Here is a 115,343-nt window from a genome sequence, read left to right on the forward strand (position 1 = left end):
CACTGTTAATGAACTTCACTACCCTAAAAAAACAAACCCGTTTTCCCGTTAGCGGGTGCAAACATAGAACCTTTTTTCCGCTTAACAATGCTCTTTTTACAATTATTTTTATTAAAAATGATAAACTTTTTTGAATCAAATAGTTACCCTGTACTAAAACTATAAACCACCTCACCACATCTGTAAAACTACTTTCCATTCTTCTGCTTACGACGCTTTTTTCGAGCCTGTTTCTTCCGCTGTTTGGCAAACATCGATTTGTACTCCTCTACGTTGACTTCTCCTTTTCGATTGTACAAAATAGCAAGATGATCAAATTGTAATTTAGATTTTTGATACTCTAAAGTTTCGTCCATAAAGGCGCGCTGTAAAACATCCTCTGTTAAATAATCTTCATTTACATTTGCTGGATCATATTCTGATTTTAAAGAAAGCTTAAATACGTTAGCAGACGAGTTATACCAAAAAGCTTTCCAACCACTTCGCAACTCTTTGATATTTTGAAAAGCAGTTTTTCCTGTTTGTCTGTGTATCAATTTTAGCAATAACCTCCCCTCAGTTCTCGTTAACTTTTTTAATTGTCCTGTAAGTTCTTCTTCTAGGTACTTTTGTACTTTTTTAACGTATTTTCTCTTTTTGGATTTAGAACTAATTTTATCAAGACGCACATTCAGGCTATCGAGTCTTTTAGAGGCTAACAAGGCATACGGGTATGCTTTAAAAACTTTCTTTTTAAACCAAAAGTAATAGCGTGCATCAACTCTAGAAGCAAACTTGTGCTTTGGCAATAAGACCACCTCGTTCAGCGCAATCATAAGTGAATCATTGTCCTTCACTAAAAAGTATTCATCTTCTAAAGTAGGCATGGTATCTTTTATTTGAGATAAACCAATAACGCTGTATAAAAGACATAAAAAAAATGCGATATTTTTCATGTAAAGCAAACCAGTGTTTTAACTTTTAAAATTGTAAAGTTAAATTTTTTAGTTGCATCCCTATTCATTTTTTATGTTTTTTATTAGTTACCTTTGTGTATAATGGAACAAGCAAGAGCATACGAATCGCTAAAGTATTTAGAAAAGGAAACTTCCAAAACAAACGACGCATTAGTCGTAGAAGCGCCCTTACAAATAAATATAAACGATACCTCGTACACGGTTGTAATGCGGACACCGGGAGATGATGCAGATCTTGTAAGAGGATTGTTGTATGCTGAAGATATTTATCGTGGAAAACCAGCATTAGTCACTGCTATCTTTACTACTAAAAGTAATTACCATTCGATACTAAATGTTAGCATTCCAAAAGAAGACATAGGGAAAGGATACCTAAACAAGAGAACATTGCTCTCTGTTTCTTCATGTGGTATTTGTGGTAAAAAGGAATTACAAGATATAGAAGCGTCTGGAACGCCAATTATCAGTAGTATGCAAATTAGTATACAAGCTATCGAAAAAATGTCTGCAAAAATGTTCGGTAAACAAAATCTATTTAAAGTGTCAGGAGGAAGCCATGCCTGTGCAATTTTTGACCGTCAAGAAAATTTACTAACCTGTAAGGAAGACATTGGAAGACACAATGCAGTAGATAAATGTATTGGGGAATTACTAAACAAGAACCAACTCAACTCTGCAAAACTAATGCTAGTTAGCGGACGGGTTTCTTATGAAATCGTTTCCAAAGCCTTTTTTGCAAAAATACCAATAATAATCGCTGTTTCAGCTTGTTCCTCATTAGCTGTAGATTTCGCAAAAGAATTTGGCATTTGTTTGATAGGGTTTCACAGAAATAATCGTTTAACGATATATGCTAACCCACAATATATTACTTTATGAGTTCGAAAAAGACCACGGCACAGCCACCTGAAAAATTAACGGGCATTAAAACCGAGGCAATCCCAAATAGCGCGGTAGGATCTAAAGCAGTGCGATCTGCTTTAGACCACGTATTCTCGGAGGCCGGAGTTGTGAAAGGAATTAAACTTTTGAAAAACCTAAACCAAACCAATGGTTTTGATTGCCCTGGCTGTGCATGGCCCGATCCTGATGAAAAAAGAGCCTTTCTGGCGGAGTACTGTGAAAATGGTGCAAAAGCAGTTGCGGAAGAAGCTACCAAAAATAAAGTTAGCCCTATGTTTTTCGCAACACATTCTGTTGCAGAAATGGCAACCTGGTCGGATTATGAAATTGGTAAAAGCGGTAGAATAACCCATCCGATGATTTTAAAAGAAAATGGAACCCATTACGAGGAAATTGGCTGGGAAGCTGCATTTACATACATAGGAGAGCAACTAAACGAACTCAAAACACCAAACGAAGCAATATTTTATACTTCGGGAAGAACAAGCAATGAAGCTGCATATTTGTACCAGCTTTTTGTGCGTCAGTTTGGTACCAATAACCTACCAGATTGCTCAAACATGTGTCACGAAAGTAGTGGAGCTGGCTTGTCAGAAACCGTCGGTATTGGTAAAGGATCGGTTACCTTAGACGATTTTAACCATGCAGATTTGGTAATTGTTATAGGACAAAACCCCGGTACCAATCACCCAAGAATGCTAACAGCACTGGGAGAAACCAAAAAAAATGGCGGTAAAATAATTTCTGTAAATCCGCTGCCGGAAGTAGGTTTAATGAACTACATACATCCACAAAATCCATTGAAATGGCTTGGCAAAGGACAAGACTTAACCGATTTATTTCTTCAAATAAAAATTAATGGAGATGTAGCTTTGTTAAAAATCATCATGAAATTAATGAAGGAAGAAGAAGAAAAACATCCTAATACGGTGTTTGATACTGCCTTTATTGCAGAAAAGACTCATGGAATTGAAGATTTTTTAGAGGATTTGGATACCTTCTCCATAGAAGAATTACTCCCCCAGACAGGCCTACCCTTAGAGGAAATTAAAAAAGCAGTCCAGCTTATCAATACAAGTAAAAAAATCATCATTTGTTGGGCCATGGGACTTACCCAACATAAAAATGGTGTAGACAACGTTCGCGAGGTTGTAAACTTATTATTACTAAAAGGTAGTATAGGAAAACCAGGGGCGGGAACTTGCCCTGTTCGAGGACATTCTAATGTACAAGGGGATCGCACAATGGGAATATGGGAAAAGCCCAAAGCGTCCTTTTTAACAGCCTTGGAAAAAGAATTTAACTTTTCTGCTCCGAAAGAACATGGATTTGATGTGGTAGAGGCGATTACAGCCATGAATGAGAAAAAAGCGAAAATATTTTTCGGCATGGGAGGTAATTTTATTTCAGCAACGCCCGATACAGAATATACCGCAGAGGCACTTCGTAATTGTGACCTTACGGTACATGTGTCTACTAAACTAAACAGAAGTCATTTAATACATGGAAAAACCGCGCTTATTCTACCTTGTTTAGGAAGATCCGAAACCGATCTGCAACAGAGCGGATCGCAGTTTGTGACGGTGGAAAATTCGATGGGTGTAGTGCATATGTCACGAGGAAATTTAGCTCCAGCCTCGGAATTTTTACGAAGTGAGCCAGCGATAGTTGCAGGATTAGCCACTGCGACGCTAGTTAATTCAAAAGTGAAATGGAACGAATTAATTAGCAACTACGATTTAATTCGCGATAAAATTGAAGCAACGATTCCGGGATTTACAAACTACAATGAAAGAGTTCGAAACAAAGGTGGGTTTTATTTACCCAACAACGCTCGAAACAATGACTACTCACCAACCGCCACAGGAAAAGCTAATTTTACCAAAAACAGCCCCTCAGACATTAGCTTGCGAACAAACGAATTTATGATGATGACGATACGAACCCACGACCAATACAATACAACTATTTATGGCTTAGACGATAGATATCGTGGCGTATTAAATGAAAGAAGGGTTATTTTTATGAACCCTGAAGACATGAAAAATTTAAATCTGAAAAAGTTAGATCCTGTAGATATTACTAGTCATTTTGAAGGAGAGGAGCGCATAGCCTATAATTTTTTAGCAATTCCTTACAATATTCCAAAACAATGCACTGCCACCTACTTTCCGGAGGCCAATGTACTAGTTCCCATAAAAAGTAAAGCCAGAATAAGCAATACTCCCGCATCAAAAGGGGTAATTATTTCTGTAAAAAAACGATAATTAAAAAAGATTTGTATTTTAGTAGCCATAAACCAACTTAAAACCAACATACATGCCATTTATTGAAGAAGCAAAATACCAATCGATGCAAGAAGACCTGGAAAATGCATTGAATAAAAGTAACAAAGCGGAAAGGGAATTTAATGCGCTAAATGAAGAAATGAAACACCAAAAAGAAAAAGCAAGAACTACTACTGTTCTATTGCTTATATTTTTAGTTTTGGCCTGTGTAATTGCATATCTTTTGTATAATGGTACTCTAAACGGCAAAGGAAACAATGACAATGCAAATCTCAATGTTACCGCTATAAGAGCGAAAGAGGAAAGAAGAGTGGTAGATAGCTTAAAGAAAATGAACAAAAGTTTTCGTTCTTCCAGTGCTTTAAATGGAGCCACAATAGGAAAGGCCACAGGGAAATTAAATAGTGGCAATAAAGGCAAGGTAGTGTACTCTGTGCAGATTGGTAGTTTTTCTAAAAATAAGTACCCAATGCTTTCTAAGAGAATGATTCCTGGTATTTATGCAGAGAGCGATGGTTATTTTAAGTACTCTATTGGCTTATTTGCATCCTTAAATGAGGCTAAAGCACTACAAAAAGAATTGCGAACACTTGGTTTTGACGATGCTTTTGTCGCTTCATACAGAGATGGTAAACGTCTTAAAATACACGAATAGATTAGGTACTAGCAATATTTTCAATTAACGATACCGTTTATGATACAAAATATCATAAAAAGAACACTCTTCGTAATTTTTACATGGAGTGTTCCTTTTTTATACAGCCAACAAGAAATACCCTCAAAACATTACACCAAAGGCTTTGGCCAAATAGACTTTCTTTCTATTAGTATGCCTGACGAAGAACCAAACATGGATTTCACTGGTTTACATTACAATGTAAAGTTTAATTCGTGGGGCTACGCTGGCGTTGGTTTTTATGGTGCCATTGGAGGCATCCGTGGAGGCTTTTTTACTCTTGGTGTAAATGCTGGGGCACAATGGAATATTACCGAAAAATTATTTATAGACACCGGTTTTCACTTTGGCGGAGGCGGTGGCGCCAGTGCCCCTGACGGCGGCGGTGCTTTTATTCTGCCGCATGCCAATTTAGGCTATGACTTCACCTACTTTTCGGCTACTGCAGGATATAGTTATGTTAACTTTTTCGATGATGGCCTGATAAAAAGTCATCAATTTAATGTAGCAGTGCAGATACCTTTGTTGTTTTACAGTGCAAAATTTCAAGAGCGAGAACGTGAGTTTTCCTTAGACCTTTTAGAATCTTCAGAATGGAAGCAACCAAGTTCTCGGATGTCTTTGCTGGTTCACCTAAACAACCTAAAAGTAACAAGAGGAAATTATAAAGACCGAACTATACGTTTAGCAGGTTTTGAATTTAACTCTTACCTAACAGATTCGTTTTTCTTTTTTGTAAAAGCAGACGGTGCCTATATGGGAATTAAAGCAGGATACATGGATATTCTTCTCGGTGGAGGGTATCATTTATCCATGAATAAAAATAGAACGAATATACTAGCTAAGTTTGGAGCCGGTGCTGGCGGCGGCGGCGGCGCAGATACCAAAGGCGGTTTTTTACTATACCCTGATGTATCTTTAGAGCAAAAATTATTTGAAAATGTGTATGCTAGTGTAAATACCGGATTTCTAATGAGCCCAGACAGCCATTTCAGGGCTTCCACTTATGGTATAGGATTAAAGTATTACGTAGATAAAGATGGTACGTCTTCAGAAAAATATAGGTTTACGAACGGAAAATTTAAAGGATTGCAAGCCATACTAAAGCAAGAGCTTTACATGGATGCGCAACGCGACGGTGGATTTACGCAAAACATGCAACAAATCTCTTTACAAATCAATTTCTTTTTCAATAAATACCTTTATGGTGCTGGAGAAGCCTCATTTGCCAATTTTGGAAATGCTGGAGCCTATGCAGAGGGAATTGTTGGGCTTGGTATCGAATCGCCATACTTCTTAAACAACCGCGTAGCAGTATTTGGTCAGGTACTTGGTGGAGCAGCTGGTGGAGGTGGAATAAGCACTGGTGAAGGACTTATCGTAAAACCGAGCACTGGTCTTATGGTAAAATTAGCCGACAATTTAAATGTAAGGGGTGGTTTAGGATATGTTAAAGCAAAAGGTGGTAGTTTAAGTACGCATTTTGTAAATTTTGGTGTTCAGTACCAATTTTCTTTCTTAAGCATGAAAAAATAAATCGCAATTTCGCAAGATATAGGGCATAGCTTAAAGGCTTATGCCTTTTTTTTCTCGATACAGAGGTGTTTTTAGTATCCTTTTTTGAGGAAAATACATAGGTATACAACCACATCATCGTAAAAGTAGGAACCACATCTAAGCCTGGTAATGCCTCTTCAATAAAGGAAAATACTGCTGCAATTTTACCTTTGTTTCCTTGGTACATTTGTGTCATAAGGTAGGCAGAAAGAGGTGCCCAAGCTACATCTGTAAACTCTCCTATTCCTGGAATAATAAAAGAAAGATATCCTAGCGCATCAAGACCTAAACCAATGACTAGTTTTCCATATTTTGAGGCATTCTTCATGGTTTATTAAAAATTTAAATAGTTTACAAAAATCAACAAGTGAAAAATTGTTATTTGCTTACGAATATAATATGTTTGTTTGATATAAAGAACTACGATGCATTTTTCTGATTTTGTAACCCAAATAAAAAAATTTCAGACTAAACCTTTAGGAGGTTTAGCCTCACAATTTAAATTGGCCCCTGCCCTACGCAAGCAATATTCAGAGGCTGTGATTCAAAGTAAAACACCACGAAAAGCAGCAGTATTAGCATTGTTTTACCCGGACGTAAATCACAATACTAAATTTTTACTTACTGAAAGAGCGAGTTACCATGGAACGCATTCGGCACAAATTAGTTTTCCTGGCGGCAAGGTAGATGTAAAAGATAAAAATATTGAACAAACAGCACTGCGCGAAACTGACGAGGAAGTAGGAATTTCTCCAAAAAACATAACTTTAATACGACAATTGAGCGACACCTATATCCCACCAAGTAACTTTTTAGTTGCTCCCTTTTTAGGATACTCTACTACCCCTTTGCAATTTGTACCAAATAAGGAGGTTGCCTCGATTATTGAAGTTTCTTTAGAAGATCTGCTAAATGACGCAAACCTAACGGAAGTACCTATGCATACTTCGTATATGAAAAACATAGAGGTACCGTGCTTTAAACTAAACGATTACACCGTTTGGGGAGCAACAGCCATGATGCTTTCTGAAATTAAAGATTTGATTAAATAAGGCAAAGTACTTTTTCTTTTGTAATTTTGCCTTTGCTTATAAAACTAAAAACCATATGCCCTTATTTAAAAGAAATCCTTTCGGACACATTCTATGGATAAAGAAATGGCTTATACGCATCTTAGGAGTTATATCTCATGGTCGATACCACCGCTTCAACGATTTGCAAATTGAGGGTTCAGAAATACTCCGAAACTTACCAGACAATAATGTATTGTTTATTTCAAACCACCAAACTTACTTTGCCGATGTGGCAGCGATGTTTCACGTTTTAACGCGGCATTAAAAGGACGTGATGATAACTTAAAAAACATTGGATATATCTGGAACCCTAAATTAAACGTGTATTATGTTGCTGCTGGAGAAACCATGCGTTCCGGAATCTTACCGAAGATTTTTGCCTACACAGGGTCTGTCTCTATTGATAGAACCTGGAGAAGCAATGGAAAAGAAGTAAACAGGCAAGTAAAATTATCGGATATTTCTAATATTGGAACTGCCTTGGAAGACGGTTGGGTAGTGACTTTTCCGCAGGGAACAACTACCGCATTCAAGCCTATTCGAAGAGGTACAGCGCACATTATTAAATCCTTTAAACCTACCGTAGTTCCTATTGTAATTGATGGATTTAGACGTTCTTTTGACAAAAAAGGGTTACAGATTAAAAAACGAAATGTTTTACAATCTATGATTATTAAAGAGCCCTTAGAGGTTGATTACGACAACGAAAGTATCGATGAAATTGTGGAGAAAATTGAATATGCCATCGAGCAGCATCCTTCGTTCTTAAAAGTACTTACTCCGGAACAACTAAAAGAACAAGAAGAACTAGACAAAAAACGAAATTTTTGGAGTTAGTAGCCTTACTCCGTAATTATAAACTATGTAATACCTTGTAAAAGAGATATGGCAACAATATTAAATAAAAAATCATTAGAGTTTTTAGAAAAGTACCTCAATAATGCAGCGCCTACGGGCTATGAGTGGGAGGGACAAAAAATATGGATGGACTATCTAAAACCATATGTAGATACTTTTATCACCGATACCTACGGAAGTGCTGTGGGCGTTATTAACCCCGATGCCAAATACAAAGTAGTTATTGAAGGACATGCCGATGAAATTTCATGGTACGTAAACTACATTTCCGATAACGGCTTAATTTACGTTATACGAAATGGCGGAAGCGACCACCAAATCGCACCGAGTAAAGTAGTGAACATTCATACCAAAAATGGCATTGTAAAAGGTGTATTTGGATGGCCGGCGATTCACACCCGTAACCGAGCAAAAGAAGAAGCACCCAAGCCTGATAATATTTTTATCGACTGTGGTTGTAGTACCAAAGAAGAAGTAGAAAAACTCGGCGTACACGTAGGTTGTGTAATTACCTATCCGGATGAATTTCACATCTTAAACGAAAACAAATTTGTTTGTAGAGCCCTAGACAACCGCATGGGTGGTTTTATGATTGCAGAGGTAGCACGATTACTCTCCGAAAACAAGAAAAAACTTCCGTTCGGATTGTACATTACCAATTCTGTACAAGAGGAAATTGGCTTGCGTGGTGCGGAAATGATCACGGAGACTATACAACCAAATGTAGCAATTGTTACCGACGTAACACACGATACAACCACTCCAATGATCGACAAGAAAAAAGAGGGGCATTTAGAAATGGGTAAAGGACCTGTAGTAGCCTATGCGCCTGCAGTGCAACAAAAATTACGCGATCTAATCATTGAAGCAGCAGAGAGTAATGCGATTCCTTTCCAGCGCTCGGCACTTTCAAGAGCAACAGGAACCGACACCGATGCTTTTGCATACAGTAACGGTGGTGTAGCCTCTGCCCTTATTTCCTTGCCTTTACGTTATATGCACACTACCGTAGAAATGGTGCATCGAGAGGATGTGGAAAACGTAATTAAAATGATTTACGAAAGTTTATTAAAAATAGAAGACGGCGAAGATTTCTCGTATTTTAAATAATACTTAAAAACAGCAGTATTGCAAGAATCTCTTTTGAGAGGTGGTATATTTTACCTGCAATACTGTTGTTTTTTTTTTACAATAACACTTCAAGTAACACATGCAGCTTTACTGCATCTATTACACCGTGCTACATCCCAAAAAGTTGTTACTTTTACGATGACGGCAAAATTTAAAAGTACACTTTATGGAAGAATGGATCGATATTCTTGATGCACAAGGAAACTATACCGGGAAATCGTGTTTAAAAACGGAAGCACATGCCAAAGGATACTTCCATCCTACGGTACATATATGGCTCTACACTAAAAATAAGCACATCCTTTTTCAAAAAAGAGCACTCACCAAATTGGTATTCCCTGGGATGTGGGATATTTCTGTCGCTGGCCATGTAGCCGCTGGAGAAGTAATACTAGACGCTGCTATGCGAGAAACCAAGGAAGAAATTGGCCTTAGGCTTACCAAAACAAACCTAACTAAAATTGGCGTTCGGAAACATATGGTAGCACATCCAAATGGCATCCAAGACAACGAATTTCACCACGTATTCATTGCTGAACTTAACGTTCCGGTTACGCAACTTAAACGCCAAGAAACCGAGGTAGCTGCGCTGCAATTGTTTCCGCTAGATACGCTTACCAAAACGGCTGCACTAGAAAATGTCTTACTTCCACGTTTTCACGACTATTATTGCAAGGTATACGATGCAATACTAGAACAGCTCTCTTAAAAAATAATTTCTATCTTCTTTTTATTACTATGTATAATGCACGTACTGTAAACTGAAACGCTGTTTAGTAGAAAGATAAATATAACCAAACCAACCCTACAGGGTCATATTTAATAATTCGATGCATCTAATAATTATTTTATAATTGATCAAGAAATAAAAAAACAACAAAAACTAACTTACAATCGTTCGAAAAGTTAGGTTTATTCGTGGTTGTTGTACTTTTTTGGTAGGTGGTAAGCGGTGCAGCCAGTGTTGTTGTATGGTGTCTTTCATGAGCAATAACGAACCGTGCTGCAACACTAAGGAAACCACCTCTTTGGTCTCGCGGTGTTTAAACGCAAATTTGCGTTCGGCCCCAAAACTAAGGGATGCTATTGCGCCATTTGGTTGTAATTCTTTTTCATTGTCGGTATGCCATGACATCCCTTCTGTACCGTTGTGGTATAAATTAAGTAAACAGGAATTATACGTTGCCTTTGTGGTGGCTTCTACTTCCTTTTTTAATGCTACTAATGTTTCGGTAAACGGCAGGGCTGTTTTGGTTTGGTTTGCATAGGTATACGACAGTGCACTGCTGGCATACCAGGCTACTTTTCTTTTGGTAACGATGTGTTTCCCGAACATGCGTACTTCGTCGTGTTTCCATGCAATGGTATTTTTAAGGGTTTCAAAATACGTGTCGGATGTATCGCGTCCAAATATAGTACCATAGTACAAAGCCGTTCCATCTTTAGGCAAAAGATTGGAAGGGTTTTCGGAAAATTGGGTGAATAAATCCATTGGTGATACTTTAAACAAAGATAGGTATTTGACATGCAAATGCAATATATCTCGTCTACGCTCGATGTAACCAATTGTACTCGATAGGAGATTTGTGATTGTTTACAACTTTCGAGTATCTGTTTTGTATTTGTTTGTTTGTTGTGTTGGGGTTTTCTATTTTTGTTTTGTTAAACGATTGTAATAATGGAGCATTTTATAGTATCAGCGCGTAAGTATCGTCCTCAGAATTTCGAGGATGTGGTAGGGCAACAAGCCATTACCAATACTTTAGAAAACGCCATTAAAAACAATCACCTTGCTCAGGCATTATTATTTACCGGACCGCGTGGTGTTGGAAAAACTTCTTGTGCCAGAATTTTAGCCAAGCGCATTAACCAAGAAGACAGTACCAACCACGATGATGACTTTGCGTTTAATATTTTTGAATTGGATGCGGCCTCAAATAATTCGGTAGACGACATTCGTAATCTAACCGATCAGGTTCGGATACCACCACAAACTGGAAAATTTAAGGTCTATATTATTGACGAGGTGCACATGCTTTCGCAGGCTGCCTTTAACGCGTTTTTAAAAACCTTAGAAGAGCCACCAGCGCATGCTATTTTTATTTTAGCTACCACCGAAAAACATAAAATCATACCAACAATTTTATCGCGTTGTCAAATTTTCGACTTCAAACGCATCGGGGTGAAAGATGCAAAAGAATACTTAAAAATAATATGTGCTAAAGAAAATATCACTGCAGAAGACGATGCTTTGCATATAATTGCGCAAAAAGCGGATGGTGCTATGCGGGATGCGCTTTCTATTTTTGACCGAGTAGTGAGTTTTTCCGGTACTACGCTAACCCGAGAAGCGGTAACGCAAAACTTAAATGTTTTGGATTATGACGTGTATTTTAACATGACAACGCTTTTACTTGAAAATAAAATTCCGGAAGTACTAATGGCTTTTAACGAGGTGCTTTCGAAAGGATTCGAAGGACACCATTTTATTAGTGGTTTGGCCAGTCATTTTAGAGATTTACTAGTAGCCAAAGATAGTGCTACTATTGCACTATTGGAAGTTGGCGACGCAACTAAGAAGAAATACTTGGCACAAGCAATAAAAGCCCCTGTAACGTTTTTATTGGATGCCATTGCCAAGGCTAACGAATGTGATCTAAATTATCGAGCCAGTAAAAACCAACGTTTATTGGTAGAACTTACCTTAATGCAAATTGCCTCTATCACTTTTGATGGAGCAAAAAAAAAATCCGGTAACTACATAATTCCTGCCACATTTTTCACGGCATTATCGCCGAAAAGCACAACTCCAAAGACTTCTAAAGAACGTGTAAAAGAAGCACTATCGAAAGAAAGTAATGTACCAAAGGTAAGCGAAAAGACTCCGGAGAAACTAAAACCGTCAGCAGCTCCTGTTCTTAAAAATGTACCCCGAAGAGCCTCGGCACTTTCCCTAAAAAGCATTCATAAGAAAAAAGAGTTTAAAGGCACGAACGAGGAAGAAAACTACGACAACCACCCGAGAACACCATTTACAGAAGAGGTGCTAAAAGAGACGTGGAAAAAGTATTATTTCACCCTACAAGAGCTAGGAGAGCGAAGTATGGCTGCTATTATTGCCTCCGATACGCCACAATTACAAGAATCGTATACGGTAGCATTTACCCTACCCAACGATTTAATGAAAGCGCAATTGGAAAAAGGAAAACCAAAATTACTGCGTTTTCTTCGTGAAAAACTAAATAATTACGGCATTAGTATCGTGATACACGTAAATGAAACTGTAGAAAAGAAATTCGCTTACACACCACAAGAGAAATACGAAAAACTTAAAGAGAAAAACCCGCTTATCGAAACACTAAAGAAGACCTTTGGGTTAGATGTATAGGTTCGTAGTAGCTTCTTAGAAACGCATTTTACTTGGTTATCACAGAAGTACAAATAGTCCAAATTTCGTGCAATTTAATACCACAATGAAATGATCGGCTTAAAGATGTCTTCTGGCAGCGACACTTTGCAAAACCTAAAAAATTAACTAGAAAAATCTACTTTTTTACCTAAATAAATAATAGAAGTATCTTTTCCATTTAAATTTACCGTATCTATTTCTGGCAGTACTGCAAAAGTATTGGCTCTTTTCACAAATAAAGGAATCGATTTAATTTCTTGGTCTATTTTTTCTAATTTGCTGGTAAAATCTTCTTGGGAATTTATCTTGACCTCATTTATGTATGGATAATCTCTTGCACTCTCGTTCAAATTGATATAATCGTCTTTTGGCGTAAACAACATATCGTCATTTTCACTATTAGAGGCTTTTATTTCTTTTAAGGTCGCAAGGCGATAACTTCCTTTCTCACCATAAATCTCCGAAAACTGATTTACCGCATACTTGTTTACCTCATCACTTCCTGTCATGGCAATGAGATAGCCAACATCGTTTAATTCGGTATCGTCATCGATAGTATTGTTATAAATATCGATATCAAAAGCTTCAATTCCTAAGTTCCTTGCTTGTTCAATATAACTTTTGTTCTGATCTAATAACACTACCCTTCTTCCATTATCGGTTAAGTATTTCCCAATAACTCTTGCTGCATCGGATGCTCCTATAATAACGATTGCTTCAGAACTCTTTAAAAATACACCTACGACTTTTGCAACCATACGGGCAGTAGTGGCATTTAATAGTACGGTACCTAGTACAATCATAAACACCAATGGGGTAATGTATTCTGCTCCTGCAACTCCTTGCTTCATTAATTTTGTTCCGAAAAGAGAAGCAATACCTGCTGCTACAATACCTCTTGGCCCTACCCAACTAATAAATAATTTTTCATTTAATTGTAAAGACGATTTATAAGTACTTAAAAAGACCGCCAATGGACGTATGAGTAATATAACTATGGCAAAAAGTGCAACTGCCTTCCAATTGTATATTAATAATAATTCATCCATATTCATATTGGCAGCTAATAGAATAAAAAGAATCGAAATTAATAATACAGACAAGGACTCTTTAAAATACAATAATTCGTCGATATTTTTCAGCTTACTATTTGCCATTACCATACCCATTACAACCACGGAAAGTAAACCAGATTCGTGCGCAAATAAATCGGATAGTACAAATACAAAGAGCACAAAAGATAAGGATACCACATTGAGTAAATAATGCGGTACTAATTTTTTATTAACGATGAGAATTAAAGCATGGGCAAAAGTAAATCCGAAGGTTAAACCAAAGAGTAAAATCTTTGCAAATTCTACTAATGCGGTTTTGGTAAAACCACTTCCACCGCCTACAGAAATAAATTCGAAGACCAAAACTGCTACTAGTGCACCAATAGGGTCGATAAGAATTCCCTCCCATTTTAGAACCGCAGCAACGTCTTTCTTTAAGGGTATATTACGGAGTATTGGTGAAATGACAGTTGGCCCTGTAACGATGATTAAAGCTGCGAATAATAAAGACAATTCCCAACCTAAACCGAGCAGATAGTGCGCTGCTACTCCGGAAGCAATGAAGGTTACTAAAGAACCTAGAGTGATTAATTTTGTGATTACCGGACCTACGTTAGCGATCTCGCTTCTTTTAAGGGTAAGTCCTCCTTCAAAAAGTATGATACTAATGGCTAGAGAAACAAAATAAAACAACCCATTACCAGGAAAAAGTCCTTTTTCTCCATTCCATATAGGCTCAATCCACTTGCTTCCATCTTCACTAAAAAATTCAGCTGCTATAGGTCCTACCATTAAGCCAATTAAGATTAATGGCAAGATTGCCGGTATTTTAAATTTCCATGCGAACCACTGCGCTAAAATCCCAAGAATAATAATGCCTGCTAATTCAATCATAAGTCCCTTTTATTTCCTTTAATTTTTTACAATTCGGATATTTTTTCTTTTCAAATGCTAAATTTAACTAATTTGATCAACAAAATAATACTTGAATTACATTTTCTATAAATTAAAATTTATAGTTACTATTTGCTTTTGTTTGGTTACTAATTGACGAGAACTAAGCATTGAAAAACGTCAGAAAAACAACCATAAAACATATTGAAAAATTACCATTATATTATTGAAGACAAACTGGTATTCTAAGAATTTTAGCCAAACCACTATACTATTGCAAGGTAATCCAACAGGTTTTTGTGTTTCCAAAAGTATCCAAAACTGTTATTTTGTATTCCCCTGGAGCTTCTTGAAACGATTTTTCGTGAAATTGAGAAGTAATCCCTCTGTACTCGTTATTTACATACCAATACACTTCTGCCTCTTTGTAAGCATGGGCAACTTTAAGGATTATAGCATTGCTGTTTCCTTGAATCCCTTTGGTAACCGATAATGTAGATCTGTAGGAAGTAGGATACACAAAATCCATGGTTTTATTTTCTAAACTTACACAATCTTCTCTAAAGGCAGGTAAAGGAGTATAAGCCGCATTTCGTTGTTGGTAGTAATAGCCAATTACTGGCGGAAGTACAAACCAAGGCTTGGTTTTGATTTCTGAACTAACAGTACAGTTCGAATGCACGCGATACTGTTCGTTACTGTCTAAGGATACCAATTGATGATACGGGCACGAACTCGCTCGTTCTCCGTTGTTTGGAACTTTTACAGAAATAGCCTCACAAATGGGTAAAGCTAGATAACCACTTTCTTTACATACTTGTACCTCTAATAAATCTTCGTGTGGTGGAACAAACCACTGGCTTTTCGGCAATACATCAAAAACGTCAAATAATAGCGGCCCTGCGCTCCCCACTCCTGTTAACTCTGGTCTACCCTCTCCATCGGAATTCCCTATCCATACACCTACCACATATTTTGGAGTAACTCCTATCGCCCAAGCATCTTTGTTGCCGAAACTAGTTCCTGTTTTCCAGGCTATTTTTTGGGACGAATCATAGTATTTCCAAGCTTGCTCTAGCACTGGTCTATTCACTTCAGTAAGTGTTTGTAAAGTGAGGTATACAGCACCTGCATTTAAAAGTGGAGCATTTGGTACTATTGGTCCAAAATTGGGGAGTTCTGCATCTAAAAAAGAAGGAGTAACAAACTCGTTTGTATAGTACCTATGTTGTAACTCTTCAAAATGGTTTATCGTACCCGCATATCCGGCATAGGTTTTGCACAAATCCCATAAACTTGCTTCCGCACCCCCTAAAACAAGAGATAAACCATAATGAGAAGCAGGCTTATTGAGGTGCTCTATTTGATACCCAGTTAAGTTAGCTCTAAATTTTTCTAATCCATACGATTGTAGCATTCGAACCGCAGGAATATTTAAAGACCTCGTAAGCGCTTCATTTGCAGGTACAGCTCCGTCGTAGGTTAGCGCAAAGTTTTTAGGACTATACCCTGCAATTTGCGTTGGAATGTCTGGTATTAATTGGGATGGTAGTATGGCTCCAGATTGCAGCATGTGTGCAAATAGAAAGGGTTTTAACGTACTTCCTGTACTTCTTGCGGCAATGATATTATTCACATCTTTTTGATGCGTTTTTGTGGTAGGAGAATTTCCAACATAACTAATAACTTTTCTAGTTGCTACGTCGAGCACTAGAACGGCCATGTTATGCACCTCATTTTGTTGTTGCATATTGTGGTGCCGAGCTACTAATTCATTAATTTGTTTTTGGTAGTCTTGCACGATACTACTTCTAATGCGTTTTCCGCGATACTGCTGTGCTACCTCTTGAACAAAATGATTGGCAATAGTGGGTAAAGGATAGGGTTTTTGAGGAAGTTCTTCCTCTAGAGCGAGTGCATAGCTTGTCGTATCTATAATGCCTTGTTTCCATAGTTTACGTAATAAACCATCTCGCTTACTTAGTAATTTATCTTTATTTTTCCCAGGATATATTAAAGAGGGCGCATTCGGTAAAACGGCTAAAGTTGCCGATTCTGCCCAAGACAATTGCGATGGCGCTAAGCCAAAATAGCGCCAAGCGGCCATTTCTAAACCTACTACATTTCCTCCAAAAGGAGCATGCGAAGCATATAACTTTAGTATCTCTTCTTTTGAGAAGGCAAGCTCTAATCGCGTTGCAAGCCATAATTCTTTACATTTTTCCAGATAGGTTCGTTTTTGATTTTTTCGAGATAATCGGATGACCTGTTGGGTAATCGTGCTACCACCCCTAACAATTCGTTTTGCCTTGCTATTTTCTCTTATGGCCTTTACCATAGATACCGGATTAAAACCTGGGTGTTTATAAAAATAAGCGTCTTCGAACTGCAGTATACATTGCTTAAATTTTTCTGGAACCGTATCTAATTCTGGAAATCGCCATTGCCCATCTTCTGCGATGGTAGCTCCTAGAAGTTCCCCGTTAGAGGCCTTAATTACGGTGGCAGTAGGATCATTGAAAAGTGATTTGGGCAAACTGTAATAATAGCAAATACTAATAAGAAAAGTTCCTATTAGCAGCCATTGGTATTGCTTTAATACTTGTATATCTCTCTTAATTGGCATCGTGTTGCATAAAAATAACTATTAAATTTTACTGCTGCTTCTATTTATTGAAGTTACCTGAGTAAAACAACCCCAATTACACCTGCTTTTTATAACTCCAAATAGCTATGCTGTTAAAAAATAGTGCCAAAATTAAGGTGTACAGAATTTCAAAACGAATATCCCAGATACCACTTCCTTTCATTAAAACTTTCCGTGATACAGAAATAAAATGTGCCAATGGATTCGGAATAGTTAATTTCTGCGCCCATATTGGCATGCTATCAATTGGCGTGAATAAACCACTCATGAGTACAAAAATAATGATAAAGAAAAAAGCAACAAATATGGCCTGTTGCTGGGTATTGGCAAAGTTAGATATAAACAAGCCTAAGCCCAACACCGCTATAATGTTTAGAATAGCATAGCCGAGTAAAAGAAATATACTACCGCGAATGGGTATGGAAAAAATAAGTTTACTAAACGTAATCCCTACGATAACAAGTACTATACCAATACACAAAAAAGGGACTAATTTACCGAGAATAAATTGCCATTTTTTAATTGGCGTTACATTCAACTGTTCTATGGTTCCTAACTCGCGTTCACGCACAGTATTCATAGCGGAGAGAATGATCGTAAGCAAAGCTGTTAGCTGGGCTAAGATACCCGGTGCCATAAATTTATCATAAGCAAGATCTGGGTTGTACCAGTACCTCGAATGTATCGCTAATTGTGCAGCAGGCGTTTTTGGTATGGCGCTTATCTTTGGAAGAATACCTTTGTTGAACTGTCTTATTATGGCTCCTAAATAACCCGATCCTATGGTAGCTTGTTGTCCGTTGGTCGCATTGATTAATAATTGAAGCTCGGTACCTTCTTTACGCATTAAATGCTTTTCAAAATCTTTTGGAATTTCCAACACAATATCCGCAGCACTACTCTCTAAATATGAAAAAGCTTCTTTATGCGACAAAGGATACCCCACTTCTTTAAACCGTTCGTTCGCTCTAATTGTTTGCAATAACGTTCTTGAAAACTCACTTTGATCTTTATCTAAAACAACCATGTTCACCAACTTTACCTCATTTGATGCTGCGCTAGTAAGCACCAATAATTGCAGAATTGGCAATATGGTCATCATCGGTAGTATGGCTTTATTCCTGAAAATTTGAATAAATTCCTTTTGTATGAGATAGCGAAGTACATTCATTCTAGTCTTATTTTAAAACTCTTCCAGGTAATCAGCAGTAAAATGAGGGTAGTGATAAGTAATATTACAATTTCAAAACCGATACTTACCAAACCTACACCGCGAAGCATAACTCCTTTAAGAATATTGATAAAATGCGTAGCAGGTATAATTTTACTAATTACCTGTAATATGGGATGCATGCTAGCAACCGGAAAAACAAACCCAGATAAGATCATCGCAGGTAACATAAGCCCCATCATCGACCCCATCATTGCCTGCTGCTGGGTTTTTGATTTTATAGATATCAAAATACCAAGTGTAAGTGCCGTTAGTACGTATAAAAAGCAACAAGAAAGCAATAAAATAATACTACCGTTTACCGGGACTTCAAACACGAAATGCCCCACGAGTAAAATAACTATCGCATCGATAAAAGACAAAATAGCATAAGGTGCTACTTTCCCCAAAATAATTACAATAGGTGGCAATGGAGAAACTAGTAATATTTCCATGGTACCAATCTCTTTTTCCCTCGCAATGGTTAAAGAGGTTAACATCGCCGATATAATTAATAAGATGAACGAAATTGTTCCTGGTATAAAATTATACGCGCTTATAAGCTGCGGATTGTACAACATCCTTTCTTCTATTTGGATCACAAAAGGAGCATCGGAACTCGCTGTGAAAAAATCAAATTTTTGAAGCATGGCACTCATGTACTGCACTAAAGTACTCGCCTTGTTGGGATCTGATCCATCGGCTATTAATTGCAATGGAATTATCGAACTTCCAGATTGGTGTTGCTGAAATTCTTTTGGAATAACCAACACTAATTGTATCGTACCATCTTTGAATCCGTCTTCGATTTGGTTCTCGTGTTGCAAAAGATCTTGAACCACAAAATTACCGGAACTTTGCACATGAGAAATTAAACGCTGACTATTAGTGTTTCTCGCATGGTCTAAAATAGCAATATGGGCATTCTTAAATTCTGTGGTCACCGCGTAACCAAACAACAATACCTGCACCAAAGGAATTCCGAATAAAATTAACAGGGTTCTTTTATCCCGGAGGATATGACACCATTCTTTTTTTACGAATACATAAAATATCTTCCACATATTACCTTGCTAATTTTAAAAATACTTCATCCATAGAGACGGCATTAAACTGTTGTTTTAATGCATCTGGAGTATCCAGGGCTTTAATTTCACCTGCAACCATAATTGAAACGCGATCGCAGTATTCTGCTTCATCCATGTAGTGAGTGGTTACAAAAATAGTCCTTCCCTTTTCGGAAGCCGCATAGATAGATTCCCAAAACTGTCTTCGAACTGCTGGATCGACGCCACCGGTTGGTTCGTCTAAAAAAATAATGTCAGGATCGTGTACCATAGCAATGGCAAAAGCAAGGCGCTGTTTCCACCCAAGAGGAAGAGATCCAACCAAACTATTTCGTATGGATTGGAGGTTCAAATCGGAAATAATTTCGCGACTCTTTGTATCTATAACCGCTCTTGACAAACCGTAAATACCACCAAAAAATCGAATATTTTCATAGACTGTTAAATCTTCGTATAAACTAAATTTCTGCGACATGTACCCTATCTTTTTCTTTACTTTTTCAGTTTCTGTAAACAGATCATAACCAGCGGTTTGACCTTTTCCACCGGAAGGCTTACTTAAACCTATTAACATTTTAATAGCAGTAGTCTTTCCCGCTCCATTTGCTCCTAAAAAACCAAAAATTTCTCCTTTGCCAACAGAAAAACTAATTTGGTTTACTGCTGTAAAATCTCCAAATTTTTTAGTGAGTTTTTCTACGTGTATTGCATCGTTATTTTCCATTAGTTCGAATCTTTGCTTAATGCCAAAAATACATCTTCCACAGATGGCTCTATTACCGCTATTTCAGTGCTAGAATACTGTTTATGAAAATAGGTTCTCTGAATTTCATCGACACTTATTGTATCGTTTAGCACCCAATGTAAATAGGCTCCAAATGGTAAAATGCTATCTGTAATCGGCAGTGTTCTTACATACTGCAAGAGTTGGTATGGATCTTTATGTTTTAGTGCTAAAAGTGGAGCTTTAAAGTCTGTAATAAGTTTTTGGGGCGTATTAATACTTAGTATTTTTCCGCTTTGAATTAATGCAATACGATCGCATAAACTAGCCTCATCCATATACGGGGTGCTCACCAGAATAGTAATTCCTTTTTGCTTTAACTTCTTTAGCATTTCCCAAAACTCTACCCTACTTACTGCATCTACACCGGTAGTTGGTTCGTCTAAAAATAAAACAGTTGGTTTGTGTATTAATGCACAACAAAGTGCTAATTTCTGCTTCATTCCTCCAGATAATTTACCTGCAAATCTATCTTTAAAGGGTTCTAATTGCACGTATATATCTTTAATTAAAGCATAGTTTTCTTGAATGCTAGTACCAAAAATGGCGGCAAAAAAATCTAAGTTTTCCTGTACTGTTAAATCTTGGTACAAAGAGAAAGTACCAGGCATGTAACCAATAGTCTTTCGAATGTTTTTATAGGCTTTCACCACCGCATTGCCTGCCACAGATGCCGATCCTGAATCTGCGAGAATTAAGGTGGTTAAAATCCGAAATAAAGTAGATTTACCCGCACCATCAGGTCCGATAAGTCCGAACAACTCTCCTGGAGCTACCGAAAAAGATACGTCTTGTAAAGCACGAACTTTTCCATAGGTTTTCGATATATTCTCTACTGCAATACTAAACATATAATTTTAATTCTCTTTGGAAGTAAACAGAACCTCCGCAGGCATTCCAATGCGTAAATTACCATCATTAGTAACGCGAATATGCATGGCATACACCAAATTTACGCGCTCCTCTTTTGTTTCGATGTTCTTTGGGGTAAATTCGGCCTCTGAAGCGATCCAGGTTATATATCCTTGGTACGAGGTGTAGTCTTTCTTTCCGCTATCTATTCGAACAGTTACACTGTCGCTAACTTGTATCTTTTGTAGCTGCTCTGCCGAGGTATAGGCGGTTAGTTGTAAGGTTTCTAAATTTGCAATTTTATACAAAGGCATCCCCGTACGAACCAATTCTTTTTCTTCTACGTACGTAGCCAGAACGGTTCCATTAATTGGATTAGTAACCATACTTCGAGCTATTTGATCGTTGAGTACTGCCAACTCCGCTTCAAGTGGCTTTCTTTCGGCTAGAATGCTATTGTTTATATCTGAAGTCTCCTCTCGCACCGAAGCAATTTGCTGGTTAATAACGGCTATTTGACCATTGTAGGTCTCTAATTGCTTTGGCGTTGCTGCACTTTCTTGTAACATGCGCTTGGTTCTATCGCGCTCGCGTACTAAATTATCGCGTTTGGCAAGGAATAGCGCCACCTGCGGATTAGCTCTTTTGAGCTTATTATCCAAACTCCCTATTTGTGCAATAATTCGGTTTTTTTGCAAATGTAAACCGACTGTGTCGATGATACCTACAGGTATAGCTTTTACTATTTTCTGTCCTTCTTCGATGGAAAAAGTCTCTAAAACTCCATTTCCTTCAGCACTTACCACTACAGTAATGGCATCAAAATTACCAAATGCATCGGCACTATTTTCACTTTTACAACCACAGCAAAATAGTACGAGTAATAAAGCATAATAAATTGTCTTCATAAATCAAATTTTTCCTAGTATAGTTAACATGTCAATTTTAGTGCGTAATACTTTTGTCTCCAATAGAGCGCGTTCTTTTTGATAATTTATAGCAAGATTAACTTGTTGCAAATAATCGTTGGAGGTAATTACGCCATTTTTGAGTTGCGATTGTGTTTGCTGCACTACTTTTTCTTGCATATTTATAATTCTCGCATACTTTTCTATCTCTATCTGCAAACTTTTTTGAAGTGCCTCGTAATTTTTTAATTGCGCCCGAACCCCCAATTCAAATTGTGCAATATCTATATTGGCTTGTTCGGTTTCTAATCGCAATTTTTCTTTTTTCCTCTCCTGTATTCCCCACTGTAAAATAGGCCATTGCAACTGTACTCCAACGATACCATATAGTGCGGTGGAAACATCCGGAAAATTCAGTGGGTTAGGATACCCAACTCCTCCTTGTCCAAAAAGACTTAGCTTAGGATTATTTTCATTGGAAACACCATCCATTTGTGCAGCAAATACATTTTGCTGTGCCTTATACATTTGAATCTCAGGCCTATCTATAGTATTGGTTACCTCTAGGGAAGAGAGGTCTTGATTTACCAATAAAGCGGTGTTTGCTGTATAGGAAGAACCCATTAGTACATTTAATGCTTCCATAGCTCCAGCAATAGTACCGTTGCCCTGCTCCTGCTGCGCAAGAAGACTTTCTTTTTTAATTTGTATCTGCAGTAATTCTGATTCTAACAAAGCTCCGTTGCGATACCTCGCTTCCATAAATGCTATAGTACTTTCTAGCGTGTTAATGTTAGGTTGTAACACCTCCAACTGATTTCTGGTAGCAAGAATTAAAAAGAACAGTTGGTTCACTTGGATTTTTAAATTTTGTAATTGCACCTCATTTTGTGCCTGATTTCTTTCCGTAACGGCAAAATCTATGTTTTTATTTGCATTTTTTATTCCCCCATCATAAATCGGTATGGTTGCTTGCAAATAAGCACGGTAACTCTCTAGTGGAAGGGAAACATCAATGGGTAAACCATTGCCTCCAATACTAATATTTTCGGTTTGGTATTGCCCTAAGGCCTCTAGACTAAGTTTCGGTAGTTTTTCTTTTGCCAAAATGGATTGATTAGCAATACTAATAGAATCCAAATAGGCTTTTTTTAGTAATATAGGGGCATTATTCCGGACTTGCTCTTGTGCTTTTTTTAGAGTAAGCACAGCACTTTCTTGGGCAGGTAGCACAGCAATAAAAGCAACAAAAGCAATACAAAAAAGGTAGTTTCTCATTTGATATACCGAGGATATAATTCAACAACTAGCAACGTTTAATAGCAAAACGCTTATTTGTATGCCTATAAAACGTATTTACTGCTTCTAAATTACGAAAAAAGAAAATGCTTAACGTAATTTACTTTCAATTTATTACTAAAAATACGAGTTGCAATATGGCAGTAACTGCTACATTTTATTTTCTTTTACCTACTAAAGACATACAACATTCCTCAATGAATTGTATCTACAGCATCACTTCGAAAACACCTTTCCTCTCCAAGAAATCGAGGATCACCATACTTTTCTGACCAAAAACCCTCTAAGATATTCGGTGTTAAACATCGATATACTACAACACCTTTGAGTAAATAACCTTCTTCTCCGTGGTATTTAAAGTTGATTACCAAAATATTGTCTTTAAAAAACCCTGTACCATATTGTTCTTGGCTTCCACCAATTTGCCATTTGGCAACAATTCTTTTCGCATTATCTAAACTCAGCTCTAATTGTCCTTGGTACTCGGAATGCGATTCGTTTTGGTTTTTCCCTATCACTGAAAAAGAACCTATTAAATCTTCTACCACCATATTCTTCCTTAATTTTATAGATTCAAAGATAGTTCCTTCCTCAACTATTATAAAATATTGTTTTTGTTTCACAAAAGTAACTGACCCAGTATGCTCATTTGCGACATCTCCCATTTACATTACTATCTAATAGTTTTTTTAAAGCAGCACATACAATAAAACTACCGGAAGCCAAATCATTTCCCTTATAAACATGAGAAAATACCACTGTGATACGTTAACAAAACCTTAAAAAAAGTAAAACTATTATATTTTAATAGTAATACTATTATATTTGTAAAAAAAATAAAAATAGTCGTTTTGTTTCAAATAAAAATAGACCCGAAATTTTACACCAAAAACCCTGAATCTTCGGAGCTTGGAATGCGAATTGTATCTGCTAGTATACAGATGATTAACGATTTAGGGTTTGAGAGTTTTACTTTCAAAAAACTTGGAACCACCATTGGATCTAACGAAAGCTCCATCTACAGATACTTTGAAAACAAACACGCTCTTCTTGTCTATCTGGTAAATTGGTATTGGAGTTGGATAGAATACAAGCTTGTTTTTGCAACACTACAAGTATCCTCTTCTATGGAGCAACTCAAAATTGCCATAGCACTGCTAACGCAAGAGGTGAAAGAAGATAATTCTTTTTCTTTTATAAATGAGGTAGCACTTAGTAAAATTATCATCTCAGAATCGTCTAAGGCATACCATACCAAAAATATTGATTTGGAAAATGAAAAGGGATATTACAAGAGTTACAAACAAGTAGTAAAACGCGTTGCAGCGATGGTAAATGAGATCAATCCAAAATTTTTATACCCAAATATGTTAATTTCCACAGTGATTGAAGGTGCACACCAGCAGCGTTATTTTTCGAACCATCTTCCGTCTTTAACCGATGTAGAAGAGGGAAAAAATAATATCGTATTATTTTATACCGATATGGTTTTTAAAACAATTACCAATTGATGATGAAGCGTATTACAAAATCTCAAACCATTATTTTCCGATATACCGTTTTTATGCTGATTTTTTGCAGTTCTGTAGTTACACCTATGGCATCTTTTTTTAACGCAGAGGACGTAAAGAATGAAAACTTACTACTCCTAGAAACCGAAGAGAACTCAAGTTCTGATGAAAACCAAGAAAATGAAAATGACACCAAAGAAGAGTACACTAAACTACCGTCATTAAGCACTAATGAGCATTCTAGTTTAGATTTTAAATCGGGGCCACTTGGGTGTCACTCCATTATTCAACAAGGTGTAATTCGGAATATCCATCTTCCTCCACCTGAACTAAAGTAAAGACTGTTATTCGAGTTTGCTCTTGTTTTTTTTTGCAAGACAGCGATTGGCATATTATATGCTGGCTAATCAAACAAATTTCATTTACAAATGCACTTTTCTGCGAGAAAACAATTCAGAAAAGTACACCGTCAAAATTCAAACATATGACCACAAAAAAAATGTCTCCTTGGAAACGTTTTACAGGATTATTACAACTAGATAGAAGAGATATAAGGCAAATATTTTACTATGCTGTTTTCGCTGGTATTGTTGCTTTGTCGTTACCCTTAGGAATTCAGGCCATCATCAATTTATTACAAGGTGCCCAAATTACATCCTCTTGGATAGTTTTGGTAGCACTCGTAACACTTGGTGTAGCATTTCAAGGAGGGCTTCAAATCATGCAAATTCGCATTCTTGAAAATATTCAGCAAAAAATATTCATGCGCTCTTCGTTTGAATTTGTTTATCGTTTTCCGAAGATAAAGTACACTGAACTGGTTAACTATTATCCTCCGGAGCTTGCCAATCGATTTTTCGATACACTTACGGTACAAAAAGGACTCTCTAAGATACTCATTGACTTTCCGGCGGCCGTATTACAAATTATATTTGGAATAATTCTGCTTTCTTTTTACCACTCTTTCTTCATCATTTATGGTATTTTACTGTTACTCCTAATATACGTAGTGTTCAAATTCACTGCAAAAAAAGGACTGGAAACTAGCTTAAAAGAGTCTAAAAGTAAATACAAAGTTGCGCATTGGATACAAGAAATAGCTCGTTCCTTAGTGAGCTTTAAACTTTCTGGGAACACGAGTCTTGCCATGCAAAGGAATGACGAACTAACCACAGAATATCTACAAGCCAGAGAGAGCCACTTTAAAATATTACTTACACAATTCATTCAAATGATTGGTTTTAAAGTTCTTGTAACTGCAGGTTTGTTAGTAATAGGTGGTTTATTGGTACTTAACCAACAGATGAATATCGGTCAGTTTGTAGCTGCGGAAATTATTATTCTATTGGTAATAAGTTCGGTTGAAAAATTAATTTATGTTTTAGAAACCTTTTACGATGTATTAACCTCTTTGGAAAAAATAGGACAAGTAGTAGACAAGAAAATTGAGCCTTCTGTTGGTATTGATCCTTTTGAAAATGAGGAGAATTTTAAAATTGAATTAGAAAAGGTTTCTTTTGTTTCCGTAAGAGATAAAAAAATAATTAATAACATAAACCTTAGCATTAAAGACAAAGAACGAATACTGCTTACTGGAAAATCCGGATCGGGAAAAACTACACTCTTAAAACTGATAGCTGGAATACATACGCCAACTGCAGGTTCTATCTACATTAACAATTCTTCGATTAAAGGGATACGTTTAGGAAGCTATCGCAGTAAAATAGGACAAGTTTTACCCGAGCAACAAACCTTTGAAGGTACTATACTTGAAAACATTACATTTAACAATCCTGAAATTTCACGAAAACGATTAAATGAGGTCTTAGAAAAATTAGGTCTATTACCTTTTATAAAAGAACAAACTAATGGTTTACAAACCGTTTTAAGTAGCCAAGGGAAAGAACTTTCTTTCAGTATTTCCAAACGTATTTTACTGGCACGAGCCATAGTACACCAACCAAAGCTATTACTACTAAAAGACCCTTTAGAATATTTTGACCCTGAAGAAGCAAAAGAAATCATAAACTACCTGACCAACGATGCGCAAAATTGGTCTATCGTTATTGTTACCAACAACCCTCTTTGGAAAACGAAGTGCTCCAAAACTTTAGTATTAAACCAAGGAAATTTAAACATTCAAAATCATGCTTAACATCTCTAATAATAAGCTTAACGCAAAAGTGAACCTAAAGGAGTTTAAAGCGTTTAAAAAGGTAGACAAACAACGTCACTTTAAAATTTTCAATAGGTTTTTAGCAGCCTTTGCATTTGCTATGTTTATCATATTGTTTTTACCCTGGACACAAAATGTTTCTGGTAAAGGCTATGTAACAACCCTTACTCCAGACCAAAGACCACAAACCATTCAGTCTCCAATTCCCGGGCGCATTGAAAAATGGTACGCAAAAGAAGGTGACTTTGTACAAAAAGGCGATACGATATTACATATTTCGGAAATTAAAAATGAATACCAAGACCCTGATTTATTATACCGAACCGAACAACAAAAAGAAGCAAAGAGCAAATCGGTACTATCGTATCAAGAAAAAATTAAAGCCCTGAAAACCCAAGTTTCTGCTTTGCAAAAAGAACGGGAATTAAAAATAGCACAGGCTAAAAATAAATTAGAGCAGTCTCGTTTAAAAGTAAAAAGTGACAGTATAGAATTAGAGGCGGCTAAAACGAATAGTACTATCGCTAAAAAGCAGTATGAGCGAACCATAACTTTACAGAAAGAAGGTTTAAAAGCCACAAGAGATGTAGAAGAAAAACGTTTAAAACTGCAAGAAACACAAGCAAAATTAATAGCGAAGGAGAATGACCTCTTGGTAAGTAAAAATGCAGTTATCAATGCTCAAATTGAGATAAGGAGTATCGAGGCAACCTATCAAGATAAGATTTCAAAATCTAATAGTGATCGATTTACTGCAGAGTCGAATCGGTTTGAAGCAGAAGTAGAGGTGAGTAAACTAGCCAATAAATCGTCTAATTACGCCATTCGTAATGCAATGTACTACATTACCGCACCGCAAGATGGATTTATCAATAAAGCCATTCGAGGTGGATTGGGAGAAACTTTTAAAGAAGGTGAAAAATTAGTAGCCATCATGCCCGCAAATTATGATTTAGCAGTAGAAACCTTTGTAGACCCCATGGATCTTCCTTTAATACACCTCGGAGAGAATGTTCGGATACGTTTTGACGGATGGCCAGCTATATTTTTTAGTGGATGGCCCAATGCTTCCTATGGAACCTATGGAGGAAAAGTGGTTGCCATAGAGACTTCTATAAGCGCTAATGGAAAATTTAGAATATTAGTAGCTCCAGACAAAGAAGAAAATCCGTGGCCAGAAAACATGAGAGTTGGTTCTGGTGCTAATAGTATTGCACTGTTAGAAGATGTACCTATTTGGTATGAAATATGGCGCCAATTAAATGGTTTCCCTCCAAACTATTATACCCCATCTACTAATATTTCAAAAAACAACTAAGTTTATGATGCGAAGTACTTATTGGATCGTATTCGTTTTACTATGGAATTCCCTAGGTTTTGTGGCGCAAAATGACAGCATACCACAAACTGATTTTTTATCGTATGAAGAGTACATAGGTTATGTTAAAAAATACCACCCTACAATTAAACAAGCCAATTTAAAATTAAACATTGGAGAAGCTGCTCTTTTACGTGCAAGGGGTGGTTTTGACCCAAAAATTGATGTAGATTTCGATCGAAAAAGTTTGCAAATACAGAATATTTTAACAAACTAAATACAACCTTTAAAATACCCACTTGGTATGGCGTGGAGTTTAAGGCAAATTTTGAAGAAAATTCAGGGAATTATTTAAACCCAGAAGCAACACTACCCGATGGCGGTTTATACAGTGCAGGCGTCTCGGTTTCATTAGCACAAGGCTTTTTGATAAACGAACGAATGGCAGCTGTTAAAAAAGCTAAAATCTTCATGCAACAGACCAAAGCAGAACGAGAATTGGCGGTAAATACCCTACTCGTTAAGGCAAGTGAGGCCTATTTTATGTGGCTCGAAGCATACCAAGAACAAAAAATTTACCATCGTTTTTTAAAAAATGCTGCGATTCGATTGGAAGGCATCAAGCGCAACGTTGTTGTTGGTGAAAAAGCACCTATCGATTCGGTAGAAGCCAAAATTGCCATGCAAAGTAGACGACTTAACGCAGAGCAAGCAAAGCTAAAAACACGAAAAGCAATGTTGTATGCTAGTAATTATTTATGGATGGCCAACATTCCTCTTCAAATACAAGAAAATATTACTCCTGTAATACCGGAAGCTAATACCATTGCAACTTCACTTTCTTTTAAAACGATGGAAGAATTAGAGTTTGCAATGGCGAACCATCCTAAAATTCGTAATTTAGAATCTAAAATCGCTGCCTTAGAGGTAGATAATGCTTTAAAGAAAAATAAACTGTTGCCTAAAGTAGATTTGCAATATAACTTTTTAGCCAGTGATGTAAATGCATTTAGCAACTTTAATACAGCAAACTACAAAGCTTTTGTAAACCTTAGTTTTCCTTTATTTTTAAGAAAAGAACGAGGCGATTTAAAACTAAATAAATACAAGTTACAAGAAATAAAATTCGAACGTACGACAACCGCATTAGCTATTAATAATAAAATTGAAGCGATACAAACAGAAATTTCTTCTCTGGAAGAACAAACCTCTTTAATTGAAGCAATGGTCGTTAACTATACACTATTATTAGCTGCAGAGGAACGTAAGTTTACTTTAGGGGATAGTTCTTTATTTGTAATTAACGCTAGGGAACAAAAATTAATCGCTGCTGCGTTAAAAGCAAACACCATTACTGTAAAAACCTTGCTCGCGAATGTATCTTTATTTGAAGCCTATGGAAAAGCAAACCTAAACGATACTAACTACAATAGTACCTATTAAATAAAGGTTTAACATTCGATATCTAGAAATATGAAAGTAATTTTTAATTCATTTTTTTCGTATTTTAGGTAAATAGCTATTTATAATTGCCAAAAAATTTGTTCCCTTTAATTAAATCGAATCAGTATGAGATATAGCAACACTTATTTAATTTTCATTTTATTGCTATGTGCACTAAGTGCATGCAACAATGACGAAGACATAACTGTAAAACCACTGAGTACTTCAATCAATAAAATTCTTCCTTTAGGAGCTTCTAGAGTAGAAGGCGCAAGACCTGCCTATGAAAGTTTTCGATATGAACTCTGGAGAGATTTAAAAGAAAATGAATTTACCTTTGACTTTATTGGAACACAAACTGACGATGGAACCTACCCCCTATTTAACAATGAGACTTTTGACACCGATCATGAAGGAAGAGGCGGCTGGACCTCTGGGCAAATTTTAGATGGATTGCGCAATTGGCTTACCGAAACCGGAGCTCCTGATATCGTTTTATTTAGCTCTCCAGGAGGAAATGATGGTCTCAACAATTTATCCTTTACAAAAGCAGTAGAAAACATAAATAGTTGTATCGACATACTGCAAGAAGCTAATCCTAATGTAACCATACTCATTGAGCAAATGGCACCTGGTAGAACGGATATTATGACTGTGGAACTAACTAATTATTTTAACCAAATGCAGCAAGAAGTGACCACTATTGCAACCACCCAAAGTACAGCTACTTCTCGTGTAATTACTGTAGATATGTATTCGGGATTTACGGATAGTTTATTAGCAGATGATGTACATTATAACCAGGCAGGCGCTGCCTTTATCGCTGAGCGCTACTACGAGGCATTACAGACCGTACTAGTGCGGTAAAACATTAATGCATGGTCATTTATAAAGTGTCATTGACCAGTAAACAGCTAATAATGACTATATAAATCCTACTGTTTGTTTTTTTACTTACACGGGTATCTGTATTCACAAAAGTAATATAGCTATTAGTAAAACTATTACTAGCTTTAAACCCATTAAACCTTTTTCTTGGTTATAAAAACGGTTGGATCAATAGGTAATATTGTGGTATCCATTTGTGTAGCTTATAGATTTCTTTATATTTGAAGATATAAGATAGGAGGCATAGAAGTATAGTATCTTATTTCTTTATGTAACCTAAACATAACTTCCAAAATTCTCGGAAAAAATAATAGTAAATGAAAAAAGTAATTCTTAAAAATGGTACCCAGGTTCTACTGATTGTTTTTAGTGTGGTTCTTGGTCTTTTCTTGAATGAAAAAATGGAGGAAAGAAAAAATGAAAAAGAGGCAACAGAATTGTTAAAAAAGATAAAAGTAGAGTTGCGAACTAATACCAGCATTTTAAACGAATGGATGCCGTATCACAGAGAGATTGTAAGCCGTTTGGATAGCCTTAGTGCTAACGATAAATTTATAGAAAAGTTTTATAAAGATAAGAACACGATTTATTCATTGTTTTACAAGAAGTCTTTACTTGGAGAAACTCCTGGTAGTGATGCTTGGGATATTGCCAAAGCGCACCCGTTAATCGTTAATTTAGAGTACGATATACTTTTTAGCTTGTCGAGAATTTATAAACAACAAGCCGCCACTTTTGAACCACTTTTCAAGTTAGAAGAACTACTCTTTTCTCCTACTTTTAATACCAAAGAAAACGCGAAAACAAATTTACTAATATTTAAAGAACTCTTACACGAACTATCTATGCGTGAGTTGCAATTAACCAACCTCTACCAAGAGGCGGAAAAAACCATACATTTTATGCCTTCGGAAAATTAATAAATGAAGGCTGGTAATAGTCGTGACTAAGCAAACAAATTAAGATTTTAAAAGTTTTCATGTAAAAAGTTTAAAATATACCTACAGCAAAAAACCGCTACTAAAATTATGAATACACAAGCAACTCAAATAACTAAAGCAAAGCCAGAACAAAAACTTTGGATAGAATAGACCGCAATTATATTTGGAGTGAAATCGAGAGTGTTTTAAATCTCGACAAAGGATTGTTTTATACGATTAAAGAACTGTTCTTACGACCAGGAGCAACAGTTACAACGTTTTTGTTGTACGATAGAAAAAGACTAGTTAAGCCATTATTGTTCGTGATTTTTAGCTCCATTTTTTTTGTAATCATGCAACAAATATTTGATTTTAAAACAGGTACTCCCCCAGAGGATTTACCTTAGAGGGAATTCGAAAAGCATTTGCGTGGGTTGGAGAAAATTTTGGGTTTGTAAATATTATATTGGGTTTTTTTATTGGATTTTTGGTTAAATTATTCTTTCTAAAATCAAAATACAATATTTATGAAACACTTATTTTGGTGTTTTTTACCGTCGGAATAGGTAATTTAATTTTTGTTGCCTTTGGTGTTTTCGAAACGATTACCTCTTTAGAAATTGGAAATATAGCGTATCTTTTTGCTATGCTATACTCTGCATGGGCTATTGGTAACTTTTTTGATAAATTTAAAGCTTGGAGTTATATCAAAGGATTTCTTGCTTATTTTCTCGGTACTTCGATAGGTTCTTTTCTTATTGTCATCATTGGTGTACTAGTAGAAATCATTAACCGAAAGATGTAATATTCAGTGTTGAGAATCCTTTTGTTTTGGAAAAGCGCATTACTTTTGGCAGCATCAAAACCATATCTGTTCAACAAAAAGAAATACAATCTTATTCCTGTATTTCTTAAATAATTTGATTTCAAAATTATTTACCAATACAGAAATTACCAAAAATATGGCCTAGAATGTCTTTATCTACATCGTATTCTCCGGTTATATTACCTAAATGTCGTAAACATTCACGGATGTCTATGGCAAATAAATCGGAAGAAATATCTAGTGCAATTCCATTTTTAACCGACTCGATACTCTCTAAAGCCTGAGTTAAAGCTTCAAAATGTCGGGAATTGGTAACGATAGTTTCATTATTACTCAAAGCACCGGTATTTACGAGAGCCATCAATTCTTCCTTTAAGGCATCTATACCTATTTTCTGTTTGGCAGAGAGTAAAATTAGGTCGCTCACTTTAGAAGTGAGTTCGGCTAGTTTTTCTTTTGAAATTTTGTCGATTTTATTTGCTATGGTCAAGACTCTTTTATGCGGAAAACGATTGGAAATAACATTAATTTCCGAAAGAAAAGCCTCCGGGTCTTGGGCAAACTTTTCTGCATTGATTAAAAAGATTATTAATTGGGCATTTTCTGCCTTTTCATAGGCCTTTTTTATTCCAATATTTTCGACAACATCTTTTGTCTTTCGAATTCCTGCCGTATCGATAAAACGAAATGCAACCCCCTCCATAATAACCTCATCTTCAATAGCATCTCGAGTAGTTCCTGCGATATCAGAAACAATCGCTTTCTCTTCATTTAACAAGGCGTTAAGCAAGGTAGATTTTCCTACATTAGGCTCTCCTATAATAGCGACAGGTATTCCGTTTTTCATCGCATTACCAAACGCAAAAGAATCAATTAAACGTTTTAACACCGAAGAAATAGTCGCTACCAACTGTTTGAATTTTGTGCGATCTGCAAACTCCACATCCTCACCAGAAAAATCTAACTCTAGTTCGATTAAAGCGGCAAAGTCTAACAACTGCGCTCGTAATTCTTGTAGTTCATTGGTAATGCCACCTCGCATTTGTTGAATGGCTACTTGGTGGGATGCCGCAGAATTGGAAGCAATGACATCGGCAACCGCCTCAGCCTGGCTCAAATCCATTTTTCCATTTAAAAAAGCACGCATGGTAAACTCTCCGTTGTCTGCCATTCTACAACCATTACTCAAAAAAAGCTGTAAAATTTCTTGTTGAATAAAACTAGAGCCATGACACGAAATTTCCACCACATTCTCCCCGGTGTAGGAGTTTGGATTTTTAAATATAGAAACCAAAACTTGATCGATAATCACATTATCTCGAACAATATGCCCTAAATGTAAGGTATGTGATTTTTGTTGTGCTAATAGTTTACCTTTTTTAACAGGGCTAAAAAAAGCGGCTACAATTTCTATAGATTTTTCTCCAGAAAGACGAATGATCGATATAGCACCTACCCCTGCAGGAGTTGCTAAAGCTATAATGGTGTCGTTTTGTATCATACTACAAATATACAGACTAAAAAAAGAGTATTAAAACCTACATTGTGTAACAAATAAGGTCGAATTGCGTCCCATAACTAAACTGTTAAAAATTTATGCAAAAAACACACAATTATTAGTCATAACACATTTGAGTCAACTTTTAGACCTCGTAACAGGAATTGGTGGTTTTATCGTTCCTATAATCTTATGGGCACTTAAAAAAGATGAAATATTAGGAATGGATGCACATGGAAGAGCCATAATTAACTTTAGAATTAGCATGTTTATATACTTCCTAATTTGTATTCCGCTAATTTTATTTTTCGGGCTTGGATTTCTTGGCTTTGTAGTGCTTGGTGCGTTCTATCTCATTTTTCCAATTGTAAATGCGATAAAGGCAAATAATGAAGAGCCTCCTTACTATCCTTTCAGCATAAAATTTCTATAGGGTGAGGCTTAAAATACAAATACAAATTACAAAAGTTCTTATTTTTGAGTTTTAGCTTATAGCTTGTTTTAGGTAATCTTCGTATTCGTGGTAAAAAAGCTCAAATTGCGACATGGTATCTACAAAAAATGCAAAACATTCTCTCCAAGTATTTTTATTGTGAATGCTAAATTTATGCGGAAAGGGAACATAAACACGATGAATAATTTTACGATTTTCCAATTCAAAATTATCGTCTAGTAGTACCTCTGGAAGATACTCCGATTCTAAAATACTTCGCAAAGACAATAACTGTTCAAAAAGTAATGCGTTAACTATTTCATCTGGGTTTTCGAAATCTAAGCATACGGAAGCATTTTTTCTATCGGCTTGAAACTTAAACGCTACCCCTTTAATTTTGGTGTGGTACAATAGCCATTTTCTGGGGAATGACTTTCCGAAACTTGTCCAGAATTCCTTACGCAAACGTGCCGATTCTTCCTTACTAAACACTTTTAACAGAGTTTATTAGTTCTACATTAAGCATAATTAGCCGTGGACTTTTGCTACTGTACCGCGACTTTTCATCATTGCAGCCTCGAAAGCAAGCAAATCATGCCACTTTTTATCTACTACTTCACGATCCATATATTTTCTTGCATACCCTAAAAACAAAGTGTAGTGATTGGCTTCTGAAATCATTAAATCTCTGTAGAATGTTGCCAATTGTTCGTCTTGCATATTATCTGCAAACACCTTAAAACGTTCACAACTTCTTGCTTCAATAAGAGCCGCAACCAACAAGCGATGCACTAGAGCCTCTGTTCTGTTTCCAGTATGCGGAAAAAACTTCTGCAATTGTAATGCATAGTCGTTTTTGGTAGCTTTACCCAATACCATTCCTTTTTCTATCATAATGTTATGCACCATACGAAAATGCTCCATCTCTTCGATAGCAATATCACTCATATCTTTTACCAAAGCCGTTTCTTCCGAATAATTAATAATGATAGAAACTGCATTAGATGCCGCTTTTTGTTCGGCAAAAGCATGGTCGGTTAGTAATTGTTCTAATCCACTAGTAGCTACCTCTACCCAAGAAGTCTCTGTCTCAAATTGTAATCCAAGCATAATATAGAATTGAAAGTGCAAAAATAAAAAATATATATCCTACTGGGAGCATACTTTCGTTATTAATAAACTTTTTAAATTATTGTACTTTTTTATTTACAAACCATAAATGCTAAGAATTTTATGTTAAAACCAAAAATAAAAAATTCATAATAATTTTTTTAATAAATATGCAACTATAATATGATAACTACTGTTAGATTATTTTTGGTTTGCAGACGAAGGACGGTTTATATTCGTGCAAACGAAGAAATAGCAAGTAAAGAAATGAAGCTGCTATACAAAGCATGAAACACGTAATTTCGGAACGAGCGGTACGCAGTAATTTCCTGGTTTGTACTTGATTTTTTGTTTCGTTTTGTATCCAAGACAAAATGAAAATAAAATTGACGTATTTGGACTAAAGTTTGCATTATTGAAATTCTCCTTTCTTTTTTCATCGCTAAAAAAGAAACAAAAAATCTAGTCGTACGTCTCCTTCTCTCGAAACTAAGCCTCCTCTACCCTAAATTAAAAGAACTCGCTAGCGCTCAAACAGCTTTTAATTTTTACGGGTATTGCGGGGTTATTTACGGTTTGTAGCCGAAGGACGGTTTGGTATAGTGCAAACGAAGAAATAGCAAGTGTAGAAATGAAGCTGCTATGCGAAGCATAAAGCACGTAATTTCGAAACGAGCGGTACGCAGTAATTTCCTGGTTTGTACTTGATTTTTTGTTTCGTTTTGTATCGTACAAATGAGGAAATAGCATTTGAAAACTTGTAAACTTATTGCGGGTTGGCATTGTACAAACGAAGAAATAGCAAGTGTAGAAATGAAGCTGCGATGCGAAGCATTAAGCATGAAATTTCGAAATGAGGGCTACGCAGTAATTTCCTGGTTTGTACTTGATTTTTTGTTTCGTATTTTATCCAAGACAAAATGAAAATAAAATTGACGTATTTGGACTAAGTTTGCATTATTGAAATTCTCCTTTCTTTTTTCATCGCTAAAAAAGCTTATTCCTCTTAAAAATAAAAAAACTACCTCACAAACTAATGTAAAGTAGCTTTTATATGTATTATTTGCTTACTCATAGTGGGCACGGACTACAAGTCCGCGCTATCGAGTAATCTTGTAAAAACTGCTAAACTTAAAACTATCTAAAAACAAAAAAACAACCTTACAAACTAATGAACAGTAGCTTTTATGTTTATTATTTGCTTTGTCGCAGTAGGCACAGACTAAAAGTCCGCGCTATCGCGATACACTATAGCAATCAAGTTTTTTTTATCCTTTTTAAAATAATATAACACAACATAATAATCATTGGAATTAAAAATGTATAGAATAAAGCCAAGTCAGGCGAAATCTCAAAATTAGATTCTAATAACAGTTTACTCCATTTTAAGAGTTGTAACAAAAAAACACCTATAAATGAGGCTAACAAAATACTCAATAACAAAAAAATAATTTAATTACTCTATTTCTATTCATAATATCTATTTTAACTTACAAATTCCATATTAATCATTTCTTTAATTTATCAATGTCTTAAGTTTCTGAATCAACAGGAGGAAATGGTTTTTATTGAGTCGTTCCAATTTTTATATAAATACTAATTCAGTTTCTTAATAATTACTTTAATTATTATATACAAATTGTTATACCAACACTTATTCATTATCGCATAGAACTCTATCGTACTAAAAACTAACATAAGGATTGATTCAATGCCACTTTTAATATTCTACCGAATTAAGCCTTCATGGTTTAGTTCTTAAGCAAATAAAACAATCTCTTATATATGAATTAAAACTACTATTAGGTATATTTCCAAAAAACATATTATAGAAATTTTGATTTTGATAATTTAATGAATTCATACAACTAAAAATAGATCTTACATAATCTTTTACATGATCAGTTTCAAAAGTAGTAGCAGGTTGGTTAGTAACAATAACTATAGCCAATCCTAGCATCCCATAGTCGTAATTGAAACGCTTCCTTGCCAGTTTCAAGGTCTTTTTCTTGTCCATGGTAAGCGTATCTATACAACTCTCCATTAATGATTTGTCGGTTAGACATTGGCGTACCAAAAGGATAGTAATCGGTAGTTGTTGTGGCTATTGCATTATTTCCATTTGTGGCAATTACAGCACGAACATTGCCTAAATGATATGTGTATTGGAACATACTTTAAGTATTCATCAATTTTTTTAAAAATTTAGTATCGTTTTTTTCTAATACATATTTGCCAACTAAATTATAAAAAAACAAACTAAATATGATATTAACTATCGGTATGCAAAAAGTATATGAATAATGTAAATTTAAGTAGATGGAAAATTTATGTTTTATTTTGATTTTTACATCTGTAAACTTAGTACGGTTTGGTATCGTGCAAACAAAGAAATAGCAAGTGTAGAAATGAAGTTGCAATGCGACGCATGAAGCAGGTAATTTCAAAACAAGCGGTACGCAGTAATTTCCTGGTTTGTACTTGATTTTTTGTTTCGTTTTGTATCCAAAAAACGAAATGAAAGTGAAAATATAGTTGTAAGATTTAGTTTAATGAATTTAAAATTGGTACACTATCCTACAGTAAATATTTTCATTAAAACACCTAATACATCAAGGATTTTTAAAAGCTATTTGAATACTATAAACCCATACGATTTAACGAATTCTTTGCCATAAAAAGCAAATTCTAATGAAAAATAAATAGTTGCAACATTTTCCGTAACTTTAAGGAAATAAAGATTATTACAATACCAGTTCTCCTATATTAAATGCTATCGTCACACTTATGAAAACTAATATCATCATACCTTTTTTACGAATAATTGTATTATCGTTATGTTCTTTAGTACTTTTTACCTTTTTCTCCTGTAAAGAAAAAACAAACACAGAAACGGATATTTACAAATTTGAAAAATACATTCAAAGTTTTCCAAATGAAATTATCTCCAATGCGGGCCCAATAGCTTTTGTACTAAAAGAGCAACCTAAAATTAGCAAAATAGAGCAAGACGTCGTTAGTATTCTACCAAAGATTAAAGGAGAAATATACTTGAAGGGGAATACCTTAGAGTTTGTGCCACAAGAAAAACTGAAAAGTAATACCGAGTATCAAATTACGCTACACCTAAATAAGTTATATCCAAATATTGAAAAAGATTTACAAAATCTTTCTTTAAACCTAAAAACAAAAGAGCTTTTGTTTACAGTATCGGTATTTCCACCGAGAGTAGTAACTAAAGATTTATATTTTTTAGAAGGTACTTTTACAGCAAGTGACTTTGTAGAGACAGCGAAAATAAAGCAAGTATTAAGTGCACAATACAATGAAAAAAATAAAGCTATTACTATTGAGAGCAGCGAAAAAAACACGACCAAAGTTAGCTTCCAAATAGACAGTTTAGCCCGATTTGAAAAAGATAAAATAGTGCAGTTACTTTGGAATGGTAAAGCAATTGGATCAAAATCTACAGGAGAAACAAACATCACCATAGCTGGAAAAAATAGATTTGAAGTACTGTCAGTTGAAGTAATAGACAATGACAAACAACACATTGAAATCGTATTCTCGGATATTGTTTCTAAAAATCAAAACCTTAATGGACTACTTCAGTTAACCAATAATGCGAAAATAAAATTTAACTATAGTATAAAAAATAATACCGTTACCATTTATCCAAAGGCTGAATTTAAAGAGAGTGTGGATCTTGAAATATTTAAAGAAATTAAAAATGAAGCAGGAGTTTCCTTAGCTGTTAACACCATAAAAACACTCTATTTTGAAGAACCTAAACCCAAAGTTAGTTTTATCAATAGTGGCACTATTTTACCAGATTCAGAAAATCTAAAACTCAACTTTTACGCGGTTAATTTAAAAGCTGTTGATGCAACTATTTACAAAATATACCCAGATAATGTTTTGCAATTTCTACAAAGTAGTAATTTTAATAATGAGGGAAATCTTAGATATGTAGGGAGACCAGTTGCCAAATACACCGTAAACCTTACAAATCGCGGTGTTAATTTAAAAACGAAAAATGCCTATGCTATCGACCTTTCGGAAATCATACCCATTGAAAATGGTGCGATGTATCGCGTGGAGCTTTCTTTCTCGAAAGCGTATTCTAATTATTCGTGTACCTCTGAAGAAAGCACGTCAACGATTAGCTATGGAAAAAAGGAAGTCACTACCAAAGCATTCGATAATCCGGAGTATTATGAAAGAAGGTATTATAATTACAATTGGCGCGACCGAGACAACCCCTGCACGGTTTCGTATTATTACAACAAAAATATTAGCACGAATATACTAGCTACTTCATTAGGTGCCATCGTAAAAAAAGGCACCACTGATAAAACCTTTATCGCGGTTAGTGATATTATAAGTACAGCGCCCGTATCAGATGCAACCATAAAGTTGTACAATTTACAAAAGCAAGAATTATACACAACCACAACAGATTCGAAAGGTATCGCTATTATCGATAATAAAGAAGGTGTGTTTTTTGCCAAAATTACCAAAGGGAAACATACAACATATGTAAAACTAAAGGATGGTAATGCACTATCCATGAGCCAATTTGATGTTTCAGGAAGCAAGCTTCAAGAAGGTTTAAAAGGATATATTTATGGCGATCGAGGGGTATGGCGACCTGGAGATCAGTTATTTTTCACTTTTGTGCTAAACGATGCTAACAATCCACTTCCGGAGAAACACCCTATAACTTTTGAACTTTCTAATCCAAGAGCAAAAATTATAGATAGAACCGTTCAGTATAAAACAGTAGCAAATGTGTATGCTTATACACCCAAAACTTCGCAAGATGCTCTAACCGGTAATTACACACTTCGCATTCGTGTAGGTGCAGCTACCTTCACCAAAAAAGTAAAAATAGAAACCATAAAACCAAATCGATTGAAAATTGCTATCGATTTAGAAAACATCCCTGTTAAGGCAGATACACCAATACGTGGTAAAGTACAGGTAAACTGGTTACATGGTGCTATTGCTAAAAATCTGAAATTTGATATTACCAGTAAGTTTTACAAAACAAAAACAACCTTCTCTTCCTTTAAAGGGTACCAATTTGACGACCTAACCCAAAATTTTAGTAGAAGATTTTACAATAATGAAAGGCACCTTAAACGATACCGGAGGTGCACAATTTGTAGCACAACCCAAATTTGATGCAAAAGCACCCGGAATGTTAAAGGCAAATTTACTAACCAAGGTATATGAAAATGGAGGGGATTTTAGTACGGATGTTTTTACAACAAAACTTTCTACATATACCCACTACGTAGGATTAAAAGCACCGAAGGAAACAACTTCTTCCAACTACTTATACACCGATAAAAGTTATAATTTTGAGGTAGCAGCAGTAGATGAAAATGGCACTGGAAATGCGAGAGATTTAGAGGTAACAGTTTATAAATTATCGTGGAGTTGGTGGTGGAATTCTGCAGAAAATGGACTTTACGATTACAGTGGGTCAAAATATCATGAGCCCTATAATAGTTATACCATAAAAACAAATAACAACGGAAAAGGGTCCTTTGCACTAAAAGTAAGTGAAAATGACTGGGGAAGGTATTTGATAAAAGTAAAAGACAAACGCAGTAAACATACTAGTGCCGCTGTAGTATATTTTGACTGGCCCTCTTGGTATGTAAAAAAGAAAGGAAATATTGACAAATCAAATGCTACAATGTTGGTATTTACAACAGACAAAGACTCCTATAAAGTTTCAGAATCAGCAACCGTTAAGTTCCTTCTTCTGCAGAAGGCAGAGCATTACTTACCATAGAAAACGGATCGGAAGTTCTAGATCATTTTTGGATTCCTACCAAAGCGCAGCAAACGAGTTTTACATTCCCTATTTTACCCAGCTATAGTCCGAATATTTACGTTTCGATAACGCTATTACAAAAACACCAGAATTCGGTAAATGATTTGCCAATAAGAATGTACGGTACTATTCCTATATCGGTATACGATGCCAAAACTAAATTGCAACCGGAAGTAAAATTACCAAAAGAACTAGTTCCGGAATCTACAGCAAGCATTGAGGTATCGGAAAAAAACGGAAAAGCGATGACCTACACCATAGCTGTTGTAGATGAGGGACTACTTGACCTTACTCGATTTAAAACACCAAATCCATGGAACTCTTTTTATGCCAAACAATCTTTAGGAGTAAAAACCTGGGATATCTATGATGACGTTATTGGTGCATACGGTGGAAAAGTACATCAAATCTTAAGTATAGGAGGTGATGAATCGGAGGCAGGAAGTAAAAATAAAAAAGCGAATCGCTTCGAACCAATGGTACGTTATTTAGGACCTTTTCAACTAGCAAAAGGAGCTCGTAAAAAACATGAAATTACGATTCCTAAATACGTTGGCGCTGTTCGCGCTATGGTGGTAGCCTCAGACAATAAAAATGAAGCATATGGAAGTACAGAAAAAGCTGTTTTTGTTCGTAAACCAGTGATGGTTTTAGCTTCTTTACCACGAAAAATTACACCCCAAGAAACCGTAACGTTACCAGTTACCGTATTCGCTATGAAACCCTCCGTTAGAGCGGTAAACGTTACTGTAAAACCAGATCCTTCTTTCACTATTATCGGCACGAGGAATAAAAAAGTTTCCTTTACAAAACCCGATGAAAAAATGGTTTATTTTACGCTAAAAGTAAATGATTTTAAAGGTATTGGAAACGTAGACATTTTAGCTACTTCGGGTAAAGAAAAAGCATCTTATTCGGTAGAAATTGATGTTTTAAATCCTAATCCAATAAGCACAGAGGTTCATGAGTTAGTACTACAAGCTAATGAAAGTGGTACGATTTCTTTTGAAAACTTTGGAACAAAAGGAACTAATATGGCTAGCCTAGAGTTATCTACTTTACCTCCTATGAACTTTACAAAACGTTTGCAGTACTTGGTTCGTTACCCTCATGGATGTATTGAACAAAGCACTTCTAGTGCATTTCCTCAATTGTATTTTACCGATCTTTTTTCGCTATCCAAAAGCAAAAAAGCCGATATCGACAGAAATATTAAGGCAACAGTACAACGCATTTCTAATTTCCAGCTCTCAAGTGGAGGGCTTTCGTATTGGCAAGGCGATAGAAATGCTTCCAATTGGGGTACATCATATGCCGGACATTTTATGCTAGAGGCAGCTAAAAAAGGATATGTGCTACCCATAGGATTTCTATCTAAATGGATAAACTATCAAAAACAAGAAGCGCGAAATTGGAGAAACACCAATAGCTATAGAAATAACGATTTAGCCCAAGCATACCGTTTGTACACTTTGTGCTTGGCTAATGCACCAGATTTGGCATCCATGAACAGACTGAGAGAAGCTAGTAATATCTCCAACGATGCTCGTATACAATTAGCAGGTGCTTATGCATTGTTAGGAAAACAAAATATTGCAACTTCAATAGTAGAAACATTAAACGAATTTGTTAATAGGAATGACTATTCTAATACCTATGGCTCTGAACTGCGAAATAAAGCGATGGCCCTCGAAACGTATTCGCTATTAAATATGGATACCAAGGCCATAAAAGCAGCTAAAGAAATTTCTGATAGTTTATCCAGCGAAACTTGGATGAGTACACAAACCACTGCATTTTGTTTACTAGCCATAAGTAATTATGCTATTAAAAATGCAGACAATACAGGGCTTAAAGCAGTTTATACTATCGGAGATCGTAAAGAGAATGTGACTACCTCAAAAGCTTTATACACCTCCGACATAAAAAAATTAAGTACGGAGAATACCCTAGGAATAACTAATACCAATAAAGGGATACTTTACGTAAGACTATTCCAACAAGGAATTCTTCCTGTAGGAGAAGAAAAAGTAGTAGAAAAGAATTTGGAAATAGATGTAGTGTACCGAAATAAAAACGGAAAATTCATTACCCCAGATGAAATCCAACAGGGTACAAATTTTGTCGCGCAGATAACGGTTAAAAACACCACAAATAAAGAGGTTGAAAATATAGCACTTACTCAATTTTTACCATCTGGATGGGAAGTTATCAATACGAGATTTACTGGTTTTAGCGAGAATACTTCTGCCTCTAAAACAGACTATACCGATATAAGAGATGCTAGTATTCGGAATTACTTCCGTTTAAAAAAATTCGAAAGCAAACAATTTAAAGTTCTTTTAAATGCTTCTTATCTGGGGAATTATTATCTTCCTGGGTTACAAGCAGAGGGAATGTACGACAATAGCTATTTCGCAAGAACAAAAGGAAAATGGATCACTGTAATACGATAAACAATACAAAATATAATAAGGCTACTTTGATTTATTAGGTTTTATGCTATTTACAGCGCTATAGCAACTATCTTTGCAAGATACACTAACACTATTATTTAGCCGTTCATTATACACCAATGGGATCGATACAAAAGACACGAGAAGATATTTTAAAGAAAATGAATATCTACGCCTTAAATGAGATGCAAGAAAAGGCAATATCAGTAATAACTGCAACAAGTAACACCATACTTTTATCCCCAACAGGAACCGGAAAAACTTTGGCTTTTTTATTGCCTACCTTACAAAATATAAACCCCAAAATTACTGCTGTTCAGGCTTTAATATTAGTGCCCTCTAGAGAACTAGCTATTCAAATAGAACAAGTGTTGCGAGAAATGGGAACAGGATTAAAAGTTAATGCGGTTTACGGAGGAAGATCGATGGCTAAAGACAAAGTAGATTTAAAGCATACCCCTAGCATTTTAATTGGAACACCTGGAAGAATTGCCGATCATTTTACCAACAATCGCTTTTCAAAAGATTATATTAAAACACTGGTATTAGATGAATTTGATAAGTCACTTGAGATAGGTTTTGCATACGAAATGAGAGGTATCATAAACCAGTTACCAAATATTTCGAAACGAATTTTAACCTCTGCTACGCAAGAGGCTGAAATTCCTGCGTTTGTCGGATTAGACCAACCTACTGTATTAAATTATCTGACGGAAAAAAAGCACAAAAACTAGCTTTAAAAAAGTGTTGTCTGTTCTTCTAAAAACAAAAAAGAAACCTTACTTCAATTAATACAACATATAGGAAATGAATCGGGTATTATTTTCTGTAACCTGAAAGATAGTATTGCAGTGGTAAGTACTTTTCTAAAGAAAAATAATGTGGTTCATAGCTGTTTCTCCGGTGGGATGGAACAAAGAGATAGAGAACGATCGTTGTTGAAATTTAGAAATGGAACTAGCAAGTTGCTAGTCGCTACCGATCTGGCTGCAAGAGGTATTGACATACCTGAACTAAACTTTATTATTCATTATGAATTACCGCCTAGAATAGAAGAATTTACCCATAGGAATGGAAGAACTGCTCGCGTAAACGCCAAAGGTACGGCCTATGTGTTGCATGGTAACAAAGAAGATCTACCTGAATTCTTAAAAAATATCCCAACTGTAGATATTTCAAAGCAACAGAAGTTAAAAAGTCCGTATTGGACTACCTTATTTTTATCTGGCGGTAGAAAAGATAAAATATCTAAAGGAGATATTGCTGGCTTATTTTTCAAAAAGGGAAATTTAAACAAAGAGCAATTAGGAGTTATCGAACTAAAACAAGATTGTGCTTTTATCGCAGTTCCTAAAACCGAGGCTAAAAACCTGGTAGTTAGATTAAACAATACAAAACTGAAAAACAAAAAGGTTAGAATTACTGAAATTTAAGGTAATTTCTAACAACCTAAAAAAGGATTAGCCAAAAGGTAACTAATCCCCTTTGTTAGAAATAAATTATACTATCGTTTAGAGAGATTCTTTTACGGCGTTGTATTCTGTGATAATATCTTTCAAAACCGTTTTTGCTGGTTTAATTTCGTGAATTATTCCTGCGATTTGACCAATTTCTAATTCCCCATCGGCAAGGTCTCCCTCAAACATGCCTCGTTTCGCTCTTGCTCTTCCTAGTAATTCTTTTAAATCTTCGATGGTAGGATTATTCTGATACAGTTCTTCTACCTGTTGGTAAAATTTATTTTTGACCAAACGAACCGGAGCAAGTTCTTTTAAGGTCAAATGCGTATCTCCATCTTTAACATCTACTATGGTTTGCTTAAAATTAGCATGGGCTGAAGACTCTTCCGTTGCTGCAAATCTACTTCCTATTTGTACACCATCTGCACCTAAAACCATCGCTGCGAGCATTCCTCTTCCTGAGCCTATACCACCTGCAGCAATTACAGGTATACGCACCTTTTCTTTGACCATTGGAATTAGGGTAAATGTGGTGGTTTCCTCTCTTCCGTTATGTCCTCCTGCTTCAAAACCTTCGCATACTACAGCATCTACTCCTGCTGCTTCGGCTTTTAAAGCAAACTTAACAGAACTTACCACATGTACCACAGTGATTCCTTTGGCTTTTAAAAACTGCGTCCAGGTTTTTGGATTACCTGCAGAGGTAAATACAATTTTTACGCCCTCTTCTACTATAATATCCATGATCTGTTCAATATCTGGGTATAGCATAGGTACGTTTACACCAAATGGTTTATCGGTAGCTTTTTTACATTTCTGAATGTGCTCGCGCAATACTTCAGGATACATAGAACCAGCCCCTATAAGCCCCAAACCTCCTGCATTAGAAACAGCAGATGCTAAGCGCCATCCGGAAACCCAAATCATTCCTCCTTGTACAACTGGATATTGCGTATTAAAAAGTGTTGTTATGGTAGTTTTCATCATATTTTAGTTATTGTTCTCAAGCTGCAAAGTATTTAGGTATCGCCAAGAGAAATTTAGTTTTATTTTTTAATCCATGTTTTCACATGGGATCTTCCGTCTATATCTATCTGTAACACATACATTCCTGCTGGGAATTTAGATACGTCAATCGTATTTTGTTGTAATGTCGCATGCCAAATTTGTTCTCCTAATATACTATAAATTGTAACCTCGGCAGCGGCAGTATCGGGTGCCAAATACAATATATTTTCTACCGGATTTGGAAAAATCGTAAACATTTGTTTAGAATATTTTGCATTGGATAATGTTGCAAATGCCAATTCAAAATCAGGAATACCGTATCCATATTGATCCGATGGATTAGCATACCTATCTGAAGAGTTTCGAATAGCGTCCATAATTTCGGTACTGCTTTTAGCTGGAAATGCCTGCCAAAAACAAGCCATTGCTCCAGCAATTATCGGAGCAGAAAAAGAAGTACCATTAGCAAGTCTTGGAAGTCCTGATACATGATCGATCACATAAACTCCTTGCCCATGCCCTACTACATCTGGTTTGACACGTCCATCCGCAGTTGGTCCAAAAGAACTAAATGGCGCAATGGTTTTTGAAGCATCTACTGCCCCTACAGTAAATACAGACTTGGCATCTGCAGGTGTGGTGATATATTTCCAATTTTTATTACCACTATTTCCTGCTGAGGTAACCAACAGTATTCCTTTGCTAGCAGCAATTTCTGCACCTCTAGCAATAAATGAGGTCGCTCCATCCATATCGCTATATCTGTAATTATAAGCAGCATTATCATATTCAGAATACCCTAAGGAAGTATTGATTATATCTACACCAAGCTATCGGCTTTTTCCGCAGCCTCTACCCATAAACTTTCCTCTAAAGGAGTTTCATTGGCGACATCTTCAGTAATAAATAAGTAGAAAGAAGCATCTGGAGCCGTACCAATAAATTCTCCCTCTACATACCCTGCAATATCGGAAAGTACATTTGTTCCGTGCTGGTGTCCTGTGTAGAAATCTTCTTTTCTTTCTACAAAATTATAACCGCCAAGCAACTTTTCTTGCCTTCGCAACCTTTCAAAAGCGTTTAACGTATTCACATTGGGAAAACCAGCATCCATAATAGCAATTCGAATGCCCGAACCAGTTAAATCTTGTGCATGCAAGACATTTGCCTTAATCATGGTAATCTGCTCGGTGGCATTTCCATAATCAAAACCTAAGGTCATGTTTCCAAACTTATTTTGATTGGTAGACGTAGGTTTTACTTGCCCAGAAAAGGGTTTCTTATTTAAGGTTTTGTCTGCAAATTCAATGCGATTTATAAAAGAAAAATTGGTTTGTAACCCAGCAATAGCATCTTCTGTTCCTCTAACGTGTACCGCATTTAACCACTTCGATTTTGCCAAGAGTACGATTCCTTTTTCGGACTTTAGGTATTGGTAATAAGTATTATCCAGCGGGACATCGGATAATGTTATTGCTATACTTTGGTTTCTTCTTCTTTCTAAAGCATGCTGTGACAGCATGGAAGTTGGATTTTCTAAAAAAGTTTTAGCTTGTGGTTTGTCTTTAAAAAAGACCCAGGCATCTTGTTGTGCAGGAAGATAAAACCTCGAAAAAAGCAGTAAGAAAAACAACAGCTGTTTCATGCAAACAAAGCTAGTACTTTTTACGAAATTAAGAAAAGTAAGACTAACTAATCACACCCGACCCCATTAGCTCTTCATTTTTGTACCAAGCTACGAATTGGCCCTCTTGAATAGCCGATTGTGCATTCTCAAATGCGACATAAACTCCGGTATCTACACAGTAAATCGTTGCTTTTTCTAATGGTTGTCTGTATCTAATTCTTGCCTCGACTTGTATATTTTCTCCAGAGGATAATGCTAGATCTTCGCGAACCCAATGCAACTCTGCATTGGATACAAAAAGTACATTTCGATATAAACCAGGGTGGTTTTTCCCTTCTCCGGTATATATGATATTCGTTTCTACATCTGTTTCAATAACGAAAAGCGGCTCTTTAGTACCTCCTACGGCTAATCCTTTACGTTGTCCTTTAGTAAAAAAATGGGCACCTTGATGTCTTCCTACTACTTTACCATCGTACTTGGTATACATGTACTTTTTTGCATAAAAACTCAGTTCCTCTTCCTTATTATGAAATTCAGGAATAGCTCTTGTATACGATTGAAAATCAAATGGGATTTGAACAATATCTCCTTCTTTAGCTTGTAATTTTTGTTGTAAAAAGTCTGGTAACCGAACTTTACCAATAAAACATAAACCTTGAGAGTCTTTTTTATCTGCGGTAATTAAATCTGCTTTTTTAGCAATCTCTCTTACCTCTGGTTTTGTTAATTCTCCTATCGGAAATAAAGCTTTTGCCAATTGTGCCTGTGATAGTTGGCATAAAAAGTACGATTGATCTTTGTTTTTGTCTTTACCTGCCAATAATTTATACACTGGTTTTCCATCAATAATCGCTTCCCCTTTTCTACAATAATGGCCGGTAGCAACATAATCTGCCCCTAGACGTAAAGCAATATCCATGAAAACATCAAATTTAATTTCTCGGTTACAAAGCACGTCCGGATTTGGGGTTCTACCCTTTTCGTATTCGTTAAACATATAGTCTACAATACGTTCTTTGTATTGCTCACTTAAATCTACAGTTTGAAAAGGAATACCGAGCTTTTCTGCAACAATCATGGCGTCATTACTATCTTCCAACCAAGGACATTCATCAGAAATCGTTACCGAGTCATCATGCCAATTTTTCATGAATAATCCAATTACTTCGTATCCTTGTTCTTTTAAAAGGTATGCAGTAACACTACTATCTACACCTCCGGAAAGTCCGACAACTACTCTTTTCATTTTAAGATTTTTGAAAGGGCAAATTTACAAATAAGTTTCTGTTTATTTTCATGCGTAAAATTGATGGTTCTATAAAAGAAACCAATACTATCATGTTACATAAATCTAATTTTTATTTTTGATATCAGAGAGCTTCTCTTTCTTCTTTTTCGCGATTTCACCATCGATATAAAACTCCCATTTACCCACTCTCTTATCCGCTTTATACATGCCTTTTTCTTTTAAATTACCTTTTAAATCAAAATACTTTCCCTCTCCGTTTTTTAATCCATCTGCATACATAACCTCTTCTATTAATACTCCATCCTCAGCGTATATTTTGGATAATCCATCTTTTTTTCCTCTTTTATATTGGGTTGCCTCTGTCAGCTTTTGATTGGTATAAAAGTTTTTAAGTACGCCATCTAAATAGCCATCGACATAATTTTCTTCTGAGAGAAGTTTTCCGTCAGAAAAAAAGTATAGCCATTTACCTACGCGCTTTTTACCTAGCATTGCTCCTTCACTTTTTAGAGTTCCTTTGGTGGTATAGAATTTTACTTTTGCAGTATCACTTTTCTCTGAAAACTCTTTAACAATAACAGGTTGTGTTTTGGAAAGCATGGAATAAAACTTAAAAACGCCAACTTCTTTTCCATCTTTAAATTGGCCTTCATATCGAAGATTGCCATTGTCGTAATACTTTTTCCAAACTCCTATTTTTTGCCCATTTGTATTGACAAGATTTATCTCTTGAGCGCATGCTTCTCTCGAAAAAAACAAGCTTGCAATAAGCGTTGCTGCAACTAAATTTACTAACTTTATCATGTAGGCTTTCTTTTTAAGAGTTCAAATGTACACAAACCATCACAAAACAAAACAAGATTCTATTATTTCTGTTTGTTAAACGTAGGGGAACTCCTCAGGAAATAATCGTAAAACTTCCGAAGATATTGTATAAAAATTACCAAAAGAAGTATAAGAACAACTAAATTTTAACTATTTGAAAACTATTTATCTATTTGCAGAAGTAGCGGTTGCATTAGAATGGCTAATGAACTCCAAAAAATTACTGTAAAAACCTGACATTAAAAATTGTATAATGGCAGAAAAGATACCGCACAACTTCATAATTAAGTAACATACTATAGTGCTCTTTTAAAACAGCTCAAAAAGCAACGGTCTGAAATCAGATGGTGTACAAATCTTGGTAAAGATTACGGAAGACAATTAATCGTTTCGAAGTTCCTCGATGTTTGTAGGAGTCCGATACCCTTGAAATGGTTGTTTTAATAAATCTATCAGGTTAGAGTTTTTTTCCTCGTCGGGAAAGGTATCCACACCGTAAACAATCTTTTCTCGATCCAATTCCATATACGTTCCAAAAATTCGATCCCATATGGAAAAAATATTACCGTAATTACTATCTGTGTAGGGCAGTAAATTATGATGGTGTACCTTGTGCATGTCTGGAGACACGATAATATAGCTCAATAGTTTGTCTAATTTTTTAGGCATTTTGATATTAGCATGCGTAAGTTGTGTAAATATCAATGACAATGATTGGTATAACATTACGATACCTATTGGGGTTCCGACTAAAAAAACTCCTGATAAGGTAAAGACAAAACGAATAACGCTCTCGATTGGATGATGGCGATTTGCGGTAGTAGTATCTACTTTATGATCGGTATGATGTACCAAATGAACCATCCACAATGGTTTAATTTTATGCTCTGTTAAATGGGCGAGATAGGCTCCAAAAAAGTCTAAAAATAAAAGTCCCAAAAGAACATACAACCACAAAGGCATGCTTGGTAACCAGTTTAATAGCCCAAAATCATTTGCAACCACCCAATCGGAGGTTTGCAATAGCAAAAATGCAAGTACAAAGTTTATAATAATGGTAGTAAATGTAAAAAAGAAATTAGGAAAAGCGTGTTTCCATTTGTTGTACTTGAATTGAAATAAAGGTAACGATGATTCCAGTAGCCAAAAAAAAGTTATTCCTACAACTAAAATTAAGCTACGGTGCGAGGAAGGAATAGTTTCAAAGTAAGAAATGAGAGACTCCATAAAAGTTTAAATTTGTTAAAATTAAAAAATTAATTGATTAAAAAAACTACTGTGGCAATCGCTTTTTTAAAGTTTCTACAATTCGGTAGGTTGCCGGACAGACCTCGGTATTTTTAATAGTAAGGTTTGCTAACTGAATAAATTTTTTACGATTGGTATGCGGATATTCCGCACAGGCTTTAGGACGGACGTCATAGATGAAACAAGTGTTGTCTGTTTCATCTAAAAGGCACATGGCGCGGTTTTAAGAACGTGAAAATCGTCTTCATCTATTCGTAAATATTGTGCTGTAAAATCAGCAACTTTCATCTTTAAATGCTTCGATATTCTTTCGATGTCTTTATAAGTAAACATTGGACTCGTGGTTTTACAACAATTTCCACAAGTTAAGCAATCGGTTCTTTCAAACTCTTCATCATGAATTTCTTGCACCAATAAATCCAAACGCTTTGGTGTACGTTTTTTTAACTTTTGAAAATATTTTCTATTTTCAATTAAAGCATCTTTAGCCAATTTGGGCAAATTATCTAAATCTTTATCCTTCATGAATAGTTTTATAATGCTGTGTATTTGTTAAAATTTATCTATCCATTTTTTGAATAAATCAGTATAAAAAAATCTCAATTATAGTAACAAAAATACCTATTTAAAATCTTAGAATCAGTTTAAATATCATCCAAATAATTTATGTAATTTTGCACTTCAATTTACTAAAGTAATGCAAATACAATCTTTATTAGAAACGAAAGCAAAAGAAGGTTTTCTAGCCTTGTACAATACCGAAATTCCAAACGTTGAGTTTCAAGCAACTCGGAAAGATTTTGAAGGAGACATCACTATAGTTGTATTTCCTTTGTTGCGTTACAAAAAAGGAAACCCAGCACAAATAGGCGAAGAACTTGGAAGATACATCCAGGAAAACACCCCTGAAATTACTGGTTTCAATGTCGTTAAAGGATTTTTAAATTTAGTAGTAAGCGATCTTTTCTACCTGGATTATTTTACTGCTATTGCCTCCAAACCAAACTATGGTTTCGTTGCTAAAAATTCTGAAGACGCCAGAATGGTAGAGTATTCCTCTCCAAACACCAATAAACCATTGCACCTTGGCATGTAAGAAATGTTTTATTAGGCTACGCCGTTTCTGAAATTTTAAAAGCGGCCGGTCATAAAGTTTATAAAACGCAAATTATTAACGATCGCGGGATTCATATTTGTAAATCTATGGTAGCCTGGCAACGTTTTGGTAATGGAGAAACACCGAAAAGTTCCGGACAAAAGGGAGATAAATTGGTTGGAAACTACTATGTGAAATTTGACCAAGAATACAAAAGAGAAATTAAAGAGCTAATTACCAAAGGTAAAACAGAGGAAGAAGCAAAAAAAGAAGCACCAATATTTAAAGAGGCGCAACAAATGCTACTTAAATGGGAAGCTGGTGACCAAGACGTGGTGCACTTATGGCAGACCATGAATGGTTGGGTATACAAAGGTTTTGATAGTACCTACAAAAATATTGGGGTAGATTTTGATAAATTATATTACGAAAGTGACACCTACCTATTAGGAAAAGATATTATTGAACAAGGTCTTAAAGATGATGTATTTTTTCGAAAAGAAGATGGCTCTGTTTGGTGTGATTTAACTTCAGACGGTTTGGATGAAAAATTAGTACTTCGTTCCGACGGTACTGCCGTGTATATGACACAAGATATCGGAACTGCAATACAACGCACCAAAGATTTTAGCGATTTAAATGGTATGGTGTACACGGTTGGAAACGAACAAGACTATCATTTTAAAGTTTTGTTTCTCATTCTGAAAAAACTAGGATATACCTGGGCAGACCAATTGTATCATCTTAGTTATGGTATGGTAGACCTACCATCTGGAAAAATGAAATCTCGTGAGGGAACCGTTGTCGATGCCGATGATTTAATGGCAGAAATGACAAATACCGCAAAAGAAATATCAAGAGAATTAGGAAAATTAGAAGGGTACTCTACTGAAGAAAAAGAGGCGTTGTATAAAATTATTGGTTTGGGAGCTTTAAAATATTTTATTTTAAAAGTAGATCCTAAAAAGAGAATTTTATTCGATCCTCAAGCCTCTGTAGATTTTCAAGGTAACACCGGTCCTTTTGTACAATATACTTATGCGAGAATTCAATCAATTTTAAGAAAAGCTAATTTTGATTGCAGTACGGCTATTTCGGGTATAGAATTACACGAAAAAGAGAAAGAGTTAATCAAGCAATTAGAATTGTATCCGGAGGTAATACAGCAGGCAGCTAAAAATTATTCTCCTGCAATTATAGCAAATTACACCTATGATTTGGTAAAAGAATTCAACTCTTTTTACCAAAATGTTTCAATTTTAGGAGAAGAGAACCAAGATAAAAAAATCTTTAGAGTTCAATTGTCGAAAAAAGTAGCAGATACTATAAAATCTGCTTTTGGTTTATTAGGAATTAGCGTTCCGGAGAGAATGTAAAATATAAAAATTAAGTAAAGGTATTTAACGATACCAACCAGACGATTTAAAAAGACGAAACACCAATAATTTCGGCTTACAATTTTTAAAACAAACAACAATATGAAATACGACGTACTAGTAATTGGAAGCGGACCTGGAGGATATGTGACGGCTATTAGAGCATCACAATTAGGGTTTAAAACTGCAGTAATAGAAAAAGAAAGTTTAGGTGGAATTTGCTTAAACTGGGGATGTATTCCTACAAAAGCCTTATTGAAGTCTGCCCAAGTTTATGACTATTTAAAGCATGTAGATGCATATGGTTTAAAAGCAGAAGCTATTGATAAAGATTTTGAAGCTGTAATTAAAAGAAGTCGAGGTGTTGCAGAAGGGATGAGCAAAGGGGTTCAATTTCTTATGAAAAAAATAAGATTGATGTTATTGATGGATTTGGTAAAATTAAAACTGGTAAAAAAGTAGAGGTTACCGATGCAAAAGGAAATACCACAGAGTACAGTGCAGACCATATCATTATTGCTACTGGTGCGCGTTCTCGTGAGTTACCTAATTTACCGCAAGATGGTGAAAAAGTAATTGGATACCGAAAGGCGATGACCTTGCCATCGCAACCAAAGTCAATGATTGTTGTTGGTTCTGGGGCTATTGGAGTAGAATTCGCTCATTTCTACAATGCCATGGGTACTGATGTAACTATTGTAGAATTCTTACCAAATATTGTTCCTGTAGAAGACAAAGATGTTTCTAAACAAATGGAGCGTTCTTTCAAGAAAGCAGGAATTAAAGTAATGACCAATTCTTCTGTAGAGTCGGTAGATACTTCTGGAGATGGTGTAAAAGCGACTGTTAAAACTAAAAAAGGAGAAGTTGTTTTAGAAGCCGATATCGTTTTATCTGCTGTTGGTATCAAAACTAATATTGAAAATATTGGATTAGAAGACGTTGGTATCATTACAGACAGAGATAAAATCTTAGTAAATGATTTTTACCAAACTAATATTCCTGGATATTATGCTATTGGAGATGTAACTCCTGGTCCTGCACTGGCCCATGTTGCCTCTGCTGAGGGAATTACTTGTGTGGAAAAAATAGCTGGTTTACATACAGAAACTATCGATTACGGAAACATCCCTGGATGTACCTATGCAACACCAGAAATTGCCTCAGTTGGTCTTACCGAGGAACAAGCAAAGGAAAAAGGGTATGCTATTAAAGTAGGAAAATTCCCGTTTTCTGCCTCTGGTAAAGCGAAAGCAGCAGGCACACCAGAAGGTTTTGTAAAAGTAATTTTTGATGCAAAATATGGAGAATGGTTAGGTTGTCACATGATTGGTGCTGGTGTTACAGATATGATAGCAGAAGCAGTTTTAGGTAGAAAATTAGAAACTACCGGTCACGAAGTATTAAAGGCTATTCACCCACACCCAACGATGAGTGAGGCAGTAATGGAAGCTGTTGCTGATGCGTATGATGAAGTTATTCACTTGTAAAATACAAGTAAAAAAAATACAAACCTCACTACCGAAATTAGTGAGGTTTTTTTATACTTAAAAACTACTAAAAGACACTATCATGTGGCTAATACATTACTCCTCAGAGATGGACAATCCCAATTATTCTAATAAAACTACACTTTACACAGCAAACTTTTAAACTATTCTTCATTGAACCTAAAAGCCTTAGAGAGTAAATAAAACCATTTAACAAAGCTTTAACAAGGTATGGATTAAACCTTGATAAATTCGCAGAGTCTAACGAGATGTTATTAAGCTAATTTATATGAAAAAAATTACCCTGCTACTTCTATTGGCAAACCTCTCTTTATTTGCACAGCAAAAAAGAAATACAAAAACGGAATCTACAATAAAATTGACTGGAAAAATTGTAGAAAATGACAGCAAGCAACCTCTTGAATATGCGACAGTTGTACTTACCCATCTCAAGAGTAATGAAGTTTCTGGTGGTATTACCGATATAGAGGGTAACTTTTCAATAAGTATTCCAAAAGGAGACTATGCGGTTAAAGTAGAATTTATTGGGTTTAAAACCAAAAAACTACCAAATCAAAAATTAGAGGAAAACAAAAACTTAGGAACGATAACTTTGAAAGAAGATTCGGAGAGCTTAGACGAGGTAGAAATTATCGCTGAAAAATCAACTGTTGAGATACGGTTAGACAAAAAAATATACAATGTTGGAAAAGACATGACCCTGAAAGGAGGAAATGCTAGTGATGTTTTGGATAATGTTCCCTCTGTTAATGTAGATGCTGAGGGAGCCGTAAGTCTACGGGGTAATGAAAATGTACGAATTTTAATCGATGGAAAACCGTCGGCCCTTGTCGGTTTAAGCGGAACTGATGCCTTGAGAAATTTACCCTCTGATGCTATTGAAAAGGTAGAGGTGATTACCTCTCCATCTGCAAGATACGACGCGGAAGGAACTGCTGGTATATTAAATATAATACTTAGAAAAGGAAAGTTAACAGGATTTAATGGATCTATCAATACCACTATTGGTAATCCGGACATACTTACCATAGCACCAAATTTAAACTACCGAACTAAAAAGTTTAATCTATTTTCAAATTTTGGCTATTCGTATAGAAAAGGCCCCGGAAACTCAGATATAAAATTCTCCTATTTAAACGATGGTATTATCGACAGCACCCAAATTGAGAATAGAGTTTTTGATCGAGAAAATAAGAATTTTAATGCTTCCATAGGTATAGAATATTATCTAAACAAAAATAGTTCGATAACCGGTTCTGTTTTTTTCAGAGATTCGAAAGGAAATGATATTGCAACCAACCTAACGGATAGGTTCGTTATGGAAGATCCAACCCAAATTATAAAAAAGGAAAATCGTGTTGAAACAGAAATAGAGGATGGAATTGACACGCAATTCTCCCTAAATTACACTAACAATTTTGATGGTGAAGGAAAAAAAATAATTCTAGACTACCAATACAGTGATAGTGACGAAACGGAGCTTGCCCCTATTACTGTTGATGGAGTTTTAACAGAACAAAATTCCCAAATTACTAAATCAAAAGATCAATTGTTTCAAGCAGATTTTATTCTTCCAATTGGAGAGAATAGTCAATTCGAAATTGGTCATAAAACAACATTACAAGATTTATATTCTGATTTTAAGGTTCGGGATGGAAATGGAAATCCATTAGAATACGATCCTTCTAACGCCATAAAATTTCAACAAAATATATATGCATTTTATGCGCAATATGGCAATAAAATTGATGCGTTTTCGTATTTGTTAGGGCTTAGAACTGAAATTACCGATATTGATCTAGACGTAATTACAACCAACCAAGAATCTAATAAGAATTATACCGAATGGTTTCCTACCGTTAATTTAGGGTATGAATTCAATGAAACAGACAACTTAACTTTGGGGTATAGCAGAAGGTTACAAAGACCAAGATTCTGGTTTATCAATCCATTTGAATCTCGAAGTTCTGCCTACAATGTATTTAAAGGAAATCCAGATATTGACCCTACTTTCACAAGTTCATTTGATTTAGGCTATACCACTAAAATAAGTAAACTTACCCTTAATAGTTCTTTATACTATCAATATAGCACAGATATCATTCAAACGGTTTCTACTGTTGAAAAACGTGAAATAGATGGTGAAATCGAAGATGTATTTGTAAGGCAACCCACTAATTTAAGTAATGAAAATCGTTATGGTTTTGAGGTTACAGCCAATTATAATCCTATATCATGGGCTCGATTTTCCACTACCTTTAACTATTATCGATTTAAAATTGATGCCTTCACCTATGTATACACAGCTAACGATGGCGAAATAAAAACTATCGATTTTGATGCGGTAGATGACAATAGTTGGTTTGCGCGTTTTAACTCGCGAATAACCCTTCCGGGAAAAGTGCAATGGCAAACCAGAATTATGTATCGCGGTCCAAGGGTAACGGCACAAGAAGACAGAAAAGGTATGTTTGTTACCAATCTTTCCTTTAGTAAAGACTTGTTTAAAGAAAAAGCCTCTTTAGTATTAAATGTTCGTGATTTGTTTAACTCTAGAAAAAGAGAAACAATAACGTATTATGGAGGAAGAGAAAACCCTAATTCTATTGGGGATGGTTCTTTCCAATGGAGAGAGCGCCAAATAGCATTGAGTTTTACCTATCGATTTAACCAAAAGAAAAAACGAGAAAAAGAAAGAGGTGAATACGGAGAAGGTGGCGAAGATTTTGGAGGTTAAGATTCATAAAAGATTAATAAGTAGGCAAATACAATCCTATTATCAATAATGTGTTTTATCCTGTTGACGTATAATTACTAAATCTTATCGAAAGAAAATAGTATTCGAACGACAGCAGCATTATAACAGAAGTAAAATATTTACTTTTGAAAAAAAATAATCTTTCATTACATTAAAAAAGTATTCTTTACGGGGGGATACTTTTTTTGATTTATACGATTTCCATTACTCTATAAAACTTATTTTTATCGAAAATTTTAGCGTTTAAAAACTCGTTAACTAAGGGTTAACCCTGATATGTTTTTCAGTAGTATTGTCTATTGTGAAAACCTATTCTTAGACCTAAATTTGTTACAAACAAATACGCAATATTATATAATTAGAACTAACTGCTGTTTCATCAATTGTTTTCTTTACTAATTATCTTTAATTCTTGATATACGCAGTTAGTTTCCTGTAATTTTAAACTAACCAAACTTTTTAAAAAGAAATTAGGAACTTTAAATTTCTCGAAGCATATCATATAGATTGTTTTCTCTTTGAAGTCCTAATTTCTTTTTTATTCTATACCTCGTGGTCTCCACACTTCTTGGAGAAACATTGATTAAAAGTGCAACTTCTTTACTTTTTAGGTTAGAGACAATGTACGCACAATGTTTTAGATCATTCACCGACAAATTAGGAGCTAAATTTTTTAAGGTATCAAAAAAATCAGGTCTAATATTTTCAAACTGTATTTTAAATTCATTCCAAAGCTCTTCTTCCTCAACCATGGAGTTAAGCTTTTTATTTACCGTTAGTAAATAAGAGGGTACATTAGGAGTTCTTTCAATATATTGTTCCATATCGTTACACATTTTTCGGATGCTATCACAAAAGGTAGACAACTTTAAAACTTTTGAGAATAAGGTTTGCTCATTCCTTGAAAGTAGTTTTTGTGTTTCTATTTTATTTTGGGTTAAATCCTTGTTTTTAAATTTCAAATCTTCTATTAAATTCTCTAATCTTTTATTCAAGCATTCCATTCGAAGATTCTTTTTTTGTTTTTCTTATGTAAAATAAACGATATCAAATAAAGCGTACCAAAAAAAAGAAATGCCAAGACACTGTAAACTAGTAAACTTCGCTGTTTGTTAATAGTTCTGTTTTTATTAGATAAGTAGGCATTTTCTCTTGCGAAATCCTTTGCTAAAAAATCACGAAAAGAATTTTCAGCATACATCGTTTTAGCTGCTTGTTTATCACTTACAACCTTAAAATGCTGTAAAGCTTTATGAAAATCACCCTTTGATTCATAGACTCTACCCCATAATTCGTGTAATAAAACACTCGACATGCAATTTTCATTTACAGGAAATTGATGTGCTTGGCTTAAACAAGCGATAGCCTTATTGCTATCTTTTAATTCAAAATATGCCTCGGCTAAATACAAATGCAATAAACATAGTTTTTCTTGTTTAAAATTTAATTCTTTAGCCAGTTTTATACATTTTTTTGCATGTGCAATAACAGTATTCCATTTTCTTTCGTTTCTCTCTAAAAGAAGTAGATTTAAATAAGGATTGAATTGCAATTCTTTATGGTTACTTACACTATAAAATGCAATAGCTTTATTGTAGTGGCTTTTTGCGATAGGTAAATCGTTATAAAGTTGCCGCTGTAGCAACCCTAACTTATTACAAATACCTCCCAATAACATATTATCATTAGAACTCACTGCTAGCGCATATGCTTTTTCAAAATACGGAGTTGCCTGTTCGTAATTTTGTAACAGAAAACACCTGGTTCCACGTAAATATAAAACATTAGCATGCGTATTTGTATCTAACGGAAGTTCTTCGTTTGTACGTATAAACTTTAAAACGTCTAACAAAACACTTTTGTTTTCTGTGAGCTGATAAAGTTCACATTGCTCTGGAATCGTTTTTTTGTAGTTGGTACTAGTAATGCTAACTTCTTTCTCTAACCATAGAGAACCTCCAATACAAAATGTAATAAATAATAAAATATATCCCTTATTCATAAACCAAAATTATTTTACACTATCTTTATAAAACAGCTACCCTTCAGGTATTTACAATACGTACTAATGCATGTAATATGCTATGTATGATAGTAGTAGAAGTGGGAGATAAAATTAAATGTAGTAGTAAATAAGTCCTCTATATACAGTTATGTACTATGGAAGGTGCTAATATAAAAAAATACCCTACAAAAGTAATAGGGTAATGTTTTTTTTAATAATTTCTGTATTTTTTTGTAGTTTCAAAAACGTGCTCTAGAATTCGTTTTTCTTTATCGTCGAAAAGCAGCTCTCTTCTTCCCATAACAACTTTCGCTACCTCGAATACTTTAGTTGTTTTATATTCTGTAAAACCAGAGGACCCTCCCCAACTGAAGGACGGTATAAAATTTCTTGGGAATCCACTTCCAAAGATATTTGCGGAAACACCAATTACGGTTCCAGTATTAAACATCGTATTAATACCGCATTTGGAATGGTCACCCATCATTAAACCGCAAAATTGCAAACCTGTCTTGGCAAACCGTTGGGTTTCATAGTTCCAAAGTTTAACCTCCGCATAGTTATTTTTTAGATTGGAATTATTGGTGTCTGCTCCTAGATTGCACCATTCTCCAAGCACAGAATTTCCGAGATAACCTTCATGCCCTTTACTCGAATATCCAAAAAGAACAGAATTATTAACCTCTCCTCCAACCTTACAAAACGGCCCAAGAGTGGTAGCACCATAAATTTTGGCACCCATTTTTAACACGGAGTTTTCGCACATTGCCAGTCCTCCTCGCACTAAACATCCCTCCATAACTAACGCGTTTCTCCCAATATAAATTGGTCCTTTATCCGCATTAAGCGTAGCAAATGTTAGGCTTGCTCCTTCCTCGAGAAATATATCTTTTCGATTTATACATTGTACGGTATCTGGTATTGGTTGGGAGGTTCTTCCCGCTGTAATCAAATCAAAATCTGCCCGAATAGCAGCAGCATTATTTGAAAAAATATCCCAGGTATTATTGATTTTAAGAAGCTCCTCCTTACATTCGATTTGTTCATAAGCAGAAAGGTCGACTTCCTCTTGTGTTTCAGCAGTATAAAACGCCACAACATCTTCTCCTTTGAAAATTGCTTGCTTTGGCTGGAGCGATTTCACCATTTCTACTATAGCCTTGTTCGGAAGAAAAGATGCATTCAATAAAACATTTTCTTCCATTTCTACCATGGGGAATTTTTCCTCAAGATACTCTTCTGTAATTGTAGTAGTTGTAAAACCTAAAAACTTCTCCCATTTTTCCCGAATCGTTAAAATACCTATTCTAATATCAGCAACAGGACGTGTATAAGTAAATGGTAGTAGTGCATTTCTTACGTCTCCATCAAATAAAATGTAATTCATTTTTCTAAATTTTACAGCCTCACAAACTTAGCAAAATCATTTCATTTTACAAGTCAAAATTTTAACCTTACTTTTGTAGTATAAAAAATAAAACTAATTATGAAAAAAACATTAGGTATCATACTATTAATCATCTCTATAGCAGCAGGTTTGTACTTTGCATTCATTTATTTTATTCCATTTAGCGAAGGGGTGCGATCTGGAGAATTAATAAAAATTAGCCACAAAGGTGTTGTTGTTAAAACCTGGGAAGGAGAAATAAGTCAGGGAATTTCAGGTGCACAAATATTTTCTTTTTCTGTAGAAGATGTAAACAAAGAAGTTATCAAAGATTTACAAAAATATCAAGGTAGGTATGTTAAGGTGCATTACAAAGAACGTTTCGGAACATTTTTCTGGCTAGGAGATACCAAATATTTTGTAACCAAGGTTGTGAGGGAATCTTCTCCACACTTCAGAGGCGTCGAAAAAAACACAAATGAAGAAGACACCTTGGAAAAAGACATGGAGGTAAAGTAATCTGCCATGTTAAATCACAATGTGCTCTAAAATAAAAAAGGTTACAACAACGAAAAATAGCTATTTTTTTGAAGAAAAAAGATTTAAATTGGAAAGACAAACTTCATGAAATAATTTATGAAGCAGATACCGCTGAAGGTAAATTATTTGACGTTATTTTACTTATCGCTATTGTAACTTCAGTAGTATTAGTAATGCTCGAGAGCATTGCTTCTTTTCAACTAAAGTACGGTTACTATTTCAATATTGCTGAATGGATATTTACCATTCTTTTTTCCATCGAATATCTATTGCGAATCGTAGCAATAAAAAGACCTTTAAAGTATATTTTTAGCTTTTATGGTATTATTGATTTATTATCTACAATACCAAAATATTTATCGCTGTCTTTTGTGGGAACACACAGTTTAATTGCTCTTCGAGCACTCCGTTTATTACGTGTATTCAGAATCTTGAAATTAGCTCGCTATATTGGTGCTTCTAATAACTTTATAAAAGCCTTAAAAGCAAGCAAAACAAAAATAGCTGTATTTTTATTTTTTGTTTTTATTCTATGTATTATACTAGGTACAATAATGTATCTTATAGAAGGCGGTAAAAATGGTTTTACCAGTATCCCACGAAGTATTTATTGGGCAATTGTTACCCTCACTACTGTTGGATACGGAGATATTGCACCACAAACTCCTCTAGGACAACTAATTGCTAGTGTTATAATGATTTTAGGATATGGTATTATAGCGGTTCCGACGGGTATAGTTTCTTCGGAAATGGTTAAAACAGGAGATCTACATCTCAACACACAAGCGTGCCCAAATTGTTCGTATGCAGGCCATACAGATAACGCTGTGTTTTGTTATCATTGCGGACATAAATTACACTAGTGATGGAAAATACCTTAGTTACAATTGTTGGTGCGACAGCCATTGGAAAAACTGCTTTGAGTATTGCATTAGCAAAATATTTTAACTGTGAAATTATTTCATGTGATTCGCGTCAGTTTTACAAAGAAATGACCATAGGAACAGCGGTACCTGATCCTGAAGAATTAGCTGCTGCACCCCACCATTTCATTCAAACTAAAAGTATTTTTGACACTTACAGTGTGGGACAATTTGAAAAGGAAGCACTGCAAAAACTAGATGTTTTATTTCTACAAAATCCGATACAAATCATGGTTGGAGGAAGTGGCCTTTATGCTGATGCTGTTCTAAAAGGTTTAGACGAATTTCCTGAGATAGATCCAAAAATAAGAAAATCCCTTAATAAAGAATTAGAAGAAAACGGTATACAAATACTACAAGAGACATTACAAAACTTAGATGCTGTAGCTTATGAGAATATCGCAATTGAAAACCCACACAGGCTAATACGTGCTTTGGAAATTTGTATTGGTACAGGAAAAACATTCACCTCTTTCAAAAACAAACCCAAACAAAAAAGAAACTTTAAACCCATTGTAATTGGGTTGCATGCAGAAAGAGAAATTTTATACCATAGAATTAATTTACGGGTAGATAAAATGATTGCAAATGGCTTGATTAAAGAAGCAAAAGAGTTATACCCTAATAGAAATTTAAATGCGTTAAAAACGGTAGGATACCGCGAATTATTTGAGTATTTTGATGGAAATATTTCTAAGGAAACTGCCATTGAAGAGATCAAGAAAAATTCAAGAAGATTTGCAAAACGACAAGGAACGTGGTTCCGAAGGAACTCTGCAATAAAGTGGTTTGACTACCATACGGAGTGTGAAAAAATAATAAATTATATCGCCAAGGAACTATAATGTGCAAAAGGTTCGGTTAGTCTAAAATATAAAAACAGGGTAAAACTAAAAAAAATAATACTCCGCTATAATTAATATGCTGATTTTAGAGAATAGCTAAAACACTTTTATATATTTGTATAAATAAATTAAATAAAATGAGAGTAAAACTTATACTTTTAGGAGCCTTTCTAATATCTGCGCTATCCTTTGCACAAGGAAAAGTTGGTACTGTAAATATGGATTTGATAGTCAGTAAAATGCCACAGTCTAAAACTGTTATTGAGAGAGTCAGTAAATATGCGGTAAGGCTAGATTCATCACTTCAAGCAAAAACTGCAGCGTATAGTAATGCAATAAAAATATATGATAAAACTCAAGAATCACTTAACGAGGAGCAAAAGAAAGAAAAGTATGCAGAGTTAGCAAATATGGAAAAGGATATGAATAATTTTAGAACCAATGGGTCAAAACTATTACAAATCCAGAGAGATCAATTAATGCGTCCTATTTATAAAAAAATTAATGAGCAAATTATTGCTATCGCAAAAGAAGATGGATATAGCCAAATATTAACTACCGATAGAAATGAATTTGCTTATTTTGATGAAAATTTTGATATCACAAATAAAGTTCTACTGAAACTTGGTATTCAAGAATAATCTTTATGAATGTATGCTAAATTAAAAACGCTTCAACTACAATACCAAGGTTTTACAAAAACACCTTTTCTGTGGCATGGAAAAGGTGTTTTTGGTTTGGAGCAATATGAGCACGTCCTTACTAAAAGTCATTCCTTTAATACAACTATTACCGAAAAGTTACCACTGGGAAAACTAGCGGAGCGATTTGTTTTTTTTGAATTAAAAAAACAAAAAGCAATCCGTTTACTACTCGAAAACATTCAAATTCAGCGAGAAAAGATAACCCTCGGAGAATTAGACTGTATTTTTCAAGACAAGAACCAAGTTATACACCTTGAAATTGTTTATAAATTTTACCTCTACAACAGCTCGATAGGAAACTCAGAAATTGCCCATTGGATTGGCCCTAATAAAAAAGACACCTTACTGGATAAACTTAAGAAACTAAAGCAAAAACAATTTCCTTTAATAGCGGAAAAAGAGTGCATAGAATCTTTACAAAAACAAAAAATTTCTACCAAAAACATTCAACAACGCGTATATTTCAAAGCACAGTTATTTCTTCCATTAGGTACTGAAAAAAAAACATACCAACACATCAACAACAAATGCATAAGTGGATTCTATTGCAACGCCAAAGCACTTCACTCCTTTGATACGTACAAATTTTATATTCCAGCAAAATTAAACTGGTTTGTAACACCTCATACACAAGTTTCATGGTTAGATTTTTATTCTTTTAATAAACAAATAGAAAATCTCCACTCACAAAAAAAATCTCCTCTGTGTTGGGTAAAAAAAAGAAACGGAGAATTGCTTAAACTTTTTGTGGTTTGGTGGTAACTTTATTTTTGGCTACTTTTTTTCGTGCGTTAATAAAGTATACACCGGTGAGAAGAATAATACAGGCAATTATCGATTGGAGCGAAATATGCTCTTCCAAAAAATACCACCCCAAGAGAAGCGCAATAACAGGATTGACATATGCAGATGTAGCGACCTTTTCTGTGGAAACTACTTTTAACAAATAATTAAAAGCAGTAAAAGCAACAATACTTCCAAAAACTACAAGTAATACCATTGAAAATTGCACTTTACTAGACCACTCAAAAGGAGAGCTCCAACTTTCATGAAATAACAAACTACACACCAGTAATAATACTCCTGCAACAAGCATTTGATAGCCCGTACTTACGAAGAAATTTTGTGGTAAATTAGCCTTAGACACAAAAACACTTCCATAACTCCAACTTAAAACACAACTGAGAATCATTAAAATACCCAAGATACTATTTTCAGAAGTTGTGATTTCTTGCTGACTCACTAATAGATACATCCCTAAAATACCCAAAAAAACTCCCAACAAAGACTTCTTCTGCATTTTTTTTCCGTCAATCAGACGTAACAGAAACAAAACAAATAATGGCTGTGTAGAGGCTAACAAAGCTGCAAAACCAGAATCTACATATTTTAAAGCCCATACAAAAACACCATTGCCATATACTAAAAAAAGAAAACCAGCTACTATCGTGTTAAGAAATTGGCTTTTTGTAATGGTTAGTGGCTTTTTTAAAATTTTAGCAATAACCATTATTAAAATTCCAGCAACTAAAAACCGAATAGAAGCCAATAAAAGCGGAGCAATTTCTGAAACGGCTATTTTATTAAACAAATACGTAGAGCCCCAAATAACATAAATTGAAAAAAATGCAAGCACTATTAAAATTGTTGACTTTTTCATATAGTTTTAATATTCATGTAACGTAAAAATTGTTTGTCCTAATTATGTAAAAGATAAAAGGATGAGTTGGTTATAGAGAATTTACAATAAAGTTTCTAGATAATGAGTATCAATGCTATATGCATTTTTTAATGCTTCTATTTTATGTTCTATACTTTCACTATCCGTATGCTTAGAAGACTTTACTGCTGTTAACATAACATTTTTACGGGTGTGTTCGTTGCTTATAAACTCAAATACATTGGTAGTATAATTATTCTTTTCTAAAATGAGAGCCCGTATAGTATCGGTTACCATTTCGAACTGTCGCTCTTTAAAAATCCCATACCTCAAAATGGGGTCTTTTTGTGTTTTACCTTTCACTTGTTGTCGTATTTGTTTATGACAACAAGGAGCACAAATAATTAGAGATGCCTGAGAAACCAAACCTTTATAAATTGCATCATCAGTAGCGGTATCACATGCATGAAGTGCTATTAATATATCAATTTTTCTTTCGTTATAGTCTTGAATTTTCTGTGCTACAAAATGTAAATTACTAAAACCACATTTTTTAGCAATAGCATTACAGTACGTTACTAAATTCTCACGCAATTCAATTCCTGTAATACTAACATCGTACAAACCCTTTTCTACTAAATAATCATAAAGTGCAAAAGTTAAATACCCTTTCCCAGAGCCCATATCCACAATATGCAGTTTTGACGGAAGTTTGGCTGCATGCAATTGTACCTCAATTATTTCTAAATACTTGTTTATTTGACGAAACTTATCGGCCATTTTAGGAATTACATTGTCATTTTTATCCGTAATTCCTAAATAGTGCAAATAGGGTCTATTTACTGCTCTTTTAACTTTTATTTTATCGTGATTTTCAGGTAGTTTATTTTTAAAACTAGGTTTATTTATTTTATAACTCACCTTTTTCTTCTTAGATATAAAAACCTGTAAATCATTCTCTAAGGTAAACAAAACACAAGCTCTAAACATATTTTGCAATAACTGCTCCAACTCTAATTTACTTTCTTCTAAAGTATAGTTTTTAACCTGATCATTAGTAGTGTACCGATACAAAAATTGAAAATAAATTTCATCTTTTAGTACTATTTGCCGTATGTAAACATTAGATAAATTATCAGACTTTCGCAGAGGCTTACTTAAGGTAAGTTTTACGAAATTATAGCGAGAAACACTAGTTTCAAACGCTTCAAGAAGTTGAAATAACGAATCTGTCATGCTACAAAAATAAGAAATTGGAAACTAAAACAGTACCAGAGTTTACTCAAAAAAAGAATCGACAGCAAAATTAAATTTGCCATCGATTCGTGCTTAAAAAGAGAGACTATAAAAGTCGTATACCTTACGGTAATAAAACTGTATCAACAACGTGAATCACCCATTTGTTCCTTGCACATCTGTAGCAGTGATAGATACATCTTGGTTAGCATCACTTGTTGTTATAATTTTTGGAGTACTACCTGATAAATCGATGGTAATAGTATCACCACTTAACATAGATACTTCTTGGTTGTTTGTCAATTGGTCAGATTGTACATTAGCACCATTTAGAACATGGTATTTAAGTACAGCGTCTAAGGTCTCAATAGGAATATCTCCCAAACCATCCCAATCGTCATTACTATCTAATAAAGCTTGAAAAGCCGCGTTGGTTGGAGCGAATATTGTAAAAGGACCATCTCCTGTTAAAACAGATACGAAGTCTGTAGTGTGTCTCTCATCTGTTAATGCTTGTACAAGTATAGAAAAATTACTATTGTTTGTCGCAAGCGTAACCACGTTTGGAGGTAACATTACTTTATCTATAATATGTACAACACCATTAGAAGCCTCAACATCTGTTAAGGTTGGTTCTGCATCTCCATTAAAATATACACCATCGGTTACCATAACTTGTAACGATAATGGCTCATCGTTAGGTCCTGTAGCTAAAGTATTTACATAACTGTCCGTTAAGTCAGATGATCTTACCGCAGCATCTAATACATGAAATGTTAGGACATTAGTTAAAACATCTACTGGAATATCGTTTATTGTATTCCAATCTGAATTACTATCTAATAGTGCTTGGAAAGCATCGTTTGATGGTGCAAAAACAGTTAAAGGACCTGCAGCGCTTAATGCATCTACAAGGTCTGCTCTGATTACTGCATCAACTAAAAAACTTAATTCAGGGGTTTCTTGAGCTATGTCAACTATTGTTTTGGATGCATCCGGAAATTCAGGAAGGAGAACTGTGTCTACAACGTGTATTACTCCGTTAGTACCCTGCACATCTGTTGCAGTTATAGAAACGTCTTGACCTGCTGTTTCTGTAACTATTTTTGGTGTAGCACCAGATAAATCGAAAGTAATTTTACCTTCGTTTAACATTGTAACTTCTTGGTTGTTTGTCAATTGATTTGCTTGTACATTAGCACCGTTTACTACATGATATTTCAAAACTTCCTCTAATGTTGCTATTGGAATGTCACCTAACCCATTCCAATCAGGATTAGAATCTAATAAATTCTGAAAAGCATCATTGGTAGGTGCAAAAACCGTAAAAGGACCTTCACTATTTAATATAGTAAGGAACTCTGTCGTATGTCTTGTATCGGTAAGCGCAGCAACAAGGGTAGAAAAATTATCATTATTGGCTGCTAAATTTACTATTGTTGGTGGTAACATAACCTTATCTATAAGGTGAATAACACCGTTTGTTGCCATTACATCCGTAAGAATAGGATTGGCATCTCCATTAAATTTAACACCTCCCATAACATTTATCTGTAATGAAATAGCTTCATCGTTAGGACCACTAGAAAGTGTTTCAACATATCCGTCTGTTAAATCTGTAGATTTAACCTCTTGTGGCAATACGTGAAAAGTTAAAACAGAAGTAAGTACAGATACAGGAATATCGTCTAAAGAGTTCCAATCAGGATTGCTATCTAATAAAGCCACAAAAGCCTCATTAGTTGGTGCAAAAACAGTTAAAGGACCTTCTCCGCTAAGAACTCCGGCTAAATCTGCTTTCAAAACAGCTTCAACAAGAATACTCAATTCAGGGGTTTCTGAAGCAATCTCCACAATATTTTTGGGTAATTCTGGAGCTGGTGTTGGATCGTCGTCGTCACACGAGTAGAAAAAAGTGGCACTCATCAGAATAGCGAGCGCAAGCATTGGTTTTAGTTTTTTAATGAACATTGTTAATTGTATATAGTTAGCGCCTACTCATAATTTTAGGTCTTTTTTCAGCATCCTTAGACCTCATTGTTTAACATAACAGCAAAAAACTTAAACATTTTTTCTTTTAAGAAAAAAAATAACGCTTGTAGTATCACATAACGTTACCTCAAAGATATAGTTTTGTTTATTAAAAACAAAAAAATATTAAACAAAATTATGTCTTTTTAATAATATCTCCTCCACATCCTGTAAACTAAAGCCTTTAGCTCGCAACAAAAGTATGTAATGGTACATTAGATCTGCAGCTTCATTTTTGAATAATTCCGCATTATCATCTTTCGCCTCAATTACTAACTCTACAGCCTCCTCACCTACCTTCTGAGCGACCTTATTAATTCCACGTTTGTATAATTTATTAGTGTAAGACTCTGAAGTATCCGTGGCTATTCTATTCGAAATTACAGCCTCCAATTCGTACAAAAAACCTTTTGGTGATTTCTCACCAAAACACGATGTTGTTCCAGTATGACAAGTTGGACCATCTGGAGAAACTTTAATTAATATCGTATCGTTATCACAGTCTACTGTAATTTCTTTTGTCCATAAAAAATTACCTGATTTCTCACCCTTAGTCCAAAGTCTATTTTTTGATCTGCTAAAGAAAGTAACCTTTCCCTCTGTTTGTGTTTTCTCAAAGGCCTCCTCGTTCATATAACCGAGCATCAAAACCTGCAATGTTGCATTATCTTGGATAACCACTGGTACTAAACCGTTACCTTTTATAAAATCTATTTTCATCGTATTTGAATATTTTGCTTTTTTAAATAATTTTTTAATTGTGGTACAGGAATTTCACCAAAATGAAAGATACTGGCAGCCAACCCTGCACTAGCCTCTGTATTGGTAAATAAATCTGAAAAATGCTGTTCTTTACCAGCACCGCCCGATGCAATTACAGGAATGTTTACGACATTACTAACTTGCTTCGTAATATCGATGGCAAAACCATCTTTAGTTCCATCATTATTCATAGAAGTAAGTAAAATTTCTCCAGCCCCCAAAGCAGTGACCTCTTTCGCCCAGTCTAGGGTATCGATCCTAGTATTATGGGTTCCACCTTTAGTAAATACTTTCCATGTATTATCTGTGTATTTTGTATCAATGGCTACTACCACAAACTGACTTCCAAATCTTTCTTTCAAAGCAGTAATTAACCCTGGATTTTTAACTGCAGATGAATTAATGCTTATTTTATCTGCCCCGGCATTAATCAAAACCAAAGCATCTTCTATTGTACTTATACCACCTCCAACAGTAAATGGGATATTGATCTCTTTGGCGACTTTTTCTACTAAACTTACCAGTGTTTTTCTGTTTTCTAAGGTTGCAGTTATGTCTAAAAACACCAATTCATCAGCACCATCTGCGACATAACGTTTCGCAAGTTCTATTGGATCACCAGCATCTTTTATGGCAATAAAATTTACACCTTTTACGGTTCGACCATTTTTTATATCCAAACAAGGAATAATTCGTTTCTTTAACATAATTCTTGCAGTTCTTTTACGTTTATGTAACCTTCATATATGGCTTTCCCTACAATAGCTCCTTCACACCCAATGGCCTTCAACTGCTTTAAATCTTGGATAGAAGCAACACCCCCACTAGCAATGAGTTGTACGTTACTTTTCGAAAGTATTTCTTCGTACAAGGTAACCGCAGATCCTGCTAACATTCCATCCTTTGCAACATCGGTACAAATTGTAGACAACACACCAAAGCGCTCGTAGTCTTGGATAAAGTCTACCACATCGATAGCGGAAGTTTCTAACCAGCCTTGCGTTGCAATCTTTCGATCCTTGCAATCGGCACCCAAAATTATCTTTTCCGCCCCGTAATTTTCAATCCAACTTAAGAATAATTCTCTGTTCTGTATGGCAATGCTTCCACCTGTAATTTGATTAGCGCCACTTTCGAAGGCTATTTTAATATCTTCATTAGATTTAATACCACCCCCAAAATCAACCTTGAGATTGGTTTTTGTGGCAATAGTTTCTAAAATTTTATAGTTGACTATATGTTTAGACTTGGCTCCATCTAAATCTACAACATGCAGGTATTCAATTCCGTTATCTTGAAATTCTTTGGCTACCTCCAGTGGGTTTTCGTTGTATATTTTTTGTGTTGCATAATCTCCTTTAGTAAGGCGAACGCATTTTCCTTCAATAATATCTATCGCGGGAATAATCCTCATAATTTTAAATTTAAATTTCTAAAAAGTTTTGTAGTAATTTTTCACCTATATCTGCTGATTTTTCTGGATGAAACTGCATGGCATAAAAGTTATCCTTTTGCATTACTGCACTAAATTCTTTTATGTAATTACAAAAAGCGATAGTAGCGTCACTTGTTGTAGCATAGTAGCCGTGCACGTAATAAACATCATCAGAAAGAGAAATTCCTTCTAGTAAGGGAACATTTTCAAGCTTACTAAAGTTATTCCATCCCATGTGAGGTACTTTCTTTAATGGCGGAAATTGCTTGGTTACCGCATCGAAAATCCCTAAACATTGGGTATCTCCCTCTTCCGAGGAAGCACACATCAATTGCAATCCTAAACAAATTCCTAAAACAGGTTGTTGCAGCGATACCAAAACTATATCTAACCCTTTTTCTCTCAAATAGGCCATCGCAGAGCTAGCCTCTCCAACTCCTGGAAATATAACTTTACTCGCATTTTGTATTTCGTCTATGTCGTCTGTAATTACGCTATCATACCCCAATCTTGTAACTGCATTTTGTACCGAACGGATATTACCTGCATTGTATTTAATAATCGCAATCATTTGTTATAGTGTTCCTTTAGTGGATGGCAAAATCATTTTACTGGTATCTCTTTTTACAGCCATTTTTATTGCCTTTGCGAAAGCCTTAAAAATTGCCTCTATTTTATGGTGTTCATTTACCCCTTCTGCTTTGATATTCAAATTACACTTCGCACCATCTGTAAAAGATTTAAAAAAGTGAAAAAACATTTCTGTAGGCATTTTCCCTATCATTTCTCTTTTAAAATCTGCCTCCCATTCTAACCAATTTCTACCACCAAAATCAATGGCTACTTGCGCTAAACAATCATCCATTGGCAAGCAAAAACCATAGCGTTCCATTCCTAATTTACTTCCTAAAGCGGTGTGAAAAACCTCTCCTAAAGCAATAGCTGTATCCTCTATGGTATGGTGTTCGTCTACTTCTAAATCTCCATCTACTTTAATTTGTAAATCCAGTTGTCCGTGACGGGCAATTTGATCGAGCATATGATCAAAAAAAGCAATTCCTGTATCTATTTTACTCGTTCCTGTTCCATCGAGATTTACCTCGATCTTAATCTTAGTCTCATTAGTATTTCGAACCACAGAAGCAGATCTTTCTTCTAATTTTAGATATTCATAAATCGCATCCCAATCATTACTCTCTAAGCCGATGTGCGCATCTAACAACTCTCGTTGAACAGAAATTTCGTCGACTCCTAGATACGTCTCATCATTTATATAAATTGCTTTTGCTCCTAAATTTTTAGCCAACTCTACATCTGTGAGACGGTCTCCAATAACAAAGGAATTTGTCAAATCATATGCCTCCGAAAAAAACTTAGTTAAAAGCCCTGTATTTGGTTTTCTTGTCGGTTTATTTTCCTTGGCAAACGTGACGTCAATAATTTCTTCTGCAAAGGTTATTCCTTCTCCTTTTAAGGTATTCATTACAAAATTATGCACCGGCCAAAACGTATTTTCAGGATATACTGCAGTGCCTAAACCATCTTGGTTAGTCACTAGAACCAATAAATAATCTAATTCTTTTGCAATTTTCCCTAGTCCTTGAAATACTTTTGGATAAAACTGTAATTTTTCAAAAGAATCTGTTTGTTCATCGGCTGGTTCTTTAATTAAGGTACCATCTCTATCAATAAATAATATTTTTTGTTTCATTTGGTTTTGTACTTTGAATGGTTAGACAATCTTTTGCATTGCTGTTATTAATTGCTCGTTGTCCCTCGGACTACCGACGGTAATTCGAATGCAATTAGCAATCAAATTACTCCTATTTCTGGTTATTATGTTCAACTGAACCAAGCTGTGGTAAACTTTATAGGCATCCTCTACTTCAACGAGAATAAAATTTGCTTCCGATGGAAAAATAGTTTTTACGTAGTTGATCGATTGTAAGGCAAAAATTAAATCCTCTTTTTCTTGTAGAATAACACGTTTGTTTACTTCAAACAATTCCAAATTATGCAAGGCCTTATAAACCGCATCCTGATTCAAAGCACTTACATTATATGGCGGTTTTACTTTGTTATACAAAGCTATAAGTTCCTTTGAAGCATAAGCCACTCCTGTTCTTGCACCTGCTAATCCCCATGCTTTACTGAACGTTTGACTTATGATTAGGTTTGGATATTTTTCTAATTTTGAAATAAAAGATGCTTTGGTGCTAAAATCAATGTACGCCTCATCGATGATTACAATACCATTAAAGTTATTCAATATCCATGTAATACTTTCCTCAGAAAAGCAATTCCCTGTCGGATTATTCGGAGAGCAAATAAATATTAACTTTAAGTTTTCATCTGCTAAATAAGGAGAGACTTCTTCCAAATTAATCGTAAACGATGCAGTTAGCGGCAATTCTATTAGTTCTACATCATTTATTCCGGCAGAAACTTTATACATCCCATATGAAGGAGTAAAAGTTAGTGCTTTATCTACACCTGGGTTGCAAAAAATCCGAAACGCTAAATCAATAACCTCATCACTACCATTCCCGATAAAAATCTGATTCTCTGCCACATTTTTAATACCGGATAGTATTTTTTTAATTTTACTTTGTTTAGGATCAGGATATCTGTTCAGCTCTCCAAAAGGGTTTTCGTTGGCGTCTAGGTATACATCTGCAACGCCTTTAAATTCGTCTCTAGCCGAGGCATATGCTTGCAAACGAGATATATTTGATCGAACTATTTTTTGTAAATTAAACATTTTCTATTTGATTTAAACGTAATGTAACTGCATTTTTGTGGGCCTCTAAGCCTTCCGCTTCCGCCATTAATTCAATAGCCTTTCCTATTTTTTGAATCCCTGTTTTCGTAACTTCCTGAAACGTTATTTTTTTAACAAAACTGTCTAGAGACACACCACTGTAATTTTTAGCATATCCATTCGTAGGTAACGTGTGGTTGGTCCCACTGGCATAGTCTCCTGCACTTTCACAACTATAGTTTCCTAAAAACACAGAACCGGCATTGGTAATCGTATCTACAAAATTGATAGCATTATCTGACGCGATAATTAAATGCTCGGGAGCATATTTATTGCTAAAAGCAATACAATCTTCTACGGTGGGTAAAACCACTATATAGCTATTATCTAGTGCTTTTTTAGCTAGCTCTTTTCTTGGTAATACCTCTAGTTGAGCCTCTACTTCTTTTACAACACTTTCTGCTAATACCTCTTTAGTAACCACAAGTACAGCTTGGCTATCGGTGCCATGTTCCGCTTGCGACAATAAATCTGCTGCTACAAATTCTGGTATGGAACTTTCATCTGCGATCACCAGCACCTCACTTGGGCCCGCTGGCATATCTATCGCTACACCTTTTTGCTGCGCAAACTCTTTTGCCTTAGTTACATATTGGTTACCTGGACCTAGTATTTTATAGACTTGTGGTATGGTTTCAGTACCGAATGTCATCCCTGCAATTGCTTGGGCCCCACCAACTTTAAAAATTTTCGTAACACCAACTAACGCAGCAGTGTATAAAATTGCCGGATCTATACTGCCATCTTTATTCGGTGGCGTGCATAAAACAATCTCTTTACAACCTGCTATTTTCGCAGGAATACCTAACATCAATATGGTAGAAAAAAGTGGTGCTGAACCTCCAGGAATGTATAAACCTACCTTATCAATAGCGACACTTTTTCTCCAACAGGTAACACCTTTGGTAGTTGATACTTTCGTTATACTAGAAATCTGTGACTGGTGAAATACTTCAATATTATTTTTTGCTAATTGAATAGCTTCTTTTAAATTTTGCTGTACAGCTCCTATTGCCTGTTGTATTTCTTCCTCAGAAACCTGCAAACTTTTAATAGAAACACCATCAAATTTCTCTGTAAAACTTCGTAACGCTACATCTCCAGATGTTTGTACACTTTGCATTATCTCTTGCACTCCTTTTGCTAATGTATCTGCATTAATAGTAGCTCTCTCGCACAAAGAAGACCAAGCAGTAATAGAAGGATTATTAATAATTTTCATCGTATTATTGTTATTTAAACTACCATTTTTTCAATAGGGCAAACCAAAATACCCTCTGCTCCGTTGTTTTTCAGCTCGTCTATAATATCCCAAAACTGATTTTTATCCAATACCGAATGTACAGAACTCCAACCTTCTTCTGCAAGTGGCAAAACCGTAGGGCTTCGCATTCCTGGGAGTATATCGATTATTTTTTCTAGTTTCTCGTTCGGTGCATTTAACAAAACATAACGAGATTGTCTTCCTTTTAAAACTGATTTTATTCGAAATTGAAGCTTGTCAAGAATAGCTTTTTGATCTGAATTTATTTTAGGAGATACTGCTAAAACAGCTTGCGATTCTAAAATCACTTGCACTTCCTTTAAATTATTCTTAAATAAGGTAGACCCACTAGACACGATATCACAAATTCCGTCTGCTAAACCTATGTTAGGAGCAATTTCTACAGAACCATTAATTATGTGAAGATTGGCTTCAATGTTATTTTTTTCTAAAAACTGCCTTACAGTATTTGGATAAGAAGTAGCTATTTTTTTTCCTTGAAAATAAGAAAGATCGCTATACTCCTCTCCTTTTGGTATTGCTAAAGAAACTTTACATTTTGAAAAATTCAACTTTTCAATAAAAGCAATATTCGCTCCTTTTTCAATTAGTAAATTTTCACCAATAATCGCTGCATCTACTACTCCATCCTTTAAGTACTGCGGGATGTCTCCGTTTCGGAGATACAAAACCTCTAATGGAAAATTACTTGCAGCAGCTTTTAATTGGTCTTTTCCATTATCAATAGAAACTCCGCAATCTTTTAAAATTTTTAAGGAATCTTGGTTGAGTCTTCCCGATTTTTGAATGGCTATTTTAAGTTTACTCATGTTGTTTAGTTTTGTTTTCGTAAACCAAACCGAGTAATAACTTTCCAACCTAAGGAAAAGAAAACCCGTTTGATTTACTCAAACGGGTTTAAATATATTTTTACACAATACATCTTCAGCTCGCTTGAGTGCAAGTATGATGATGATGATGATGTAATTGAATTGTTATCATTATTATTATTATACTGCAAATATCACATATTATGTCGTAAATAAACCAATAAACTTTACTTTTTTTAAAAAAAGTTCAACTATAAAAACAAACACTTGTTTATCAGGTGTTTAAATAAATAACACTAGTATTATTCTTTACATTACATCCTAAAAACTTTTAAACAAACACTAAAATATGTGAAAAAAACACTACCATTCTAGCTTTTAAGATTAAATGAGAACTGCATTTTTACGATGTCATAATTTATTTATCTAGAATGATTATAAGTAAACATATTTTTGTATATTTATTTACTCTTTTTTTAGTTTGTAATTTTAATTGCATTAGGAGCTACTTGAAACAAGTAGCACTTAGTTGAAAATTTCTTCCCTAGTTTACATTTAAATCAAACATTTGATTCATTTATCAGTATAAATAATTTAAATAATTTATTATGGCAGAAAACAACAACAAAGTTGGCTTATTTGGTCTTATCGCTATTGTTTTTACTTCAATGGTTGGAAGTGGGGTGTATAATATTCCACAAAATATGGCAGCTGGTGCAGCACTAGGACCGGTTATTATCTCATGGGTAATTACAGGAATAGGAATGTACTTCTTAGCACTTACTTTTGGGATACTCTCGCAAGAACGCAGTGATCTTTCCTCCGGAATTTATGGCTATGCAAAAGAGGGTTTTGGAAATTATATGGGGTTCAATGCGGCATGGGGCTATTGGATTTCAGGAGCGGTTGGAAATTTAGCCTTCATTATAATGCTCAACGATGCCTTTGGGTATTTTTTCCCTTCATTGTTAGACCATGGCATCACCACAATATTTTTCTCGCTTGTTATAATTTGGGTTTTTTCCTTAATTGTGATGCGCAGTGTAACCCTAGCAGCAAAGCTGAATTCCATAACCACCATAATTATATTTATAGCGCTAATTCTTATTACTATTTTGATTTTTATTTACTTCCAACTCGATACATTTACCGTGTCTTTTTGGGGTGAAAAATACAATCTTGACAGTGTAGGAAGCCAAATTAAGGGCACCATGCTAGTTACCTTGTGGTGTTTTATAGGAATTGAGGGAGCGGTAGTAATATCCTCAAGAGCAAAATCTACAAAAGATATTGGAAAAGCGACCAAAATAGGTCTTATTTTGGCATTAATTCTTTATGCCCTAATTAGTATACTTGCCTATGGTTTATTACAACAACCAGAACTTGCAAAACTTAAAAATCCGTCTGCTGTGTTTATGCTTAGTGGATATACTGGTGAGTGGGTTGTTCAATTTGTAAGTGTTTCTGTTATAATATCGTTATTAAGTTCTTTGTTGGCTTGGACCATTTTGGTTGCAGAAGTTCCTTATGCCGCTGCAAAAGAAGGGGTTTTCCCTAAAGCTTTTGCCAAAGAGAACAAGCAAAAATCACCCTATTCCTCTCTAATTATAACTGCTGTTTTAATGAGTGTATTACTTCTGCTAATATACATATCTGAAGATGTGTATATGGCCATGGTAAACATATGCAGTATTATGATTATACCGCCTTATATTTTTAGTGCAGCCTTCTTGTGGAAATCTTCGGAAAAAAGTGAAATTTATGCCGATAACATAAAGAAAAAAATTGGAGCACTGTACATTGGTATCTTAGCAACACTTTACGGTTTTTGGCTTTTGTATTCTGCTGGATTGAGTTATCTTTTACTAGCTTGTATTTTCTACGCTATCGGCATACCATTTTACTACAGTGCACATAAAAACGAACTTAATGAAGGTAAATTTATTTTTACTAAATACGAAAGAGTTCTTGCCATTTTGTTTGTTTTTTTAGCCGTTGTTGCTATTGACTTTTTACTAGTTGGAAAGATTATTCCCTAAAACTATCATCATTAACTTTAAAAATTTATTCATATGGAATATCATAAAATGTTCAAATATTTACTCGTAGATAATCGCATTAACGCAGAAACCTTCACGGGAGCGCTACTACGAGACATTGTCTCTGAAATTGAAAAAAAAGGACACGAAGTTATTATAGCTCAATCGGAGTTTGAAGCAGAAATGGCAATTGTTAAAGAAGCTACTATTGCATGTGCTATTCTAAGTTATGACCAGGAAAGCAATGATTTTAATGCCATTAAAATTATTGACTTCATAAGAAATAGAGGATTTGACACTCCCATTTTTGTCTTATCCGAAAAAGAATTGATTGCAGAAATTACACTAGACCACTTAAATGAAATTAGGGGCTATATTCATCCAGAGGAAGAAACTGCTGTGTACATTGCTAAATACTTAAATCGAGCCTTTAACGAATATATTGATTCACTAAAAACACCTTTCTTTGGTGGAATGATAGATTGGTCGGAAGCTGGAAATGATATGTGGCTCTGCCCAGGACATAACGGTGGTAATTTTTTAAAAAAATCACCACGAGGAAAAATACTTCACGATTATTTAGGCGAACAATTTTGGCGTGCCGACTTTAATTTTGTACCCGACTTGGGGGATGTATTTAACCATACCGGAGAATACTTAGAATCGGAAAAACAAGCGGCAAAAATCTTTGGGGCAGACAGAGCTTACTTTATTTTGAACGGGTCTTCTACCTCGGTAAAAATTATCAACGGCGCACTACTTAAAAAAGGAGATTTGGTGCTATTCGATAGAAACAACCATAAGTCTCATCACCACTCACTCATGCTTTACGGAGCTATACCCATATTTTTAGAGGACGATAGAAATGATTATGGAATGGTAGGCCCTGTAAATTTTGCAGCACTTGATGAGACCAAAATAAGGGAAGATATCAAAAACAATCCCTTGGTAAAAGATAAAAATGCTTGGAAAAAAGCGCGCCCTTTCAGAGCTATCATTATCGAAAACAACACCTATGATGGCACCACCTATAACGTTGCTACCTTGATAGAAAAATTAGGGCATTTAGCGGATTATATTTTTTTAGATGAAGCTTGGGGAGCTTTTATGAAGTTCCATCCTATATTTAAGAATCGTTTTGGTATGAGCTATGATTTCAAAGAAAAAGATCCTGGCCTTTATGTAGCACAATCTACACATAAACAACTATGTGGTATGAGCCAAGCCTCACAAATACTAGTTAAAGACAAACATATTGAAGGAAAAGACCATCATATTAATCACCTTCGAATGAATGAAGTATATATGATGCACATGAGTACATCGCCGTTTTACCCAATGTATGCCTCTTTAGATGTAAGCGCGCAAATGATGAAAGGAAAAGCTGGTTTTGTCATGTGGGACGATGCACTTCGATACTCTATAGAAATTCGAAAAAAAATACGTGAAATAGCAAAAGTATATGCCAAACACGAAGACCCTGCTAAACGATGGTTTTTAGATCCATTTGTTCCCGACAAAGTAACCATCACGAATTCTGAATATACCGAAGATCTGATCGATGTTCCATGGGAAGAGGTCAGTACCGATGTTTTGGTAATGGAACAACAAGCCTGGATTATGCGGGAAGGAGCAACATGGCATGGTTATAAATCGGTTAAAGATGACTTTGTAATGATCGACCCTACTAAATTAATGCTGCTTACCCCTGGTATTGATAGAGAGAACAATACCTACGAGGAACACGGAGTTCCTGCGCCATTATTAGGAAAATATTTACGATCACGTGGGGTGGTTCATGAAAAGACAGATTTTAATTTAATATTATTTTTAATAACACCTGGTATTGAAAAAAACAAAGCGGGAACCATGTTGGCTGAAATAATAAGGTTTAAGGAATTATATGATGAAAATGCGTTGATGGAAATAGTTTATCCTGAATTGACCAAAGAATTCCCTGAACTATATAAAGGCAAAGGAATTAAAGATGTTGCACAAGTAATTCACAACATATACAAAGACAATAATGCGAAAGCCTTGCAAAAAAAGTTATTCCAAAAAGAACATTTTCCAGAAATGGTAATGTCGCCACAAAAAGCACAAGAAAAATTTGTAGCTGGTGAGGTAGATTACGTGCCATTAACCGAAGCTAAAAATAGAATAGCAGCAACCCTAGCACTTGTATATCCTCCAGGAATTGGAGTAATATTTCCAGGGGAACGATATGACGATAAAGCGCAACCAATGCTAGATTATTTTGCCTTATTTGAAAAAACAAATCCATATTTTCCTGGTTTTGATAATGAAATTCAGGGAGCCTACCTCGAAAAAGATCCAAAAACAGGAAAAGAAAGATATTACACCTACGTAATAAAGGAGTAAATCAACAAGTAACTTAAAGTATAAGTTTTGTAAAACCTATACTTTAAGTTACCTTTGTTACGAAGGAAATATTCATGCAAAAAAAAACTCTCAACAAGTGAATCATCCTAGAAAAAAGGAAAAACAAGCCGTCCTTATTTCTATTGTAATGAACTTCATACTTGCGATACTAGCGCTATACTACGGATTTCTAACCAATGCCGAAGCGATTATGTTGGATGGTTATTATTCTATTGCTGGCGGAATTCTTGCAGTAATCTCCATATATGTAATAAAACTAGTGTATCGACCTGAAAATAAAGAATTTAATTTTGGTTACTCTAGTATAGAACCATTGTTTAATATGGTGAAGGGGTTACTTATTTTTATTGTCATTCTCACATCCACCTATAATGCCGTAATCGATGTAATAAACGGTGGTAGTATTCCAGATTTTAGTGGTGCCATTACCTACTTTATACTTTCTACAGTTGCTTGTTTTTTAATGAGTATTTACTTTTATAACCTTCATAAAGTTGTACATACGTCTTTACTAGATCTCGAGTATAAAAACTGGTTTATAGACACTTTAATAAGCGCTTCTGTTGGCGCTACTTTTTTCATTTCTAAAAGTTTAGCCAATACAACTTTAGCTTTTGTAATTCCGTATACGGATGCCATTGCAACGCTAATTATAGTTGCCATAGTAATTAAATTTCCAATACAGGCTATTTTAAGTGGTTTTAAAGAAATATTACTTTCTGTTCCTCCAAAAAATATTATCGTCAAAATTAAAACAATAAAGAATGAGATTTTAAGTAATAATAACATTAAAAATATTCACTTTAAAGCAACCAAAACAGGAAGAGAAACCTATGTTTTATTTCATTTGCAAACCAAACATGAAATCGATATGGCTGTTGGATTTCAAGACCAAATAAAAAAAGAAATTTTACAAAAATTAAGAGATTCTATAGGTGGCATTGTAAAAATAGATGTTTGTTTGACCTTAGAAGATTTAGAGCAATACCAAAAACTATAGCAACATAAATCAATTAGAAAACAATGGGTTATTGCCAAATTGATTTTTCTCTACGGATGCCCCAGTTTCTAGGTAATATTTAAAACCTTTAACTACCGATTGTATATACTTTTGCATATTAGGAGTAAAATAGAAAGTAGAAATTAACCCTCTAAAAACTTTTGGATACCTTTGTAAAGCAATCGTACGAAATAACTCAATTGTTATGGCCAATTTTGCGGTAGTTTTTGTTTCTGGATGTATTTCCCAAAGTACTTTTGCAGCTGCATACCGCCCTCTCCCTATATATAATTCATAGCCCTTCCCTTGCTCCCATTTTATAAAATATCGATGTAAAACTACCCCATTGTAATAGGTTATTGTATCTTTTGCTCCTATGCCTGGCCATTGTAATACCTCGTTTTTTTCACAAAAGGGATGACAGCGTTCTAAAATGCCCGGAGTAGTGATTACTTCCCATAACTGTGCTACAGTAGCTTGTATTGTAGTGGTATAAGAAACCACCGTTGTAGTTCCTGACTGAGTTAACTCCATTTTATACTTTTGGTATTAAAAGTAACTAAAATAGTGAAAATTTAAACCATTCTAAAGTACCATTCCTCTAAAAACCATTAAAAATAACTTTAAAACAAATATCTTTATAGCATATCATTCTTAAGACGATTGTATGTTGAAACGTAAATATTTATACGGTATACTTTTTCTTGTGTTCTGTTTTTTCACTATTGAAATCGCAGTAAATATAATAGTTCCGCAGGTTCTAAATAATAATCCAAATCGCATCTACGATATTGCTTTTAAAAAAATATCTTTCTCACTGCTCAAAAATAGTATTGGAATTAAAAATGCTAGCATTATACCAATTAAAGATTCCATAACCGAATCTTCCATGGAGGGAAATATTCCACTAATAGAAATTAAAAATTTTAGTTTGTACGACCTTCTGGTACACAAAAAACTTAAATCCAAAGGCGTGTCTATCTACCAACCTGATTTTAAAATTATTTCTAGAAAAAAGAAACAAGCAGCAGCGGATAACTCAAAATCTATTGGTCTATTTTGGAAAGATTTCTACGATCGAATTGAATTAAAAAGTGTTGCGGTAAAAAATGGAAGGTTGGAAATAGTAAAAAGCATAGACACAACCCAATCGTTACTTTCTAAAAATATTAACATTGAAATTCAAGGTGTATTTATAGACAGCACCCAACTAAGCAATCCTTTACCTTTTATCTATTCTTCTTATACATTAAACATTGGCAACACCTTCTCCTCTATTGGAAAGTGGTATAAAGTTTCTATGCAGGGCTTTAAAGCAACAGAAAAAGAGCTAATCGTAAAAAAGGTAAAAGTAACGCCGAAATATACGCGAAAACAATTTGTTAGCAAATTAAAAAAAGAGGCAGACTATATTATATGCGAAATGGATAGTTTAAAAATGTTTAATACAAAATGGGGGTTTTATAAGGATTCCCTCCAAATTAATGGCAATTCTGTAGAAATTGATGGGATGCGAACTACTTTATACCGTGATAAATTAGTTAGAGATGACAGGTCTAAAAAAAAACTATACAGTGCGGTTTTAAGAGATTTACCTTTTTACCTAACCATAGATACGCTTTCTATAGCAAACTCTGAACTCACCTATGAAGAAAAAACAAAAGCACAAAACGGACCAGGTATTTTACAACTAAAAGAGCTTCGTATGACCGCAAGCAATATTGATAACTTTAACATTCATACCCTAAAAAAAGACACCAAAATATCTCTTTTCTCTAAATTATATGGTGAGGGCAAATTGGAAATGCACTGTAATTTTAACATAGCCAATACCAAAGACAGTTATAACATACACGGAAACCTTAGCAACATGAACTTATCTCTTGTGAGTGCTTTTACCAGACCTACAATGAACACCAATGTTTCAGGCTACATGCACGAACTAGATTTTATTATAAACGGTTCCGATTACGATGCAAGTGCTGTTTTAAACTTTGCTTATGAAAATTTAAAAGTAGAAATCTTACATAATAAAACTGGCAACAAAAGAGCAATTCAAACCGCAATTGCCAATCTTCTACTTAAAAAAAACACTAAAAAAGACAAAGTATCTATTGAAAAAGTGTATGTAAAAAGAGACCCCTCGAAATCTATATTTAATCAAATTTGGAAATGTATAGAGGCCGGGTTAAAGAAAACTCTACTATAGAAAAATTGTATACTACTTTAATTTCTCATTCTCATCACCAAAGGTATCCTAAAAAAAGCTCCCGAAGGAGCTTTATTTAGGGGTAACTATCAACTAACAATAAACATTAACGTCTATTTTCTTTATATATCATGGAAACACTGTTCCAATCATTTGCAATATTAAACCCAACAAAATTAAGATAATTCCGTGTTTGGATATCCTGTCTATTTTTGTGGCATCTCCCTCTTTTAAAGTTTCATCGGTAGCTTTTGGATTGTATAATTTTAAATTTGGCAATCCAAAATAAAACAAGACTATCAACCCGAAACAGTTGAAAACAAGACCAGTTAAGGTAAATAACATAATAAATTAATTTTTATATAAAGATATCGCGGACTTATAGTGGAATGAATCTAAATAAGGGTAAAAATATAAACCTTGTAGTACATCTAAAAATAAAAAAAGCCCTTATATATTAAGGGCTTAGAGTTTGGGTGGAAGATCGGTCTCGAACCGACGACCTCCGGAACCACAAGCCTATGACCTTTAAAAGAGCAAAGGTTAATAATCTATAAATGAACAGATTAAGTATTGTTAACATTAACAAAAATAAACCTTTTTTTTGAAATTGTAACCCCAAGTGTAACCCCTATCTTAAATAGTTAAATCAACTTTGTAATAAAGAATAGGGAACCAATGATAATAATTGAAGTTAATTTTCATAATGTCTTTTCGAGTAAAAAAAGGAATATTCATAATTTGAATACTCCCTTTTTTATTTAAAACTATTTATAAATCCCAGAATTCACAAGACTTTCCCAATGTTGGAACCTTTTTGTCGTGGTTTTAAATGGAGAGTGCACGATATATTTATCTTTTAATTACCTATTTTTGTACTATCGTGTTACTTTAGTTGTAATTTGTAATATTTAAAAATATTTATGGATACAGGTAAAATAATAGAAAGTTTACGTAAGAAACTTAATTGGTCACAATCTGAACTATCAGATAAAACCAATGTTTCTCTTGTAATGACTGGTAAATATGAACGTGGAGAGGCAATGCCTTCAATAGAAGCTGATAAAAGTATTGCAAATGCTTTTAATGTTTCTTTAGATTATTTAAGAGAAGAAGGAGTAAATGCTTCTTTTGATAAAAAGACTGTACAACGTTTAAAAGATATACAGAGCTTAGATAGTGATAAGCAAAAAATGCTATTTAAACTGATTGATACCGTCATTAGAGATACTAAAGCTAAAAGTGCTTACAACTCTTAAACCAATAATATTCATTCTTATCACCACTATAACTTATTTTAATTAAAACAATGGAAAAGCAAGAGATAATATTCATTATAAGTTTATTATTTATAGGTATTAGTATATTTTTTTTTATATTAATTTTATTAATCAATAAGTATAATGCAAAAGCTAATAACTGTAGAAAAACTAAAGGTAAAATAATTACATCTACCTTAATTAAAGAAAAAAATTCTTACCCTATAGATACTGATATGGCAGGACCAACAGACCAGACAAAGTATGTGCCTAAAATTGAGTTTGAAGGAATACTTAATGGAGATAAATTTATGTCTAATAAATTATACTATTCTTCTATCAATAATATGTTTTTTACATCTAGCTTCAGTAAAAATATTGTAAAAAAATTCCCAGAAGGTAAAGAAGTGGAAGTTTACATTAGACCTGATAAAAAAAATTATATTTTTCTAATAAAAAAATACCTATGCTAAATAAGATTATTTTGTTTTCCTCTTTTTTAGCAGTAGGCATTTTATGTTTATTATTCAAAAATCAGATAGCTGACTTTTTATAATCTAATAGTCAAAAGATAATGTAATATTTTGCTCTAAGACACTTTCTATATTTACATCAAAGTTAAAATTTTGAACTTGCCACTTATCTAATGGCTTATACAATATAAAATTAAACCTTAAAGGTTGTCTATCATATTTTGCAATAGCACTAATTACTCTATAGCTTTTACCAATATTAATACTTTTTATAGTCTCATAACCTTGATAAGAGCCTAATTGACTAATTAGGTTATTTAATTTTAAAAACACCGTTTCCTTTTGACTTTTTTCAAAATTAAGCCACTTATTACTATTAAAAATATCTTCAATAGCCTTTTGAGGCTTTCCATCATATGTTTTAAAAAAATTAGAGACTATTTTACTTTCTTTAAAAGAAGGCTTAGATTGAAGTTGACAACAAGATATAATATTACAGCTAACTATGGCTATTAATAATGGTTTCATTTTGTTTTTATATATTTTGATATTTATTTTTAGTTATGCGTCTTTAGGAACAAATCCAGAAGGTCCATTTATTATAAGGTTTTTAGCTCTTTCAAAGAAATTAGATACTGCTTTTTTAGCTTCATCTAGTTTTACTCCAATAGCATCATAGGTATGATCTATATGCTTGTTGTTGATGGTTACTCTTGTTGGTAAGTTTAAGTGATTTTTCATTATTTTAATACATTTTTGTAACCTTTTCTGTAACCTTTATAAAAATGTAAACCTTGCAGGGTCGTCTAAAAATAAAAAAAGCCCTTATATATTAAGGGCTTAATGTTTGGGTGGAAGATCGGTCTCGAACCGACGACCTCCGGAACCACAATCCGGCGCTCTAACCAACTGAGCTACAACCACCATTTGACTTGCGGGTGCAAATATACAAGGTTTTTTAATTTCCTACAATATTTTTTTTTAAATTAATTTACTTAAATCTTCCACTGCAACATAACGTTCTGAGGTAAAGCCCTCTGCATATTCTACCCCAATTAACCGGCCTAAATCTTTTGCTCTGTAGGTTATACTTTCCGTAAAATTCTTGCTGGTAATGGGAGTTTCTGGTTCCTTACTTTTAGGATCAAAAAATTGAGAACTATACGCCATTACTGCTGCTTCCTTTTTGGAAATAAACTCGGTAACATCTACTACAAAATCTGGTTCAATATTTTTCCATTGTATGTAATGATAAACCTGCTTTGGTCGCCATTTTTCTTGTGTAACATTATCTAAAAAGGTTTCAATTTTAACTAAACCACTTAAAAAACAGGCATCGGAAACCACCTTACTTCCCTTGGGGTGATCTATATGCCTATCGTCTATAGCATTACATAGAACTATCTCTGGTTGGTATTTTCGCAGCAGGCGTATTATTTCTAGCTGATGTGCTTTATCATTCCTAAAAAAACCATCCGCAAAACCGAGATTTTCTCGAACTGCAACGCCTAAAATTTTTGCAGCCTTTGTAGCTTCCACCTTGCGTAATTGTGCAGAACCTCGGGTGCCTAATTCACCTCTCGTAAGATCTACGATGCCTACTTTTTTCCCAAAGCCACCTCTTTGGCTATGGTTGCACCACAACCAAGCTCTACATCGTCTGGATGTGCTCCAAATGCCAATATATCTAATTTCATTATTTAATTTTTTCTATTGCTTGTTCTATATCTCTAATCAAATCTTCCGTATCTTCAATGCCAACTGAAAAGCGAATTAAACCATCTTTTATCCCTTGACTTGCTCTTTCTTCAGTAGACAATAATTGGTGTGAGGTTTGTGACGGGCTTAATAAAGTACTCTCTACCCCTGCCAAACTCATAGATGACTTTATAAGCTTTAAATTGCGTTGAAACTCCATAGTATCTATTGTATCTTTCAGTTCAAAAGAGAACATACCGCCAAAATATCGCATCTGCTTTTTTGCGATTTCATGATCCTCATGAGAAACCAATCCAGGATAGTATACTTTTTCAATAAAAGAACTATTCTCAAGGTATTCTGCCATTACCAAAGCATTATGACTTTGCTGCTTTACGCGCAAATAGAAAGTTTTTAGGCTTCGTTCTAACATCCATACGGTGAAATCACTTAAACTTCCTCCAAAGTTTTTAGCGACATTCCAAATTTTCTTTATGTGTTCTTTAGAACCCGCAACGGCACCTGCCAGTATATCCGAATGCCCTCCCATATACTTTGTTGCCGAATGAATAATTATGTCAATACCAAAATCTACAGGGGTTTGATTTATAGAAGAAGCAAAAGTGTTATCGATCATCGTAAGAATCCCGTGTGCTTTCGCAAGTTCTTGAATAGCTTGCATATCTATAATTTTCATCAAAGGATTGGATGGTGTTTCTATGAAAATAACTTTGGTGTTATGTTGTATTTCCTTCTCGAAATCAGCAATTGCCATACTATCGGTAAATGTATACGCAATACCAAACTTATCAAATTCTTCTACAATAAAATTATATGTTCCTCCGTACAGCGTTTCCTGTAAGATTATATGGTCGCCTTTTTGAAGAAACGCTAAAAGACTAGTGCTTATGGCCGCCATTCCCGATCCAAAAATAAGCGCATCCTCTGTTTTCTCCAGTGCAGCAATTTTTGCACATAGGGCTTCCTGATTGGGCGTGTTAAAATAGCGCGGATATCGTTTAACTGCAACGTTATCAAAGGCATATGACGTAGACATGTATAACGGAGAAACTGCTCCCTTAAATTGTGCATCTTTTAATTCGCCAGCGTGGATACAAGTAGTATTAATTCCGAAGGGTGTTTTTTTATTCATTTAAAAATCTAATATTAAATTGTTTGTAGTTGTTTATGGTTAGACGTATAAAAACCAAAAGAACTACGAAAACAAGGATAAAAAGTATCCTTAAAGCTGATTTGATTTTTTACTAGATATGTTGCTAAAATACAAAAACTGGCGCACTCAAAAGAAAGGCAGAGACGTATTTAAAGAAAAATAAATGTAATTGTATGTAATATAAAATTAACTGAAATGAGAATTGTATTAAAGAGAAAAAATAACGGTAAGTTGCAATAACGCCTCGCCTTTTAAGAAATAAAATTAATATCTTCGTTTTATGGAAAGAGTTGCAATTTTAGGTGGCGGAAACATCGCAAATCACCTCATCAAAGCTTTTTTAGAAAACCAAGAGATTGTTTTACAGCAAATTTATGCAAGAGATGTAGAACAAGTTAGATCCTTTGAAAATTCATGCGATATTACCAATAGCATAAGAGCACTAAAAGAAGCAGATGTTTATATAATTGCTGTTTCTGACACTGCGATTGGAGAAGTTTCTGCTGCAATTCCTAGTACTAGTTTGGTTGTACACACCTCTGGGAGTGTTGCTATGGATACCTTACAAAATAGTGGTAGAAAAGGAGTTTTCTACCCATTGCAAAGCTTTACAAAAAATAAAAAAGTTAATTTTCGAAACATCCCGTTTTGTATTGAGGCCGAAACCAAACAAGACCTTTTTCTATTGGAAAAATTAGCACATTCTTTAAGTGACAAAATTTATCTTATCAATTCCCAAGAGAGAAGATATTTGCACGTGGCTGCTGTTTTTGTGAATAATTTCACCAATCATTTGTACCAAATTGGAGAAGACATCTGTAAAAATTATAAGGTTCCGTTTGAAATACTCATGCCACTTATTAGAGAAACAGCAGCAAAAATTGAAGCGATTTCTCCTAAAGAGGCACAAACAGGCCCTGCCAAGAGAGGAGACAGCAAGACCATGCAAAATCATCTAAATTTGCTTACCAAAGAACAACAAAAAATTTATAAAATATTAAGTGATTCAATTACACATGGAGAAAAGTTATAAACAAATAATGCCTGAAATTAAGGCTTTCATTTTTGATGTAGATGGCGTATTAACTAACGGAATGGTAACCGTTACTACCGACGGACAATTAATTAGACACATGAACGTTAAAGATGGGTATGCTTTAAAGGCAGCCGTTACTAATGGGTATAAGGTTTGTATTATTTCAGGTGGAAGTAATGAAGGTGTTCGAAAAAGGTTAGCCAATCTTGGAATTGAAGATATTTATCTCGGTGCTAAGGATAAAGTTAAGCAATTTAAAATGTTTGCCGAAAAATATAACCTAGATGCAGATACCATCGCCTATATGGGAGATGACGTACCAGATTATCCTGTAATGCGTCTTGTAGGACTTCCATGTTGTCCAAAAGATGCTGTTCGAGAAGTACAGCAAGTAGCCAAGTATATCTCCGATAAAAAAGGAGGAGAAGGCTGCGTACGAGATGTCATCGAACAAATAATGCGTGTACAGCAAACTTGGGAAAATAATTACGATGCTAAAAATGATTAATCTATACTAATTAAATACTTCAAAAATGAAAAAAACACTTTTTACGCTAGCACTTCTGCTTTTTATCACACAGGCTAATGCACAATCTATTTTTGGAAAATGGGAGAATTTAAACGAGGAAACCAAAGAGGTAGATAGTGTTATTGAGGTCTACGAAGAAAATGATAAAGTGTATGCAAAAATAATTGCCATCACCGATGCAACACGACAAAAGGCTGTTTGTGAAAAATGTTCAGGTGACAAGAAAAACAAACCTATTTTAGGCATGCAAATTCTTAGTGGATTGCAAAAAGATGGGGATCAATGGAATGGCGGTACCATAGTAGATCCTAAAAACGGCAAGGAGTATAAATGCTATATCAAGTTAGAGGAACCCAATAAACTAAAAGTAAGAGGCTATATTGGTTTTTCTGCCATGGGAAGAACAAAGTATTGGTATCGAAAAGACAGTTAATCTCCTACATATAAAAAACCAGCATTCTAATTAAAAATGCTGGTTTTTTGTCGAATTGCTATGCAACAGAGAAGGGCCCTACTATTTCAACAACTGCGGAAACTTTTTCTTAAAGCGATTTAATCTAGGAATAGAAACGTTTTGCACATAGGGGTCTTCTGGATGCAGTTTTTCATAATCTTGATGGTACGCTTCGGCTTCATAAAATTTGCTAAATTCGGTTACCTGTGTTACTATCTTTCCGTTATAAGTTGTGGTATTCAATTTTGCAATGGTGCGTTGGAGAATTTGTTTTTGTGCTTCTGTTTGGTAAAAAGCAATAGATCGATACTGCGTACCGTAATCCGGATTTTGTCCATTTACAGTAGTGGGGTCATGAGAACCAAAAAATACATCTACCAAAACCTGATAGCTTACTTGTTTCGGGTTGTAGTATACAGCAACAGCCTCTGCATGGCCTGTTCTTCCAGTACCAATAGATCGATAGGTTGGATTTTTTGTATGCCCACCAGAATACCCAGATACTGCCTCACTAACTCCTTTTACACTCTCAAATATGGCCTCTACACACCAAAAGCAACCGCTGGCAAAGTAGGCTACCTCTTGCTCTTTTTGTATTTCCTTAGTGACTTTAGACTGTGCTAAGCCCAAGGCTGCATTTCCGATAAGAAGTGCTACTAAGGAGAGATTTGTTATAAACTTTTTACTACGCATGTTTTTTATATTTAATCGATAAGTTTTGCCATTGCCGTCTTAATAATTTCAATATTTTTTACTTTATTAGACGGATTACTAGATTTTTGCATTTGTATCATTTGTCGAAGCATATTAATACCAACGGTGTTAAAATTATACTGTTTGTATTGTATTCCTTTAGCAACAATATCGTCGGTTAAATTTTGTATAGCTTCTGAATTGTTACTCTTGGAAATTTTTTCATACGCTTGTTTGTACAACATCTGAATCTTTTTATTTGGACTCAAAAACATTCCTGACATTACATTTCCTGCTATAAAATTTAATTCATCGTCGTCATTTTCTTCTAAGTATATTCGCGTAAGCGGAGTCGCGATTATTTTTTTAACTTCTAAAGGCAAGGTTTTTGACTTTTGTATGGCAAGGTCTTTATTGACATAATACATAGCAACTAACGACTTTCCTAATACCGCAAAAGATTTACTTTGTAATCCTTTTTCGAATACCGGCTGCAGTTCTGGCTCGGTTAGTTTTCCGAGAGTTTCAATGGCAGCTGCTTGCACCAGTGTTTTGGGATCGTTTTTAGCAATTGACTCAATCTTTTTTATCACATTCCTTTTTGAAAATTTATTGATTAAATTAATATTTTCCAAGGCAAGGATTCGTATTTTATAGAAATTGTCATCTAATGCATTTGCGATTGCATTGAAGGCCTCTTTTTGGTCTTGTTTTTTGGCAACCTCTAAAATAGCCTCCCTTTTATGTGCGAAATTTTGAGCATATTGTAATTGGTAAATGTAATCGTTTAATACTTTATTTTCATTAATATCGCATAATAAAACACCATCGGCATTCACTTGAATTAAGTTTGGCTGTTTGGTATAGGGAAAAGTAAAAGAAGCATCTTTACCCTCCACAAATACTTTGTGTCTTGTTCTTTTTCCTCCTTCAAAAACATCTATTGCCAGAGGGAACTTAAACTCTTTATTTTGTGTCTGGTACAGATTTACCGTAACGGTTTTTCGAAGCTTATTATAGTCATAAGATACCGCTAATTTTGGATGGCCGCTGTTAAAATACCATTGGTTAAAAAACCAATTCAAATCTTTACCACTAACCGACTCTAGTGCTAATCGAAACTGATGGGCTTCTCCTGTACCGTATTGATTATCTGTTAGGTATTTATGTAACCCCTCATAAAATGCTGCATCGCCGAGGTAGTTCCTAAGCATGTGCAAGATGGCTCCTCCTTTGTTGTAGCTAACCGCATCAAACATATCCTCTTTATCGGCATAATAAAATCGAACAAGATGCTTGTCATAATTTTGGCCATCTTTATAGGCTTTTGTATCCTTAAATAAATGTGCATCTGCCTCCTCTTTTCCATATTTATGTTCCAACCATAAATATTCACTGTAATTTGCAAAACTCTCATTAACCGTTAAATTACTCCAACTCTCTGTTGTTACTATATTTCCAAACCAATGGTGAAATGCTTCGTGTGCAATCGTACTCTCGTGTCTATTTTCATCAATTAACTGCCCTGGCATCTGGTAGGCTTGCTCTCCATGAATTACCGCCGTAGTATTTTCCATTGCACCACTTATATAGTCTCTACCAACAATTTGTGCATATTTACTCCAAGGGTATTCTATGCCCGTTATTTTCGAAAAAAAAGCGAGCATCTCAGGCGTATCTCCAAAAATATCTTTTGCATACGGTGCATATTTTTTTTCAACATAATACTCTACTGGAATAGATTTATAGGTGTCTGAAATAATTTCATACTCCCCTATTCCCATAAAAAAAGATAAGGTGCATGTTTTTTCGTAAAATTCCAATAATCGGTTCTAGTACCGTTGGTATTTTCAATTTGTTTTTCTAAGGTTCCATTGGAGAGGGTTACGAATTTATTAGGTACAGTTATGTATAACTCTTGCGAGGTCTTTTGGTTTGGTGCATCTATGGTTGGAAACCAACAACTACTCGACTCTGTTTCTCCTTGTGTCCAGATTTGCGTTGGTTTTTCCGTATCCAATCCACTAGGATTAATAAAATACAATCCTTTGGCAGATGTTATTGCTGCGCTACCTTTTTGCTGGACTTTCTCTGGACGCGCTGTATATTTTATATAAATAGTGTATTCTTGATCTCGTTGATATACTTTTGGTAATTCAATCTTTATCTTTAGGTTATCGTAGGTATACTCTAGTGGTTTCTCATCCATAGATATCTCATGAATTAGCATGGCTTTGGCATCTAACTCTAAGGTTTTTGTATCGTAGAAGTGGGGTTTTAAAGTAACCCATTCTTCACCCTGCAATGTCTTTTCTTCAAAATTAAAACCTACTTTTAGCTTTGTATGCACCAAACTATTTACAATATCTTTTGCTGCTTTATAGCTGTGTTGCGATTGAATGAAATGAATGGGAATGAAAAATAAAAAAAATAGTACTGAAATCTTTCTAGAGGTCATATAAATTAAATTTACCTGATATTGTGTTTAGGTATGCGCTGCATCCTTTTAAAAAGGAATATCAAAAATAAGAAATAATGCTCGTATGCCTGTTAATAAGCAGTTAAAAACCAAACCTGCTTGGCATTTGTCGCACTAAAAAATCATTCTTTATCTTCTTGTGTATTGCAATATAGTAGTATTTTTATGGCATGAAAACAATAAGCAGTGTTCAAAACACATTTATCAAGGATCTTTTTAAGTTACAAGAAAAGTCTCGAGAAAGGAAAAAGAGAGGTCTTTTTATCATAGAGGGTTTAAGAGAGATAAATCTTGCGTTAGAGGGAAACTATTCCATTGAATACCTTATATACCAAACAGACTTAGTTTCGGAAACAAAAGTTGCTACTTTAGAGGTTCCGCCTTCCAAACATATCATCATTACCAAAGAGATATATCAAAAATTAGCCTACAGAGATACTACGGAAGGAATAATTGCAGTAGTTAAAGCAATAGATTTTAACGTTGAACACCTTAAATTCAACACTAAAAATCCGTTAGTTTTAGTATTGGAAGGTATCGAAAAACCAGGAAATATCGGAGCAATACTTCGAACGGCAGACGCTGCAAATATCGATGCTGTTTTAATTGCGAATCCGAAAACAGACCTATACAACCCTAATGTGATTAGATCTAGTGTTGGTTGCGTGTTTACCAATCAAATTGCTATTGGTAATTCGGAGGAAATTTGCACTTTTTTAGAGACTAATAAAATCGCTATTTACAGCGCAACACTTCAAAACTCAAATTCCTATTACAAAAATGATTTTACCCAAGCATCTGCCTTGGTTGTTGGAACAGAAGCCACTGGGCTGACCCAATTATGGCGAGATAGGGCTACACAAAATATTACAATTCCAATGCAAGGCGCAATCGACTCCATGAATGTATCGGTAGCTGCTGCGATATTAACATTTGAAGCAAAACGCCAAAGAGATTTTTCTTCCTAAATGCAGAACCTTCTACACTACTTTTTACACTTCGGTTTTCCGCTGATAATTGCATTTGTTTTTTATCGTAAGGAATGGAAGAAAACCTATATTCTTTTACTCGCTACGATGTTAATAGACCTAGATCATTTATTGGCTACTCCTGTTTTTGCTCCAAATAGGTGTAGTATTCAATACCATCCTTTACATACCTATTATGCCATGCTATTTTATGCAGGTATGTTGTTTTTTAAAAACCAATTCGAATTTTAGGTATCGGTTGTTTGTTACATATGGGCACCGATTACATCGATTGCTTATGGATGTAAATTACCAAAAGTAACTCCTAAGTAATTAAAATCAGTAAGTTTTATTAAAAAACCATCAAAACAAAACTACTAAAGGCTAAAAATAAGCATAACGGAGAATAAAACTTGGTATCCTTTTCTGCGAATTTGGTAGATTGAACAGACTTGAACAATCCTACATATTTAAATTCTCCAATCGCTCTAATTAAAAAAATTGCACCAATCACGCCTAGGACATATCGTAGCTTTTCATCGGAAAAATCTCCTATAAAAAAACACCAATTTTGCGCAAAACAAAGTCCCATACCCAACAAAATAATAGCTACAAAAATGGTCAAATAAAAAGGTGGTTTAATACTACTATGTGGGGGATCATTTTCCTTAGTTGGAAATACGCTATCGATTGCCCACGAACCACCAAAAGCCCAATAGAGATGAATCACGGCTATACTCAGTAATAAAACCGTCGAAATCAATCCTAAAAAATAAATCATAATTTATTGTTTTAATGTAAGTTTGTAGTATAAAAATATGGAAAATTTATGACAACTTTATTCGTAAACATCAAAGAACTTATTCAGGTTAGAGAAAAAGATATACTAAAAGTTTCGGGTAAGGATATGGGAATATTACCCACCATCAACAATGCTTTTTTATTATTGGAAAACAATCTAATTAAGCATTTGGTGTCATGGCGAATGCTCCCAAATCTGCCGATACAATAATTGATTGTACTGGTAAAATGATACTACCCTCTTGGTGTGATTCTCATACACATATAGTTTATGCTGGAAATAGAGAACAAGAATTCGTAGACAGAATTAATGGGTTAACCTATGAAGAAATTGCGAAAAAAGGTGGTGGAATATTAAATTCGGCTAAAAAACTCCAAGAGACCTCAGAAGCTGCTTTGTATCTCCAATCGGCCAAAAGATTAGAAGAGGTAATTCAAATGGGAACTGGTGCTGTAGAAATAAAATCTGGATATGGCCTTACAGTTGCAGCAGAATTGAAAATGTTACGAGTTATCAAAAAATTAAAAGAAAACTACAACCTACCGATAAAAACAACCTTTTTAGGTGCCCATGCGTTTCCTGAAGAATTTAAAAGTAACAAAGAAGGATATATTACTTTAATCATCAAGGAAATGCTACCTAAACTCAATACTGAAAACCTAGCCGACTTCGTAGATGCTTTCTGTGAAACTGGCTATTTTTCTGTAGAAGATACCGAAACCATTTTAACTGCTGCTAAATCCTATGGTTTAGTTCCTAAAATTCACGTCAATCAGTTTACTGCCATTGGGGGTGTAGCACTTGGGGTAAAACACAAAGCATTGTCTGTAGATCATTTAGAAGTGGTAAACGATACAGATATTGCTGCCCTACAAGGTTCTGATACCATGCCAGTAGCCCTTCCTTCTTGTTCCTATTTTCTATCTATTCCATATACTCCGGCCCGAAAAATTATCGATGCTGGTTTACCACTTGCTCTAGCAACAGATTACAATCCTGGGTCAACACCTTCCGGTAATATGAATTTTGTTGTAGCGACAGCATGTGTAAAAATGAAGATGACTCCGGAAGAAGCAATAAATGCCGCTACCATTAACGGTGCCTATGCAATGAATCTCGCGCAAGAAGTAGGAAGTATTACTGTTGGAAAAAAAGCGAATTTAATCCTCACTAAAGAGATCCCGTCGTATGGTTTTATTCCGTATAGCTTTGGGTCGAACCTTATCGATACAGTATTTATTAATGGTAAAAAAGTAGCCAATTAAGCACGACATTTTATGTTACATATTTTTACAAAAAAGAACATTCAACAATATATAAACTTCCGAAAAGGGGAACGGAAACTTGGCGAATCTGTAATTACTATAAACCCTGAAAAATCAATACAAAAAGCACTTAAAGAATCACCTGCCAAATATGTAATTATAGGAATTTCAGAGGATATTGGTGTACAAATGAATGGTGGAAATGCCGGTACGCATACCGCTTTTACAGCCGCTTTAAAAGCATTTTTAAACATACAAGACAATCAGTTTCTCTCCGGAGAATCCATTGTAATTTTAGGCTATTTAGAATACGCTAAGGCACAGAAAGATTTCAACCCCAGTAATCGCGAGGAAGGAGATGTCATAGTTCGACAAATTGATACGGACGTAAGCGAGTTAATTCAAAGTATTGTTGCTGCAGACAAAACTCCTATTATCATCGGTGGAGGACACAATAACGCCTACGGAAACTGTAAAGGAACATCCTTGGCCAAAAATTCTCCTATTCATGTTATTAATATGGATGCGCATACAGATCTTAGGCATTTAGAGGAACGACATAGTGGAAATGGTTTTTCTTATGCCATGACCGAGGGTTACCTAGAGAAGTATTTTATATTTGGATTACATGAAAATTACACCCCGCAGTATATCCTAGATAAGATGGAGAACAGCGAAAATATTGCCTACAATACTTTTGAAGCTCTGGAAGTCAGAAATACATTAGATTTTTCCTCCGAACTCAAACGAGCTGAAAATTTATAAGTGGTAATTATATAGGTATTGAAATAGATCTAGATTGCATACAATACTTCGCAAGTAGTGCCATGACACCCTCTGGGTTTACGCCAGAGCAAACAAGAAAATTTGTACACCATTTTGCAAAATTAAAAACCGCATCCTACCTACATATATGCGAAGGAGCACCGGGTATCAAAAATGAAGTTACCGGTTCGAACCAAGTCGGGAAATATATCAGTTATTTAATTAGTGATTTTATCAAAGTAAATTCTATATAAAACTACGCAAATAATTAGTCAATAAATGCTTTAAAAGCTTTTACACGTTCTCTACTCACTATAATTTCCGCATCGTTATAATGCTGTAATTTTAACTGTAAACGAGAATTCGTGTACACTACAATGTCTTTAATTGCTTCAATATGAATAATATAAGTACGATTAACTCTAAAAAACTGTTCAGGGTCTAGCTCTTCTTGCCAGTATTCTAGAGAATTATCAATTAAGTAGTTTCTGTTGGTGTTGGTATGAATGTACGTTGCTTTGTTCTCGGAATAAAAACACTCAATCTCGTCGCTATGTATGATTTTAATATGCTGGCCTATCTTTATGGTAAATCGCTTTTTAAATTTACGATCGATTGGATTAATAAGAAGTTTTCTTATATCTTCCATATTTACCTTTACCTCTGTATGTTGGGGTCTATGGGCTTTAAACTTTGCTACCGCTACTTTTAAATCGTCTTCATCGATTGGTTTAAGCAAATAATCTATCGAGTTTAACTTAAAAGCTTTCAGAGCATATTCGTCATACGCGGTAGTAAAAATAATAGCCGATTTAATGTTCACTTCTTCAAATATCTCAAACGATAATCCATCTGAAAGTTGAATATCTAAAAAGATTAAATCTGGGTGTGCATTCGTGTGAAACCATTGTATAGCCTCCTCTACAGAATGTAACATTTCATCGACTGGCATGTTCATAGAGGATAACATTCGGTGTAATCTTCTCGCTGCTGGCTTCTCATCTTCAATGATAAGTATTTTCATAACATTTGCTATTTTTTAGATTTCTAGCCGTATCTACCTATTCTGACACAACTATATACGTTCCTTATTTCTCTATGTATTCTTGAATTTTTCTTTGCTCCCAATCTTTTCCTAAGAAAAAATCAAAACCGAAGACTTTAAACGTGTGAAAAGCTAAACCTATTCCCCAAAAAATCCAAATCGCAAAAGTATCAAAATCTAAAATTGCTTCTAGTAAATCCGCTCCACTTTCTATCTTTAGATACACCTTTCTGCAACTGATAAACAAATTTACAAGAAGATATACCAAAAGATGTCCATAATACTTTCGCAACTCTTCCACTTTGTGTTTCGCTCGAAGGTATTTTACCTGCTGTTGTCGCTGCTTTTCGTTCATATCTATTCTAATTTTTATCCATAAATTCTTTGATTTTCTTTTCTTCCCAATTCTTACCCAAAATCCAGGAAGAACCAAAAATACTTAACCAGTGAAAAAATAAACCTATTCCCCAAAAAATCCAAACGGAATACACCGCAAATTCTTGTATTACATCTACAAAAGGCCCCAGTATCCTTCATTATTCCAAAAATAATAATGGAGGAAACGAAAATATTCACCACTACATAAGATATAAAATGCCAATAAAATCCTTTAATTTTCTCGACTCTCTTTTTAGCTTGAAGGTATTTTCTTTCCTCTAAAAATTCTTGTTCCATACTAGTAAAATTTTAATATTTTTTAAAATTGTCTGTGTTATCTTTCTCTAGAAATTCTCTAATTTTTTTCTCCTCCCATGCTTTTCCTAATCCTATTGTATTGGCGCCAAATACTGCAAACCAATGAAAAAATGTTCCTACACTTACGCCAAGCACACCATACCAAAACCAATGAAAATTAGGAGAAACCGTTAAGTTTATAGAAACCATAATTGCTACAGCTACGATATTTACAGTAAGATGAATATAAAAAGCCTTAATTTGTTTGATACGTTTTTTAGCTTCAACATACCTTTTTTCTTGTAAAAAATTATCTCCAATCATATCTTGCTTTACTATTTATTTTTATAGTCTTGATCCATTAACTCCTTAATTTTTCTTTCCTCCCAGTTTTTACCCAAGAAAAGATTATAGTTGTTCACCTCTAAGAAGTGAAAGATAAGTCCGATACCCCAACCAATCATTGGAAACCAAAACCATTTGAACTGCGGTGAAAACGTTAAATTTATAAATATTAAAAATGGAATAACCAAACAATAAGAAACCAAGTTTTGGTAAAATTCTTTTAATTTTTCAACTTTTTCAATCGCTTTAACGTATTTACTATTTTCTAAATTACTCGTATCTATTTTCATATTCTTACTATTTTTTAGTAGTGGTAAACTAACTGTAAATTTTTTATTATTATTTTCTATGATAACATTTTTATCGGTTATCAAACCATATCTATCTGCAATATTTCGCAATCCTACTTTAGTACTTTTTCCAATGGCTTCTTTTGGAGTTACGGTGTTTTCAATTTTCAAAAAACCATCTGCTTCATATATTTGAATGTGTAAAGGTTTGGAAGAAGAAACAACATTGTGTTTTACAGCATTCTCCAAAAGTAATTGTAGCGATAGTGGTACAATTTTTAACTCCGGATTTGAAACCGAGGACCGTATGGAAAACTGAATCGCATCTTCAAACCGCATTTGCAGTAACTCCATATATGTTTTGGCGAAATATAATTCTTCCTCAATAGGAACGAGTTCTTTGTTCCGCTGCTCCAAAACATAGCGATATACCTTTGAAAGTTTGGTCGTAAACTTTTCTGCTTGGTATGGGTTCTCTCCTATTAAAGAGGTTAATACATTTAAACTGTTAAACAAAAAATGAGGATCGATTTGACTTTTTAAAGTTTCAAACTTTGCAGATTCCGTTTTTGCAACAATTTGCTGTTGGGTGGTTTTTTTTGCTGTGGATTTCTTCCATTCTATCATGAATCCTCTAGCGTGAAGAAAAGCAGAAACACCAAAGGAAAACTGAATCCAAAAAATATGAATCCATAGCATTGGTTCTTGAAAAAATAAATCGGAATCTTCTCCTTGAATTTTAATAAACAAAACATAATCTATAATTAAAATTACGGGCACAGTATAGCATATAGTACTAATAATTCCTACCCATACTCTCGTATTTGTTTGTGCTACCCAATCCCATTTAGTACTTAAGTAATCGTTTAGAAAACCCTGACCAAAACCAAGGGTAAAAGAATACATGGCAGATACTAAAAAACTAATTAGTAAATTGTAGAGGTTAAAATTACCATTGACAAGAAAAACAAAAACACCAATAATAACGGAAATCTTTAGGGCTAATAAAAAACCCTTTTTAAGATGTGCCAGGGAAAAAATGTTTTCTTGTGCATTCATAATTCTTGCGTTTAATTTTATAATTTAATTTCTAAAGATACATTTTTATCTCGTACCCTAAATTTGGCATCCTCAAACTGTGGTGGGCCAAATCTCAGTATATTGTTAGAAGCTCCATATGCCTCCAAGGGAATACCATTTGGTTGGAAATCCATTTTTCCATTTTCATTTTCATCATGGTAGCAAACAATTGCATATTCTCCCGGTGCAACAGCCTTAAAAGTCACATTTGACAAGCTATCTTGAACTGGAGAAGCTTTTGCTTGTAAAGGCTTTCTTAAAAAATCTCCTTGATGGAATAAAGAAAATACTACATTTCCTTTGTTAGAGGATAAATTTACCACAGAAACAGAAACATTTCTCTCTTGTGCAAAGAGAAACTGCGTACAAAAAAAGAAAAGTATTAAAGTAATAGTAATGATAAATTTCATTTTTCTAAAGATTAATATTATTTACGTTGCAAAGATGAAATAGAACAAGTCTATTTGAAAATAGAAACTACCCAACTGTTCAAATTGTAGGTTGAACTGTAACTAAAACCATTTTATTTTAAAAAAACAGAAATTTATGTAACGTTTTCTATATTTACGCAACTAATCATATGAAAAACTAAACGGAACTTTGCAACAGGAACTTGAAAAAAAATTTTTATCGGATTTTGAGAAAAATCAAAATATCGTGCACAAGATCTGTAGAGTCTATACTACAAATCAAAATGCTCATAACGACTTATTCCAAGAAATCACAATTCAACTGTGGAAAAACTATGGAAAGTTCAGAGGTGATTCAAAGTTTAGTACCTGGATGTATAGGGTGGCTTTAAATACTGCTATTTCTCTTTACAGAAAATCAACAAGAACAGTAAAAACACAAGATATTAGTGATTTTACCTACAAGATTCAATCGGAAGAGTATGACGATACGGAAGAGCAGCAATTGAAAGCACTTTATATAGCCATCCATAAACTAAACGACATAGATAAGGCTCTCATATTTTTATACCTGGAAAACAAGGCATACAAAGAAATTTCAGAAACATTGGGAATTAGTGAAGTAAATGCACGTGTAAAAATGAACAGAGCGAAAGATAAATTAAAAAAGATATTGACCCCATAGAAGATGGATGCATTAGATAGATATAAAAAAGCATGGGATAGCCAACCAGCGAAGGAAAAAGAACTTTCGAAACTAGACATATACAAAATGTCGCATTCTAGATCCTCCTCAATTGTGAAATGGATATTCATCATTGGCATATTAGAACTTATATTTTGGGCCGGTTTAAACATATTTTTTGTTGGGTCGTCGCATGCAGATTTTTATGAAAAACTGCATATAGAAAATTTGATTTTAGTTAGTATTTACTTGCATTATTTTATAGTTGTTTTATTCTTAATTGCCTTTTATAAAAGCTATAAATCAATTTCTGTATTCGACAATACTAAAAACCTAATCAAAAAAATACTCAACACTAGAAAAATAGTGAAGTATTACGTGTACTTCAATCTTTTTTACGGAGCCATTGCGAATCTTTTAATATTCATACTAATTTTTAGTGACATGGATATCCTTATGGAATATTACGCCGAAAATGGTATTCAAATTCCCGAAAATGAAACAGCCTTTAAAACAGCTGTAATCGTTACGGTTTTATTTGTCTCTAGTTTGATGTTTATTTTATTGTGGGTTTTTTATCGACTGCTATACGGAACACTACTTAAAAAACTGAATAAAAACTATAAAGAATTAATAAAGTTAGAAGAAATTTAAAATAAAAAAGAGAAGTAAAAAATACTTCTCTTTTTTATTAATACTCTTTTAATTCCTTACATAACAAGGATAGCATTTGTTCCGTAAAATCTAAATGTGTAACCATACGTAACTTCCCTTCTCCCATTGAGATGAACAAAATACCTTTATCGGCCATTCTCTGCATAAAATCCTCTGGCTTTATCGAATCGTTAACATAAAAAATAACAATATTAGTTTCAATCTTCTCTACTTTTTTGACAAAAGAACAATTTTCGAGTGTTTCTCCAATAATTTTAGCATTTTCATGATCTTTAGCCAATCGATCGACATGATTGTCTAAGGCGTAAATACCTGCTGCTGCAAGGTATCCGGCTTGTCGCATTCCTCCTCCAAATAACTTTCTAACTCGCAAAGCGCTTGCAATATGTTTTTTAGATCCTACTAATACCGAACCAACAGGTGCACCAAGGCCTTTAGACAAACAAATGGATATAGTATCAAATAAAGCACCGTATTGTTCAGGCGATTGCTTTTTTGCCACCAAAGCATTAAACAATCTAGCACCATCTAAGTGATAAGATAGTTCGTTAGCTTTTGCTACTTTTTGAATTTTCTCTAGTTCTGAAAAATCCCAGCAACCACCACCACCTTTATTAGTTGTGTTCTCGACACATACTAATCGATTATAAGGAGCGTGAATATCAGACTTTCCATGCATCAATTTTTGTAACTGAGAAGCTGTAAACATTCCTCGGTCTCCATCAATTAAACAAGAAGTAACCCCCGAATTAAAAGCTGCTCCTCCTCCCTCGTAATTGTATACATGTGCCCATTTGTCGCAAAACATGCGATCGCCAGGATGGGTATGAATTTTTATTGCTGTTTGATTTGCCATCGTTCCGGAAGGGAAAAATAAAGCATCCTCCATACCAAACATATTGGCTACTTTTTCTTGTAATGCATTTACGGTTGGATCTCCTTTAAAAACATCATCACCTACAGCAGCGTTCATCATTACTTGTAACATTTTCTCCGTTGGTTTTGTTACCGTATCACTTATTAAATTTATTACCATACTAGATTAAATTTTATTCTATATTTTGAAATACTCAGGCTCACATTAGTTGCCTGACATGTACTTGCGTATAAATCCATCAATTTTACTCCTTCTCAAACTAAAAACCATACCAATGGGAGCACCGTCTGGAACCTTAGGAGCTGGTATTTTTTGAAAAGATTTTGGATCCTTAAAAAAGTCAATGATTGTTTGTACGTGCTGTCTATCCATTACAGTTAGCCTTTTTGTATTGGCTCTTCCGAAATAAACCACACCTTGGAGTGTATTGAATCGTTTAAAAAAATCTTTATCAAGGTATTCAGCGACCTCGGTTATCTTTTGCTGCAACTGTGCTTTCACTTGCGGATAAACACTATCATTAGAATACAATGCAAACATCGCATGCAAAACTTCAGTCTTGATTATTTCTTGGAGTTCCTGATAATAGGTGTCTTTGTAATTTTGTTTAAAACTAGCAGTAATAATGCCATCCAAAACCGCTGCCAAGTCTATTTGCTCTTCATAAATCGCGTTGTGCTGTACCAGCCTATTTGCTCGTTGTGCATTTAATAGAAAACGCAAGGTGAACGCAGCTGCTGTTTGTACGGCTCCGTAAGGATCAAAACTTACCCCTGTTTTACCTTGGAAACTCTCTCGAGATCGAGCGTAGCCATATGCTCTTGGTGGAAAAAGTGCTAGAATACGTTTTGGAATTGCCAATTCTTCCACCGATAATGTTTTTAAAACTACTTGTAATGCTTTTTGTTCCTCGGCTAACGGTACTGGTTTTACAATAGTATTTTTTTGACTTTTAACAGCATAGGTATAATCGAGACCTCCCAGTAGTTTACATACCGCCTCGGTTTGGTATCTATGGTAAAAATATACCGGAACAAAAACATCCTCTAGTACAGAGTATGGCTGATTATTCTTAATATTTGCTACAGAAAAATTAGCTATTGCCAAGTTTCTAACTGCTAAAACATTGTTTAATTCGTCTGCAGCGCTTGCTCCGTTATCCCATAGATGCGCATAAGCATGAGCACTCCCTTCCGGCCTTGCATCTGCGTCACTAATAAATCGGTGTCCTTCTGCAAAAGCACTATCCAAGATTTTTTGCAATTGTAGCTCTTCGTTCTCTGTAAAATGCTGGTAGGCATATGCAACTGCTACCTTATCCCAAGTACCAATTTTATTGTCATAGGCTTTTGAAAAGTCAATACGACCATTTGTAATCGTTATTTTAGGATGTGGGTAGTCCATAACCGAAGATCGTTCGTAAGTACTGGCTGCAAAATTATGAGCAAAACCTAAAGTATGGCCAATTTCGTGGGCCGACAATTGTCGAATTCTTGCAATGGCCAATTCAGAGGCAAAACTATCATTCTCGATACCTCCAGAATATGGAGCCTGTAATGCTTGTGCCAATAAAAAATCTTGTCGAATACGCAAAGACCCTAAGCTAACGTGCCCTTTAATAATTTCACCTGTTCTCGGATCAGAAATATTTCCTCCATAACTCCAACCTCTTGTTGATCGATGTACCCATTGAATCATATTATACCTTACATCCAGTGGATCTGCACCTTTGGGTAACATTTTAATCTGAAATGCATTCTTATAACCAATGGCCTCAAATGCTTGGTCCCACCAACTACCACCTTCTAATAATGCAGATCGTACAGGTTCTGGAGTTCCTCTATCTAAATAATACACAATCGGTTGCACGGGCTCACTAACAACTGCACTAGGATTTTTCTTTTGTAACCGATGCCTGTATATAAAACGTTGTACTATTGGCTGATCAATGGGTGTAGCATAATCCATGTAGGTCATTTGCCAGGAACCACATCTTGGATCGTAAATTCTAGGTTGGTATCCCTCCTCGGGTAATTTTACAAAAGAATGGTGCTGGTGCACCGTTACCAAAGAAGCATTAGGTGTTACGCTTCTGATTTGCTTCCCTATAGGTTTCCCTGTAAATGTAAGTAAAACATCAAACTCTGTATTTTCAGGAAATGTCTTCGTGCGTGGTATGTGAAAAGCACTCTTCGTTTTATCTAACATATACGTACCTTGGCCTAAATTTTTCAGGGTCTTCCCTACCCCGTGAGCATCTCTAATAAAAAAATCAGTAGCGTCAATTAGATAGGTATTCTTGTTATTTTCAATAATTTTAAAACCGTGTAATACGGATTTTGCAAAAGCTTCTTCCACAGATTTCTTTTCCTCTAGATTTGCGGTTACTGCTCGGTACTTGAGGTTAGGTTGTAGCAACAATAATTTGTTCCCTGCTCTAACAAATTTTACGACTACCCCAGCTCCCAATTGTCCTCGATCCAAACCAATATCATTAGAACCGACACCTTCCGACAAGGCTGTTACATACAAAAATTCAACATTTAATGCATCGACCTGTAAAAACACTTTATCGTTATTTTCATCGTAATAAAAAGTAAAGAATCCTTCGTGTTTTTTTATCCCAAGTTTGTTTTCAAAAAATTGACTGTAACTAGTGAAAGAAAGTAAAAAAATAAAACTTAGAAAGGTTAGTTTTTTCATTGGATAATAATTTGGTTAAAAATAGAAAAATCATCTTGGTTATTTGCGATTCTGCGATGTAGAATCTTAAATTTTAACTTATTTTTGTAACACATATGATTACACAAGAACAATTAAAAGACATATCAAATAGAGTAAGCAAACTAAAAGACTACTTGGATATCGAAAAAAAACAAATTGAGATAACCAATGAGGAAGAAAAAACAGCAGATCCAAATTTTTGGAACAAACCCAAGGAGGCAGAAATTGTGATGAAATCACTCCGAATGAAAAAGAAGTGGGTAGATAACTATACTACTGTTGTGTCACACACAGATGATCTCTCCGTTTTGTATGACTTTTACAAAGAGGGCGATGTTTCGGAGGAAGAAGTACAGGATCAATTTGAAAAAACCATTGGTTTATTGGAGGATATTGAGTTTAAAAATATGTTGTCTGAGGAAGGAGATAATCTTAGTGCAGTTCTTCAAATTACAGCAGGTGCTGGTGGTACAGAAAGCTGTGACTGGACGGAAATGTTAATGCGAATGTATGTGATGTGGGCAGAAAAACAAGGCTATAAAACCAAAACTTTAAACTATCAAGAGGGAGATGTCGCTGGGGTAAAAACAGTGACGATAGAGCTGGAAGGCGACTTTGCTTTTGGTTGGTTAAAGGGCGAAAATGGTGTTCATCGCTTGGTGAGAATATCGCCATTTGATAGCAATGCAAAAAGACATACCTCTTTTTCTTCTGTGTACGTATATCCTGTAGCGGATGACTCTATAGAAATAGAAATTAATCCTGCTGATATTGAAATCACCACTGCAAGATCTAGTGGTGCAGGAGGACAAAACGTAAATAAAGTAGAAACGAAAGTGCAACTACTTCACAAGCCAACAGGTATCCAAATTCAGTGCTCTAATTCTAGATCACAACACGACAATAGGGCTACTGCCTTGCAAATGTTAAAGTCACAACTTTACGAAATTGAATTGCAAAAGCAACAAGCTGCTAGAGCAGATATAGAGGCCAACAAAATGAAAAATGAATGGGGAAGCCAGATACGCAACTACGTAATGCATCCATACAAGTTGGTAAAAGATGTCAGAACAACACATGAGACGGGCAATGTTGATGCCGTTATGAATGGAGAAATTAATGCCTTTTTAAAAGCGTATTTAATGATGATGGGACAAAAAGAAAACGATTAATTATGAAAAATAAAATTCCTTTATTTTATGTTACAAATATACCACAACAACAGATGCAGTAAATCTAGATTAGGGGTACAATTACTAGAGGCATCTGGTAAAGATTTTGAAATAATTAATTACCTGCAGAAAGTGCCATCTAAAGAAGAACTGCAGAACATCATTAAAATGTTAGCGATACAACCCATAGAATTAGTTCGAAAGAATGAAAAAATCTGGAAGGAAAACTATAAGGGAAAGGAACTATCTGATGCAGAAATTATCAATGCCATGCACGAACATCCAAAATTAATCGAAAGACCCATTGTAATAAATGGTAATAGAGCAGTAATTGGAAGACCCACTGAAAATATATCTACGATACTATAATAACCAAGAAAACATGCTAAAAGCTAGAGGGTTTATTGCCAAAAAATCTTGCATTTATAAACCCAAGGCCATAGCCACAAAATTGGGTTATAGAAGTTAGTATGCTCCATAATGCCACAGAGATACTTTTTGTTTGTTGCAGCGCAACAATAAATAAAACCAAAATATAGCATAGATAAGCATAAATTGGTAACCTAAATCCCAATACTAAAAGTATACCAGAAATCGCAATACCAATCAAAAACAAACTTGGAAACCAGTAGGTAAGTTTTGCTGAACCAGGATACTTGTTATTTAACCTAGGCCTTGCTTTCCCAAAACCGTAAGTTTGTTTAAAAAATTGTTTTAATGTGCTTCTTCGCTTGTGGTACACAAATGCCTCAGGTATTAATTGTGTTTGCAAATTAAGTTTCCAAAGACGAAAGGTTAAATCGATGTCTTCCCCTGTTTTCCAGTTGGAAAAACCACCCGTTAACTGAAATGCTTCTCTAGAAATACCTAAATTAAAACTCCTAGGCTGAAATTTCTCCAAACCTTTCATTTTTCCACGAATCCCTCCGGTAGTTATAAAAGAGGTCATGGAAAAATTAATTGCCTTTTGCAAGGCGGTAAAGCTCTCATGAGCAGCATCAGGTCCTCCATAGGCATCGGTATACTTTTTTTCCAATCTATTTTTTACTATACTAAGATAATTTGGAGGAACAATAACATCCGAATCTAGTATGATATAATAAGACTTTGAAGCTCTTTGCATGCCGTAATTTCTACTCAAACCAGCACCAGAATTATCTTTATAAAAATAAAATATGTTTAGCCTATCATGAAAATTATCTACAATACTCTCCGCACTAGTCTCGGAACCATCCTCTACAACAATTACCTCATAATTATCTTCAAAATTTTGTTCGGTAAGACTGACTAAAAGTTCTTGCAATTCTGCAGGCCGATTGTAAACTGGTACAATTATAGAAAAGGTCAACGACATAGTTTGGTGCTATTTTTAACTTACGACACTGCGATATGATAATTAACCATCGAATATAGAACTTTTATTTGAATTCTTTGGAGGGTTTTTGGGCTTGTAAACTTTTAGAAATCCCATTCCAAAAAGCAATACGTTTTTCTAAAGACTCTCTTGAATAATACAATACATCTTGCCATTTTTGCTCGTCTTCGCCACATAATTCTGTAATCATCTGTAACGCCAAAGGACCGTGATCTCCGCCATCTAATTCGATATGCCTATTTAAATAATAGGTTAATTTCCCATAGTCTACCGCTTCTTTCTCTTCGGTATGTTTGACTATTTCCAGAAACATATCCGGAATTACATCTTCTCTACCGAAGGTAAAACTAGCAGCTATAATATGTGGTTGTTCCGTTTGTATTACCGAAAAGGTAAACGCTAAAAAATCTTTCGTTTCTTTATTTATAGGAAGGTTATTAAGTGCATCAACAGTTGTATTTCCATCAATGATATCGGAGAGAAAGGTGGCAATCGCTTTTGTATTCGCCTTGGTTTGCCACATAGCGTCAATATACATTTCGAAATGACTTTTGGGTTCACCAAGCTCGTTTACATCTGTTTCTTCTTCTAGAACAATCTCGTTAATAAACCTCGCTGTTTTATTATTTACTACTGGTATCCAAGGTAAAGAGACACAAGTTAAATGACGTTGCAGGGCTTTTAACAAAGACATGAAGTCCCAAACGGCAAAAACATGCTGTTCCATGAATATCCGAACATCTTCAATACTGTGTAAAGATTCGTATAAAACATGTTCTTTTAATTGTTTTCTTAAATCTTCTAACCCCTTTTCAATTGCTAAAACGCGCTCCATATTCCCCTGTAAATTAAAATGCAAATCTAATGATTTGCATTTTAATTGGAACTATTCTATGTATTGATATTTCTTATTCTTCAATAAATTTATCCATTACACCATCACTAACTCCCATGTTAGAAAAACCACCATCATGAAACAAATTTTGTAACGTCACTTTCTTGGTTAAATCTGAAAATAAAGATATGGTATAGTCGGCACACTCTAGTGCTGTAGCATTACCCAGCGGTGACATATTATCAGCATAGGATAAGAAACCATCAAAACCTTTCACGCCACTTCCTGCAGTGGTAGGTGTTGGAGATTGGGAAACTGTATTCACACGAACTTTATGATCGCGACCAAAAAAGTAGCCAAAACTTCTTGCGATAGACTCTAAATACGCTTTATTATCTGCCATATCATTATAATCGGGAAAAACTCTCTGTGCTGCCATGTAAGTTAAAGCAACAATACTACCCCATTCATTCATTGCTTTCTTATTGTACAAAACATTCATTGTTTTGTGAAAAGATAAGGCAGATACATCAAAACCTTTCATCGTGAAATCGTACTTAGAATCGGTGTAATGACGACCCTTACGAACATTTACAGACATACCTATGGAATGCAATACAAAGTCGATTTTACCGCCTAAAATTTCCATAGATTTTTCTACTAGATTGTTTAAATCGTCCATAGAGGTTGCGTCGGCAGGTATCACTTGAGAACCTGTTTTTTCGGCTAAAGTATTAATTTCTCCCATTCGCATTGCTATCGGTGCATTTGTCAATACAAACGATGCTCCTTCTTCGTGTGCTCTTTCTGCTACCTTCCATGCAATAGAATGCTCGTTTAACGCTCCGAAAATAATTCCTTTCTTACCTTTTAATAAATTATACATAATTATAAAATCTTTTCTTAGTTATTTGTATCGAGCAAATATAAACTTTATTTGCTTCGAAACTTAATATTAAAAATTTGGTGAGCTTGTATCACCTAATAGTTCTTTTGCATGTGTTCTAGCACTATCTGAAAAATCTTTACCACTAAGCATTTCTGCAATTTCTGCTACGCGTTCTTCATAATTTAATAATTTTAAATTAGAAGTGGTTTTTCCATTTTGTTCGCCTTTAAACACTTTGTAATGTTGTTCTCCCTGAGATGCTATTTGCGGTAAATGTGTTATCGTAAGTACCTGCATACCTTTCCCCATATCACGCATTATTTTGGCAATCTTATTAGAAACCTCTCCCGAAACACCTGTATCGATTTCGTCGAATATTACAGTTGGAAGTTTGGTGTTTTCAGATAAAATCTTTTTAATAGAGAGCATTATTCTGGAAAGTTCTCCTCCAGAGGCAACTTTTTTTAACTCGCCAAAGTTACCTCCTTTATTGGCTGCAAATAAGAAATGTAAAATGTCTTTTCCGTTAGCATTATAAGATGTACTCGGAGTAACAGAAATTTCGAATTTGGCATTTGGCATTCCTAAATCTCCCAACAAACTTTCGAGCTTTTTTTGCAGTTTTGGGATGGCACTATTTCTACCTTGGGTTAGCAAAGTTGCAACTTCATCTAGTTTTTGTGATACTTCCTGTATTTCTATTTCTTTTTTAGCCATCAAATCACTTGCTCCCTCTACTTGATTTACTTTTGTGTGCAAAGATTTCTGCAGGTCTAATAATTCTTCAATGCTACTAACCGAATGTTTTTTTTGTAAACGGTATATTAATTGCAATCTATCATTTAATTGTTCAATCGCATTGGGATCCAATTCTAACGACTCATTAGAGGATTCTAATTCTACCACGATATCGTTAAGCTCAATTTTTAAGCTAGAAATACGCTCGCTTAACTCTTGGTATTCTTTAGAAAAAGTTGCTATCTTAAGTAGCCTTGACTCTAAAGCATATAATTGCGTTTGAATTCCTATCTCTTCGTTAATAGAAAGGTGTAAACTTTCGGATAAGTTCAATTTTATTTCCTCAATATTATTGAGTTTATCAAGTTTCTCCTCAAGAATTGCTTGTTCCCCTATTTGTAAATCCGCTTCCTCAAGTTCATTGTATACGTGAAAATTATACTCGTATTGCTCTTTTGACTTAGCGGCCTCTTCTTTAAACGTCTCAAGTTCTTTTTTAAGACCATTCCACTTGACTAAACCTCTTCTAAAAGAGGCCAATTTAGCGGTGTTTTTTGCTAAAGCATCAACTATTGAAAACTGAAAATTTATATCGGATAACTGTGCCGTTTGGTGTTGCGAATGAATATCTAGAAGCTTTAATTTCAAGCTGTTTAAAACCGCTAAAGTGACTGGCGTGTCATTAACAAAAGCACGGGATTTACCCGAAGGTAAAATTTCTCGTCTAAGAATCGTGGTATCTTCATAATCGACATCTAACGCTTCAAAATATTGCTGCAGTTTATACCCTTCTATTTCGAAATATGCCTCTATTATACATTTCTTTTCTGTATCTTTTAGTACCGTCAAATCTGCTCGATTCCCCAAAACCAAACCAAGAGCACCCAATAAAATAGATTTTCCTGCACCTGTTTCACCAGTGATAATAGATAACCCCTTGGTAAAATCAATTGCTAAATGATTGATTAATGCATAGTTCTGTATGGATAAATGTGCTAACAAAGTCTAAAATTTGGAAAGCATAAAAGTAAGGATTTTAAGGAAAAAAAAAGCGATAGCATTTATTTAATTTCCTTCCATTTATCTTCGTAGGTGGGTGCTATCTTTTGGAGTACATTTAACATTCGCTGTTGATTCTTTGCGGGCTTTCCATCAGAGAAGACACTAACTATCTCATCTGCTTTAGCATCTAAAAAAACACGAATCATATAATTTCCTACAGTAACATTGTGAATTCGATCTAATTGTATTACATCGTTTTCTATAGTTCGCTTTGCCAAAACTGCATCCTTTGTAAAATTATCAAATCCGTTTCGGTGGTAATCGTAATAAATATTCCGTAAAACTGTAAACTTTGGAGATAGTAAATTATCAATTAATGCGAACCTATTTTGTTTACCTATCTCGTTTTGCCAACCTCCCTGACCGTTAGATTGGGCTAATAAGGTTATGTTTTCTGCTTGTTTGTAATAAGGATCTCCACCTTTTCTCTCAAAAGTATCTGCATCCACTCCTATAATGGTATACACGTAAAAGGCTATTACGGAAACTAAATTGGAGTCGTAATTGTTTGGATTGAAAAGTAAAGGGTCAAATTCGTTATACTTGAAATTGAAATTAGTATCGTTAATATTTAAGATAGGGCTGGCATAAGAAGAACCATACACAGGTCGCGTAGCTTGAATTTGAAGGGATGCTGAAAAGTTATTATTTACTTGTTCGTTTACAATTATCGTAAATGCACAATTAATACGCTCCTGCATTTTGTAGGTTTTAGTAGTCCATTGCTTTTGATTTATAAATTCAGTTAATGCCGTTTGTAAGGTTTGAAATACTTGCTTATTAGAACTCTGAATTTTATCCGAATTAATGGTTACTAAAGCATTCAATTCTTGACTTTGAATCGAAAAAAAACCTAGTGTAACAAACACTGTAAAGAAAAAATTACGCATATATTCGTTGCATTATTTCATTAATGATATCCTTAGCAACCGCTGCCTTCGATTTTAAAGTAAAGTCTTTACCAATATAGTCTGCATCAATAATAGTAACTTTATTCGTATCTGTTGCAAATCCAGCTCCTTTATCTCTCAAGGAATTTAAAACGATTAAATCTAAATTTTTACGTTTAATCTTAGACTTGGCATTTGCTACTTCATCATTGGTTTCTAATGCAAAACCCACTAAAAACTGGTGTTTCTTGGAAACCCCTAAAGACTTTAAAATATCTTTTGTCGGTTCTAATGGTATATTAAACGTAGCAACTTTCTTTTTTATTTTTTCAGAAGCAACATTTTTTGGTTTGTAATCTGCTACTGCGGCGGAACAAATGGCTACATCTATATTTTCGAAGTATTGATGACAAGCCTGATACATATCCTCTGCGGAGATTACATCTATTCGATGCACGAACGAATGTGCAATTGTTTGATGGGTAGGTCCGGTAACTAAAAAAATTTCTGCTCCTAAATTAGCAGCTGCTTTTGCCAATTCAAAACCCATTTTTCCGGAAGAATGATTTCCTATAAACCGAACTGGGTCAATTGCCTCATGAGTTGGACCTGCAGTAATTAAGAAACGTTTTCCGTATAAGGGTAAACTGGAAGCTATTTCTTGTTCGATAAACGCTACAATATCCTCCGGTTCTGCCATTCTTCCCTCACCTATTAAACCACTAGCTAATTCGCCTGAAGTAGCAGGAATCATTACGTTACCATAATTTTGTAACTTTTTAAAACTGTCTAAAGTCGAAGGATGTTTGTACATATCTAAATCCATGGCAGGCGCGAAGAAGACCTTGCATTTTGCGGATAAATAGGTAGCTATTAACAAATTATCACAAACACCATTGGTCATTTTTGACAAGGTATTTGCAGTTGCCGGAGCGATAAGAAAAATATCAGCCCACAAGCCTAACTCAACGTGATTGTTCCAGAGTTCGTTTTCACTTTCTTTATCATAAAAAGTAGAATGTACAGGATTTTTGGATAGTGTAGATAAGGTGAGAGGGGTAATAAAATCTTTAGACGCAGGAGTCATGATTACTTTTACTTCTGCGCCTGATTTTATGAATAAACGAACTAAGTTAGCCGTTTTGTATGCGGCAATTCCAGCAGTTACGCCTAATAAAATTTTTTTACCGCTTAACAAAGACATATCTATTCTTCGTCTGGAGTTCTGTGGTATACATCACCCGCTAACCATTCCTCTACCGCAATTGCATGTGGTTTTGGTAAACGCTCGTAAAATTTAGAAACTTCAATTTGTTCTTTGTTCTCAAAAACTTCTTCCAAGCTGTCGTTGTAGGTAGCAAACTCATCTAATTTGTCTACTAACTCTTTCTTTAAATCAGAATTTATTTGGACTGCTCTTTTTGCAATTACAGAGATAGCCTCATAAATATTATCGGTAGAAGCCTCAATTGCCTCTTTGTCATAAGTGATGGTACTTACGGGTGCTTTCGTTTCTTTATAATCCATTTTCTAACTTTTAACTAATTGTTTTTGTTCATTTTGCAGGGCACTTAGCATTTTATCGGAATCTTTCATAAATTCAGATTCTGGAAAGTTTCTTTTAAACTTTTCGTATGCTTTTACTGCTAACTCTATTCTTTCTAACTTCTTTCTGTTAGTACTTTTCATGGCATAATCATGTGCTGCCTTTAACTTGTAATATAATGCTTCT

The 115,343-nt window shown here is 34.7% G+C and carries 109 protein-coding genes, 1 tRNA gene and 7 pseudogenes (1 of these 117 cut by a window edge); 52 read left to right on the plus strand and 65 right to left on the minus strand.

What is annotated here, in order from left to right:
- Positions 1-188: 188 nt before the first annotated feature.
- On the minus strand, positions 189-935 hold the full coding sequence (locus BSU00_RS04375; protein ID WP_105003276.1) for a DUF4294 domain-containing protein: 747 nt from the start codon (positions 933-935) through the stop codon (positions 189-191).
- A gap of 102 nt (positions 936-1,037) precedes the next feature.
- Here BSU00_RS04375 and fdhD point away from each other — a divergent pair, with 102 nt between their 5' ends.
- The 4 genes from fdhD to BSU00_RS04395 are packed head-to-tail and all read left to right on the plus strand — an operon-like array spanning position 1,038 to position 6,359.
- Complete coding sequence (gene fdhD / locus BSU00_RS04380; RefSeq protein WP_105003277.1) at positions 1,038-1,835, plus strand: formate dehydrogenase accessory sulfurtransferase FdhD; 798 nt, start codon at positions 1,038-1,040, stop codon at positions 1,833-1,835.
- The gene (locus BSU00_RS04385) at positions 1,832-4,126 is read left to right on the plus strand and encodes an FdhF/YdeP family oxidoreductase (protein WP_105003278.1); all 2,295 of its coding nucleotides are present in this window, start codon (positions 1,832-1,834) and stop codon (positions 4,124-4,126) included. The genes fdhD and BSU00_RS04385 overlap by 4 nt, the downstream gene beginning before the upstream one ends.
- 52 nt (positions 4,127-4,178) lie before the next feature.
- Positions 4,179-4,802: an SPOR domain-containing protein gene (locus tag BSU00_RS04390; RefSeq protein WP_105003279.1), complete on the plus strand. Its 624-nt coding sequence runs from the start codon at positions 4,179-4,181 to the stop codon at positions 4,800-4,802.
- A gap of 39 nt (positions 4,803-4,841) precedes the next feature.
- Positions 4,842-6,359, plus strand: coding sequence for a hypothetical protein (locus BSU00_RS04395; RefSeq protein WP_233188585.1), 1,518 nt, complete (start codon positions 4,842-4,844; stop codon positions 6,357-6,359).
- Here the strand turns inward: BSU00_RS04395 and BSU00_RS13905 are convergent.
- Positions 6,274-6,708, minus strand: coding sequence for a hypothetical protein (locus BSU00_RS13905; RefSeq protein ID WP_369820256.1), 435 nt, complete (start codon positions 6,706-6,708; stop codon positions 6,274-6,276). The genes BSU00_RS04395 and BSU00_RS13905 overlap by 86 nt on opposite strands.
- Before the next feature lie 97 nt (positions 6,709-6,805).
- On the opposite strand from BSU00_RS13905, the gene BSU00_RS04405 reads away from it, so the two are divergent.
- The 4 genes and pseudogenes from BSU00_RS04405 to BSU00_RS04420 all read left to right on the plus strand — a co-directional run bounded on the left by BSU00_RS04405 (position 6,806) and on the right by BSU00_RS04420 (position 10,151).
- A complete protein-coding gene (locus tag BSU00_RS04405; RefSeq protein ID WP_105003280.1) occupies positions 6,806-7,432 on the plus strand; it encodes a CoA pyrophosphatase in 627 nt (208 codons plus the stop codon).
- A 55-nt stretch (positions 7,433-7,487) separates the two neighbouring features.
- Positions 7,488-8,290: pseudogene (locus tag BSU00_RS04410) on the plus strand (lysophospholipid acyltransferase family protein).
- Between the two features lie 48 nt (positions 8,291-8,338).
- Positions 8,339-9,421, plus strand: a complete 1,083-nt coding sequence (locus tag BSU00_RS04415) for a M42 family metallopeptidase (RefSeq protein WP_105003281.1) — start codon at positions 8,339-8,341, stop codon at positions 9,419-9,421.
- Between the two features lie 187 nt (positions 9,422-9,608).
- Entirely contained in the window at positions 9,609-10,151 is a 543-nt protein-coding gene (locus tag BSU00_RS04420; protein ID WP_105003282.1) for an NUDIX domain-containing protein, read from the plus strand.
- A 174-nt stretch (positions 10,152-10,325) separates the two neighbouring features.
- Here the strand turns inward: BSU00_RS04420 and BSU00_RS04425 are convergent, their stop codons facing one another.
- A complete protein-coding gene (locus BSU00_RS04425; RefSeq protein WP_105003283.1) occupies positions 10,326-10,934 on the minus strand; it encodes an alpha-ketoglutarate-dependent dioxygenase AlkB in 609 nt (202 codons plus the stop codon).
- Between the two features lie 186 nt (positions 10,935-11,120).
- Between BSU00_RS04425 and dnaX the strand changes: the two genes are divergently transcribed.
- Positions 11,121-12,830, plus strand: a complete 1,710-nt coding sequence (dnaX, locus tag BSU00_RS04430; RefSeq protein WP_105003284.1) for a DNA polymerase III subunit gamma/tau — start codon at positions 11,121-11,123, stop codon at positions 12,828-12,830.
- Between the two features lie 143 nt (positions 12,831-12,973).
- Here the strand turns inward: dnaX and BSU00_RS04435 are convergent, their stop codons facing one another.
- From BSU00_RS04435 to BSU00_RS04475, 9 genes are all read right to left on the minus strand, one after another.
- On the minus strand, positions 12,974-14,800 hold the full coding sequence (locus tag BSU00_RS04435) for a sodium:proton antiporter (RefSeq protein ID WP_105003285.1): 1,827 nt from the start codon (positions 14,798-14,800) through the stop codon (positions 12,974-12,976).
- Between the two features lie 271 nt (positions 14,801-15,071).
- The gene (gene pbpC, locus BSU00_RS04440; protein ID WP_105003286.1) at positions 15,072-17,426 is read right to left on the minus strand and encodes a penicillin-binding protein 1C; all 2,355 of its coding nucleotides are present in this window, start codon (positions 17,424-17,426) and stop codon (positions 15,072-15,074) included.
- Positions 17,427-17,502: 76 nt separating this feature from the next.
- A complete protein-coding gene (locus BSU00_RS04445; protein ID WP_105003287.1) occupies positions 17,503-18,618 on the minus strand; it encodes an ABC transporter permease in 1,116 nt (371 codons plus the stop codon).
- Positions 18,615-19,721 carry an ABC transporter permease gene (locus tag BSU00_RS04450; protein ID WP_105003288.1) on the minus strand — a complete coding sequence of 369 codons (1,107 nt, stop codon included), beginning with the start codon at positions 19,719-19,721 and terminating at the stop codon, positions 18,615-18,617. Before BSU00_RS04450 ends, BSU00_RS04445 begins: the two co-directional genes overlap by 4 nt.
- Position 19,722: 1 nt before the next feature.
- On the minus strand, positions 19,723-20,448 hold the full coding sequence (locus tag BSU00_RS04455) for an ABC transporter ATP-binding protein (protein ID WP_105003289.1): 726 nt from the start codon (positions 20,446-20,448) through the stop codon (positions 19,723-19,725).
- On the minus strand, positions 20,448-21,359 hold the full coding sequence (locus tag BSU00_RS04460; protein WP_105003290.1) for an ABC transporter ATP-binding protein: 912 nt from the start codon (positions 21,357-21,359) through the stop codon (positions 20,448-20,450). The genes BSU00_RS04455 and BSU00_RS04460 overlap by 1 nt, the downstream gene beginning before the upstream one ends.
- A 6-nt stretch (positions 21,360-21,365) precedes the next feature.
- Positions 21,366-22,268 (minus strand): HlyD family secretion protein, encoded by a 903-nt coding sequence (locus BSU00_RS04465; protein ID WP_105003291.1) that lies wholly within the window; start codon positions 22,266-22,268, stop codon positions 21,366-21,368.
- A gap of 3 nt (positions 22,269-22,271) precedes the next feature.
- The gene (locus tag BSU00_RS04470; protein ID WP_105003292.1) at positions 22,272-23,546 is read right to left on the minus strand and encodes a TolC family protein; all 1,275 of its coding nucleotides are present in this window, start codon (positions 23,544-23,546) and stop codon (positions 22,272-22,274) included.
- A gap of 215 nt (positions 23,547-23,761) precedes the next feature.
- Positions 23,762-24,232: a hypothetical protein gene (locus BSU00_RS04475; RefSeq protein WP_369820257.1), complete on the minus strand. Its 471-nt coding sequence runs from the start codon at positions 24,230-24,232 to the stop codon at positions 23,762-23,764.
- 186 nt (positions 24,233-24,418) lie between these two features.
- Between BSU00_RS04475 and BSU00_RS04480 the strand changes: the two genes are divergently transcribed.
- The 10 genes from BSU00_RS04480 to BSU00_RS04520 all read left to right on the plus strand — a co-directional run bounded on the left by BSU00_RS04480 (position 24,419) and on the right by BSU00_RS04520 (position 32,628).
- Complete coding sequence (locus BSU00_RS04480; RefSeq protein ID WP_233188586.1) at positions 24,419-25,078, plus strand: TetR/AcrR family transcriptional regulator; 660 nt, start codon at positions 24,419-24,421, stop codon at positions 25,076-25,078.
- The gene (locus tag BSU00_RS04485) at positions 25,078-25,416 is read left to right on the plus strand and encodes a hypothetical protein (RefSeq protein ID WP_105003293.1); all 339 of its coding nucleotides are present in this window, start codon (positions 25,078-25,080) and stop codon (positions 25,414-25,416) included. The genes BSU00_RS04480 and BSU00_RS04485 overlap by 1 nt, the downstream gene beginning before the upstream one ends.
- 146 nt (positions 25,417-25,562) lie before the next feature.
- Positions 25,563-27,233 (plus strand): peptidase domain-containing ABC transporter, encoded by a 1,671-nt coding sequence (locus BSU00_RS04490; protein ID WP_105003294.1) that lies wholly within the window; start codon positions 25,563-25,565, stop codon positions 27,231-27,233.
- On the plus strand, positions 27,226-28,572 hold the full coding sequence (locus BSU00_RS04495; protein WP_105003295.1) for an HlyD family secretion protein: 1,347 nt from the start codon (positions 27,226-27,228) through the stop codon (positions 28,570-28,572). The genes BSU00_RS04490 and BSU00_RS04495 overlap by 8 nt, the downstream gene beginning before the upstream one ends.
- Positions 28,573-28,576: 4 nt before the next feature.
- Positions 28,577-28,849 (plus strand): hypothetical protein, encoded by a 273-nt coding sequence (locus BSU00_RS13190; RefSeq protein ID WP_233188587.1) that lies wholly within the window; start codon positions 28,577-28,579, stop codon positions 28,847-28,849.
- Between the two features lie 32 nt (positions 28,850-28,881).
- A complete protein-coding gene (locus BSU00_RS04500; RefSeq protein WP_233188588.1) occupies positions 28,882-30,015 on the plus strand; it encodes a TolC family protein in 1,134 nt (377 codons plus the stop codon).
- Positions 30,016-30,141: 126 nt separating this feature from the next.
- Positions 30,142-30,882, plus strand: a complete 741-nt coding sequence (locus BSU00_RS04505) for a GDSL-type esterase/lipase family protein (RefSeq protein WP_105003296.1) — start codon at positions 30,142-30,144, stop codon at positions 30,880-30,882.
- 338 nt (positions 30,883-31,220) lie between these two features.
- Positions 31,221-31,823, plus strand: a complete 603-nt coding sequence (locus BSU00_RS04510) for a hypothetical protein (RefSeq protein ID WP_105003297.1) — start codon at positions 31,221-31,223, stop codon at positions 31,821-31,823.
- A gap of 158 nt (positions 31,824-31,981) precedes the next feature.
- Entirely contained in the window at positions 31,982-32,230 is a 249-nt protein-coding gene (locus BSU00_RS04515; RefSeq protein WP_105003298.1) for a DUF3667 domain-containing protein, read from the plus strand.
- A gap of 137 nt (positions 32,231-32,367) precedes the next feature.
- Positions 32,368-32,628 carry a hypothetical protein gene (locus BSU00_RS04520; protein WP_146104789.1) on the plus strand — a complete coding sequence of 87 codons (261 nt, stop codon included), beginning with the start codon at positions 32,368-32,370 and terminating at the stop codon, positions 32,626-32,628.
- A 127-nt stretch (positions 32,629-32,755) separates the two neighbouring features.
- On the opposite strand, the gene mnmE is transcribed toward BSU00_RS04520, so the two are convergent.
- Positions 32,756-34,150 carry a tRNA uridine-5-carboxymethylaminomethyl(34) synthesis GTPase MnmE gene (gene mnmE / locus BSU00_RS04525; protein ID WP_105003300.1) on the minus strand — a complete coding sequence of 465 codons (1,395 nt, stop codon included), beginning with the start codon at positions 34,148-34,150 and terminating at the stop codon, positions 32,756-32,758.
- 64 nt (positions 34,151-34,214) lie between these two features.
- On the opposite strand from mnmE, the gene BSU00_RS04530 reads away from it, so the two are divergent.
- Complete coding sequence (locus BSU00_RS04530; protein ID WP_233188589.1) at positions 34,215-34,580, plus strand: DUF4870 domain-containing protein; 366 nt, start codon at positions 34,215-34,217, stop codon at positions 34,578-34,580.
- A 51-nt stretch (positions 34,581-34,631) separates the two neighbouring features.
- Here the strand turns inward: BSU00_RS04530 and BSU00_RS04535 are convergent, their stop codons facing one another.
- The 3 genes from BSU00_RS04535 to BSU00_RS04545 all read right to left on the minus strand — a co-directional run bounded on the left by BSU00_RS04535 (position 34,632) and on the right by BSU00_RS04545 (position 37,864).
- Positions 34,632-35,072 carry a DUF4268 domain-containing protein gene (locus BSU00_RS04535; protein WP_105003301.1) on the minus strand — a complete coding sequence of 147 codons (441 nt, stop codon included), beginning with the start codon at positions 35,070-35,072 and terminating at the stop codon, positions 34,632-34,634.
- 36 nt (positions 35,073-35,108) lie between these two features.
- Positions 35,109-35,690 (minus strand): tRNA-(ms[2]io[6]A)-hydroxylase, encoded by a 582-nt coding sequence (locus BSU00_RS04540; protein ID WP_105003302.1) that lies wholly within the window; start codon positions 35,688-35,690, stop codon positions 35,109-35,111.
- 1,928 nt (positions 35,691-37,618) lie between these two features.
- Positions 37,619-37,864, minus strand: a complete 246-nt coding sequence (locus tag BSU00_RS04545; RefSeq protein ID WP_105003303.1) for a hypothetical protein — start codon at positions 37,862-37,864, stop codon at positions 37,619-37,621.
- A gap of 613 nt (positions 37,865-38,477) precedes the next feature.
- Here BSU00_RS04545 and BSU00_RS04550 point away from each other — a divergent pair.
- The 6 genes and pseudogenes from BSU00_RS04550 to BSU00_RS13920 all read left to right on the plus strand — a co-directional run bounded on the left by BSU00_RS04550 (position 38,478) and on the right by BSU00_RS13920 (position 45,427).
- A complete protein-coding gene (locus tag BSU00_RS04550; protein WP_105003304.1) occupies positions 38,478-40,877 on the plus strand; it encodes an MG2 domain-containing protein in 2,400 nt (799 codons plus the stop codon).
- The gene (locus BSU00_RS04555) at positions 40,819-41,496 is read left to right on the plus strand and encodes a hypothetical protein (RefSeq protein ID WP_105003305.1); all 678 of its coding nucleotides are present in this window, start codon (positions 40,819-40,821) and stop codon (positions 41,494-41,496) included. The genes BSU00_RS04550 and BSU00_RS04555 overlap by 59 nt, the downstream gene beginning before the upstream one ends.
- Positions 41,493-43,994, plus strand: coding sequence for an alpha-2-macroglobulin (locus tag BSU00_RS04560; protein ID WP_255402294.1), 2,502 nt, complete (start codon positions 41,493-41,495; stop codon positions 43,992-43,994). Before BSU00_RS04555 ends, BSU00_RS04560 begins: the two co-directional genes overlap by 4 nt.
- A 119-nt stretch (positions 43,995-44,113) precedes the next feature.
- Entirely contained in the window at positions 44,114-44,728 is a 615-nt protein-coding gene (locus BSU00_RS13910) for a DEAD/DEAH box helicase family protein (RefSeq protein ID WP_369820258.1), read from the plus strand.
- Positions 44,729-44,773: 45 nt separating this feature from the next.
- Positions 44,774-45,073, plus strand: a pseudogene (locus tag BSU00_RS13915) (helicase-related protein); the annotation flags it as partial.
- A 33-nt stretch (positions 45,074-45,106) separates the two neighbouring features.
- A complete protein-coding gene (locus BSU00_RS13920; RefSeq protein WP_369820271.1) occupies positions 45,107-45,427 on the plus strand; it encodes a DbpA RNA binding domain-containing protein in 321 nt (106 codons plus the stop codon).
- A gap of 78 nt (positions 45,428-45,505) precedes the next feature.
- On the opposite strand, the gene BSU00_RS04570 is transcribed toward BSU00_RS13920, so the two are convergent.
- The 7 genes and pseudogenes from BSU00_RS04570 to BSU00_RS13670 all read right to left on the minus strand — a co-directional run bounded on the left by BSU00_RS04570 (position 45,506) and on the right by BSU00_RS13670 (position 51,939).
- A complete protein-coding gene (locus tag BSU00_RS04570) occupies positions 45,506-46,438 on the minus strand; it encodes a nitronate monooxygenase family protein (protein WP_105003307.1) in 933 nt (310 codons plus the stop codon).
- 62 nt (positions 46,439-46,500) lie between these two features.
- The gene (locus tag BSU00_RS13195) at positions 46,501-47,280 is read right to left on the minus strand and encodes a S8 family peptidase (RefSeq protein ID WP_369820272.1); all 780 of its coding nucleotides are present in this window, start codon (positions 47,278-47,280) and stop codon (positions 46,501-46,503) included.
- 2 nt (positions 47,281-47,282) lie between these two features.
- On the minus strand, positions 47,283-48,107 hold the full coding sequence (locus BSU00_RS13200) for a hypothetical protein (protein ID WP_233188590.1): 825 nt from the start codon (positions 48,105-48,107) through the stop codon (positions 47,283-47,285).
- A gap of 43 nt (positions 48,108-48,150) precedes the next feature.
- Positions 48,151-49,338, minus strand: coding sequence for a tRNA 2-thiouridine(34) synthase MnmA (gene mnmA / locus BSU00_RS04580; RefSeq protein ID WP_105003308.1), 1,188 nt, complete (start codon positions 49,336-49,338; stop codon positions 48,151-48,153).
- 105 nt (positions 49,339-49,443) lie between these two features.
- Positions 49,444-50,145, minus strand: coding sequence for a toxin-antitoxin system YwqK family antitoxin (locus BSU00_RS04585; protein ID WP_105003309.1), 702 nt, complete (start codon positions 50,143-50,145; stop codon positions 49,444-49,446).
- Between the two features lie 402 nt (positions 50,146-50,547).
- Entirely contained in the window at positions 50,548-51,393 is an 846-nt protein-coding gene (locus tag BSU00_RS04590) for a sterol desaturase family protein (RefSeq protein ID WP_105003310.1), read from the minus strand.
- 46 nt (positions 51,394-51,439) lie between these two features.
- Positions 51,440-51,939, minus strand: a pseudogene (locus tag BSU00_RS13670) (YkgJ family cysteine cluster protein).
- 172 nt (positions 51,940-52,111) lie between these two features.
- Between BSU00_RS13670 and argS the strand changes: the two are divergent.
- From argS to BSU00_RS04610, 3 genes and pseudogenes are all read left to right on the plus strand, one after another.
- Positions 52,112-53,886, plus strand: a pseudogene (gene argS, locus BSU00_RS04600) (arginine--tRNA ligase).
- Between the two features lie 102 nt (positions 53,887-53,988).
- Positions 53,989-55,376 (plus strand): annotated as a pseudogene (gene lpdA, locus BSU00_RS04605) (dihydrolipoyl dehydrogenase).
- Positions 55,377-55,665: 289 nt separating this feature from the next.
- The gene (locus tag BSU00_RS04610; protein WP_105003311.1) at positions 55,666-58,134 is read left to right on the plus strand and encodes an outer membrane beta-barrel family protein; all 2,469 of its coding nucleotides are present in this window, start codon (positions 55,666-55,668) and stop codon (positions 58,132-58,134) included.
- Between the two features lie 500 nt (positions 58,135-58,634).
- Here the strand turns inward: BSU00_RS04610 and BSU00_RS04615 are convergent, their stop codons facing one another.
- The 3 genes from BSU00_RS04615 to BSU00_RS04625 all read right to left on the minus strand — a co-directional run bounded on the left by BSU00_RS04615 (position 58,635) and on the right by BSU00_RS04625 (position 61,547).
- Complete coding sequence (locus BSU00_RS04615; protein ID WP_105003312.1) at positions 58,635-59,159, minus strand: hypothetical protein; 525 nt, start codon at positions 59,157-59,159, stop codon at positions 58,635-58,637.
- Complete coding sequence (locus BSU00_RS04620; RefSeq protein WP_105003313.1) at positions 59,147-60,157, minus strand: hypothetical protein; 1,011 nt, start codon at positions 60,155-60,157, stop codon at positions 59,147-59,149. Before BSU00_RS04620 ends, BSU00_RS04615 begins: the two co-directional genes overlap by 13 nt.
- Before the next feature lie 214 nt (positions 60,158-60,371).
- Complete coding sequence (locus BSU00_RS04625; RefSeq protein ID WP_105003314.1) at positions 60,372-61,547, minus strand: GlmU family protein; 1,176 nt, start codon at positions 61,545-61,547, stop codon at positions 60,372-60,374.
- A 99-nt stretch (positions 61,548-61,646) separates the two neighbouring features.
- Here BSU00_RS04625 and BSU00_RS04630 point away from each other — a divergent pair, with 99 nt between their 5' ends.
- The 5 genes from BSU00_RS04630 to BSU00_RS04650 all read left to right on the plus strand — a co-directional run bounded on the left by BSU00_RS04630 (position 61,647) and on the right by BSU00_RS04650 (position 65,321).
- Positions 61,647-62,066, plus strand: a complete 420-nt coding sequence (locus BSU00_RS04630; protein ID WP_105003315.1) for a 6-phosphogluconate dehydrogenase — start codon at positions 61,647-61,649, stop codon at positions 62,064-62,066.
- 68 nt (positions 62,067-62,134) lie between these two features.
- Positions 62,135-62,950: an ion transporter gene (locus tag BSU00_RS04635; RefSeq protein WP_369820259.1), complete on the plus strand. Its 816-nt coding sequence runs from the start codon at positions 62,135-62,137 to the stop codon at positions 62,948-62,950.
- Positions 62,951-62,952: 2 nt separating this feature from the next.
- Positions 62,953-63,855, plus strand: coding sequence for a tRNA (adenosine(37)-N6)-dimethylallyltransferase MiaA (gene miaA / locus BSU00_RS04640; RefSeq protein ID WP_105003317.1), 903 nt, complete (start codon positions 62,953-62,955; stop codon positions 63,853-63,855).
- A 137-nt stretch (positions 63,856-63,992) separates the two neighbouring features.
- Positions 63,993-64,496: an OmpH family outer membrane protein gene (locus BSU00_RS04645; protein WP_105003318.1), complete on the plus strand. Its 504-nt coding sequence runs from the start codon at positions 63,993-63,995 to the stop codon at positions 64,494-64,496.
- A 9-nt stretch (positions 64,497-64,505) separates the two neighbouring features.
- Positions 64,506-65,321, plus strand: coding sequence for a DUF1853 family protein (locus BSU00_RS04650; RefSeq protein WP_105003319.1), 816 nt, complete (start codon positions 64,506-64,508; stop codon positions 65,319-65,321).
- Here the strand turns inward: BSU00_RS04650 and BSU00_RS04655 are convergent.
- The 11 genes from BSU00_RS04655 to hisG form a co-directional block, all read right to left on the minus strand.
- Positions 65,296-66,219, minus strand: a complete 924-nt coding sequence (locus BSU00_RS04655; RefSeq protein WP_105003320.1) for an EamA family transporter — start codon at positions 66,217-66,219, stop codon at positions 65,296-65,298. The two genes, BSU00_RS04650 and BSU00_RS04655, sit on opposite strands and share 26 nt — an antisense overlap.
- Positions 66,220-66,300: 81 nt before the next feature.
- A complete protein-coding gene (locus BSU00_RS04660) occupies positions 66,301-67,455 on the minus strand; it encodes an SAM-dependent methyltransferase (RefSeq protein WP_105003321.1) in 1,155 nt (384 codons plus the stop codon).
- A gap of 156 nt (positions 67,456-67,611) precedes the next feature.
- Positions 67,612-69,426, minus strand: coding sequence for a fasciclin domain-containing protein (locus BSU00_RS13210; protein ID WP_233188591.1), 1,815 nt, complete (start codon positions 69,424-69,426; stop codon positions 67,612-67,614).
- Between the two features lie 186 nt (positions 69,427-69,612).
- Positions 69,613-70,206, minus strand: a complete 594-nt coding sequence (gene hisIE / locus BSU00_RS04670) for a bifunctional phosphoribosyl-AMP cyclohydrolase/phosphoribosyl-ATP diphosphatase HisIE (protein WP_105003322.1) — start codon at positions 70,204-70,206, stop codon at positions 69,613-69,615.
- Positions 70,203-70,955, minus strand: coding sequence for an imidazole glycerol phosphate synthase subunit HisF (hisF, locus tag BSU00_RS04675; RefSeq protein WP_105003323.1), 753 nt, complete (start codon positions 70,953-70,955; stop codon positions 70,203-70,205). The genes hisIE and hisF overlap by 4 nt, the downstream gene beginning before the upstream one ends.
- Positions 70,949-71,662: a 1-(5-phosphoribosyl)-5-[(5-phosphoribosylamino)methylideneamino]imidazole-4-carboxamide isomerase gene (gene hisA, locus BSU00_RS04680; RefSeq protein ID WP_105003324.1), complete on the minus strand. Its 714-nt coding sequence runs from the start codon at positions 71,660-71,662 to the stop codon at positions 70,949-70,951. Before hisA ends, hisF begins: the two co-directional genes overlap by 7 nt.
- Before the next feature lie 10 nt (positions 71,663-71,672).
- On the minus strand, positions 71,673-72,254 hold the full coding sequence (gene hisH, locus BSU00_RS04685; RefSeq protein WP_105003325.1) for an imidazole glycerol phosphate synthase subunit HisH: 582 nt from the start codon (positions 72,252-72,254) through the stop codon (positions 71,673-71,675).
- A 3-nt stretch (positions 72,255-72,257) separates the two neighbouring features.
- Positions 72,258-73,394, minus strand: coding sequence for a bifunctional histidinol-phosphatase/imidazoleglycerol-phosphate dehydratase HisB (gene hisB, locus BSU00_RS04690; protein ID WP_105003326.1), 1,137 nt, complete (start codon positions 73,392-73,394; stop codon positions 72,258-72,260).
- Positions 73,395-73,415: 21 nt separating this feature from the next.
- The gene (gene hisC / locus BSU00_RS04695; RefSeq protein ID WP_105003327.1) at positions 73,416-74,444 is read right to left on the minus strand and encodes a histidinol-phosphate transaminase; all 1,029 of its coding nucleotides are present in this window, start codon (positions 74,442-74,444) and stop codon (positions 73,416-73,418) included.
- Positions 74,437-75,726 (minus strand): histidinol dehydrogenase, encoded by a 1,290-nt coding sequence (gene hisD, locus BSU00_RS04700; protein ID WP_105003328.1) that lies wholly within the window; start codon positions 75,724-75,726, stop codon positions 74,437-74,439. Before hisD ends, hisC begins: the two co-directional genes overlap by 8 nt.
- Before the next feature lie 14 nt (positions 75,727-75,740).
- On the minus strand, positions 75,741-76,598 hold the full coding sequence (hisG, locus tag BSU00_RS04705) for an ATP phosphoribosyltransferase (protein ID WP_105003422.1): 858 nt from the start codon (positions 76,596-76,598) through the stop codon (positions 75,741-75,743).
- A 608-nt stretch (positions 76,599-77,206) separates the two neighbouring features.
- Here hisG and BSU00_RS04710 point away from each other — a divergent pair.
- The 3 genes from BSU00_RS04710 to BSU00_RS04720 all read left to right on the plus strand — a co-directional run bounded on the left by BSU00_RS04710 (position 77,207) and on the right by BSU00_RS04720 (position 82,040).
- Positions 77,207-78,637, plus strand: coding sequence for a basic amino acid/polyamine antiporter (locus BSU00_RS04710; RefSeq protein WP_105003329.1), 1,431 nt, complete (start codon positions 77,207-77,209; stop codon positions 78,635-78,637).
- Between the two features lie 33 nt (positions 78,638-78,670).
- A complete protein-coding gene (locus tag BSU00_RS04715) occupies positions 78,671-81,019 on the plus strand; it encodes an Orn/Lys/Arg decarboxylase N-terminal domain-containing protein (RefSeq protein WP_105003330.1) in 2,349 nt (782 codons plus the stop codon).
- Between the two features lie 97 nt (positions 81,020-81,116).
- Positions 81,117-82,040: a cation diffusion facilitator family transporter gene (locus BSU00_RS04720; RefSeq protein ID WP_146104791.1), complete on the plus strand. Its 924-nt coding sequence runs from the start codon at positions 81,117-81,119 to the stop codon at positions 82,038-82,040.
- A gap of 9 nt (positions 82,041-82,049) precedes the next feature.
- Here the strand turns inward: BSU00_RS04720 and BSU00_RS04725 are convergent, their stop codons facing one another.
- Positions 82,050-82,574 (minus strand): hypothetical protein, encoded by a 525-nt coding sequence (locus BSU00_RS04725; protein WP_105003332.1) that lies wholly within the window; start codon positions 82,572-82,574, stop codon positions 82,050-82,052.
- Between the two features lie 133 nt (positions 82,575-82,707).
- On the opposite strand from BSU00_RS04725, the gene BSU00_RS04730 reads away from it, so the two are divergent.
- Positions 82,708-84,249, plus strand: coding sequence for a hypothetical protein (locus BSU00_RS04730; RefSeq protein ID WP_105003333.1), 1,542 nt, complete (start codon positions 82,708-82,710; stop codon positions 84,247-84,249).
- A gap of 129 nt (positions 84,250-84,378) precedes the next feature.
- On the opposite strand, the gene BSU00_RS04735 is transcribed toward BSU00_RS04730, so the two are convergent.
- Positions 84,379-84,594 carry a hypothetical protein gene (locus tag BSU00_RS04735; protein WP_105003334.1) on the minus strand — a complete coding sequence of 72 codons (216 nt, stop codon included), beginning with the start codon at positions 84,592-84,594 and terminating at the stop codon, positions 84,379-84,381.
- Positions 84,595-85,172: 578 nt separating this feature from the next.
- Here BSU00_RS04735 and BSU00_RS04740 point away from each other — a divergent pair.
- Positions 85,173-85,508, plus strand: a complete 336-nt coding sequence (locus BSU00_RS04740) for a helix-turn-helix domain-containing protein (RefSeq protein WP_105003335.1) — start codon at positions 85,173-85,175, stop codon at positions 85,506-85,508.
- Positions 85,509-85,558: 50 nt separating this feature from the next.
- Positions 85,559-85,981, plus strand: a complete 423-nt coding sequence (locus tag BSU00_RS04745; RefSeq protein ID WP_105003336.1) for a hypothetical protein — start codon at positions 85,559-85,561, stop codon at positions 85,979-85,981.
- 84 nt (positions 85,982-86,065) lie between these two features.
- Here BSU00_RS04745 and BSU00_RS04750 read toward each other — a convergent pair whose 3' ends face one another.
- From BSU00_RS04750 to BSU00_RS04770, 5 genes and pseudogenes are all read right to left on the minus strand, one after another.
- A complete protein-coding gene (locus BSU00_RS04750) occupies positions 86,066-86,509 on the minus strand; it encodes a hypothetical protein (protein ID WP_105003337.1) in 444 nt (147 codons plus the stop codon).
- 33 nt (positions 86,510-86,542) lie between these two features.
- Positions 86,543-86,722 (minus strand): hypothetical protein, encoded by a 180-nt coding sequence (locus BSU00_RS04755; protein ID WP_105003338.1) that lies wholly within the window; start codon positions 86,720-86,722, stop codon positions 86,543-86,545.
- Between the two features lie 108 nt (positions 86,723-86,830).
- Positions 86,831-86,906: transfer RNA gene (locus tag BSU00_RS04760), tRNA-His, on the minus strand.
- Positions 86,907-86,962: 56 nt separating this feature from the next.
- Positions 86,963-87,678 (minus strand): annotated as a pseudogene (gene bshB1, locus BSU00_RS04765) (bacillithiol biosynthesis deacetylase BshB1).
- Positions 87,678-88,832 (minus strand): PLP-dependent aspartate aminotransferase family protein, encoded by a 1,155-nt coding sequence (locus BSU00_RS04770; protein ID WP_105003339.1) that lies wholly within the window; start codon positions 88,830-88,832, stop codon positions 87,678-87,680. Before BSU00_RS04770 ends, bshB1 begins: the two are co-directional and overlap by 1 nt.
- A 301-nt stretch (positions 88,833-89,133) precedes the next feature.
- Between BSU00_RS04770 and BSU00_RS04775 the strand changes: the two genes are divergently transcribed.
- From BSU00_RS04775 to BSU00_RS04785, 3 genes are read left to right on the plus strand one after another with little or no spacing between them, the layout of a single operon-like run.
- A complete protein-coding gene (locus tag BSU00_RS04775; RefSeq protein WP_105003340.1) occupies positions 89,134-89,886 on the plus strand; it encodes a Rossmann-like and DUF2520 domain-containing protein in 753 nt (250 codons plus the stop codon).
- Positions 89,870-90,397: an HAD family hydrolase gene (locus BSU00_RS04780; RefSeq protein WP_105003341.1), complete on the plus strand. Its 528-nt coding sequence runs from the start codon at positions 89,870-89,872 to the stop codon at positions 90,395-90,397. The genes BSU00_RS04775 and BSU00_RS04780 overlap by 17 nt, the downstream gene beginning before the upstream one ends.
- Before the next feature lie 25 nt (positions 90,398-90,422).
- Positions 90,423-90,851, plus strand: a complete 429-nt coding sequence (locus BSU00_RS04785; RefSeq protein WP_105003342.1) for a DUF2147 domain-containing protein — start codon at positions 90,423-90,425, stop codon at positions 90,849-90,851.
- 81 nt (positions 90,852-90,932) lie between these two features.
- Here the strand turns inward: BSU00_RS04785 and msrA are convergent, their stop codons facing one another.
- The 3 genes from msrA to BSU00_RS13215 are packed head-to-tail and all read right to left on the minus strand — an operon-like array spanning position 90,933 to position 94,023.
- Positions 90,933-91,565 (minus strand): peptide-methionine (S)-S-oxide reductase MsrA, encoded by a 633-nt coding sequence (gene msrA / locus BSU00_RS04790; protein ID WP_105003343.1) that lies wholly within the window; start codon positions 91,563-91,565, stop codon positions 90,933-90,935.
- A gap of 11 nt (positions 91,566-91,576) precedes the next feature.
- Positions 91,577-93,349 (minus strand): M1 family aminopeptidase, encoded by a 1,773-nt coding sequence (locus tag BSU00_RS04795; protein WP_233188592.1) that lies wholly within the window; start codon positions 93,347-93,349, stop codon positions 91,577-91,579.
- Positions 93,340-94,023 carry a M1 family metallopeptidase gene (locus BSU00_RS13215; RefSeq protein ID WP_233188593.1) on the minus strand — a complete coding sequence of 228 codons (684 nt, stop codon included), beginning with the start codon at positions 94,021-94,023 and terminating at the stop codon, positions 93,340-93,342. Before BSU00_RS13215 ends, BSU00_RS04795 begins: the two co-directional genes overlap by 10 nt.
- A 191-nt stretch (positions 94,024-94,214) precedes the next feature.
- On the opposite strand from BSU00_RS13215, the gene BSU00_RS04800 reads away from it, so the two are divergent.
- Together BSU00_RS04800 and BSU00_RS04805 are read left to right on the plus strand one after the other, a co-directional pair.
- Positions 94,215-95,012 carry an RNA methyltransferase gene (locus BSU00_RS04800; RefSeq protein WP_105003344.1) on the plus strand — a complete coding sequence of 266 codons (798 nt, stop codon included), beginning with the start codon at positions 94,215-94,217 and terminating at the stop codon, positions 95,010-95,012.
- On the plus strand, positions 95,013-95,264 hold the full coding sequence (locus BSU00_RS04805) for a DUF6122 family protein (RefSeq protein WP_369820260.1): 252 nt from the start codon (positions 95,013-95,015) through the stop codon (positions 95,262-95,264). It abuts the gene before it with no gap.
- Positions 95,265-95,364: 100 nt separating this feature from the next.
- Here the strand turns inward: BSU00_RS04805 and BSU00_RS04810 are convergent, their stop codons facing one another.
- Positions 95,365-95,793, minus strand: a complete 429-nt coding sequence (locus tag BSU00_RS04810) for a DUF3995 domain-containing protein (RefSeq protein WP_105003345.1) — start codon at positions 95,791-95,793, stop codon at positions 95,365-95,367.
- Positions 95,794-95,841: 48 nt separating this feature from the next.
- On the opposite strand from BSU00_RS04810, the pseudogene hutI reads away from it, so the two are divergent.
- The 3 genes and pseudogenes from hutI to BSU00_RS13925 all read left to right on the plus strand — a co-directional run bounded on the left by hutI (position 95,842) and on the right by BSU00_RS13925 (position 98,098).
- Positions 95,842-97,079, plus strand: a pseudogene (hutI, locus tag BSU00_RS04815) (imidazolonepropionase).
- Positions 97,080-97,091: 12 nt separating this feature from the next.
- Complete coding sequence (locus BSU00_RS04820; protein ID WP_369820261.1) at positions 97,092-97,844, plus strand: arginase family protein; 753 nt, start codon at positions 97,092-97,094, stop codon at positions 97,842-97,844.
- A gap of 62 nt (positions 97,845-97,906) precedes the next feature.
- On the plus strand, positions 97,907-98,098 hold the full coding sequence (locus tag BSU00_RS13925) for a hypothetical protein (protein WP_369820262.1): 192 nt from the start codon (positions 97,907-97,909) through the stop codon (positions 98,096-98,098).
- A 14-nt stretch (positions 98,099-98,112) separates the two neighbouring features.
- Here the strand turns inward: BSU00_RS13925 and BSU00_RS04825 are convergent, their stop codons facing one another.
- From BSU00_RS04825 to BSU00_RS04850, 7 genes are all read right to left on the minus strand, one after another.
- The gene (locus BSU00_RS04825) at positions 98,113-98,868 is read right to left on the minus strand and encodes a LytTR family DNA-binding domain-containing protein (protein WP_105003346.1); all 756 of its coding nucleotides are present in this window, start codon (positions 98,866-98,868) and stop codon (positions 98,113-98,115) included.
- Positions 98,869-98,932: 64 nt separating this feature from the next.
- Complete coding sequence (locus tag BSU00_RS04830; protein ID WP_105003347.1) at positions 98,933-99,244, minus strand: 2TM domain-containing protein; 312 nt, start codon at positions 99,242-99,244, stop codon at positions 98,933-98,935.
- Positions 99,245-99,251: 7 nt separating this feature from the next.
- Positions 99,252-99,326, minus strand: coding sequence for a hypothetical protein (locus BSU00_RS13675; RefSeq protein ID WP_255402295.1), 75 nt, complete (start codon positions 99,324-99,326; stop codon positions 99,252-99,254).
- Positions 99,298-99,564 carry a 2TM domain-containing protein gene (locus BSU00_RS04835; RefSeq protein ID WP_255402281.1) on the minus strand — a complete coding sequence of 89 codons (267 nt, stop codon included), beginning with the start codon at positions 99,562-99,564 and terminating at the stop codon, positions 99,298-99,300. Before BSU00_RS04835 ends, BSU00_RS13675 begins: the two co-directional genes overlap by 29 nt.
- A 12-nt stretch (positions 99,565-99,576) precedes the next feature.
- The gene (locus tag BSU00_RS04840) at positions 99,577-99,888 is read right to left on the minus strand and encodes a 2TM domain-containing protein (protein ID WP_105003348.1); all 312 of its coding nucleotides are present in this window, start codon (positions 99,886-99,888) and stop codon (positions 99,577-99,579) included.
- Between the two features lie 11 nt (positions 99,889-99,899).
- Positions 99,900-101,258, minus strand: a complete 1,359-nt coding sequence (locus tag BSU00_RS04845) for a 2TM domain-containing protein (protein WP_105003349.1) — start codon at positions 101,256-101,258, stop codon at positions 99,900-99,902.
- A gap of 17 nt (positions 101,259-101,275) precedes the next feature.
- Complete coding sequence (locus tag BSU00_RS04850) at positions 101,276-101,689, minus strand: DUF2141 domain-containing protein (RefSeq protein ID WP_105003350.1); 414 nt, start codon at positions 101,687-101,689, stop codon at positions 101,276-101,278.
- Positions 101,690-101,879: 190 nt separating this feature from the next.
- Here BSU00_RS04850 and BSU00_RS04855 point away from each other — a divergent pair, with 190 nt between their 5' ends.
- Together BSU00_RS04855 and BSU00_RS04860 are read left to right on the plus strand one after the other, a co-directional pair.
- The gene (locus BSU00_RS04855) at positions 101,880-102,374 is read left to right on the plus strand and encodes an RNA polymerase sigma factor (RefSeq protein ID WP_105003351.1); all 495 of its coding nucleotides are present in this window, start codon (positions 101,880-101,882) and stop codon (positions 102,372-102,374) included.
- 3 nt (positions 102,375-102,377) lie between these two features.
- Positions 102,378-103,028 (plus strand): hypothetical protein, encoded by a 651-nt coding sequence (locus tag BSU00_RS04860; RefSeq protein WP_105003352.1) that lies wholly within the window; start codon positions 102,378-102,380, stop codon positions 103,026-103,028.
- Positions 103,029-103,065: 37 nt separating this feature from the next.
- Here BSU00_RS04860 and BSU00_RS04865 read toward each other — a convergent pair whose 3' ends face one another.
- Together BSU00_RS04865 and BSU00_RS04870 are read right to left on the minus strand one after the other, a co-directional pair.
- Entirely contained in the window at positions 103,066-104,085 is a 1,020-nt protein-coding gene (locus tag BSU00_RS04865) for a low specificity L-threonine aldolase (RefSeq protein WP_105003353.1), read from the minus strand.
- 45 nt (positions 104,086-104,130) lie between these two features.
- On the minus strand, positions 104,131-106,629 hold the full coding sequence (locus BSU00_RS04870) for a zinc-dependent metalloprotease (protein ID WP_105003354.1): 2,499 nt from the start codon (positions 106,627-106,629) through the stop codon (positions 104,131-104,133).
- A gap of 95 nt (positions 106,630-106,724) precedes the next feature.
- Here BSU00_RS04870 and prfB point away from each other — a divergent pair, with 95 nt between their 5' ends.
- Positions 106,725-107,822 (plus strand): peptide chain release factor 2, encoded by a 1,098-nt coding sequence (prfB, locus tag BSU00_RS04875; RefSeq protein WP_105003355.1) that lies wholly within the window; start codon positions 106,725-106,727, stop codon positions 107,820-107,822.
- Between the two features lie 27 nt (positions 107,823-107,849).
- Entirely contained in the window at positions 107,850-108,191 is a 342-nt protein-coding gene (gene arsC, locus BSU00_RS04880; protein ID WP_105003356.1) for an arsenate reductase (glutaredoxin), read from the plus strand.
- Positions 108,192-108,207: 16 nt separating this feature from the next.
- Here the strand turns inward: arsC and BSU00_RS04885 are convergent, their stop codons facing one another.
- From BSU00_RS04885 to BSU00_RS04920, 8 genes are all read right to left on the minus strand, one after another.
- A complete protein-coding gene (locus BSU00_RS04885) occupies positions 108,208-109,176 on the minus strand; it encodes a glycosyltransferase family 2 protein (RefSeq protein WP_199176752.1) in 969 nt (322 codons plus the stop codon).
- A gap of 64 nt (positions 109,177-109,240) precedes the next feature.
- Positions 109,241-110,056 (minus strand): DUF3050 domain-containing protein, encoded by an 816-nt coding sequence (locus BSU00_RS04890; RefSeq protein ID WP_369820263.1) that lies wholly within the window; start codon positions 110,054-110,056, stop codon positions 109,241-109,243.
- A gap of 49 nt (positions 110,057-110,105) precedes the next feature.
- The gene (locus BSU00_RS04895) at positions 110,106-110,918 is read right to left on the minus strand and encodes an enoyl-ACP reductase (RefSeq protein ID WP_105003358.1); all 813 of its coding nucleotides are present in this window, start codon (positions 110,916-110,918) and stop codon (positions 110,106-110,108) included.
- 69 nt (positions 110,919-110,987) lie between these two features.
- Positions 110,988-112,661 (minus strand): DNA repair protein RecN, encoded by a 1,674-nt coding sequence (recN, locus tag BSU00_RS04900; RefSeq protein ID WP_105003359.1) that lies wholly within the window; start codon positions 112,659-112,661, stop codon positions 110,988-110,990.
- Positions 112,662-112,720: 59 nt separating this feature from the next.
- Positions 112,721-113,611 carry a DUF4835 family protein gene (locus tag BSU00_RS04905; RefSeq protein ID WP_105003360.1) on the minus strand — a complete coding sequence of 297 codons (891 nt, stop codon included), beginning with the start codon at positions 113,609-113,611 and terminating at the stop codon, positions 112,721-112,723.
- The gene (coaBC, locus tag BSU00_RS04910) at positions 113,604-114,815 is read right to left on the minus strand and encodes a bifunctional phosphopantothenoylcysteine decarboxylase/phosphopantothenate--cysteine ligase CoaBC (protein WP_105003361.1); all 1,212 of its coding nucleotides are present in this window, start codon (positions 114,813-114,815) and stop codon (positions 113,604-113,606) included. Before coaBC ends, BSU00_RS04905 begins: the two co-directional genes overlap by 8 nt.
- Positions 114,816-114,817: 2 nt before the next feature.
- Positions 114,818-115,138 carry a DNA-directed RNA polymerase subunit omega gene (locus BSU00_RS04915; RefSeq protein WP_105003362.1) on the minus strand — a complete coding sequence of 107 codons (321 nt, stop codon included), beginning with the start codon at positions 115,136-115,138 and terminating at the stop codon, positions 114,818-114,820.
- Positions 115,139-115,141: 3 nt separating this feature from the next.
- Positions 115,142-115,343: the 3' end of an outer membrane protein assembly factor BamD gene (locus BSU00_RS04920; RefSeq protein ID WP_105003363.1), read on the minus strand. The gene runs 620 nt beyond the window's last position; 202 of the gene's 822 nt are visible here — the last part of the coding sequence; its start codon lies beyond the right edge, outside the window; its stop codon occupies positions 115,142-115,144.

Origin of the sequence: Tenacibaculum sp. SG-28, from assembly GCF_002954385.1 — a bacterium.
Taxonomy (GTDB): Bacteria; Bacteroidota; Bacteroidia; order Flavobacteriales; family Flavobacteriaceae; genus Polaribacter.

Bases quoted from the DNA above. Each gene is read 5' to 3' on its own strand.
- hisH (WP_105003325.1), bottom strand. From the start codon at position 72,254: ATGATTGCGATTATTAAATACAATGCAGGTAATATCCGTTCGGTACAA.
- BSU00_RS04715 (WP_105003330.1), top strand. From the start codon at position 78,671: ATGGAATATCATAAAATGTTCAAATATTTACTCGTAGATAATCGCATT.
- miaA (WP_105003317.1), top strand. From the start codon at position 62,953: ATGGAAAATACCTTAGTTACAATTGTTGGTGCGACAGCCATTGGAAAA.
- BSU00_RS04465 (WP_105003291.1), bottom strand. From the start codon at position 22,268: ATGAAGACAATTTATTATGCTTTATTACTCGTACTATTTTGCTGTGGT.
- dnaX (WP_105003284.1), top strand. From the start codon at position 11,121: ATGGAGCATTTTATAGTATCAGCGCGTAAGTATCGTCCTCAGAATTTC.
- hisG (WP_105003422.1), bottom strand. From the start codon at position 76,598: ATGAGTAAACTTAAAATAGCCATTCAAAAATCGGGAAGACTCAACCAA.
- BSU00_RS04490 (WP_105003294.1), top strand. From the start codon at position 25,563: ATGACCACAAAAAAAATGTCTCCTTGGAAACGTTTTACAGGATTATTA.
- BSU00_RS13925 (WP_369820262.1), top strand. From the start codon at position 97,907: ATGACACCCTCTGGGTTTACGCCAGAGCAAACAAGAAAATTTGTACAC.
- BSU00_RS04750 (WP_105003337.1), bottom strand. From the start codon at position 86,509: ATGAAACCATTATTAATAGCCATAGTTAGCTGTAATATTATATCTTGT.
- BSU00_RS04450 (WP_105003288.1), bottom strand. From the start codon at position 19,721: ATGTGGAAGATATTTTATGTATTCGTAAAAAAAGAATGGTGTCATATC.
- BSU00_RS04395 (WP_233188585.1), top strand. From the start codon at position 4,842: ATGATACAAAATATCATAAAAAGAACACTCTTCGTAATTTTTACATGG.
- BSU00_RS13200 (WP_233188590.1), bottom strand. From the start codon at position 48,107: ATGAAACAGCTGTTGTTTTTCTTACTGCTTTTTTCGAGGTTTTATCTT.
- coaBC (WP_105003361.1), bottom strand. From the start codon at position 114,815: ATGTCTTTGTTAAGCGGTAAAAAAATTTTATTAGGCGTAACTGCTGGA.
- BSU00_RS04475 (WP_369820257.1), bottom strand. From the start codon at position 24,232: ATGGGAGATGTCGCAAATGAGCATACTGGGTCAGTTACTTTTGTGAAA.
- BSU00_RS04455 (WP_105003289.1), bottom strand. From the start codon at position 20,448: ATGGAAAATAACGATGCAATACACGTAGAAAAACTCACTAAAAAATTT.
- hisF (WP_105003323.1), bottom strand. From the start codon at position 70,955: ATGTTAAAGAAACGAATTATTCCTTGTTTGGATATAAAAAATGGTCGA.
- BSU00_RS04860 (WP_105003352.1), top strand. From the start codon at position 102,378: ATGGATGCATTAGATAGATATAAAAAAGCATGGGATAGCCAACCAGCG.
- BSU00_RS04375 (WP_105003276.1), bottom strand. From the start codon at position 935: ATGAAAAATATCGCATTTTTTTTATGTCTTTTATACAGCGTTATTGGT.
- BSU00_RS04550 (WP_105003304.1), top strand. From the start codon at position 38,478: ATGAAAACTAATATCATCATACCTTTTTTACGAATAATTGTATTATCG.
- BSU00_RS04840 (WP_105003348.1), bottom strand. From the start codon at position 99,888: ATGATTGGAGATAATTTTTTACAAGAAAAAAGGTATGTTGAAGCTAAA.
- BSU00_RS04870 (WP_105003354.1), bottom strand. From the start codon at position 106,629: ATGAAAAAACTAACCTTTCTAAGTTTTATTTTTTTACTTTCTTTCACT.
- BSU00_RS04505 (WP_105003296.1), top strand. From the start codon at position 30,142: ATGAGATATAGCAACACTTATTTAATTTTCATTTTATTGCTATGTGCA.
- BSU00_RS04470 (WP_105003292.1), bottom strand. From the start codon at position 23,546: ATGAGAAACTACCTTTTTTGTATTGCTTTTGTTGCTTTTATTGCTGTG.
- BSU00_RS04735 (WP_105003334.1), bottom strand. From the start codon at position 84,594: ATGTTATTTACCTTAACTGGTCTTGTTTTCAACTGTTTCGGGTTGATA.
- BSU00_RS04770 (WP_105003339.1), bottom strand. From the start codon at position 88,832: ATGAATAAAAAAACACCCTTCGGAATTAATACTACTTGTATCCACGCT.
- BSU00_RS04710 (WP_105003329.1), top strand. From the start codon at position 77,207: ATGGCAGAAAACAACAACAAAGTTGGCTTATTTGGTCTTATCGCTATT.
- BSU00_RS04905 (WP_105003360.1), bottom strand. From the start codon at position 113,611: ATGCGTAATTTTTTCTTTACAGTGTTTGTTACACTAGGTTTTTTTTCG.
- hisA (WP_105003324.1), bottom strand. From the start codon at position 71,662: ATGAGGATTATTCCCGCGATAGATATTATTGAAGGAAAATGCGTTCGC.
- BSU00_RS04825 (WP_105003346.1), bottom strand. From the start codon at position 98,868: ATGAAAATACTTATCATTGAAGATGAGAAGCCAGCAGCGAGAAGATTA.
- BSU00_RS13210 (WP_233188591.1), bottom strand. From the start codon at position 69,426: ATGTTCATTAAAAAACTAAAACCAATGCTTGCGCTCGCTATTCTGATG.
- BSU00_RS04795 (WP_233188592.1), bottom strand. From the start codon at position 93,349: ATGGGAATAGGGGAGTATGAAATTATTTCAGACACCTATAAATCTATT.
- hisB (WP_105003326.1), bottom strand. From the start codon at position 73,394: ATGAAACAAAAAATATTATTTATTGATAGAGATGGTACCTTAATTAAA.
- BSU00_RS04630 (WP_105003315.1), top strand. From the start codon at position 61,647: ATGAAAAAAACATTAGGTATCATACTATTAATCATCTCTATAGCAGCA.
- BSU00_RS04610 (WP_105003311.1), top strand. From the start codon at position 55,666: ATGAAAAAAATTACCCTGCTACTTCTATTGGCAAACCTCTCTTTATTT.
- BSU00_RS04445 (WP_105003287.1), bottom strand. From the start codon at position 18,618: ATGAATGTACTTCGCTATCTCATACAAAAGGAATTTATTCAAATTTTC.
- BSU00_RS04755 (WP_105003338.1), bottom strand. From the start codon at position 86,722: ATGAAAAATCACTTAAACTTACCAACAAGAGTAACCATCAACAACAAG.
- BSU00_RS04850 (WP_105003350.1), bottom strand. From the start codon at position 101,689: ATGAAATTTATCATTACTATTACTTTAATACTTTTCTTTTTTTGTACG.
- BSU00_RS04625 (WP_105003314.1), bottom strand. From the start codon at position 61,547: ATGAATTACATTTTATTTGATGGAGACGTAAGAAATGCACTACTACCA.
- BSU00_RS04745 (WP_105003336.1), top strand. From the start codon at position 85,559: ATGGAAAAGCAAGAGATAATATTCATTATAAGTTTATTATTTATAGGT.
- BSU00_RS04660 (WP_105003321.1), bottom strand. From the start codon at position 67,455: ATGACAGATTCGTTATTTCAACTTCTTGAAGCGTTTGAAACTAGTGTT.
- BSU00_RS04800 (WP_105003344.1), top strand. From the start codon at position 94,215: ATGAAAACAATAAGCAGTGTTCAAAACACATTTATCAAGGATCTTTTT.
- BSU00_RS04915 (WP_105003362.1), bottom strand. From the start codon at position 115,138: ATGGATTATAAAGAAACGAAAGCACCCGTAAGTACCATCACTTATGAC.
- BSU00_RS04830 (WP_105003347.1), bottom strand. From the start codon at position 99,244: ATGAACGAAAAGCAGCGACAACAGCAGGTAAAATACCTTCGAGCGAAA.
- BSU00_RS04865 (WP_105003353.1), bottom strand. From the start codon at position 104,085: ATGGTAATAAATTTAATAAGTGATACGGTAACAAAACCAACGGAGAAA.
- BSU00_RS04805 (WP_369820260.1), top strand. From the start codon at position 95,013: ATGCAGAACCTTCTACACTACTTTTTACACTTCGGTTTTCCGCTGATA.
- BSU00_RS04510 (WP_105003297.1), top strand. From the start codon at position 31,221: ATGAAAAAAGTAATTCTTAAAAATGGTACCCAGGTTCTACTGATTGTT.
- BSU00_RS04590 (WP_105003310.1), bottom strand. From the start codon at position 51,393: ATGGAGTCTCTCATTTCTTACTTTGAAACTATTCCTTCCTCGCACCGT.
- BSU00_RS13190 (WP_233188587.1), top strand. From the start codon at position 28,577: ATGATGCGAAGTACTTATTGGATCGTATTCGTTTTACTATGGAATTCC.
- mnmA (WP_105003308.1), bottom strand. From the start codon at position 49,338: ATGAAAAGAGTAGTTGTCGGACTTTCCGGAGGTGTAGATAGTAGTGTT.
- BSU00_RS04435 (WP_105003285.1), bottom strand. From the start codon at position 14,800: ATGATTGAATTAGCAGGCATTATTATTCTTGGGATTTTAGCGCAGTGG.
- hisC (WP_105003327.1), bottom strand. From the start codon at position 74,444: ATGTTTAATTTACAAAAAATAGTTCGATCAAATATATCTCGTTTGCAA.
- BSU00_RS13905 (WP_369820256.1), bottom strand. From the start codon at position 6,708: ATGAAGAATGCCTCAAAATATGGAAAACTAGTCATTGGTTTAGGTCTT.
- BSU00_RS04780 (WP_105003341.1), top strand. From the start codon at position 89,870: ATGGAGAAAAGTTATAAACAAATAATGCCTGAAATTAAGGCTTTCATT.
- msrA (WP_105003343.1), bottom strand. From the start codon at position 91,565: ATGCGTAGTAAAAAGTTTATAACAAATCTCTCCTTAGTAGCACTTCTT.
- BSU00_RS04650 (WP_105003319.1), top strand. From the start codon at position 64,506: ATGTATGCTAAATTAAAAACGCTTCAACTACAATACCAAGGTTTTACA.
- mnmE (WP_105003300.1), bottom strand. From the start codon at position 34,150: ATGATACAAAACGACACCATTATAGCTTTAGCAACTCCTGCAGGGGTA.
- BSU00_RS04835 (WP_255402281.1), bottom strand. From the start codon at position 99,564: ATGGAACAAGAATTTTTAGAGGAAAGAAAATACCTTCAAGCTAAAAAG.
- hisIE (WP_105003322.1), bottom strand. From the start codon at position 70,206: ATGAAAATAGATTTTATAAAAGGTAACGGTTTAGTACCAGTGGTTATC.
- BSU00_RS04540 (WP_105003302.1), bottom strand. From the start codon at position 35,690: ATGCTTGGATTACAATTTGAGACAGAGACTTCTTGGGTAGAGGTAGCT.
- BSU00_RS04730 (WP_105003333.1), top strand. From the start codon at position 82,708: ATGTTGAAACGTAAATATTTATACGGTATACTTTTTCTTGTGTTCTGT.
- BSU00_RS04810 (WP_105003345.1), bottom strand. From the start codon at position 95,793: ATGATTTATTTTTTAGGATTGATTTCGACGGTTTTATTACTGAGTATA.
- BSU00_RS04390 (WP_105003279.1), top strand. From the start codon at position 4,179: ATGCCATTTATTGAAGAAGCAAAATACCAATCGATGCAAGAAGACCTG.
- BSU00_RS04845 (WP_105003349.1), bottom strand. From the start codon at position 101,258: ATGAATGCACAAGAAAACATTTTTTCCCTGGCACATCTTAAAAAGGGT.
- BSU00_RS04570 (WP_105003307.1), bottom strand. From the start codon at position 46,438: ATGAAAACTACCATAACAACACTTTTTAATACGCAATATCCAGTTGTA.
- pbpC (WP_105003286.1), bottom strand. From the start codon at position 17,426: ATGCCAATTAAGAGAGATATACAAGTATTAAAGCAATACCAATGGCTG.
- BSU00_RS04775 (WP_105003340.1), top strand. From the start codon at position 89,134: ATGGAAAGAGTTGCAATTTTAGGTGGCGGAAACATCGCAAATCACCTC.
- BSU00_RS13910 (WP_369820258.1), top strand. From the start codon at position 44,114: ATGGGATCGATACAAAAGACACGAGAAGATATTTTAAAGAAAATGAAT.
- BSU00_RS04655 (WP_105003320.1), bottom strand. From the start codon at position 66,219: ATGAAAAAGTCAACAATTTTAATAGTGCTTGCATTTTTTTCAATTTAT.
- BSU00_RS04425 (WP_105003283.1), bottom strand. From the start codon at position 10,934: ATGGATTTATTCACCCAATTTTCCGAAAACCCTTCCAATCTTTTGCCT.
- hisD (WP_105003328.1), bottom strand. From the start codon at position 75,726: ATGAAAATTATTAATAATCCTTCTATTACTGCTTGGTCTTCTTTGTGC.
- BSU00_RS04485 (WP_105003293.1), top strand. From the start codon at position 25,078: ATGATGAAGCGTATTACAAAATCTCAAACCATTATTTTCCGATATACC.
- BSU00_RS04555 (WP_105003305.1), top strand. From the start codon at position 40,819: ATGAAAGGCACCTTAAACGATACCGGAGGTGCACAATTTGTAGCACAA.
- BSU00_RS13215 (WP_233188593.1), bottom strand. From the start codon at position 94,023: ATGACCTCTAGAAAGATTTCAGTACTATTTTTTTTATTTTTCATTCCC.
- BSU00_RS04495 (WP_105003295.1), top strand. From the start codon at position 27,226: ATGCTTAACATCTCTAATAATAAGCTTAACGCAAAAGTGAACCTAAAG.
- BSU00_RS04460 (WP_105003290.1), bottom strand. From the start codon at position 21,359: ATGTTTAGTATTGCAGTAGAGAATATATCGAAAACCTATGGAAAAGTT.
- BSU00_RS04785 (WP_105003342.1), top strand. From the start codon at position 90,423: ATGAAAAAAACACTTTTTACGCTAGCACTTCTGCTTTTTATCACACAG.
- BSU00_RS04420 (WP_105003282.1), top strand. From the start codon at position 9,609: ATGGAAGAATGGATCGATATTCTTGATGCACAAGGAAACTATACCGGG.
- BSU00_RS04740 (WP_105003335.1), top strand. From the start codon at position 85,173: ATGGATACAGGTAAAATAATAGAAAGTTTACGTAAGAAACTTAATTGG.
- BSU00_RS04405 (WP_105003280.1), top strand. From the start codon at position 6,806: ATGCATTTTTCTGATTTTGTAACCCAAATAAAAAAATTTCAGACTAAA.
- BSU00_RS04645 (WP_105003318.1), top strand. From the start codon at position 63,993: ATGAGAGTAAAACTTATACTTTTAGGAGCCTTTCTAATATCTGCGCTA.
- prfB (WP_105003355.1), top strand. From the start codon at position 106,725: ATGATTACACAAGAACAATTAAAAGACATATCAAATAGAGTAAGCAAA.
- BSU00_RS04895 (WP_105003358.1), bottom strand. From the start codon at position 110,918: ATGTATAATTTATTAAAAGGTAAGAAAGGAATTATTTTCGGAGCGTTA.
- fdhD (WP_105003277.1), top strand. From the start codon at position 1,038: ATGGAACAAGCAAGAGCATACGAATCGCTAAAGTATTTAGAAAAGGAA.
- BSU00_RS04620 (WP_105003313.1), bottom strand. From the start codon at position 60,157: ATGAATAAGGGATATATTTTATTATTTATTACATTTTGTATTGGAGGT.
- BSU00_RS04615 (WP_105003312.1), bottom strand. From the start codon at position 59,159: ATGGAATGCTTGAATAAAAGATTAGAGAATTTAATAGAAGATTTGAAA.
- arsC (WP_105003356.1), top strand. From the start codon at position 107,850: ATGTTACAAATATACCACAACAACAGATGCAGTAAATCTAGATTAGGG.
- BSU00_RS04820 (WP_369820261.1), top strand. From the start codon at position 97,092: ATGTTACATATTTTTACAAAAAAGAACATTCAACAATATATAAACTTC.
- BSU00_RS04725 (WP_105003332.1), bottom strand. From the start codon at position 82,574: ATGGAGTTAACTCAGTCAGGAACTACAACGGTGGTTTCTTATACCACT.
- BSU00_RS04415 (WP_105003281.1), top strand. From the start codon at position 8,339: ATGGCAACAATATTAAATAAAAAATCATTAGAGTTTTTAGAAAAGTAC.
- BSU00_RS04885 (WP_199176752.1), bottom strand. From the start codon at position 109,176: ATGTCGTTGACCTTTTCTATAATTGTACCAGTTTACAATCGGCCTGCA.
- BSU00_RS04585 (WP_105003309.1), bottom strand. From the start codon at position 50,145: ATGATAAAGTTAGTAAATTTAGTTGCAGCAACGCTTATTGCAAGCTTG.
- BSU00_RS04545 (WP_105003303.1), bottom strand. From the start codon at position 37,864: ATGTTCCAATACACATATCATTTAGGCAATGTTCGTGCTGTAATTGCC.
- BSU00_RS04385 (WP_105003278.1), top strand. From the start codon at position 1,832: ATGAGTTCGAAAAAGACCACGGCACAGCCACCTGAAAAATTAACGGGC.